The following is a 115067-nucleotide window of genomic DNA, read 5'->3' on the forward strand; positions in this document are numbered from 1 at the left end:
CTTCACCGACCCCATCACCCGCACCGGCGGAACCGGCGGAAACAACAACAACGGCGGCGGCACCGGCGGAAACAACAACAGCAACAACAGCAACAGCAACGGCAACAACAACGGCGGAAACGGAAACGGCGAGGGTTCACATTCCGGCCTCGGCAGTGGCGGCTCGTCTCCCAGCGGCAACTGGCGTTCGTCGACACCCAGCGGGTCAGTCGATCCCTCCTCGGTCAACACGACACCCACCGGCGTCACGAACTCGACGAGCGGCGCCACCGGGCCGCTGTCGGCTCTCGCCGACATGCTGGCGAACATGAGTTCCGGGTCACTGTTCGGTGCGTCCGGCGCGCTCGGCGCTTCGGGACCGTGGGGTGCGTCCGGACCGTGGGGAACATCAGGACCACTCGGGTTCGTCGACCCCGCGGGCGTCGGCGGAGCCGGCGGATCGGTCGGGGGCGGTGCCGGATTGGGCAGCCCCATCGACGACAAGTTGTTCCCCCGGGCGGGCACCACATCCCCGAACCCACAATCCGAGGGAACCACTACCCGGGCCGGGATCAGCGACTCTGCCGCCCTGAGCAGTGCCTATCCGATGGGAATGGGCGGGTATCCGATGGGTGGCATGGGCGGCGGTATGGGCGGCCAGGGGCAACAGCAGCAGGAGCGCAAACGCGCGGCCTACCTCGACGGACCCGAACACCTGGAGGAGGCCGTGGGCGACGATCCGCTGTCGGTCCGGCCCATCATCGACCGCTGAGCAGCACTCTGCCCCCGAGACGAACGTGAACTCGATGCGTTTTCATATCGTCAATTTTCCGAATACCCAGACCACCAAACACTATCAGCCGTGCGCGTACACCCAGAAGAACCGTCGCTTCGCCGAGATGATGACGAATCGTGGGCACGAAGTGTTCCTGTACGGCGGTGAGGAAAACGACGCCGCGTGCACCGAGTTCGTTCCCATCGTGACGAAAGCCGAGCAAGCCGAATGGTTCGGCGGCAACGATGTGTACAAAGACCCGATCAATCTCACGTGGAACCCCTACGACCCGCACTGGCTCACCTCGAATGAGCGAGCCATCACCGAAATCGCGGCACGCAAACGAGAACGGGACTTCATCGGGGTCCTCGGCGGCAGCTGCCAGAAGCCCATCGCGGACCTGTTCCCGGAGCTGATGACCGTCGAGTACGGGATCGGCTACAGCGGCGTGTTCGCGAACTACCGGGTCTTCGAAAGCTACGCCTGGATGCACGCCGTCTACGGCTCGCGGACCACCGTCCCCGGTGTCATGAGCACACGCGGCCAGTTCTACGACGCCGTGATCCCGAATTACTACGAAGTCAGCGACTTCCCGTTCTCCGCGGAGAAGGACGATTACTTCCTGTACGTCGGCCGGGTCGTGGAGGCCAAAGGTATCCAGGTCGCCATCGACACCTGCACGCGGCTCGGGGCGAATCTGGTAGTGGCGGGCGCGGGCGACGTCCCCGACGCCGAGTGCGTCGAGTATGTCGGCATCGTAGACCATGTCCGCCGGGGCGAGCTGATGCGCCGGGCCCGTGCGGTTTTCGTGCCGACGCTCTACCTCGAGCCCTTCGGCGGGGTGCACGCCGAGGCGATGCTGTGTGGCACTCCCGTGATCACCACCGACTGGGGGGTGTTCACCGAGACCGTGCAGCAGGGTGCGCAGGGTTTCCGTTGCCGGACGCTCCGGGAGTTCTGCGTGGCCGCCGACTCGGTCGACAAGCTGGACTACGGGGCGATTCGCGACTACGCGATCTCGAAATTCTCCACCGATGTCGTTGCCCCGCAATACGAGGCGTACTTCGAACGCCTGCTGACGTTGTGGGGCGAGGGCTGGTACATGACATAGGAGGTCACTGTGACGAGAACACTGCTGCGACCGCGCACCGAGTACGCCGCCTCGGCCGCGACACCGCGGCGGAACCTGGTCGTACTCCGGGCCGGTGACGCGTCGCTGCACGAGCAGTGGCTGAGCGGATGGCTGCCGCGCACCTGGGATCTGGTGATCAGCTACTTCGGTGACGACCCCGATCGCTACCGGGCCGAGGATGTCACCCGGATCGACCACAAGGGTCCGAAATGGCCCGCGCTGCACCGTGCGCTAACCGTCGACCTGGCCGACGTGCTCGATCGCTACGACTATGTCTGGCTGCCCGACGACGATCTCGCGTGCGACACCGATGCCATCAACGCCCTGTTCGAGTACACGGCATGCTATCGACTGTCGCTGGCGCAACCGGCGCTGACCGAGGACAGCTACTTCACCCACGAGATAACGCTGGTCGATCGCCGGTTCGACCTGCGATACACGAACTTCGTCGAGATCATGGCGCCGTGTTTCAGCCGCGAGTTCCTCCGGCGCTGCCTACCGACCTTCGACACCACCCAGACCGGGTGGGGTCTGGACTTCCACTGGCCGCGCCTGGCCCCGCATCCGTCCGCGCTCGCCATCATCGACGCGGTGACGGTCCGGCACACGCGCCCGGTCGGCGGCCCGAACCTGACGGCGGCGCGCGCGACCGGGGTCGATCCCTACACCGAGTATTGCCACTATCTGGCCAACCACGACATCACCGATCTGACGACACGGGTCCTCCGCGGCGTCGACACGTCGGGCCGGGGCAGCGGCAACGGCGAACCGACCGCGCTGTGCGTCACCATCGACCGATGGCGTCCCGACCTGGACGCCTGGATCCAGTTCCATTCCGCCCAAATGGATCTGACCATCGCTTACACCGACGACACCGCTGCGCGAGCCGCGCTGAGCAGGTTGGCCGAGGGGCATCCCGTGGTCGTATGCGACCACGAATCCTCCCCCGGCGGCCCGACCGATCAGGAGGTCGCCAACATCGCCGCCGCGGTCTCGACCGCTAGCGCGGCGGGCATGACCTGGTTGCTTCCACTCGGCCCGGACGAAGCTTCTACGACGACGGCCGACGGCGCTGGCAGATTCCCGGCGCGGGGCAGGTGACCTTCCTCGGACACGAAGCGGTGCCATCGCCGACTCCGGTGGCCGACCCGATCCGGGATTGCACCGTATTCCGGGTCAGCGGTCGGTCGCCTTTCCTCGACACGCCGGCCAACCGCAGCGTCGTCCGGCTCGGCCCAGCAGTGACCCCCGTGGACAGGTACGGGTTCACCGGATACGCCGGACGCCGCGGCGTGGTGACCGCCCCGATGATCCTGCACTACCCGTACCCCACGTTCGACGCGTGGCTGGCACGAGCGGAATACGCCGCCGAACACGGCGGCACAGCAGCCCGGCTGTTCGCCAATCATTCGAGAGAGTTGCTGCAGGTCGCCGCCGCCCACGGTGACCTGGCCGGAGCCCGCGCGTGCTTCCAGGCCGGAATACCATCCGACGGCATGATCGACCGCATGATCCGCGCCGGCGAATTGATGCGGATCGACCCGTTGCGAGTGCTGCGCTCCTGACGGACGAACCCCCTACTGTGCCCCGGAGTCCACCCGGACATCGCATGACCGGTCTCATCCGCGCCATCCCCGCCCCGTACAGCCGCGATTTGATCGTCGTGGGTGTTCGATAAGAAGCAGCTGCGAGCCGCCTTCCACGACGGCACTCTGGAGGTCACTACCCTCACCTGAGGGCACCTGGAAGTCGGCCTCTTGCGTTCCTGCCCTGATCTGGAAACGAGTGCCGATTCGCGTGGGTGAAGTCGCGTCCGGACACGGATGGGCAATCGGGAAGCTGTTGCCGGAATCCAGCCTGCTCGGGTGGCGGGGCAGACCGAGGCTTGTGGGCCCACACCCGCCTCACGCAATTATCGGCCCTATGCAGGTGCCCCTCGGTTGGACTTGTCCGTCGCGGAGTCGGAGCGCCCGCCCCAGTCGTCGCTTCGTTGCGGCAGTTCCGGGCCGCTGGTACAAGACCGTAGGGTTGACGACGGTGACCTTCCCGGCGACAGCAGGCAGGAGTATCTCATGCCGCCGAACAGTGGGCCCCGTCGTCCGGCACAGGAACGGGCGAAGGCAACCCGCGAGCACATCCTCGACAGTGCCGCACGCCTGTTCGGAGAACACGGGATCGCCGAGACTTCGACCAGCCGGATCGCCACCGAGGCCGGAGTGAGCGTCGGCACCGTCTACCGGTACTTCACCGACCGCACGGTCATGGTGGACAAGCTGATCGAGCGGCTCGTGGAAAATGCCGAAGAACGCTTCACTCAGCATGTCTTCGGCCTCACCGGGCAAACCACCGCAGAGCTGATGGCGTCCATCTTGGAGGTCATCACCGACGAGCTGATGGCCAACGCCCAGCTGATACGTGCGCTCTCGGGCGGCGTCTCGTTCTATGACACCGGTATCCCCGAACTCGAACTCCGTCTACGCCTTTTCGCCAAGGTGCTGGTCATCCAGCTGCTCGGACCGGGCGACGACCACAAATACGACATCATGAGCATCGTGTTGATCAACACCGGGATCGCGGCGGCGCTCCGCGCGTCGGTGCTCGAACTCGACAACTCGCAACGTCAGCAGGCTCTCAGCGTCACCGCGCGTGCGGTCGCCGCGTGGATCGAATCCGAACGCCCGCAAGGCTCGGCATGACGCAGGTCGAACGCTTGGCAATCGGCGCACCGTCAGGTCGCACAACGCCGGGCCTCCTGCGTCGGCAGACAGGAGCGGGTACGTGACCCCGGCGAAGAAAACGACTCGTCGTCCGATACAGGACCGTGCGAAAGCCACCAGAGAGCACATTCTCGACACTGCCGCACACCTATTCGGGGAACATGGGATCGCCAATACCTCGACCAACCGGATCGCCGCCGAGGCCGGGGTGAGCGTCAATACCGTCTACCGACACTTCGCCGACCGTGCGGTCATGGTCGACGAACTGCTGGAAAGGCTGCTGGAAAATATCGAACAGCACCTCATCCACAGCGTGTCCGATTCCGCCGGCAGTACCGTTCTCGAACTGGCCATCACCATCCTCGAGTCCATCACCGACGAATTGGTGGCCAACGCCCCACTGGTGCGGGCGCTGGCGGGAGGGCTGGCCTACTACAACAGTGGTCTCCCGGAATTCGAACCACGCCTGCGCGCGCTACTGAAAGTCCTGCTAGTCCGGGTACTCGGCTCCGGGAATGAAAACGGCCAGGACGCGATAGCGTTCGTTCTGATAAACGTCGGTTTCGCGGCCGCGGTCCGCGCCGCGCTACTCGACGCCGACACCGGCGAGCGCCAGGAAGTCATCGTCATGACCGCCCGTCTGATCGCGGCAGGGGCCGAAGCCGAAATCGCGGCATCGTCGAGCTCCGTATCACCGCCGCCATGAGGCACCCCAGCGGGCAAACTGTCCGCTCGGCTGCGTCGCGGTCACATTCAGCGACTGACGCCGCGCGCGAACCTGCTCACGGCAAGAGGCAGGCCGATGAAGAGGGCGAGTATGTCCGTCTGGGGTTCACACGGCGTCGATATGGATATCGGGATGGCTGCGCTTGGTGAACGTGCGGGCGATGAGCGCCGAACGTAGCTGCCACACACCCGACGTGGTGGTGGGATCGAGTCCGGTGACTTGGCTGATGCGCCTGAGCCGATAGTCGACGGTGTTGGTGTGGATCTGCAACGAGCGGGCGGTGCGTTGGCGATTGAGGTTGTTGCTGATATAGCTCCGCAAGGTTTGGAACAGCTCGGGATGATCGTCGAGGGAGTCCAGCAGCGACCCGAGAGTTTCACGACCCGGACCCGGCCGGCTCAGCTGGTATTCCAGCGCCATATCGGCGAAACGGTACAGACCGGGGGCGTATTGCAGCCGACGCACCGTGTCGAGCAGTTCGTGAGCGCGGTCGGCTGCGCCGGGCACCAACGCAGCCGACGCTGTGACAACGACCGCCGTCACCGGTACGCGCGCGGCCGCCGACAGCTGGGCGAGCAGTTCGTCGAGGCGCTCGTCGCTCAGCGTCGCAGTCGGGATCAGGATCGTACCGCCGTCCACACTGAGCAGCGCGAGCGCGTGCTCGCCGCAGCGGGTGGCGAGTTCGGCCTGCAGGCGGCGCAGTTTGCGGCGGGCGACGACCTTGCCGTCGAGCATCGGATGCTGCTCGTCCGGGTGTTTCGGAACTTCTACCGCCAGTACCGAATACTCCTCGGCGATGCCCACTCCGTCTGCGCGGACCATTGCGGCGGTGGTGTATCCCCCCAGCAGCGCGGAGGTCAGCGTGTGGACGGCGGTGTGGTGGTCGCTCACCGCCGCCTTGGATTCACGGACGTAAGCGCGGGCGACAGTGGCGCTCATGATGTCGAGCGTCTCCACAACCAGTTTCATGCCGTCCACCAGATTGGCGTAGTCCTTCACCGCCCCGTTCGAGAAGACGAGATCCATGCCCAGCTTCAATCCTTCATGGATGGCATGCAGGATCGTGTCGATCGGCACGCCCTCCCGGGCCCACTCGGTTGCCGCATCGGCCAGCCGACCGGTCTTCGCCGGAATATCCTGCCCGTCCAGCATGCTGACCGAAAGCTCGAGGCAGACCCGGGCGATATCGTCACCGGGCAGCACGGCGGTCGACACATTGTCGATGGAGTGCCTGGCCAGCTGCCGAGACACCCCCTGCACGCCCCGTGCGGGTAACGCCACGGGTTCGCCCGAGACGGTCGATCCATTCCGAAGTGCCCCGTTGGTTGTCATCGTCGACTCCCTTCCGCCCAGTTGCTGCGGCTCTACTGGCCGATGGTGCGTTCGGCCGCCGCGCGGCAGAACTCCCACGCCGCACGCATTCCACCTGCGGTCCATGATCGGTCGGTCCAACGATAAGAGGATGTCGAACTCACCTTCCACTCTTCTTTGCCCCACCTCTCGACGCCGGTGAATCACGGCAGTAACCTGCGGCACAGCACCGTTCGCCCCGGCAGTCGTAGAAATTCTGCGGCGATTACGTCAGACGTTTGCTCACTTTTTGCCATAAACGCTCACAAGTCGAGCGCGCACCGAACGTCGGCCAGGAGTGGGCAATCCTGCTGCCACTGGATCCAGCCGTGGACGCCGGTCGCCGCAGTCCGGGCCGGGCGGAACGACCGATTCGGTGCCGACCAGACCGTCCATCAGATCGAAGATCGAGCGGTTGGCAATGGACGCCGTTGGACGGATCTGTTGCCACCCCACCAGCGCAGACGGGGCGCTCGAACTGGTTGCACACCGAACCCGCGAGTGCGGCCGGACGAGTTGGCCGACCCGGCCACCTACGATTCCTGGCCGATCGTCACGCCCTCCTGGGGCTGCTCGCAGGACACGCACACAGTCCTGGCAGCAGGGCTCAGGGTCGCGACGTCAGTCGAACTGCCCGTACTTCGGTTTCGAGCCATGCGCCGATCATCTGAGCGGTCATCGCGATGGCCTCGCGGCGTTTGTGGTCGTCGACCTCCCGGGCCGTTGTGCGCAGCACCGCCGCGAAGCCGATATTGATCAGCACGTATGCCATCACGTCATACTTGTCATCGTCTCCCGGACCGAGGAGCTGGATCAACAGCACCTTGACCAGCGGACGCAGACGTAGTTCGAACTCGGGAATGCGGCTGCCATGGGATTGGACTTCGCCGCCCAGCGCGCGTACGAGATGCGCATTGGCGACCAACTCCTGGGCTAACTGATCCACCATCTCGGTGGATACCTTCGGAACCGAGGGGTGCAGTTGGGTAATCGGGCGCTGCGACAAGTCGGACACCCAGTGCGTGAAGCGCCGCTCCGCGATTTCGAGAAGGCGCTCGAGCAGCTCATCGACGATCGCGGTCCGATCGGGGAAGTACCGATAGACCGTGCCGATGCTCAACCCGGCCTCCGCCGCGATCCGGTTCGTCGAGGTTGCAGCGATTCCACACTCGCCGAACAACTGCGCTGCGGTATCGAGTATCCGCTCCCTCGTTTCCTTCGCGCGCCGCTGAGTCGGACGACGTCGCTGTCGGGCGGCCTTGCGCGGCATCACACTTCCCTGTCTTCGCGCTGAAAATGAGCTTTGCTCACTTTAACTTCGGCTGTCGTTTATCACTGCCGCTTGTTGTAAGTTGTTAGACCGTTGAATCGACGGCCGACGTTGGGGAACAGCCGACACCAGCGGTACGCGATGCAGGTCATGGGCCGGCCCACGGAGGTGCTGATGGCGGGCGGTCAGCTGCCCAGAGGTCGACTGGTGCGGGGCACTCGGCTGGGCCGACTCGTCGCCGGGCAAGCTGCGCGTGGAGTCGGGACGCGGTTGGCTATGATCGGCCGGCCGGACCAAGCTCGGCAGATACTCGCCGAGCGGTCCGCTCTGCAAGCCGCGCAGCAAATGGTCACAGTACTCGGCGGCATGAAGGGCGCGGCGATGAAGCTGGGCCAGATGCTGTCGGTTCTCGATGTCGACCTCGTTCCCGAGTCCCACCGTGAACTGTTTCGGGTGAAGCTGGCCGAACTTCGAGATCGCGCACCGGAGGTTCCGTTCAGTGCGATGCGGAAGGTCATCGAGGCCGATCTCGGACCGGTGGCGCGAGTGTTCGCCGATTTCGAGGAGACGCCGGTGGCCGCAGCCTCGATCGGCCAGGTGTATCGGGCGAGATTGCGTGACGGGCGCATGGTCGCGGTGAAGGTGAAATACCCCGGTGTGGACGAGGCCGTCCGGGCCGACATGCGTAACTTGCGGTTGTTCGCCAAGCTGTGCAGATCCGTGCTGCCGAGCGCGGCCGACGCCGCCGTGCTGGACGAGATCGCACGCAACGTCGGCGGTGAGCTCGACTACCTGCGCGAAGCGCGGACGCAGCACGAAGTCGCCTCGCGCTTCCACGAACATCCGTTCATCACCGTGCCCGACAGCGTCGGAGAACACTGCACGCACCACGTTCTTGTGACAGAGTTCGTCGAAGGAAGGCCCTTCCAAGAGATTCGGGCGCTGCCTGGCGCCGACCGAGCCCGGATCGGTGAGCTGATCTACCGCTTCTACATCGGTTCGCTGTTCTCCGACTACGAGTTCTGCGGCGACCCACATCCCGGCAATATCCTTCTGGACGGGGGCGGTCGCCTCGCCTTCGTGGATTTCGGGCTCTATTCCCGGATGAACCCCGCGGACGTCGAGTTCGAGCGCGCGTCCCTGCTCGCAGCCGGGGAACACCGGGCCGAGGATCTGTACCAGGCGTGGGTCGGCCGCGGCATCATCGACCCGGACGCGGACGTCACACCCCAGGAATGCCTGGAGTACGTGTGGGCAGCCTCGGGTTGGCAGTTGCTCGACGAGGAGATCACGATCACCCCCGAACTCGCCACCGCGGCAGTGGTGCTCGCCGTCGATCCGAGAGCGGACGAATTCCGTGGTATGCGGCATCAGCTGCTTCCGGCTGAGCACGTGTTCTCCAAGCGTGCGGAGTTGTTCACCTTCGCCGCCCTCGGTCAGCTCGTCGCGACCAACAATTGGCATCGACTGGCCCGTGAATGGCTCTACGGCGAGCCTCCAGCAACCGAGATCGGACGGGCAACAGCACGGTGGCGAGCCAGGCGACTGTCGCGACCTCCTTCCCACCGCTGACCAGGCCATCATCCAACTCCGGAGACGTTGATCCGCTTCTCGACCCACCTTCGCCGATGTTTTCGGCCGACAGACGGCGACGGGCGGTGCCACGCGCTCGGGTGTGTCACACCGGCGGGGGCAGTGGGGAGATGGTCACGCATAGCAGTTCAGCCCGGACTCCGAAGGGCACCGCCAGGAAACCGCGGAAGCGATGCGATTACCGAAGCAGATCCGACCGGGCGCGTTGGCCGGAGCACCGCCGTAGCGGTTGGATTCACTCTTTGCAGCGGCGTGCACCGCGATTCGGCGGTCGAGGTGTAGTCGCGATGGTGTTGCCATCACTATGGGGCACGAGTTCATCGGGCGGACCGGCGAACTCGCCCCCGACCGGTCACCATGACCGGTTCGGCGACCCGGTCAGTGAATTCGTTGACGCCGTCGGTGGTGATCTCGAGCATGCAGGCGGTGGAGATATCGAAGAACAGGCCCGATACCGTCAGGCCGCGGGCAGCGGCGGCCTGACGGACCACCGGGTGGCGTTGCAGAATCTCGAGCTGAACGGCGACGTTGACCATGCTCAGCTGGGCGGTCTCGTCATAACCCGCGGCCGCCGCGGACGCCCGCACCGGGTGCCCCGCACGGTAGGCATCCAGGCTCGGGCGGGCATGGGCTAGCCAGTTGTCCAGTCCCGGTCCGGTGGAGGCGCCGGTCAGCAGGGCCTGCATGGCGCCGCAGGAGGAATGGCCGCACACCACCACGTCGCGCACCTTCAGGTGGTCCACCGCGAAGGACAGGGCCGCCTCGATCGAGGCGTCCGATCCGTCGGCGGGGTGGAGGTTGCCGACGTTGCGGACGGTGAAGAGGTCACCAGGACCGCTATTGGTGATCACATTGGGGACGATGCGCGAGTCGGCGCAGGTGAGAAACAGCGAGTGCGGATCTTGCCGGTCTCGCAGCTGATCCAGGTGCGGCCGGATCACGTGGGCGTGACTGCGATGGTAGGCGACCACGCCCGCTGCGACCGCGTCGCCACTGCGCTCGCGCCACGGGCCGAGTACCTCGTCGAGCATGCCGCGTGCCCGGCCGCGCCGGGGTGGTCCGGTCATGGCATGTTCCATGCGCGCGGTCCCGATCTCGACGAATTCCACAGCGCCACCTGTACTTTCGTGCTGGCGAGTCCAGTCGTGGATGGCCTCGTAGCCGGCGTGGTCGAGGAAGTCGACGGTCAGCTCGACCAGGACGTCGGCGCCGGTCGGCACCATGGCCAGTTTCTTGGTCAGCTTCGGCAATGCCAGGAACGTGCACGTGCCCTCGACGCGGACGATCCAGCGGTCGGTGCCTGGCACCGGTGTGACCTGCATCGATACCTTCACCACTCGCCACAGCAGCATCACGAACGCCATAGCCAAGCCGAGCAGCACGCCCTCGAGCAGGTTCAGGAACACCACGCTGACCATGGTCACCGCGTATACCGCCAGGTCGCCGGTGCGATGGGCGAGCTGGATGTGGGCCAGCTTCACCAGCTGGACGCCCACCACGATGAGCAACCCGGCCAGTGCGGACTTCGGGACCTGCTGCACGACGCCGACGAGGGCGAGGGAGAACACCAAAATCCATACGCCGTGCAGAATCGCCGAGGACTGGGTGCGCGCACCGGCGGCCACGTTGGTGGAGCTGCGGACGATCACGCCCGTGACCGGAAGTCCACCGAGCATGCCGGAGGCCATGTTGGCCGTGCCCTGAGCCATCAGCTCGCGGTCGAAGTCGGTGCGCTTGCCGGTGTGCAGCTTGTCCACGGCCACCGCCGACAGCAGACTCTCCACACTGGCGATCAAGGCGATCGTAAGCACCGCCAGCGCTACTCCGCCCCAGTTGCCGCTGGGCAGGGCGGGCAGGCCGATGGCGTCGAACAGGGAGCTGTCGATCTTGATACGGTCCGGATCACCAGGTAGCGCCAGCGACAGCGCCGTACCCACCAGCACCGCGACCAACGGGCCCGGGATCAGGCGAACCTTCTCGGGTACCCGGCGCCAGGCGACGATGATGCCGATGACGATCACGCCGATGACGAAATCGTCACCGTGCGCGTTCAGCAGCTGGCCGGGGAGTTCGGTGATGTTCTCGGAGGCCGAGCTGCGCGACGCCCCGCCCAGCAGCACGTGCACCTGCTGCAGCGCGATGGTGACACCGATACCGGCGAGCATGGCATGCACGACGACCGGCGCTATCGCCAGCGCGGCGCGCGCGATCCGGCTCAAACCGAACACGATCTGCAAGAGGCCGGCCGCTGCCGTAATGAAACAGGTTGTCTTCCAGCCGAACTGGTGGATGATCTCGGCGACCACCACGGTGAGGCCGGCCGCAGGCCCGCTGACCTGTAGCGGGCTCCCACCGAGGAAGCCGACCACGATGCCGCCCACAGCGGCCGCGATCAGGCCGGCGGCAATCGGGGCGTCCGAGGCGATGGCAATGCCCAGCGACAGCGGCAGGGCGACAAGGAACACCACGATCGAGGCGGGCAGATCATGGCGGGAGATCGACGAAAGCCGATCGGACCAGAGGCTCCCCGGTGGAGCGGCCGAAACACGGGTCGCATCGGCGTCGGTGGACATATTTCTCCTTCACCAGGCCAACAGGCCGGTCCGGTCGGTCGAACATATTCTCCAGGCATCGAAAGCAGCCGCGGAACGACGACGGTTCCGAGATATCAGCGTCCGGCAGCCTCTCCGGCATGGGGGGTTTCCGATCTCAACGTACTGGCAATGGCGAAGCGAAAAACAGGACGAACGAATGTTTGTGACCGGCACTATTCCGGGGGGCAGCGTCTTACTCGGCTTCACAGCGCCCACCGGGAAATTTGCTTCAGAAATGAGTTTTCCTGAAACGGCGGACACGCCACTGCTCAGAGGTTACCGACAGCGCAGGGCACGGGTGCAGCACGGCAGGCACTCATGGTCGACGTCGGCGTATCCGATGCCGGGCGACGAAATGCCACAGGCAATGAGCAGAACTATCGTGTGCATTCGGGTCACAGTTAGTGTTGATGCCACTGGTTACTGTGATGATCTACGACGACTCCGTATCGAGTTGATCTAGAAATCCAAACTCTGGAAAACGCCATGCAAGGACCTTCGAGTTCGTGATCTGATCGTTCCGTCCCGAACCCGGGAATTCCCCATGAACACGACTGAGGATGTCTGTATGAACTCGAGGATTATCCGCCCGCTCGCCGTGGCCGCATTCGCACTATCGGCCACCGCCCTCGGTGTCGGCACGGCCGCAGCGGATGCGTCCGCGGCCGCCCCCGTCGCGGGCTCGGTGGAATTGTGCATTCCCATCCCCCTTGGCTCGGCCGAGAACACCTTCTGTCTGCCTATCGGCTGACTCGAGCGGCACGCGGCGGTGGCGGCATGGTCCAGGGTGAGCACAACGGCGCGCTTTCCAGTTCGAAGCCGTCACCGCCGCACAGCCCGCGCAACAAGATCGAACAGCGGCCGGCCGGCTGAGCGGCTGCGGGCATGGCGCACCAGCGACTGCGCGTCGGACACCACCCCTCGCTATCGGGCGCCGAAGGGCCACGTCGGCGCCACAGGCCGAACAGCCCGCCCACCGGCACGGTCACCAAGCAGCGCAATGAGGGCCGCCTGGGCCGGCGCATCGACCTCCGGTGGCCAAGCACCCGACAGGCAGTGTCGATACCGAACGCCACCCACAAATCGCTTCCCGTCAAGTGAATCAGGAGTTGCATGTCGGCAGTTGATGCCGCGGACGCCGCAGCGCTGGCCGCCACGGCGACGCGCCTGCGCATTGCATTGACCGTGATTTTGCGCCGCATCCGGAGGGATCCGAACGAGTGCCGATTGTCCGCGACGCAATGGGCGGTGCTGGGACGCTTGCACCGATGCGGAGCCATGGCCGCTGTCGATCTGGCTCGCCTGGAGATGTTGCGCCCGCAGACGATGCGCAATGTCGTCGACGGGTTACGAGATCAAGGGCTGATCGCCGGCGTCCGCGACCCCATCGACGGACGCCGCGTGAACCTGATGCTCACCGACGACGGCCTGGCCTGGGTCTGCGGGCAACAGGAGTCACTCCACAACGCTCTCGCGCGAGTTCTGTCGGAGAACTTGCCGACCGACGAGTTGAGCAAGGTACACGAAGCGCTGGACCTGCTGGAGAGAATCGCCTACGGGTGATCCATCCACGCCGCGCACCCGCCGGTAGCAGGCGAGCGCACTGCCGATAGGTGCGCTGCGCAGCCCACCGGCCCGTCGGCAGATCCGGGGAGGCTCGAACCGACCGTCGTTGTGAACTATCACTACCGCTTGCTGATCACTCCCCCGGAAATTCACGTTACTCGGAGTAAACCGTCCCTATGAATCTCGTTCTGGTTACCCTGGAGCAATAGTGCAGTTAACGGGGGTGAAAGGAAGTTCGGCTATGCCTGTCACTGCCCCGCGCCGACAAGGGCTCACGGTCTCCGGCCAGCCCATGTCGTTGCCACTGAAGGATGTACGCGCCCTATCGCGGCAGATGGTGGGGCATTTCGTCGAAACCGTCGCCCCCTGCGGCACCCTGCCCGGCGATGCGATCCACGGCGACATCACCGTCATCACCCGTGTGTGCTTAGAACTGGCAGTCAGCATTCTGGACGGCAGCAACATTCCGGAGAAGACCGAACAACTCGAGGACGCCGCAGCCCAGTGGGCTCGCGAGGGCGTACCTATTGGTACCATTCACCACGCCATCCACGAGGGCTTCAAGATCGGCTTCGACCTGGTGGTGTCCGCCACCTCGGCCCGTCGGCGTACCGCCGACTCAGCCCACATCGATCCGATGCCCACTCCCAGCCTGGCCGACTATCAAAACATCCTCGATGGCGCCAAACTCGTCGTCGAAATGCTCGACACCATGACCACGGCGGTCTCGGTGGCCTATGTGCGCGAACTGCGCGCGGTCGTGTCCGAGCACCACACCGCGGTGCACACGCTCACCTCGGCGCTACTCGGAGGGCACCCCACCTCCACCATGGCCCGCGAGTGTGGCATCGACATCTCCGACCGCTATCGCGTCATAGCCCTCGCCATTCCACCCCACCCGGACGAGTCCAACCCGATGCTGGACGCGAAAGTCGTTGCCCGCCGCAAACTCCGGCGCGTGCAGGCGGAGCTGGCTACCCGCTGCGACGACACAGTGCTGTCGCTGCTGTCGGTCGACGGCGGCACCCTGCTCATCCCCGCCGATCACATCACCAAGGGCGCCTTGAAGGACCTGATCGGGCATCTGTCGCGGGCGGCCCGCGTGCACATCACCGCCGCAGCGGTCACCGCCACCACCGACGCTGTGCCCACCGCTGCCGATCAAGCCCACGAACTACTCGACATGGTCACCCGGCTGCGGTCGGTGCCGGACCTGTACCACTTCGACGATCTGGCCCTGGAATACCAGCTCACCCGCCCCGGTGCCGCCCGTGAGCATCTCGGATCGCTGCTCGATCCACTGGACGAGCACCCCGAACTGCTCGATACCTTGCAGGTCCATATCGCGCACAACCTGAACCGCCAGCGCACTGCGCGGCTACTGCACGTACACACCAACACCGTGGACCACCGGCTCAAGCGGATCGGTCAGCTGACCGGATTCGATCCCACCATGGCCAGCGGGCTGTGGCATCTCCGTTCGGCATTGGTTGCCCGCACTTACCGAAGGTAAACAGGGCGCGGAATTACTCCGGTCGATCAGCGTACACCGTTCGCGCCGCAGAACAGCATTGCACGCGCTGGAGAGCGCCGCCGATCGAAGTATTTTACGGCCCGGTACGCCTACGCTTCGCAAACGAGGGGATTCTACATTTTCTACCGGTTTCCGCACCGGAGCCGGTCGGTGGAAAAACGCGCAACAGAACCAGCGGAAAGTCGACCCGGCAGCGGTCGAAATAGATCTCGAACAAAGTCTACGAGTTGGAAACAGAAATGGATGATATGCGGCGAACCGAAGCCGGCGGACTGCGCGCGACGTGGCAGCCGTTTCAGAACCACCTGATCTCGATCGTCGCAGTCCACGAGACATCCAGTGCCACGCCGATCGTATCCTTCGGCCCCGAGGACTTTCCGGATCTCGCACAAGCACGAGAACTCCTTCCGGAAATGGCCACGTTGTGGGACGCAGTACGCCACGACTTCTGGAGCAAACTCATTCCACCGCAACCACGGTGTCGACAGTTGCGATGGAGGTGAGCTCGACACTGCGCCACTGGTGCGTGCACATCAGGCGCGAACTACCTTCTCGAGCGACCGGCAGCTCACGCGAACGCCAGGCGCTGCACTCCGCTGTAGACGTTCATCGTCTCTCCTCAGGAATCCGACCAGTAGCGACAGCAGATTCGGCGGCCAGCGAAGTCGGCGCCGAACCACTCTCAGCACGGACTGCACGCCACCACAGCCTTTTACCTAAGGGCCCCTCTGACCCCATGAACAAGCACTTGAGGCGAGTTCACCCCGATCATCGAGTCGGAAGACGTGATCGACCACGCTAGACGCCCCCTTCGGTCGGCTGGGTCGCGGTCAGCAGGGGATCGAGACGAGGCAGCACCGATTCACCGTACGCCTCCAGAGTCGCGATCTTCGCGTCGTGCTGGAGATAGACGGCGAATTGGTCGACGCCGAGCCCCGCCAGTTCGCGTAAGCGGATCAACTGGTCGTCGGGCGTGCCCAGCAGGCAGAAGCGGTCCACGATGGCATCGGGCACGAATTCGGCGTGGACGTTGCCCGCGCGGCCGTGCTGGCTGTAGTCGTAGCCGCGCCTGCCTTCGATATAGTCGGTGAGCGCCGCCGGAATGTCGCTGTGCCCGCCGTATTTGGCGACGATCTCCGCCACGTGGTTGCCGACCATCCCGCCGAACCATCGGCACTGCTGCCGTGCGTGCGCCAGCGCCGCGTCCGTCCCGTCGGTGACGTAAGCGGGCGCGGCGACGCAGATCCGCACCGCTGCCGGGTCCCGGCCCGCGCGCTCGGCCGCCGCGCGCACCCGCGCGATGGTCCAGGCGGTGATGTCCGGGTCGGCCAGTTGGAGGATGAATCCGTCCGCGACCGCACCGGTCAGGTCGAGAGCACGCGGCCCGTAGCCCGCTACCCATACCTCCAGCCGCGAATCGGCCGCCCACGGCAGCCGGACCACGGTGTCGTCTATTCGCGCGCTGCGCCCGTTGCCCAGCTCCCGGATCACCTCCACCGCTTGCCGCAGCGTAGCCAAGGTCGCGGGTTTGCCGCCCTGCGTGCGGACAGCCGAGTCACCGCGGCCGATCCCGCACAGCGTGCGGTTGCCGAACATCTCGTTGAGCGTGGCGAAGGCCGAGGCGGTCACCGTCCAGTCCCGGGTGGCCGGGTTGGTCACCATCGGACCGACCATCACCTTGCGGGTAGCGGCCAGGATCTGGCTGTAGATGACGTAGGGCTCCTGCCAGAGCACATGCGAGTCGAAGGTCCAGACGTGGGAGAACCCGTAGGTCTCCGCGAGCCTGGCCAGTTCGATCACCCGCGCGGCCGGGGGCGTGCATTGCAGCACCAGACCGATGTCCATGCGGCACTCTCCGTTCGAGGATCGAGATGCGTCGTCAGATCAGGTTCTGCGAGAGTTCACGCTTGACGAACCGGCCGTGTCCGGCGTGCCCCAGATAGACGCCGTCGTCGACGACCACCCGGCCCCGGGACAGCACCGTGTCGACGTGCCCGTCGATCTCGAATCCTTCGTAGGCCGAGTAGTCCATATTCATGTGATGGGTCTTGCCGAGCCCGATGCTGGTGTGGCCGTCCGGGTCGTAGACGACGATGTCGGCGTCCGCGCCCGGGCTGATCACCCCTTTGCGCGGGTACATGCCGAACATCCGGGCCGGAGTGGTGCAGCACGCGTCGACCCAGCGTTCCAGCGGGATCCGGCCGGACCGGACGCCCTGGAAGATCAGGTCCATCCGATGTTCGACGCCGCCGATGCCGTTGGGGATCTTGCTGAAGTCGCCGAGCCCCAGCTCTTTCTGGTCCTTCAGGCAGAACGGGCAGTGGTCGGTGCCGACCGTCGTGACGTCACCGGTGCGCAGGTAGCGCCACAGCTCGTCCTGATGTCCCTCGGCCTTCGCCCGCAGCGGTGTCGAGCACACCCATTTCGCGCCCTCGAAACCCGGTGCGCCCAGCTGGTCTTCGAGCGAGAGGTACAGGTATTGAGGACAGGTCTCGCCGAAGACGTTGCGCCCGGCGTCGCGGGCGAGGGCGATCCGGGCCAGCGCCTGCTTGGCCGACACGTGCACGATGTACAGCGGCACACCGGTCAACTCGGCCAGCATGATCGCGCGGTGGGTGGCCTCCTCCTCCAGCTGCCACGGTCTGGTCGTGCCGTGGAAATACGGCGCGGTCTCCCCGCGCGCGAGCGCCTGCTCGACCAGCACGTCGATGGCGATCCCATTCTCGGCGTGCATCATCAGCAGCGCGCCCAGATCCGCCGCGGACTGCATAGCGCGCAGGATCTGCCCGTCGGTGGAGTAGAAGACACCGGGATAGGCCATGAAGAGTTTGAAGCTGGTGACGCCCTCGGCCACCAATTCGCTCATGGCCTTCAAGGATTCGTCGTCGACCGCACCGATGATCTGATGGAAGCCGTAGTCGATCGCGCACTGCCCGGCGGCCTTCGCATGCCAAGCGGCCAGGGTGTCCTGGACCCGCTCCCCTGGCCGCTGGACGACGAAGTCGACGATGGTGGTGGTGCCACCCCACGCCGCCGCGCGGGTGCCGGTCTCGAAGGTGTCGGAGGCTTCGGTCCCGCCGAAGGGCATCTGCATGTGCGTGTGGCCGTCCACGCCGCCGGGGATCACGTATCTGCCGGTCGCGTCGAGCACCCGGTCCGCGGAGGCGGCGAGGTCCGCACCCAGCGCGGCGGAGCCCGGCTGGAGGACGGCGACGATGGTCTCGCCCTCGATGAGCACGTCGAGCAGTTGCGATCCGGTGGCGGAGACGACCGTGCCGCCGTGGATGAAAGTACGCGCCATCGTCGTTCTCCCCGTCTCAGGGGGCCACCAGCGGCCCATAGGCGTCGGGCCTGCGATCGCGGTAGAAGGCCCAGCGCTCGCGCACCACCTTGATCAAATCCATGTCCAGGTCCCGGACGACAAGTTCGGGGCCGGTGTCGGAGGCGACATCACCGACGAACCGGCCTTCGGGATCGACGAAATAGCTGGTGCCGTAGAAGTCGTCGTCGCCGTATTCTTCGACGCCGACCCGGTTGATCGCGCCGATGAAATACTCGTTGGCCACCGCGGCCGCCGGTTGCTCCAGTTTCCAGAGGTAGCCGGACAGGCCTCGCGACGTGGCCGACGGGTTGAACACGATCTCGGCCCCGGCGAGCGCCAGGGCCCGCCAGCCCTCCGGGAAGTGCCGGTCGTAGCAGATGTACACGCCGACCTTGCCGGCCGCCGTATCGAACACCGGCCAGCCGAGGTTGCCCGGCCGGAAGTAGAACTTCTCCCAGAATCCGTGCACGTGCGGCAGATGGTGTTTGCGGTACTTGCCGAGATAACTGCCGTCGGCGTCGATCACCGCGGCCGTGTTGTACAACAGGCCCGGCTGTTCCTGCTCGTACACCGGCAGGACCATCACCAGGCGCAATTCCTTCGCCAGTGCGGCGAACCGCTCCGTCGTCGGCCCCGGTACCGATTCGGCGTAGCCGTAGAACTCCGTGTCCTGCCGCTGGCAGAAGTAGGGCCCGTAGAACAGCTCTTGGAAACAGATCACCGCGGCCCCCTCCGCGGCGGCCCGGCGCGCGTAGGCCTCGTGCGCCTCGAGCATCGACTCCTTGTCGCCGGTCCAGTTCGTTTGGACCAGCGCCGCTCGAACGATTCCCATGCTTTGTTATACGTCACCGGGAACAATTCTGTTGTCCAACAGGTTGCCGGAAACATTTTGTGGCCGATCTGCGGCCATCGCGGTCCCCCTTCATCGGACCGCGCACACGGGTAATCGCACCGTACGCACCCACCACGCCGGGGGAGATGGAATGATTCGCGCTGCATCGTCCGGTGCGCAACCCCGAGTGAAGGAGATTTTCAGCGGTGAGCAGCGAAGTGCAAGCGCGAGAACTCGTCAACGGCCGGCGCGCGGGGCGCCGGGGCCTACCGTGGCGATCGCTGCGGATCCTCGGGGTACTCGCCGTCGGCGTGACGCTGGTGGCGTCCGCGGCGGGTGTCGTCTCGGCGACCCCCGCGCCGGCTCGCGAGCAGGGACCGGCCCGCTGCGGCGCACCGGCCGCCGGCCAGCCGAACGGCAAGCAATGGCCCGCCGAACCCGGTATGACCATCGACGCCAACGCCGGATACACGGCAACGCTGACCACCAGCTGTGGCACCGTGACCATCGCCCTGGACGCGGCACGCGCCCCGCGCACGGTCAACTCGTTCGCGTTCTTGGCCGGTGAGCAGTTCTTCGACCACACGAAGTGCCACCGGATCACCACCGAAGGCATCTATGTCCTGCAGTGCGGCGACCCGACCGCCACCGGCATGGGCGGCCCCGGTTACTTCTTCCCCGACGAGAACCTGGCGGGGGCCACTTACCCGGCCGGAACGGTCGCCATGGCGAATGCGGGGCCCGGCACCAACGGCAGCCAGTTCTTCCTGGTCTACCGCGACGCGCCGCTGCCGCCTGACTACACCCCGTTCGGGCGAGTCACCGCGGGCATGGATGTTCTGTCGTCCATCGCCACCGCGGGTGTCAAGGACGGCTCGTCCGACGGCGAGCCCGCCGTCGAGGTCGTGCTGAATTCCGTCGCCGTCGGGCGGAACTGAATCCCGCCGCGGTGGCGGTGCGATCCGGCGTCGCCACCGCGGGTTCAGCCGCTCGGTCCTCGAAGTAGACGACCTCCCAGAGAAGGTCGGTGTCGGTCAGGACACGCCGGCGCGCCGCCGCAGCACGAGCGCCATGACCGGTTCGACGAACCGGCTGGCGATCGGGCCGAGCACCGCCATCAGCAGCACGTATGTGGTGGCCAGCGCGGCGAATTCCGCGGGGACCGCGCCCGCCGCGACGGCGAGTCCCGCGATGACGATCGAGAACTCGCCGTGCGCGACCAAGGCGGTGCCCGCGCGTGCCCGGCCCAAGCGGCCCGCACCGGCTCGCTTGGCCGCCCACCATCCGGTGGCGATCTTGGTGGCCGTGGTGACCAGCGCCAGCAGGCACGCCCACCCCAGCACCGGCGGGATGCTCGCCGGATCGGTGCTCAAGCCGAACAGCACGAAGAACAGCGCGGCGAACAGGTCTCGCAGCGGCTCCAGGAGCTTGGTCGCGTTGTGCGCGGTCGAGTCCGAGATCGCGATGCCGAGCAGGAACGCGCCGACCGCGGCGGACACCTGGACCGCGGAGGCCGCGCCCGCCACCAGCAAGGCGGAGCCGAGCAGCTTCAACAGGAAGATCTCGCGGTCGGCGCTGTCGACGATCGCCGAGACGTAGCGGCCGTAACGCAGCGCGACGATCAGCACGACGGTGACCGCCACCAAGGCGATGGCCAGCGTCTTCAGCCCGGCCAGGAAGCCGACACCGGCCAGCACCGCGGTCAGGACCGGCAGGTATCCGGCCATCACCAGGTCCTCGAACACCAGGATGGACAGGATCACCGGCGTCTCGCGGTTGCCGAGCCTGCCCAGATCGTTGAGGACCTTCGCGACGATGCCCGAGGACGAGATATAGGTGACCCCGGCCATGGCGATGGCGCCGGTGAACCCCCAACCCAGCCCCAGCGCGACGAGCACGCCCGGCGTCGCGTTGAGCACGATGTCCATGACACCCGCGGCCCACGATCGGCGCATGCCCGTGACCAATTCCGGCGCGCTGTATTCCAGGCCGAGCAGCAACAGCAGCAGCACGACGCCGATTTCGCTGGCGAGGTGGATGAAGTCGTCCACCTGCCGCAACTCGACCAGGCCGCCGGTGCCGAAGACCAGCCCGCCGATCAGGTACAGCGGGATGGGCGACATGCCGATGCGTGCGGCGATCCGCCCGAGCAGGCCGAGGCCGAAAAATACCGCGCCCAGCTGGATCAGCGCGAGCGCGGTCTCGTGTGCCACCATGCCGCTCAGCCGTCTAACAGGATCTTGGCGGCGGCCTCGAGGCCCTCCACGGTGCCGACGACGACGAGTACGTCCCCGGCGGTGAAGGTGAAGTCCGGCCCCGGCGAGGGAATCGGCTGCCCGCTGCGCACCACCGCGACGATGGACGCCTTCGTCCGGGTGCGCATCTGGGTCTCGCCCAGCCTGCGCCCGTCGAAGCGGGACCGGTCCGGGATGGACAATTGACGGGTGGTCAAACCGGTGAACGCCCGGTGCTCCTCACGGAGTTGTTCGACCAGCTGCGGCGCACCGAGCAGGCTGGCCAGCACGGCCGCCTCCTTGCCCGTCAGGGGCACCTGTTCGGTCTCGTCGGGGTCGTCCGCTTTGCTCACGATGAGGTCCATCGTGCCGTCGCGGTGGTCGATCACACCGATCCGGCGTCGGCTATTGGTCAGCGGAAAATCTTTACGCACACCGATACCCGGCAGGGGTGTCACCTCAACGTTCACGACTCCACCCTAACGACCGGCGGACGACGCCCGGTCGGCGGGTGACCGAATTGTCCGTATTAAACGGCCGTTTCCGCACCACACCGCCGCCTTGTGAGTTGGACCGGGATTCACCGTGCGTGATAAGAGAGATGACGTGTCCCGTACATCACCCCGACGCCCAGCCGTTGCCTTCCGTTCCCGCAGCGACCGCGCCATGCGGGCCCGGTGACGGTCGCCCGAGCGGTGCATCGATTCCGCGCACCAGGTGCGGTCGCCACCGCCGCGGCCCCTCCGCGGACGGCCGGAGCGTACCGGCACGACTTGGACGGCCTGCGTGGCGTGGCGATAGCGCTGGTCGTGGCGTTCCACATCTGGTTCGGCCGGGTGTCGGGCGGGGTAGACGTGTTCCTGGTGCTGTCCGGCTTCTTCTTCACCGGCTCGCTGCTGCGCGGCGCGGAGTCCGCCGGCACGGTCCGCGTCGCGCACACCGCGCGCAGACTCGCCCGCAGGCTGCTCCCCGCGCTGGTGACGCTCCTGGCCGCCGTGGTCGCGGCGACCGTGCTGCTGCGCCCGTTCACCCAGTGGGGCGAGATGGCCGCGCAGACCCTGGCGTCGCTGCTGCACTACCAGAATTGGTACCTGGCGCTGTCCTGGTCGGACTACCTGGCCGCCGATCCGTCGGTGAGCCCGCTCCAGCACCTGTGGTCGATGGCGGTGCAGGCGCAGTTCTACCTCCTGGCGCTGCTCGGCGTGGCGTCGGCGGCGGCCCTGTGCCGGTGTTTCGCGCGCCCCGGGGCGCTGCGTCCCGTCATGGCCGTCGCGCTCGCCGTGGGCGCGACGGCCTCCTTCCTCTACGCCGCGCACGGCGCCGCGGCGCATCAGGGTTGGAATTACTACGACAGTTTCGCCCGCGCTTGGGAACTGCTGGCCGGAGCGCTGCTGGCGGTCGTCGCGCCCTGGCTGTCGCCGCCGCGTGTGGTGCGGGTCGCGGCGGCCGTCCTCGGCTCGGTCGCGGTGCTCACCTGCGGGTGGTGGATCGACGGCGCCGACCGGTTTCCCGGTCCGGCGGCGCTGGTGCCGGTCGGCGCCGCGCTGGCGCTGATCGTCTCGGGCGCCGGGCTGCCCGCGGACCGGCAACCGCTGCCCAATCGGCTGCTCGGCGCACCGGCCGCGGTGCGGCTCGGCGAACTGTCCTACGCGCTGTACCTGTGGCATTGGCCGATCTTGATCTTCGTGCTGGCGCGGACCGGAGCCGCGACCGCGGGGCTGGGCGTCGGCCTGGGCGTCATCGCGGCGGCGCTGGCGCTCGCCCACCTGACGAACCGTTTCGTCGAGGAGCCGCTGCGGATGCGCTCCGGCCGTCCGGCCCCGGAGACACCTGCCCGCGCCGTCCGCACCGGCCGGCTGGTCGCCGTGCTGGGCATCGCGGTGCTCGCCGCCTCGGTGGGCGAGCAGGTGGCCACCCGAGCGAATCCGCCTCGGGCGGTGGCGTCGCTGGACTCGGTGCGTTATCCCGGCGCGGAGGCGCTGGTCAGCGGTGCGAGCACGCCCGAGGCCGCGATGCGTCCGTCCGTCTACGAGGCGCCCGCGGATGCCGCCTACCCTTCGCGCGACGGCTGCATCGCGGACTGGGACACCCGCGAGGTCATCACCTGCACCTACGGGGACGCGGGCGCGCAGCGCACCGTCGCGGTGGTGGGCAGTTCGCATGCCGAGCACTGGGTGCCCGCGCTCGACCTGCTCGCCCGCGAGCACGCCTTCCGGGTCGAGGTCTATCTGAAAATGGGCTGCCCGCTGACCGTGGCGGCGGAACCGATGTACAAGGGCGAGGCCAACCCCGATTGCCGCGACTGGTCGGTGGAGGTGATCGACCGCTTGGGCGTCGAACGCCCGGAGTGGGTCTTCACCACGGCGACCCGCCCGCGCGACGGCGCGGGCGACGAGACCCCGGCCGACTATCTGGACGTCTGGACGCGGCTGGCCGACCGCGGCCTCAACGTGCTCGCCATCCGCGACACGCCATGGCTGCGCCGCGACGGCGTGCGGTACCGGGCCATCGACTGCCTTGCCCAGCAGGGCGACCGGATCAGCTGCGGAATGCCGCGCGCGGAGGCACTGGACGAGGTCAACCCGGCGCTGGAGTTCGCCGCGGCGTTCCCCAACGTGTTCCCGTTGGACCTATCCGATGCGCTGTGCGAACGCGACGTATGCGCGGCCGCCGAGGGCAACGTCCTGATCTACCACGACGAGCACCACCTCACCGCCAGTTATGCACGCTCGCTCGCGCCGGAACTCGGCAGGCACTTGTCGCCGATCCTCGGCTGGTGGTGAACCGCGGCGATCAGTTCAGCCGCAACATGTCCGGCCAGGATCGCGACCACGGCGCACGCGGTTGCGCACAGCGCCAGATGGTGACGCCGCGGGTGACACCGGGATACCCCAGCCGCGCGTCGACCTGCCCCGCCGCGGTGACCTCGGCGCAGTGCGCGCGCACGTCGGCCTCGGTGCCGCCCACCCAGAGCACTGTCGTGGCCGTGTCCGGCGGGGTGCCGAAGTAGCCGAAACCACGATTCGGACTGTAGACGGCGGGCAGGCCGTACTCGGCCCGACCGACGTCCAAGGCGCTTGCCTGCCAATAGGAGTCGGCGATCACCACGGCCGACGAACGCTCCGGCTCCGGCAGGGCACGGTAGGCCGCCGCTACCCCCGCCGCGAGTTCCGACCAGCCGAATCGCCCGTAGATCGCGATCTCCAGGCCCGCCTGAGCCTGCGTGTCGACCGGCTCGACAGCGGACTCCGGACGCAGTGGCAGGGAGAACATCACCAGCGCGACGGACAGCGCGAGCAACGGGACGGTGGCGATCGCGCGCGAGCGACGCCGGTTCCCGGTCCACCGCACAGCCCCGGCCGCGATCAGCACTCCGTAGCAGCCCGCCGCGTAGTACGGACGTCCGTTCGTCGCGATGAAGACCACGACCAGCACTATCGGCAGCAGTGCGAGGAACCGGTAGGGCCGCCAGGACTCCGCCCGCAACAGCGTCCACACTCCGTAGACCAGCAGCAGGCCGCCGATCAGGCCGGCGGCGGCGAGCGCCAGCGGCAGCCAGACGTAGCGACCGCCGATCGTGGCCTGCTCGGCGGCGACCGTTCCACCCAGTCGTAACTGCGGCCACCCGTGCGTCGCCTGCCACACCAGACTGGGCACCATGGTCAGCACGACTACCGCGCCGCCGCACCACAGCGCGGGGCGGCGCAGCAGCTCACGCGGTCCGTAGCTCGCCACCCCGATCACGAGGGCGATCCAGAAGAATGGGATCAGCCACTTGACCTGCATGTCCACCGCGGTGACCAGCGCAGCCGCCACCAGCAGGCCGTCGCGGCGGGTGCGGACCCAGCGGACCACCAGCCAGCTCACCACTACCCACAGGGCCGTGTCGATCGTGTTGGTGGCGAGTTGATCACCTTGTACCAGCAGGAACGGCGAGGTGGCGTAGGCGGCCGCGGCCAGCATCTGCGCCGCGCAGCCGCCCCCGAACTCCCGGGCGATCTGGGCGGTGATCACCACCGCGGCCACGGTGACGAGCACAGCCGGAAGGCGCAACGCCACCAGGGAGCCCGGGGCGAGCAGATCCATCACCCTGGCGATGGCCGGCAACAACGGCCCCTGATCGGCATAGCTGACGGCGAGCCTGCGCCCCGCGGCGACGAAATACAGCTCGTCGCCGAAGAATCCATACCTCCCGATCGAGACCAGCAGCGCCAGCGCACCGAGCGCCGCCACCGCGCCCACTCCGCCGAGGGCGAACGGTGGTCGCGGTTCGCCGGGATCCGTCTGCCGCCGTGCGGGATTCAGCACTTCAGTCATGCTCGCTCACCTTGCGTGTCGCCGTGTCGAACAGCCTGCACAAATGCGCCGCGTAGGCCTCCATCGCGAAATCCGGCTCCCGCACGGCGCGTCCCGCCGCGCCGTCGATGGCGTCGCGGATCGACTTGGCCATCAACAGTGGATCGAACTCGCCGAACTCACCGGTGCGCTGCCCGTCGGTCATGATGCCGACCAGCGGCGCGATGATGTCACGTTCCCCGTCGGCGGAGGCGAATTTCGGTTTGCCCTCCGCGTCGCGCAGATTCGTCACGACCTCCACCAGCGCCGCCACGTAGGTCGTATTCGCTTCGATGAAGCCGAGGTTCGATGTGAGATAGGCCAGCAGGCTCTCGCGCGCGCCGACGGCCGCGCCCACCCGTGGCGCGATGTACTCCGCCGCCGAGACGTACAGCTGGATCACCAGCTGCGTCATCAGGTCGTCCTTGCCCTCGAAGTGGTAGGAGATGACGCCCTTGGAGATGCCCGCGTGCTCGGCGATCCGCGCCAGCGAAGCATTCGCGTACCCGACTTCGGAGATCACCTCCACCGCCGCGGCGATGATCTGCCGCCGCCGCGCCTCTTCGATGAACGACCTCCGTTGACCGCCCGTACTATTTTCTGGCCGCATGGCCAAATATTAGCACGAGCGGTCTACGCCGATTCAGCGCGCGGCGGCCCGAGCCGCGTCGAACGGCGCACGGTCGAAGATGATCCGGACATACGTGATCCGTCCGTCGATCACCTTGTGCCATTCCGCGCCGGGTGCGTTCGGAACCGGAACGGTCACGGTGTCGTACATCAGCAGCGCAGTGCGGTCGTCACCGAATGAGGCGAGCAAGGTCGAGTCGGTGAGGATCCGGCTGAACGGTTCGAGGAAATCGCGGAACGCCGCGGCTCCGGTGATTCGCCCGGCGGGGGCGTCGCAGATGATGTCGTCGGCGACGTAGGTCATGGCGTCGGCGAAATCGTGACCGGTCCAGGCGCGATAGAACGCGAGCGAAGTCCGCAGAGCGATGGGTTCGGACATGGTGTCTCCTTCCGGTGAGCATCGGCGCTTCGCCGTGCTGTAGGTAGTGACACCGAGAACGGGCCCGATGGAACGCCCGACGACGAACTGGCACCATCGACGGCGTGCAGCAGACGACCCTGGAACGGGCATGTGCGGGCGACGAGTCGGCGTTTCGGGTCCTCACCGACCCGTACCGGCGCGAGTTGGAACTGCACTGCTACCGCCTGCTCGGCTCGATGACCGATGCCGAGGACATGGTGCAGGAGACCTTGCTGGCGGCTTGGCGCGGCCTGCCGGGCTTCGAGCAACGGTCGTCGCTGCGCTCGTGGCTGTACCGCATCGCCACCAACCGGTGCCTCAACGCGCTGCGGGACGCCCGCCGCCGGGTGCCGCCCGAGCCGGTGCCCCCGTTCTCGCCGCCCGAACCCACCCGCCGGGACGAACTGCGCTGGTTGCAGCCATATCCCGACAGCAAGCTCGACATCGCCGATCCCGCGCCCGGCCCGGAGGCCCGCTACGCGGCCACCGAAGCGGTCGAGCTGGCCTTCGTCATGGGGTTGCAGCGGCTGCCGCCGCGCCAAGCCGCGACCCTGGTGCTGCGCGACGTCCTCGGCTTCCCCGTCGCCGAGGTGGCCGACCTCCTCGGCGTCACGCCCACCGTGGTCAAGGGACATCTGCAACGCGCACGGGCGTCGCTCGACCGGCATCGGGGCCGAACGTTTCCGCGCCGGGCCGCTCCCGAAGAACGCGCTCTCGCAAGCCGTTTCGCCGCAGCGTACCTCTCGGGCGACGTCGAAGGCGTGATCGCCCTGCTCACCGACGACGCGTGGCTTTCGATGCCGCCCGCGCCACACGAGTACCACGGTCCGGCCGCGATCGCGGAATTCCTGTCCGCTTCCTTCGCCTACAGTGGCGAGCGCCGCGTCCACCTGGTGCCGACGGGAGCCAACGGCCTGCCCGCGTTCGGCGCCTACCTCGACGACGCGGTGCGCCCGGTCGCGACTCCAGCCGGCCTGATCGTGCTCACACCAGCGGGCGACCGCATCGGCAGGATCACCCGTTTCCACCTCGACGCTCTCTACCCGAGGTTCGGCCTGCCCGACCGGTTGCCGGACGGCCCGCCGCCCGCCTGACCGGCACGATCCGACTGCGACCTGGCTCCTGCACGAACGGCGAAGGGCCGCGCCTCCGGAGAGACGCGACCCTACGTGGTCCGGCGGAACCTTACAGGTACTGACCGGTGTTCGACTCGGTATCGATGGCGCGGCTGGCGCTGGCGTTCTTGCCGGTGACCAGCGTGCGGATGTAGACGATCCGCTCGCCCTTCTTGCCCGAGATGCGCGCCCAGTCATCCGGATTCGTGGTGTTGGGCAAGTCCTCGTTCTCGGAGAACTCGTCCACGATCGAATCGTAGAGATGCTGGATCCGCAGGCCCGGATTGCCGGTGTCGAGCACCGCCTTGATGGCGTACTTCTTGGAGCGGTCCACGATGTTCTGGATCATGGCGCCGGAGTTGAAGTCCTTGAAGTACAGGACCTCTTTGTCACCGTTGGCGTAGGTGACCTCCAGGAAGCGGTTGTCCTCGCTCTCGGCGTACATCCGGTCGACGACCCGTTCGATCATCGCGCGGATGCACAGGCCCTTGTCGCCGCCGAACTCGGCCAGATCGTCGTCGTGCAGCGGCAGCTCCTCGGTGAGGTACTTCGAGAAGATGTCCTGCGCGGACTCCGCGTCCGGCCGCTCGATCTTGATCTTCACGTCCAAGCGGCCCGGCCGCAGGATCGCCGGATCGATCATGTCCTCACGGTTGGAGGCGCCGATCACGATGACGTTCTCCAAGCCCTCGACGCCATCGATCTCCGACAGCAGCTGGGGCACCACCGTGGTCTCCACGTCGGAGGAGACGCCTGAGCCGCGGGTGCGGAAGATCGAATCCATCTCGTCGAAGAACACGATCACCGGCGTGCCCTCGGACGCCTTCTCACGCGCCCGCTGGAAGATGATCCGGATGTGGCGCTCGGTCTCGCCCACGAACTTGTTGAGCAGCTCCGGGCCCTTGATGTTCAGGAAGTACGACTTGGCTTCCTTGGCGTCCTCACCGCGCGCCTCGGCGATCTTCTTGGCCAGCGAGTTGGCCACCGCCTTGGCGATCAGCGTCTTGCCGCAGCCGGGCGGACCGTAGAGCAGCACGCCCTTCGGCGGGCGCAGCGCGTACTCGCGGAACAGGTCCTTGTGCAGGAAGGGCAGCTCCACCGCGTCGCGGATCTGCTCGATCTGCCTGCCGAGACCGCCGATGTCGCCGTAGTCGACGTCGGGCACCTCTTCCAGCACGAGGTCCTCGACCTCGGCCTTGGGGATGCGTTCGAAGGCGAAACCGGCCTTCGAGTCCACCAGCAGCGAGTCGCCCGGCCGCAGCTTGCGAATGGGGGAATCGGGGTCGTCCAGGTCGTCCATCTCGGCGACCTTCGCCAGCGGGCCTGCCAGCCACACCACGCGCTCCTCGTCGGCATGACCGACGACCAGGGCGCGACGTCCGTCGTCGAGGATCTCCCGGAGGGTGCCGATCTCGCCGACCGCGTCGTAGTGCCCGGCCTCGACGACCGTGAGCGCCTCGTTGAGGCGGACGGTCTGACCGTACTCGAGCGTCGAGGTCTCGATGTTCGGTGAACACGTCAACCGCATCTTGCGACCCGAAGTGAACACGTCGACCGTCTGATCGTCGTACACACCGATCAGGATGCCGTATCCGCTCGGCGGCTGACCCAGCCGATCGACCTCCTCACGGAGCGCCACCAGCTGCTGGCGCGCTTCCTTGAGGGTGTCCATCAGCTTCGTGTTGCGAATGGTCAGCGAATCGATGCGGGCTTCCAATTCCCGTGTGCGATCTGGCGAGTCGGCGAGTTGCCTTCGGAGTGCAGCCGCCTCGGCGCGTACCGCCTCGAGCTCTCTCCAGGCCGCCGAATCCGAATTCTCGATGGGGCTCATGTGCTGCTCCTCCCAGTCCCGGTCTATCAACGCTACCGGGCGCGACCCGTTCTCGCTTTCCGACATGGTTTCGTGGTGATCACATCTGGGCCGCGATCGGCGGCCGGACCACCATGTTAGCCTGCCCTAACCCGACCCTGGCGAGCCCGCCCGCCACCCGAGCCGAAAGGTTGCCGACCATGCTCCTTCCCGCGAGAACCCTGCGTGTATCCCTTGCCACCGCCGCCGCGGCGCTGGCCATCTCCGGCGCACTGGCGGCCTGCGGATCCGACGACGACTCCGCTACGGCGACCTCGGCCACCACCAGCGCCGCCGCCTCGGGTACCCACGATCACGGCGACCATGCGACCGCCGCGCCGACCGCCGAGAGCTTGCAGGCGATGCTCGGCAAGTTCGCCGATTCGAATGTACCCACCGCGGAGAAGTCCAAGCTGATCGTCAACGGTGAGCAGCGCACCGCGAACATCGACCAGATGAACAAGGGCCTGCAGGGCTACACGCTCACCTTCACCGTCGCCGACCTCACCGTCCAGGGCACCACCGCGAACGCGCAGGTGACCATCACCTCCCCGCACGGCGCCGCGCCCGCCGTGCCGCTGAGCTGGGAGAACGTCGACGGCACCTGGAAGCTGTCGGACGCCAGCGGCTGCCTGCTGCTCGGCTTCGCGCAGGCGCCCTGCGTCCCGGCCTGAGCGGGCCGAGCGCCGCGCGCACCCGCCCGGGCCGCGCTCAGCCCTTCGAGGGCCTGCGCTGCGGCTTGGGCGTGACGGTGCCCTCGGCCAGCCTGCGGGCGCTGACCAGGAAAGCGGTGTGACCCTGCATGCGATGTTCGGGCCGCACGGCGAGGCCGACGACATGCCAGGGCCGCACCAGCGACTCCCACGATCGCGGCTCGGTCCAGCACTCCTGCTCGCGCAGCGCTTCGACCACCTTCGACAGCTGCGTGACGGTGGCGACGTAGACGATCAGCACGCCGCCCGGCACCAGCGCCTTGGACACGGCGGGGAGCGCGTCCCACGGCGCGAGCATGTCCAGCACGGCGCGATCCACCGGCTCCCCGGTGTAGTCGGCCACATCGCCGACGGTCAGCGACCAGTTCGCCGGTCGTTCCCCGAAGAACGTCTCCACATTGCGGACCGCGTGCTCGGCGTGGTCGGCGCGGATCTCGTAGGACACCACCTGCCCCTGCGGCCCGACCGCCCGCAGCAGCGAGCAGGTCAGCGCGCCGGATCCCGCGCCCGCTTCGAGCACGCGCGCGCCGGGGAACATGTCACCCTCGTGCACGATCTGCGCGGCGTCCTTGGGGTAGATCACCGCGGCGCCGCGCGGCATGGACAGCACGTAGTCGATCAGCAGCGGACGCAGCGCGAGGTACGGCGTGCCGTTGGTGGAGTGCACCACGCTGCCCTCGTCGGCGCCGATCAGGCTGTCGTGCTTGATCCCGCCACGATGAGTGTGGAACTCCTTACCCGGCTCCAAGACCACCGTGTACAGGCGCCCTTTGGCATCGGTCAGCTGCACCCGGTCACCGATGGTGAATGGCCCGGTCCGTCTGGCCGTCATGAATCTCCGTTCCGCTGGTTGGAATCCGTGCTGTCGCGCACCGGCGTGTCGGTGCCGCGGGATAGCCTGCCAGGTATGTGCTCGCCCGTGTCCACGCCCCCTGCCGACGACGCGCGGACCCCGCAGTTCGCTGCCGCCGCGAGCCGCGCCCGGCCCGCGCTGTCGCCTTCCCGGGCAATGGATTTCAAGCAGTGCCCGCTGAAATACCGGTTCCGTGCGATCGATCGGATACCGGAACAGCCGTCCGTGCACGCGGTGCGCGGCACGGTGGTGCACGCGGTGCTCGAGGACCTCTACGGGCTGCCCGCCGCCGAACGGGTGCCCGAGCGCGCCGACGCCCTGGTGCCGTCGGCGTGGGCGCGGGTGCGCGCCGAGCAGCCGGAGGTCGCGGAGCTGATCGCCGGCGAGCGGCTCGACGCGTTCCTCGGCGAGGTGCGCGCGCTGGTGCGCCGCTACTACCGGCTGGAGGATCCCACCCGGTTCGACCCGGAATCACGCGAAGCGCGGGTGGAGGTCGAACTGGACGACGGCGCGCTGCTGCGCGGGTTCGTCGACCGGATCGACGTCGCACCGAGCGGCGCCCTGCGCGTCGTGGACTACAAGACCGGCCGCGTGCCGGGGCTCACGCAAGAGACCACAGCGCTGTTCCAGCTGAAGTTCTACGCCCTGGTGGTCCTGCGCACCCGCGGGCTCGTGCCCGCCCAGTTGCGGTTGCTCTACTTGGCCGACGAGCAGATCCTCACCTACGCCCCCGACGAGCAGGAATTGCTGCGCTTCGAGCGCACGCTCTCGGCCCTGTGGGCGGCGATCCGCGAGGCAGGCCGCACCGGGGACTTCCCGCCGAACACCAGCCGGATGTGCTCCTACTGCGACTACAAGCCGTTGTGCCCGGCGTTCGGCGGCACGCCGCCGCCCTACCCCGGCTGGCCCAGCGGCGACGCGGCCGAAGCCCCGGACGAAACCCTGGCCGAAGCCGTATCGGACTGACGGCTAGTGACCTCGGGCGGCCACCAGGAAGTCCAAGGACGTGCCGCGCTCGCCCAGCAGGACGATCGTTCCGATCAGAACGGCCACCAGCACCGCGTCGCCCGCGATGATCAGCAGGTTCCGCAATCGCGTCCACGTGGGGCCCCGCTCGGGGACTCCGCGCGCCGCCGCCGGGGCGGTCGCTCGGCTGCCCGGTCTCATCTCGGTCTTCTCGTCATCGATGCTCTCCGGCACGCCTGACAGTCTTCCCGATCGGCTTCGGAGTCTTCGAGCCGAACCGCGCATCCGGTCGATGAAACTGCTCGCCGCCGCCCGATCCCGGAGTCCGGGATCGGGCGACACCGCAGCCGGTATTCGGCCGCGCCCATCAGCGCAACTCAGACGGTGAAGTTGTGGAACAACAGCACCGAAAGTCCAAGGCCGACAGCGAGATTCACCAACGCCGCGGACCCGAACACCACGACCGGTCGCCAGCCCGCTTCCCGTAGGCCGCGCAGCGAGAACTCCAAGCCGATGGAGACGAACGCGAAGATCAGGAACCAGGTGCGCAGATCGTTGACGATCGCGATGTGCGCGGCGCCGGACTTCTTGTCCGCCGTCTGCAGGTACAGCGTGCCGATGATCGAGGCGGCGACGAAGCCGAGCACGAACTTCGGGAATCGCTCCCAGAACTGCCGAGCCGACGGCCGCGCCGCTCCCGGCGTCCGCTCGACGCGCAGCGTGAAGTACGCGGTCAGCGCGATCGCGACGACGCCGATCAGGGCGTTCTGCGTGGTCTTGACGATGGTGGCGATCTGCAGCGCCTTCTCCCCCGCGATCGCGCCGGAGGCCGCGACCGCGGCCGTGGTGTCGATGTTGCCGCCGATCCAGGCGCCCGCGACCGCGTCCGGCAACCCGAGCACCCCCGCCAGCCAGGGCAGCAGGAAGATCGAGGGCAGCGCGAAGACGATCACCAGCGAGGCCGCGTAGGCGATCTGCTCGCGCCGGGCCTGCACCGCGCCCGCCGCGGCGATCGCAGCGCTGACGCCGCAGATCGACACCGCCGAGGACAGCAGCGCGCGCAGTTTGTCGTCCAGCCCCAGGCGCCCGCCCAGCCACCAGGTGAAGCCGAACACGGCCGTGATCAGCAGCAGCGCTTGCAGAATCGACGGGCCCGCCGCGGTGACCAGGATCTTCAGATTGATCGACGCGCCGAGCAGCACCACACCGGTCTTGATGAAGAACTCGGTGCGGAAGCCCGCCGAAAGCCGATCGCGCAGCGCGAGTTTGGTCAGCACCACGTTGCCGATCAAGCCGAGCGCGATGGCGTACACCGGGAATTCGATCGACTTGGCGACCCGCTGGAACGGAGTGTCCACCGACCACCGCGGGACGTGCGTCTCGAAGTACCGGGTGAGGGCGCCGAGCACGAGCACGACGGCGATTCCGGCCGCGATGGCACCGGCCGTCGGACGGGATACCGCTTGCACCGCCTCGGTTTCCGAGGACGGAACATCGGCACGCCCCGCCGCGGGCCTGCTCTCGGTCCGGGCGTCCGGTTCGTTCGCCGCTTCGGCGCCGGTCCCGGCCATCACGGCACCAGCCAATCCGGAATCACGCCGAGCAGGACCAGCGCGATCAGGATCAGCCCGGCGATCGCCGCCAGCCAATCCTCGTTCCATGCGAATGTGCTGCCCGACTGCTCCTCGGGTGATGACTGTGACACGGGGGCTCCTTGCGTTTCCTCATCGAGAGGCCGCACGGTAGCAACACCTGGTCACAGCACACACCGATTGCGCTCAGCGTGAGCGGATCAGGCGGATCGGACGAATCCGGCGTTCAGAATGCGCGGCAGGAGCGAATGTCGGTGGCGAGGATGGCTTTCGCGCCCAGGTCGGCCAGCTTGTCCATCAGCTCGTTGCTCTGCTTGCGCGGCACCAGTGCCCGCACGGCCACCCAGCCGGTGTCGGCCAGCGGCGCGACGGTGGGCGACTCCAGGCCGGGGGTGATGACGAACGCCTCGTCGAGCAGGTCCTTCGGGCAGTCGTAGTCCAGCATGACGTACTGCTGGGCGAAGACCACGCCCTGGACCCGGGCGACGAGCTGGTTACGCGCCCGGTCGCCCTGGTCGGCGTCCTTGCGCTCGACCAGCACCCCCTCGGAATCACACAGCGATGCACCGAAGGCCACCAGATTGTGCTGACGCAGTGTGCGCCCCGAGCCGACGACGTCGGCGATGGCGTCGGCGACGCCGAGCTGGATGGAGATCTCCACCGCGCCGTCGAGACGGATCACCTCGGCCTCGATCCCCCGGCGGCGCAGGTCGTTCAGCACCAGGTTCGGGTAGGAGGTGGCGATCCGCTTGTCGTAGAGGTCCTCGACCTTCCACTCCCGCCCGGCCGGGGCGGCGTAGCGGAAGGTGGAGCGGCCGAACCCGAGGGCGAGGCGTTCCTGCACCGGGGCGCCGGAATCCCACGCCAGATCACGCCCGGTGATGCCGAGATCGAGTTCCCCGGAGCCGACGTAGATCGCGATGTCCTTGGGTCGCAGGAAGAAGAACTCGACCTGGTTTGCCGGGTCGAGAACGGTCAGGTCACGGGAATCGGTGCGCTTGCGATAGCCCGCCTCGGTGAGGATCGAGACGGCGGATTCGGACAGGGCGCCTTTGTTGGGGACTGCGACGCGCAGCATGGGAGGAGTCCTTTCGGGAGGAGATACGGGGGTGTCGGACGGCCGTCACAGATGTCGGTACACGTCCTCGAGCTTCAGCCCGCGGCCCACCATCAGCACTTGCACCCAGTACAGCAGCTGGGAGATCTCCTCGGCGAGCGACTCGTCGCTCTCGTGTTCGGCGGCCAGCCACACTTCACCGGCCTCCTCGAGCACCTTCTTACCCTGGGTATGCACGCCTGCGTCCAGCGCGGCAACGGTTCCGGACCCCTCGGGGCGGTTGACCGCACGATCCTGCAGCTCGGCGAACAGGGATTCGAAGTTCTTCACGATGAGCCATTGTTTCAGACCCGGATGCGAGCCCGTTGCTCCGGCCCACGATGGCCTGGTACAGCGTCCGCCCGGTTCTCCCGCACCCGGCCGAGCGCGGGAGAACCGGGCGGAGGGCGCCTAGTTCCCGGCGAGCAACGCCTGCAGATCGGCGACTGCCGTGCGGAGGTGATCGGCGAACGCGTACATCTGATCGGCGACCGGCTTCGGGGTGGCCAGGTAGAGATTCCAGCGGTCCGGAAGCAGCACGTAGGCGATGCCGATGCAGCGGGAGCTGGTGGAGCCGAAACCGAAGTAGCGGATGTTGACCGACGGCGCCGAGCTGGTGCTCAGGTAGTCGTCGCGCATGATCGTCCAGCCCGGGCTGTCGTAGAGCGGGATCGGGTCGGTGACGCCCAGTTCCGCGCCGCGCCTGCGCTGGATCCACTGCAGCTCCCACAGGTGCTGCTCGGGCGCGTCCCCGGCCTGGCACTGCTTGGCCCGTTCCACGTGCGCCGCCGCGGCCGTCCGCGCCGCGGCGAGCTTCGCCTCGGCGTCGGCGGCCGGGTCCTGCATCGTGTCCACGAAGGCGATCATCTCCGGGGTGACCACCCGCATGGCCTCGGTGCGGCCGTTGCGGTACTGCCTGGTCGCGATGGACTCGTAGGTGGCGCCGGTGAGCCCCTTGCTGCGCCGGTGGGCGAGCTGGTAGCTCAGCTGCGCGAAGGCGTCCGGCGAGATGCCCAGCTGCTTGGCCCTGGCGGTGCCGAAGTCCGGGAACGAGACCGTCTGGGTGGCGTTCGCGGCGGCGTAGCGGGCGAAGTCGGCGGCTGCCGCGGCGATATCGCCGCGCTGCGCCTCGTCCAGCACGAACTCGATCGGCTCGACCGAGGGCAGCCCCTGCGCCTGCGCGCCGGAGCGGGCGGCGTGGGCCGGCACCGTCGTCTCCAGCAGGGTGTCCACGAACGAGAGGATGGTGGTGCCGTCGAGTCCGCAGTGTTCGACGTTGATGCCCGCCTGCCCGTCACCGAACACGATGAACGAGACGGACTTGTCGAACCACCGGTTGGCGCTGTCGCCGTGCAGCAGCTCGTCGCAGGCGTGCTGCTCGTCGCGCGGAGCGAAGTCCTCGAGACAGACGGCGAACAGCGCGGTCTCGATGGCGTCCAGCGCCGCGGCGTTCGCCGGCTCGGCCAGCAGCCGCTGCCTGCTCTCCGCCCATTCCGCACGGGCCTTGGTGGTGAGGTGCCCCACCGCGGTGTCGGTGCGGGCCGGGCGTGCGCCCGCCTTGAGCACCGCGCGCAAACCGTCGGCGAGATCCTCCGGCGAATACGGCGCTCCGTCCGGGCCGATGACGTCCATCCGGAACGGGCTGCCGTGGAAGAACACCACGATGTGCCGGGCCTGGGAGGGGCCCGGCCACTCCGCGCTGTAGGGGACCCGCACCGTGTCCTGCTCCACGCCGGGGATCCTGGTCTCGGAGAACAGGTACTTGTTCTGCCACATGGACAGCTGCTGTCCCCGCTGGGTCACCGGCGGGATGGCCTCCTGGTCCAGCGCCAGCTTGTAGTCGACGGCCGCGGAGATGATGCCCGCGGCGCGGTCCACCTGGGTGGCGGCGGTGGAGGCGGCCAGCGGCGTGTCGTCCCGGAACAGGAAGAAGAAGTTCGCGTTCAGCGCGATCCGGTCCCGCCTGCCCAGGTAGCGCGACGGCCAGAACAGGTCCAGCCAGCTGCCGACGCCGGGCGTCGCGTCGTACTCAGCGAGCGCCGCGTGCAGCGTGCGCCCCGGCCCGCCGGGCCGCAACAGGTCCTCGACCGCCGCCCGGGTGGCGGTGAGTTCGTCGGCGGTCAGCAGCGGCTCGCACCACTGCAGGAATCGGCCACAGCTGTCCTCCAGCGTCGGCAGGGGCACCCGGGGAAGGTGGTCGTCGGCGGCGAAGGTGCGTTCGGTCAATGCGAGTCCTCGGTGTCGGCGTGATGTTTCGGCAGCGGCCTGGACACATACAGGGTCGCATACAGCCATCCCTGGTCTTCCCGGCCGGTCGTGTCGATTCCCTTGGCGGACAGGGTGTTCAGTACCTGCGCCTGTTCGGCCGCGGAGGCGAACCTGCGTTGCTCGTACAACCCCGGCGCCTGCTCGGTCCGGTAGCCGAGCGCGGCGAGTTCCGCCTCGATCGGCGCGAAGTCGAACATGCGCAGTACGAAGTGTGCCATCCACGGCCGCCTGCGCGGGTGCGCCGTGGCCACGCGCGTCAAGGTCTTCTCGGTGACGTAGCCGACGCAGCCGGTGGAGACGACGAGATCGGCGGTCGCCAGCAGGGCGCGCTGCTCATCGGTCGGTTCGCCGGACTCCAGATCGGCGTGCACCACATCGTGCAGGAGCCCGGCTTCCCGCGCGTAGTCGAGGGCGGGGCGGGAGGCGTCCATACCGAGGAAGCGGACGTCGTCGGCCGCGGTCTCCGCCGCGACCCGGGCTCGGTCGCGCCGGATCAGGCCGGCCCGGTCGATGTCGGCGACGGTGTAATGCTCGGCCAGCTCGCCGATCGTGGTGTCGAAACGCAACAGCGCGGCGTTCACGCCGTAGGAGCAGCCGATGTCGAGCACTGTCGGCGCGGTGACCCGCGCGGAGGCGCGGAATTCCCGAATCTGCTGCTGGAAGAACGGTTTCGCCAGTTCCGGAATGCGGTAGTCCAGTTCGGACATGCGCGTGTAGTACGCGCGCGGATCGGGGCGGTCGTAGATGTCGTCGAAAGACGCTTTCCCGGTCGTGTGTAACGGCACTGGCACTGTCGGTCCTCTCGGGTCGAGCTCGGTCAGTCGAGCCGTTCGGCTCAGTCGAGCAGTCGATCGCCCCGGACGGCGTCGGCCGCGGCGGCTAGATGGTCGGGGAGCACGCGGCCGAACAATTGCCGGGTGCGCTCCACCGTGCCGACCATTCCGGGACGATCGGTGTAGGCGAAAATGGCCGAATGGCGCTGGCGTGCACCGCTGACGGGTGAGACGCGGTGCAACGAGAAGCGACCCTGGAACAGCTGCAGGTCGCCCGGACGCAGTTCGAGCCGCTGGACGAAACGCTCGCCGGTACCGGTGAGCACGGCGCGGACGTCGTCGAGGTGTTCCGCCTCGGGTGTGCGGATGTTGGGGCAGTACTCGAAGACGCCACCGTCCTCGGCGGGCTGGGTCAGCATCGAGACGGTGAATTCGTTGGTGTCGAAATGCCAGGGATGCGACATACCCGGCGCGACGACGTTGAGGCACAGTCCGGCGAGGGGATCGGCGAACTCGTGCAATTCGGCCAAACCGAAGCAGTCGGCGACGAACCGCTGGAACAACTCGTCGGTGTAGAGGCGGTGGATCAGCGCGTCGGCGGGGATGCGGTCGCGGGGCACGAAGGCGTTGCCGCGCTCCAGCACGATCCGGCCCGGATGGTCTTCCGGCAGGTCGGCGTCCAGGGGGATGTTGTAGGCGTTGACCTGCTCGACCTCGTAATGCGCGTGCGGGGCCATCCGCTCCCCCTGCGCCCGCAGGGTGTCGGTCAGCTCGGGTCGGATGAAACCACGCAGCACCGTGCAGCCGGTGTCGGCCAGTTCCGCGCGGGCGCGCCGCACCGCTTCGCGCAGCGCGGAGCTTTCCGGATCCGCCAGGGGATACCGTGCGGTATCTATGATCTCGTCGAGGACGCCCAACGCTGCCATGGCGTCATTTTGGTGGAGCGCTCGCCGACACGCCCGGGATTCGGCGAGATTGCCGGTGATCACGGTCACACCTACCATCTGCGCGCACTCCCGTTGCGGCACAGTAACTCTCGTCCCGCAGAGCGCGGCGGCCGCACGTGCCGCGCTCGCCCGAACCGCTCAATCGCGTAGGCGCAGAGCCTGTTCCAGATCCGCGACGGTCAGCCCGACGAGTGAATCGCGGAACAACCGTCCCGGCGCGTCCGGCACGGGAATCTCGCACGGGACGACCACCAGCGCGCAACCCGCCGCCTGCGCCGCGCGGGCGCCGGTGGGCGAGTCCTCCACCGCGACACACTGTTCCGGAGCGAGCCCGAGCAACTCGGCGGCGCGCAGATAGACATCCGGCTCCGGCTTGCCGTGCGCCACCTCGTCGCCGCAGACCGAGACGTCGAAGAAGTCGCGCCCCAGCGTGTCGAGACCGAACTCCGTGAGCGACCGCTTGGTATTGGTGACGAGCGCGCTGGACAGACCCGCGGCGCGGACCATGGCCAGCGCGTCCTTCGCGCCCGGCCGCCACGGGATGGGGCCGGTCATCAATTCGGTCACCCGCCGTTCCAGGAACTCCCCCGCCGCCCGCAGCGAGCCGGGCGTCGGCTCGATGCCCAGGCCGGTGAACATGATGCGCAGGGCGTTCGGGCCCGACGCCCCGATCAGCGCGTGCCGGACCGCGTCGGTCATCTCGTGACCGTGTTCGCGCGCCAGCTCCCGCACCGCCACGTCCCAGAGTTTCTCCGAGTCGAGCAGCGTGCCGTCCATGTCCCAGAGCACTCCAGCCAGTCGCGCTGTCACGTTTCGGTCCTTCTCCTAGATCTCGTCCATGTCCTGGGCACTGCGCGGCGACCGCGATCACCGGCCGAGACGGTCGCACGAACCGTATCGCCGGACGAAGCAGGTCGGTGGCCCCCGCCCAGCCGAGGCCGCCGGATCGAACAGCGCACCCCGGCGCGGGGCCGGGCGGTCGACCACAGTGTCGTGCGGCCGAGGCTGCATCCGAACCGCATCGCAGGGGATCACGGCAGAAGCGAACAGCGACTAAGTGCCCGACGCCGCTATCTGCAGCTTGGCGCTGTCGCCGACGACCTCGATCCAGCGGTTCTCGGACGTCGTCGTTCCGTTCTTCAAGGTATAGGTGAGCGCGACCACCGCCCGATTCCCGCCGTTCTGCGTGACCGAGCCCACGCTCACCGCACGGATGGTGCCCCAGAACTTCACGTAGGAGTCGTAGCCGGTCTGCGCCTGGTAACCGGGCGCCAGCTGCGTCCATGCGCCGGACACGTTGGTGGGCAGCATGCCGTAATAGCCCTGGATGAACGAGGCGATCCGATCGGACGTGGGTGGCCCGGACGGAGTGGTCGTCGCGGTGGTGGCCGGCCCGGTGGTGGTCGGGACCGGGCTCGACGTGGTGGGCTGCGGTGTGGTGCTGGACGGCGGCGGGGTGGTGCTCGGTGCGGGGTTCGTCGTTTGCGCCGGAGGAGTGGTTCCCGGGGCGGGCGGGGGCGGCGGGGCACCCGCCGACGTGGGCGCGGGCCCCGGCACGGGCCCGGACGTGGGTACGGGCGATGCGGCGGCGGAGGTTTGCGCCGGGGCTCGGCCTGGAGCTTGCGCCGGGGCCTGCCGCGACTCGGTTCCGGCCGGGTCGGCCGGTGCGTTCTCGGGCGCCACAGCGGCCGGAGGCACCGCCGACGAGGTCGGCGCGGCTCCGCCCTCGCCGTCCGCTCCGGCCAGCATCGCGATGACACCGATCAGGATCAGCACCCCGACCACCGCGGCGACTTCCACGGCGATCAACCGGCCTCGCTGCGGGCCACGCAGAACGCCCGGCAACGTCGCAGCCATCCCGGCCCGCCTCGGCGCCGGGGGTGGCGTAACCGGTCGCGGCGCGAGTGGACCCGGCTCCGCGGCGGGTACGACCGTGGTGACTCCGGTATCGCCGGACTGCTCCGGCGACACTGCGGCGGGGTGGTTCGGCAGCACGGTGGTCGCGGCGGCAGCCGTGGCGGGCGCGGGAATCACCTTGGTCACCGCCGCGGGCAACTGTGGATCCAGCCCCGCCGCAACGGCTTCGAGGAGCGTTTTCGCCTCCCGCATGGTCGGGCGGTCGGCGACGGCGGGAGCGAGCAGGTACATCAGCACCGGCCCCAGCGAGCCCGCGGACTCGGGCGGCGGGATCTCGGCCCGCGCGACCGCGTGCAGCAGGGCGAGCGGGTTGTCGCCCTCGCCGAACGGCGGGGTGCCCTGCACCGCCGCGTACAGCGTCGAACCGAGGGCGAAGACGTCGGAAGCCGGTTCCGGATCCTCGCCACGAGCCACCTCCGGCGACAGATAGGCCGGCGTCCCGGCGAGGAATCCGGTGGCCGTGACCGTCACGTCGCCGACCGCGCGGGAGATGCCGAAGTCGGTGATCTTGACCGTGCCGTCGTCGGCGACCAGCAGGTTCGCCGGCTTCACGTCCCGGTGCATGATCCCCGCGTCGTGTGCGGCCGCCAGGGCGCTCGCCGCCTGCGCGCCGATCCGGGCGACCTCGAGCGGCGGCAACGTGCGATCGCCCGACAGTTTGGCCGCCAGGCTCGGCGCGTCCAGGTACTCCATGACCAGCCAGGGCTGGCCGTCCTCCTCCGCCACGTCGAACACGGTGATGGCGTTCGGATGGTGCAGGCGCGCGGCGATCCGCCCCTCCCGCATGGCACGCCGTTTCGCCTCCAGCGCCGCTGACCCGGTCAGTCCGGGACCCAGGAGCACCTGTTTGACCGCGACGGTGCGCTGCAACCGCTCGTCGGTCGCCCGCCAGACCACACCCATGGCGCCGGTGCCGATCGGATCCGTGAGCCGATACCGTCCCGCGATCAGTCGATCCGCCGTCATGGTGGTGTGCCTCTCCTACTTGCGCGCCTAGCCGTTTCGCACTCCACGCGCAAGCCCGGAAAGACTCCGAAGGCGTACGCGCCGAGGTGCTTCGCACCACTGAGCAGGGACGCGAACGCATCCGCCGACTGCCCCGGATGCAGTTACAACGCCTTCGACAATGGCACATCTACCCGACAGACATCCACCTCCCGGCACGGGGATGGACGATCGCCCAGGTAAACCGCGCGCGCCCGCCCCTGTGACGCGCCGACGAACGCTCCGGTGCCCGCGCGACACGACATCAGGGCAGGTAGCAAAGGCCCTTGGCACGACAGCATTTCGCTATGGCTCGCAGGCCACACAGCGATCGCCGACCGGCCCCGACGCCGCGCCACATCCGCGCACGGCTACGCGTTGAAGTACTTCGCCTCCGGATGCACCAGGACGAAGGCATCCGTCGACTGTTCCGGATGCAGCTGCAACTCTTCGGACAGCGCGACGCCGATGCGGTCGGCCTCGAGCAGATCGACCAGCTTGGCGCGGTCCTCCAGCTCCGGGCAGGCGCCGTAACCGAAGGAGTAGCGTGCGCCGCGATAGCCGAGCTTGAAGTAGTCCACCACGTCCGCCGGGTCGGAGTCGGCGACCGCGTGGCCGTCGAGGACGAGTTCCTCGCGGATGCGGCGGTGCCAGTACTCGGCCAGCGCCTCGGTGAGCTGGACGCCGATGCCGTGCACCTCGAGGTAGTCGCGGTAACTGTCGCCCGCGAACAGCTCGTTGGCGAAATCGGCGATCGGCTGCCCCATGGTGACCAGCTGGAACGGCAAAACGTCGACCTGACCGGTCGTTCGGGCGTACGCCCGCGAGCGGATGAAGTCGGCGATGCACAGGAACCGGTCGCGCTGCTGACGCGGGAAGGTGAACCGGTACCGTTCCGGCGCATCGGGTTCCGGCTCGGTGAGCACGATGACATCGTCGCCTTCGGACACCGCGGGAAAGTAGCCGTACACGACCGCGGCGTGTTGCAGGACGCCTTCCGTGCTCAGCCGGTCCAGCCAGGCGCGCAGGCGCGGCCTGCCCTCGGTCTCCACCAGTTCCTCGTAGCTGGGGCCGTCACCACCGCGCTGCCCACGCAGGCCCCACTGCCCCAGGAACAGGGCCCGCTCATCGAGCAGACCCGAGTATTCGTGCAGGGCCAGACCTTTCACCACGCGCGTGCCCCAGAACGGCGGCACCGGCACCGGCAGCTCGGCCGCGACGTCGGAGCGTTCGGGCACCACGACGGGGACCTCGGCCGCGCGGCGCTCCGCGGCGATCCGCTTGGAGCGCTCGTGACGCGCTCGGCGCTCGGCGGCCCTTTCCCGCTCGGCGACGGCCTCCGGGCTGTCCGGGTCGAGTTCGCCGCCGCGCTTGCGGGTCATGATGTCGCCCATCAGCCGCAGGCCCTCGAACGCGTCGCGCGCGTAGTGCACGTCGCCCGCGTACACCGCGGTGAGATCGTTCTCCACGTACGAGCGGGTGAGCGCCGCGCCGCCGAGCAGCACGGGGAACTGCTCGGCCACGCCCTTGGCGTTGAGTTCCTCGAGGTTCTCCTTCATCACCACGGTCGACTTCACCAGCAGACCGGACATGCCGATGACGTCGGCCTTCTTGTCCACCGCCGCGTCGAGGATGGCCGAGATCGGCTGCTTGATTCCGAGGTTGACCACCTCGTAACCGTTGTTGGACAAGATGATGTCGACCAGGTTCTTGCCGATGTCGTGCACGTCGCCCTTGACGGTGGCCAGCACGATGCGCCCCTTGCCGCTGTCGTCGGTGGCCTCCATATGCGGCTCGAGGTACGCGACGGCGGCCTTCATCACCTCGGCCGACTGCAACACGAACGGCAGCTGCATCTGGCCGGAGCCGAACAGCTCGCCGACCGTCTTCATCCCCGACAACAGGGTCTCGTTGATGATCCGCAGCGGCGGCACCTCGGTCATGGCCGCGTCCAGATCGGCCTCCATCCCCGCCCGTTCACCGTCGACAATGCGCCGCTCCAACCGCTCGAACAGCGGCAGCGCGGCCAGTTCCTCCGCACGCGACGCCTTCGACGAGGACGTGGACACGCCTTCGAACAGGGCCATCAGCTTCTGCAGCGGGTCGTACCCCTCTGCTCGGCGGTCGTACACCAGATCCAGCGCGGCCTCGCGCTGCTCGTCGGGAATCCGGCTGATCGGGAGGATCTTGGAGGCGTGCACGATCGCGGAATCCAGCCCGGCCTCGACGCACTCGTGCATGAAGACCGAGTTGAGCACCTGTCGGGCCGCCGGATTGAGGCCGAAGGAGATATTGGACAGGCCCAGCGTCGTCTGCACGCGGGGATGGCGGCGCTTGAGTTCACGGATGGCCTCGATGGTCTCCAGCCCGTCGCGGCGCGACTCCTCCTGGCCGGTGCCGAGGGTGAAGGTGAGCGTGTCGATGATGATGTCGCTTTCCGACAGCCCCCAGTTGCCGGTGATGTCGGCGATCAGCCGCTCGGCGATCTCGACCTTCTTCGCCGCGGTGCGGGCCTGGCCCTCCTCGTCGATGGTCAGCGCGACCACCGCGGCGCCGTGCTCGGCGACCAGCCGCATGGTCTGCTGGAAACGCGAATCGGGACCGTCGCCGTCCTCGTAGTTCACCGAATTGACCGCACAGCGACCGCCGAGGTGTTCCAACCCGGCCTGCAGTACCGGGGCCTCGGTGGAATCGAGCATGATCGGCAGCGTCGAGGCGGTGGCCAGTCGACCGGCCAGCTCGGCCATATCGCGCGCGCCGTCGCGGCCGACGTAGTCGACACACAGATCGAGCATGTGCGCCCCGTCGCGAGTCTGGTCCTTGGCGATGTCCAGGCACTTCTGCCAGTCCCCGGCGAGCATGGCTTCGCGGAACGCTTTGGAACCGTTCGCGTTCGTCCGCTCGCCGATCATCAGGACCGAGGCGTCCTGCTCGAACGGCACCGCGGTGTACATGCTGGACACACTCGGCTCGTGCACCGGCGCGCGACGCTCGGCGATCGGCGGGAGGGTGCGCTCCACTTCACGCACCGCGGCGGTGACCTGGCGGATGTGCTCGGGCGTGGTCCCGCAGCAACCGCCTACCAAGGCCAGCCCGAACTCGGTGACGAACCCGCGCAGCGCTACCGCCAACTCCTCGGGCGACAGCGGGTACACCGCCCCGTCCGCGCCCAGCACCGGCAGCCCGGCGTTCGGCATCACCGAGACCGGCACCTGCGCGTGCCTGGACAGGTGGCGCAGGTGCTCGCTCATCTCGGCCGGGCCGGTCGCGCAGTTCAGCCCGATCATGTCGATGCCAAGCGGCTCCAGCGCGGTGAGCGCCGCGCCGATCTCGCTGCCGACCAGCATCGTGCCGGTGGTCTCCACCGTGACGTGCGTGATGACGGGGATTCGACGCCCCAGTTTCGCCATTGCGCGCCTGCTGCCGGTCACGGCCGCTTTCACCTGCAGCAGGTCCTGGCAGGTCTCGATGAGGATCGCGTCGGCGCCGCCGTCGAGCATGCCGAGAGCGGCCTCGGTGTAGGCGTCGCGCAGCGCGGCGAACGGGGCGTGCCCCAGAGTGGGCAATTTGGTGCCGGGCCCCATCGAACCGAGCACGTAGCGTGGCGTACCGTCCGACGAGGGACCCATCTCGTCGGCGACCTCGCGTGCCAGGCGGGTGCCCCGCTCGGAGAGATCACGGATCCGGTCGCCGAGGTCGTAGTCGGCGAGGTTGGACAGATTGCAGCCGAAGGTGTTGGTCTCGACCGCGTCGGCGCCCGCCTCGAAATAGGCCCGATGGATGCCGCGCAGGACATCGGGGCGGGTCTCGTTGAGGATCTCGTTACAGCCCTCCAGCCCGCGGAAATCGTCCAGGGTCAGGTCGGTGGCTTGCAGCATGGTGGCCATCGCACCGTCGCCGATGACGACACGGCGGCGCAGCGTGTCGAGTAGCGTGGTGTCGAACTCGGCGGGGACGGACGCAGACATGCGTTCCAGCGTAGTGGGCGGGGTGGACGTTCCAGGCCACCACGTCGAGGCTCGGTGTCCTGGGCCACACACCCGGCCCGACGACGCGGCCGCCGCGCGCGAAAACACGCCACCCGGTCCGGCGTCAGAGGACACGCCATACCGCCGCACACCGTAGGCTGACCGAGTGAACGCCAGTGAAACTCCCGATCCGGAACTGCCGACGTTGCGGGATCCGGTACTGGTCGCCGCCTTCGAGGGGTGGAACGACGCCGGTGACGCGGCCAGCGGCGCCGTCGAGCATCTGGAACTGATCTGGGACGCCGAGCCGTTGGCCGAACTCGACTCCGAGGACTACTACGACTATCAGGTCAACCGGCCGACCGTGCGTCAGGTGGACGGCGTGACCAGGGAAATCCAGTGGCCGTCGACGATGTTGTCGGTCTGCTCGCCGCCCGGTAGCGACCGCGACGTGGTGCTGCTGCGCGGCATCGAACCGAACATGCGCTGGCGCAGCTTCTGCGGCGACCTGCTGGAGTTCATCGAGCAGCTCGGGGTGCAGACGGTGGTGATCCTCGGCGCCCTGCTCGCGGACACCCCGCACACCAGGCCGGTGCCGGTGACCGGCTCGGCCTACAGCAAGGAGGCGGCCGAGCGGTTCAACCTGGAGCAGACCCGCTACGAGGGACCGACCGGCATCACCGGCGTACTGCAGGACCAGTGCGTCAAGGCGGGCGTCCCGGCGGTGTCGTTCTGGGCCGCGGTCCCGCACTACGTCTCCCAGCCGCCGAATCCGAAGGCGACCATCGCGCTGCTGCACCGGGTCGAGGACGTGCTCGACATCGAGGTGCCGCTGGGTGAGCTGCCCAAGCAGGCCGAGGACTGGGAGACCGCGGTCAACGAGATGACCGTGGGCGACGAGGAGATCAGCGAGTACGTGCGCTCGCTGGAGGAGCGCGGGGACGCGGCGGTCGACGTCAACGAGGCGATGGCCAAGATCGATGGCGACGCCATCGCAGCCGAATTCGAGAAGTACCTGCGCAGGCGGGGTCCGGGTAGCTTCGGTCTCTGATCGGTTGCGCGGCGGCGCGTTCGGTGCGGACGTTCGTCCGGCGCGGGGTTCACCGGAAGTTCGCCAGGGGGCCACCTCCGGGCCGGGCAACGGCCGCCTCCTACACTTTCGCCGGTGACCGTCCATCCGATCGTCGAGCGTCTGCGCACCTTCGACGAGCGGATCGCCGTCCATTGCCCCGACCCGGGCGCGGACGGCGATGCCGGGTGCGAACCCGGCCGGCAGGTGACCTACGCTCGGCTTGCGACGCTCGTCGAGGCCTACGCGACCGAGCTGGGCCCGGCCCGCCGCCTCGTCGCGCTCGCCGCGCGCAACGACCTCGCCTCGCTCGTCGCGTATCTCGGAGCGCTCAGCGCCGGGTGCGTCGTGTTGCTCGCCGAGCGGATCACTGCGGAGTTGCGGTACACCTACGACCCGGACATAGTCATCGAGGACGGCCGCGCCCGCGTGGTCCGGGAACGCTCGGCGCATCGTCTGCATCCGGATCTCGCGCTGCTGCTGAGTACGTCGGGGTCCACCGGGTCGCCGAAGCTGGTCCGGCTCTCCGCGGAGAACCTGCGCTCGAACGCCGCCGCCATCGCCGATTACCTGGCCATCGGCCCGGACGACTGCGCGGCCACCACCTTGCCGATGTTCTACTGCTATGGCCTGTCGGTGGTGCACAGCCACCTGGTGCGCGGGGCGAGCCTTCTGCTCACCGACCGGTCGGTACTCAACGCGGAATTCTGGCAGGCGTTCCGGGACTGCCGGGCAACGTCTTTCGCCGCGGTTCCCTACACCATCGATCTCCTGGACCGGATCGGTTTCGCCCGCAAGTCCCTGCCCCACCTGCGCTACGTCACGCAGGCGGGCGGCAGGCTCGCGCCGGAGCGCGTGCGCGAATTCGCCGAGCTCGGCCGCGAACGCGGCTGGGACTTCGTGGTGATGTACGGCCAGACCGAGGCCACCGCCCGGATGGCCTACCTGCCCGCGCATCTGGCGAGCGCGCATCCCGACTGCATCGGGATCCCCATTCCGGGCGGCGAATTCACCCTCGAGCCGGTCGAGGATGCCGGTGACGAAGGGGACGAACCGCGCGAACTGGTCTATCACGGGCCCAATGTGATGATGGGCTACGCGAAGTCGGCCGGGGATCTGTCCCTCGGCCGCACGCTGACGGCCCTGCGCACCGGCGACCTGGCCCGGCGCACACCGGAGGGTTTGTATCGGGTGGTCGGCAGGCGCAGCCGGTTCGCCAAGATCTTCGGGTTGCGCATCGATCTGGAACGGCTCGAATCCGCGCTGGCGGAAGCTGGATTCACGGCTTGCTGCGCCGACGACGACGCGCACTTGGTCATCGCGGTCGAGAACCCGCGGTCGGATCCGACCGAGCTCGCCGTGCGCCTGTCCGGCCTGCCCGCCGCCGCGGTCGAGGTCCACCCGGTCGAGCGGATGCCACGGCTACCAAATGGCAAACCCGACTACCCCGCTATCCGCCGACTGGCCGGGCCGACGCCTCGAGGACGTGACATCCGTGCCCTCTACGCCGCCACCCTCGGCATCGACCCCGCGCGGATCCACCCGGACAGCACCTTCGTCGATCTCGGCGGCAACTCGCTCACCTACGTGACCACCGCGGCGCGACTGGAGCGGGCACTCGGCGGCCTCCCCGCCGACTGGCCGAACACACCCGTCGCGGACTTGGAGCGGACACCCGAGAGCCACAGGCGCTTCGGACGAACGCTCGACACCGCGACACTGCTGCGCGCCGTCGGCATCGTGCTCATCGTGAGCGCGCACGCCGGAGTGTTCGTGCGGTGGGGCGCGGCACACGTACTGCTCGGGGTGGCCGGGTTCAACTTCGCGCGCTTCGCCGCGACCGCGGCGCCACCCGCCGAGCGATTGCGGCACACACTGCGCGCCGTGGGATACATCGCGGTGCCGACGGCGCTATGGGTCGCGCTGACGCTGCCGTTCAGCGACTACTACGGCTGGCAGAATGTCCTGTTGCTGAACAAGATCCTCGGCCCGCACGACAGTGCCACCGCCGGTCACCTGTGGTTTCTCGAGGTGCTCGTGTACTTCATGCTGGTCGCCGCGCTGCTGATCCGGATCCCCGCGGTGGACCGGTGGCAACGCGCCGAGCCGTTCTGGTTCGCGATGGCGCTGGTCGCGCTGAGCCTCGTCTTCCGATACCAGGCGTTCGGTCTGTATTCGGCGAAGGACATCCCGTTCTCTCCGCTGGCGGTCTGGCTCTTCGCGCTCGGCTGGGCGGCGGCGAAGGCGACGTCGGTGTGGCAGCGGATGACGGTGACTGCCGTCGTACTGATCGCGGTGCCTGGATATTTCGGCGTTCCCGAGCGGGAACGACTGATCATGGCGGGTTTGCTCGCACTGGTGTGGTTGTCCGCGGTCCGGGTTCCCGCCGTCGTCGCCGTCTGCGCGGCGGTGCTGGCCGACGGCTCGCTGTTCGTCTATCTGCTGCACTGGCAGGTGTACCCGCTGTTCGAACAGCACCGGCTCGCGGGGCTGCTCGCTTCCCTGGCAGCGGGTGTGATCGCGACCGGTGCGGCGACCTGGCTGCGACGCTGGGGATCGGTGCGGTACCGGGCATTTCGGTCGCGGCGGTCAGCTCTCCACGGTCCACACCCGCGCCGCCGCGTCCTGCGCCAGTTTGGCGATCAGGATGTCGCGGGGAATCGTCTGACCGGCAAAGTGATCGAGTGAGGGAACCACCACATGATGCGCGTCGGCGCGCTTGAGTTCCGCCGTGAGCTCGGCGAAAGCCGTCCCGTCACCGCCGGTCGATTCATGGAACGTTGCGGCGAAGCACAGCCCTTCCTCGCGGGCGAGGCTGCTCATCGCGGCCTCGAGCTCTTTGCTATGGCCATCGGCCAGATCGTCACGCAAGTATCCATAGATCAACGCTTCCACCCGAACCTCCGTTGGATTGGGATCGCTGTTCTCTTATGTGGATCCACCCGTTTTACGGGGTATTTGCGCTTCGTGCAAGAGCAGATGTACTTGCAACTGCTCTTACAGGAGGGGCTGGCAAACTTCTGGCGCCAACTCAAGGATGCACAACGCGGTCAGCCGAATGTAGCTGGCAACACACGGACATCTGTCTGCCCTCTTAGGGCCACCAAACGTTAACTGGTGCGATACTACAGTCGTGGCCGCTACCGACGATCGACCCGTCTGGGCTGTCCGAATGCGTTCCGAGCGTGACGCGAGGGGGTGGTCGCAAGCCGACGCTGTTCGCGTGATGCGTGGAAAGTCTTCGCACAACCTGCCGACCGACAGTACGCTCCTACGCAACTGGCGCCGTTGGGAATCGGGCGAATCACGCCCCGACGACTTCTACGCGCCCATCATCGCCGCCACCTTCGACACGGTGGCCGCGGCGTTCTTCCCGAAGGCGAGACCCAACCGGGACGACGAATTGCTCTCGGCGACGGGCATGGACACGCTCGAGTTCCTCGGGCGACTGCGCATGTCCGACGTGTCCTCGGTGACGCTGGAGGCCATCCGCATCACCGCCGAGCGCCTGTGCTGCGAATACTCCTACGCAGACCCGCACGACCTGCACACCGAGGGCACGGCCTGGCTGCGCAGGATCACCTCGTTGCTGGATGGTCGCCTGACCCTCGCGCAGCACCGTGAAATCCTCGTTCTCGCTGGATGGGTCGCGTTGCTGGTTGGTTGCGTGGATTACGATCTCGGCCGGCGAACCGCCGCCGAGGCGACCCGCCGCGCCGCCCAATCGCTGGCGCGGGAGGCGGAGCACCTCGAGATCGCCGCGTGGGCAGCGGAAATGACCGCGTGGTTCGCGCTGACCCAGGGCAACTACCGCGGCGTCATCGAGACCGTGCAGCCGACGCTGGAAGTAAGCCAGCACCTGCGCGTCGGCGTTCAACTCGCCGCCCAGCGCGCCAAAGCCTGGGCCAGGTTGGGTAATCCACGGGAGGTCGAGGCCGCCCTCAACGAGGGTCGAGCTATCTTGGAGCGACTCGAGCATCCGGCGAATCTGGACAACCATTTCGTCATCGACGCGAACAAGTTCGACTTCTACGCGATGGACTGCTGCCGGGTGGCGGGCGAGGATCGGCTCGCCGAAACCTACGCGCGCGAGGTGATCCGCAACGCCACCCGCCCCGATGGCACGGTACGCAACCCGATGCGCGTCTCCGAGGCGCACCTGACGCTCGCCGTGGTCGCGGTGCGCGACCGTGATCTGGAACTGGCGGTGGCCGAGGGTAAGCGCGCGTTCGCGGGCAGCAGGCGGTCGCTGCCGTCGCTGATGTGGATCGCGGGCGAAGTCGCGCGCGAGATCATCGAGCGATTCCCCGGCGACCCGCGCACCCGCGCGTATCTGGACCAGATGCGTTCGTTGTCCGTCGAGTGAGCCGCACCGCTCCGCAGCCGCGGCGAATGGTGACGAACCGGACCCGGCCACCCCGAACAGCGGAACGTCCTGCGGGTGGCGATCGGCCCGCTACTACCCTGTTCCCGGTGACCGACTCCGATGACGGCTGTGCCGACACCCCCTGGGACGACCGGCTGCGGCTGTTCTCTTTCGCCACCGCCGAGCGGCGCGCGGACTACCTCCGGGTGCTGCGCGCGTTCGACAGTGCGCGAGCGGCGTACGTGGTGCTGCTGCACGCCGACGACGTCGCGGAGTGGATCGAACGCCACGGAAGCGTCCTGCGCGCGCCGGACCCGACTACTTCGAACCGACCGGTCGCAATGGCAGGGGGCGCGGGGGGCACCACGGAATTCCGTACGCGTCCGCCAGGTTCGCGCGAGGGCGAGCGACGGGAGCGGGAAACCGATGTGCCGGAGCAGCCCCCGGAGACGACCGGCCGGGCCGCGGCCGCGCGCCTGACCGCGGCCGAGATCGGTCCGCTGCTGGACCAGCTACACCACTGGGGCGTGCTGGAACGCAGTTACGACGGAGCCCGCGCCGCGACGCTGGCCGAATACCGCAACCGGCACTACGTGTACCAGTTCTCCCAGGCGGGCTTCCAGGCATACCGGGCGGTCGCCGGTGTGCTCAGCGCGCGCCTCGACGACGCCTCGCTGTCGCGCCTCGTGCTGCCCGAGTTGCTGGCCGATCTGCACACCCTGGCCGAGGCCAATCGGGCGGGCGACGCCGAACGCGTCTACCGCACGCTGCGTCGTCTCGACACCGCCCTGTCCGACCTGGCCGCCCGCGCCGCGCACTTCTATCTGGGGCTCGGCGACCTGGTGCGCACCACCGAGATCACCCCGGAATCGTTTCTCGCGCACAAGGACGCGCTGCTCGCGCACATGCGGGAATTCAGCCTGGACCTGGCCCGATTCACCCCGCGCCTGGCGGCGGCGATCGCGGAGATCGAGGAAACCGGAGCCGACGACCTGATCGTCCGGGCGGCGCGCTGCGACGAACGGGTGCTCCTGAGCATCGATGAACGCCGCGCCGATTGGCAGGCCAGATGGGACGGACTGCGGACCTGGTTCGTGGCGTCCGCCGGCGAGGCGGACGGGCCGACGGAGGCCGAGCGACTGCGCGAGGCCACCATGAGCGCCATCGCCGCGGTGCTCTCGCTGCTGCGGCGGGTCACCGAGACGCGACGCGGCGGGGTCAGCCGGGAATCGGCACTGCGGCATCTGGCCGGCTGGTTCACCGCGGCGCCGACCGTGGACAGTGCCCACGCCCTGTTCGACGCCGTGTTCGGGCTGGGCAAACCACGGCACCTCGCGATGGAGCACCCGGACGCCGATGTGATCCCGGCGATCCGATCCTGGTGGGACGCACCGCCGTTGGAGATCTCACGCACCCTGGCCGAGACCGGGCGCCCGCCCTCGGCCGGTGCGCCCGCCCGCATCCACCGCAACGACGCGGGCATCCGGCGCCTGCGCGAGGCCCAGTTGGACGCGCAGCGGGCCCGTGCCGCGGCCGCCAGGTCGCTGGCCGCCGGGGACGTGCACGAACGGGTCCTGGACGACCGGGAAACCGAAGTGCTGCTGCGGCTACTGGACGCCGCGTCCACCGCGTGGGTCCCGGTGCGCGGCCGGGTGGCGGGCACCACCGGTTCCGACAGCGGCGTCACCCTCACGGTGTCCGAGCACGACGGTCCGACGGTGGTGCGCACCACCCGCGGGCTGCTGCGGTTGAACAACCGGACGCTGAAGATCGAGCAGACGACCGGAACGCGGTCGCACCCGCGCGGGGAGCGCCGCTGATGCACGGACGCACCATCGATGCGCTCGCGCTCGACAACTATCAGCGCGCCGCGCGGGTCGTCCTGGCCAACCACCTGGTGACCCGCACCTACCCGGACCGGATCGCACTGCCGCTGATCCGGCGCTGGGCCACCGAGTTGCGCGAGGACCTCGCCGAATTGTTCGGCTACCGGCTCGAAGTCACGGAGACCACCGCGCGGGTCTTCCCGGTGCTGGACCGCCTCGACGCGGGCAGGCCCGCGCGCACCCCCGCCGAGCGCGTTTTCGACCGCCGCCGCTATGCCTATCTCGCCCTCGCGCTCGCCGCGTTGGGACGCGCGGGAGACCAAATCACCCTGTCCGAGCTGGCCGAACAGGTGGCCGCCTACGCGAGCCGGGTGGACGGGCTCGAGCTCGCCACCGACCGGGCCGCCGACCGCGACGCGTTCGTCGACGCGGTGGGCTGGCTGACCGTGCGCGGCGCGCTCACGTTGGCCGACGGCGACGCGGGCGGCTGGGCCAGCGATCCGGAAGCCGGTGAGGCGCTCTACGACATCGACCGACAGGTGGTCTTCGCGCTGTTCCGGCCGCCGCGGGCACTGCAGCATCTGCACAGCGTGCGGGGGCTGCTCACCGAAGACGCCACGGTTCCCGGCCGTTCGGCGCACGCGACCGGCACCGCCGAGATCGCGCGCCGGGTGCGCAGGGCGCTGGTCGAACAACCGGTCGTGTACGCCGAGGACCTCGCGCCCGAGGAGCGCCCTGTCCTCGCCCAGGAGCGGGTGGTCGCGGAGGTGGAGCTGTTCACCGGATTGCGCGCCGAACGCCGGGCGGAGGGCGTCGCGCTGATCGACACCTCGGGGCGGCTGTCGGACGTCCGCTTCCCGGGGACCGGCACGCTCGCGCAGGTCGCCTTGCTGCTGGCCGGCGAGATCGCCGACCGGGTGCTGGATATCGACCACCCGCTGCCGCGGCGCCACAGCGCGACGGACCTCGGCGAGGCACTGGCCGACCAACTCGACGAAGCCATCCCCGAATCCAGCATGTTCACCCCGCTCGCCGAATCCGGTGTATCGGATTCGCTTGCCGACGACCTCGATCCGCCGGACGGCCGACGGCCACCGGAGGATCCACCGGTTTCGCCCGGCTATCCACTGATCGACCGGACCTGGTTGCGCGAGACGGTCCAGGCGCTCGCCGACCGCTACGGTACGACGTTCGCCGCGCAATGGCAGGCCGACGTCGCGCGCCTCACCACCGAGGTGGTGGCCTTGCTGGAGCGGCTGCGACTGGTCCGGGTGGTGGACGACGGGCTGCTCGTGCTGCCCGCCCTGGCCCGCTACCGTGGCGCGGTCGTCACGGTCCGCACCAAGCGGGCGGCGGAACTGTTCGTCACGGCGGCCGACACCTACGGGCCCGACGGCACCGGTACGGAAGGGAACTGACGGATGTCGCTCATTCACGGCGGAGTGCGGTTCACTCCGACCCGCGCCGGGATCGTCAACCTGTGGGATTACCGCGACCAGGAGTTCTGTTTCGCCGACGGCAGATTGGTCCTGCGCGGGCCGAACGGATCGGGCAAGACGAAGGCGCTGGAAGTGCTGTTCCCCTTCGTCTTGGACGGACGGATCGAGCCGCGCAGGCTCAACCCGTTCGCCGGCGAGGAGCGCACGATGAAGTCGAACCTGCTCTACCGCAAGCAGGACTCGGCGTACTCGTATGTCTGGATGGAGTTCGCGCGCGGCCGCTGGGAGGACCCCGAGGCGGTCACCGTCGGCGTCGGCATGCGCGCCACCCGTTCCTCGGACAAGGTGACCCGCTGGTATTTCGTCGCCGACGGCCGGGTTGGTGTGGACTTCTCCTTGATCGGCCCGGACGACCGTCCGTTCACCCGCAAACAGCTCGCCGAGCAGATCGGCACCGATTCGATCGTCGACCGGCCGGTGGACTATCGCAACGCCATCGACGCGCGCATGTTCGGTCTCGGGACGCAGCGCTACGACCAGCTGATCAATCTGATCCTCACGCTGCGCCGTCCGCAGCTGGCCAAGAACCTGGACCCGCGCGGCCTGTCGCAGGCGCTCACCGACGGCCTGCGCCCGCTCGACGAGCAGCTGATCCTGGACGCCGCCCGCTCGTTCAGCGACATGGAGGAGGTCGGCCGCACCCTCGAGGGTCTGGTGCACGCCGACACGGCGACGCGGGCGTTCGTCGAGGTGTATCGCAAATATCTTGCGGTGCAGGCGAAGACGGACGTCGACCAGGTGCGCGCGCGGCTCGACGCGGTGACCCACGCGAGCACCGCCCTGTTCGCCGCCACCGCCCTGCGCGAGCGCAGGGAAACCGAGCGCACCGCCGCCGAGGCCAGGGCCGAGGACGCGGACCGCGCCTACGAGCAGGCTCTCGCCGACCGGGAGAACCTCCAGCGTTCCAGCGCCTACGAGGGCAAACAGCAACTCGACGACTTGGCCGACGCGGTGCGGCGCCTGGAGACCTCGGCGGGCGTGCACGCCGACAAGGCGCTCAAGTCCCGCCAGACCTTGGACCAGCGGACCCAGGAGGCCGAGCGCGCGCGCACCGCGGTGCGCACCGCCGCCGCCGCGCTCGCCCGCGGTGAGGACGACCTGCGCGCCGCGGCCGAGGAGGCGGGAATCGCCTGGACGCCGCTTCCGGAGACGACGCGGGCCGAGCAGCTCACCATCGCCGTGCGCGGGCACGCCGAGGAACGTGACGCCGACGTGCGCGCAGTCCGGAAGGCGGTCGCCGCGGTGGACACCGCTGCCGCCGAACGCACCAGGGCCGAGCGGCTCGCCGAGCGCGCGCGGGAACTGCGCGACGCGGCCGCGGCGGAAGTCGCGCACGCCGAAGCGGCGGTCGCCGTGACCCGCTCCGAGGTCGCGGCCGCGTTGCGGACCTGGTGGGACGAGCACCGCGAGATCTACGCCCCGGTGCGCGCCGGGTTGTTCGAGGCGTTGAGTTCGGCGCTGGCCGAGACGGATTCGGATGCGCCATCGGTCGCCGAAGTGCTGGCCGAGCGTGCCGAACCTGTGCTCGACGAAGTCCGTACCCGGCGTCAGGAGGCACGCGCCCGCGTCACCGCGGCCACGGCGCGCCACGATGAGCTGACCACCGAACTGGAACGGGTGACCGCCCGCCGGGACGACGCGCCACCGGCATTCGCGGGCCGCTCCGGCCGGACCGGCGACCAACCCGGCGCCGCGCTGTGGCGGCTGGTGCGTTTCGCGGACGACGTGCCGCCCGAGGCCGCGGCGGGCATCGAAGCCGCGTTGCACGCCGCGAATCTGCTGGACGCCTGGGTCTGCCCGAGCGGCGAGCTGCCGCGCGACTACGACTCCGATCAGTTCCTGGTGCCGCTGCCCGCATCGGACCGCCCGACCGGCCGCACGCTCGCCGACGTGCTCGTCATCGAAGACGATTCGGACACCCTGACGGTGCCGCGGCAGGTCGTGGCCGACGTGCTCGCCTCCGTCGCCCTGCACGAGGGCGCCGGTGAGCCCGGCGGCGCGGTGACGATCGGAGCCGACGGCGCGTTCCGGCAAGGCGTGCAGATCGGCAGGCACCGCAAGGCCGACGCCGAGTTCATCGGCGCCACCGCGCGGGCCAGGCGCCGCGAGATCCGCTCGGCCGAGCTGACCGCCGCCGCGGCCGCCGCGGACGAGGACCGGCGCGCCGCCGAACAGCAGGAAGCCGCCGCCACCGCCGAACTCGCGCGAATCTCCGCCGCCGCCAAGACGCTTCCGCGCCCGACCGCGGTGACCACCGCCTTGCGGGCGGTGTCGGAGGCCGCGGGCATGCTGCGCTCGCGCGCGGAGGCCGCCGCCCACGCCGAGCGCGACCTCGACCGAGCGGTCGCGGAAGTGTCCGCCGCGGAGAAGAAGTTGCGCGCGGCCGCCGCAGCCCATCGCACGCCGCGCACGGCACGCGAGATCGACGCCCTCGCGGCCGCCATCCGGCACTTCGAGAACACCGGAACGGGATTGCTGCGCCTGCGCGGCGACCACGAACGGGAACGGGAGCGCGCACGCGAGGCGGAGGACCGTTTGACCGAGGCCGCCGACCTGGCCGAGGCGTTCGCGGAAGAAGCCGAGGCCGCGCACACCGGCTACCAGGAACAGCTGCGGAAACTGGAGATCTTGCGGGAAGCTCTCGGCGCGGGCGCGGCCGACGTCGATCGCGAATTGGAGCGGGCCCGGCAGCGGATCGAGGCGACCAAGGCCGAGCAGAAAGCCGCGCGCAAGGCCGCCAACCAGGCCATCGAGGCGGTCGGCGACGCCGAGGCCGCCTACCGCACCGCGCACGAGTCCCTCGCCACCGCGCTCACCGAGGTGCTGGCGGACGTGCGAGCCCTCGCGCCGTACGCTCGGCCGGATCTGCTCACGCTGCTCGGCGCGCCCGCCGACGGACGCTGGCCCAGCAGCGACGCCGCGTGGTCGACGCCCGAGCAATTGCTGTACCGGATATCGAAGGCAGGGCCGCAGGCGCCACCGCGGGTGCTGCCCGACGAAGTCGCCGCGCTGTTCGACAGTCTCGCCGCGGCCACGTCGTCGGTGCGCGCCGGCGAGGCGGCCCGCAAGTCCACGCGCTCGGCGGTGACCGCGGCGTTGCAGGAATTCGATGCCGCGCTCGCCGCTTCGGGCCGCGATTACCGGTTGCAATGGGACGCCGCCGACGGCCTCACCGTCGTCCAGGTGCACGACGAGCACGGCGTCTCCGCGCTGGCCGACTTCGCAGGCCGCCTCGACTCCGCACGCCGTGACCAGGAATTGCTGCTCACCGACGCCGAGCGACGCATCCTGGAGGACGCGCTGTTGACCGGCCTGGCCCAGCAGATCCACGAACGCACCAGCGACGCCCGCGATCTCATCGGCCGGATGGGCGCGGAGATGAAACAGCGCCGGATGTCCTCGGGCAACACCATCGGCGTGCACTGGGTGCTGGCCGACAGCCTGTCCGACGCGGCGCGGGCGATGTGCAAGCTGCTCGACCGGGATGCCTCGGCGCTGACGGCGGAGGATCTGGCGGCGATCCGTGCGCATTTCGCCTCCGAGATCCGCGCGGCGCGGGCGGCTCACCCGGAACGCTCCTACCCGGAGATCTTGGCCGCGACGCTGGATTACCGCACCTGGCGGGTGTTCTCGTTCACCTTGATCTCCGCCGACGGCAGCGAGGACAAGCTCACCGTGGCCAGGCACAGCGCGCTGTCGGGCGGGGAGCAGTCGGTATCGCTGCACCTGCCGCTGTTCGCCGCGGCGCACGTCATGCTCGATTCGGCCGACCCGCAGGCCCCGCGCCTGCTCGCGCTGGACGAGGCGTTCGCGGGCGTCGACGACAACGGCCGCAGCGAATTGCTCGGATTGAGCGTGCAATTCGACCTGGACCTGTTCATGACCGGTTACGACCTGTGGATCACCTATCCGCACGTCCCGGCGTGCGCGCACTACGACCTGGCGCACTCGGCGGCCGAGAACACCGTCAGCGCGACACTGCTGGTGTGGGACAGCGGCGACCTGCTCGCCGAACACGACGGAACGGATCTCACCGCCGCGCTCGGTTCTCCCGATCGCCGCCGCGTCCCCAGCACGATCGAGGGCGGCCTGGAACTCACGCCGATGACCTAGCCGACCGGCTCATTCCGGGGCATCGCGGCGCGCGGCGTCCGGCAGACCTGCGGCGGATCAGCGCACACTCGCGTCCGGCGTCATCGGCGGGCAATCCGTGCCCGGCACGGTGGCCAACTCGAAATGCCACCATTCGTTCTCGAACATCCGGCACAGTCCCCACCGGTAGCCGTTCGCCTCGAGCCACCGAGCGCCCTGCTGCGGACCGACATCGATCGCGTCGCCGGAGACGTGGGTGGACTCCTCCGGCGGCAGCACCCAGCGGCGCGCGTCGTCGGGCCCGTAGGTCGCCACGCCGTCCTCCCACAGCGCCTGCTGCTCGGCGGGCGTCCGATATCCGGACGTGATGGACAAGGGCACCCCCTGGGCGTGCGCCTCCCGCTCGGCCAGGGTGTACGCCAACGCCAGCTTGGGATCGAGCCCCTCGGTTCCCGTCGCCGAGCCCACCGACTCCCGCTGCTCGATGGCGACGGCGGTGTCGGCCTGCGCCTGTCCCGCCCACGCGCCGGTCGCGACCAGCACCGGAAGCACCGTCACCGAAAGCCCTACCGCCACCCGACTCCGCACAGAATTCCCGAGCACCATGCGCCGATGCTATCGCCTCTGCCGGATATGCCCCGATCGGAGGCGCACGAAGAGGCACTCCACGGTGCGGCTCGGCCTTCCGCGCCCGGCAGCCGCATGCGGCTCACCTGCTCTCGGCGGCCACCCTCCGTTCCACAGGAGACACCGTCAACCATGTGGACAACATCCAGCGAATTCCACAGAAAACTCCACAGCTTGGGATAATGCGTATCTGATATGCCCGTTATGTGCCCAATAACAGTGAGATAGCTAATCTTTCGCCGCCGTGGAAAACCAGCTGTCCACAATCTATTCCAGTGTTGTGGATCACAAATAGACCTCCCCGACTACCACTACCGAAATGCCGGGATCCATGGGGCTTTTGAACGGTTTGCGATTCATCGCCGGTGCGCCGTTCGCCGAGTTCGCCCGATATAGAAGTGTTTCCGGGGAGCGATGCATCCCTTTCGGGCTGTATGTCCCTCGTACCCACCTCGAGCGCGGTGCAGCAGTCAACCGCCGACCGGCTGCCCCCCAGGCACGAACGGCACTGGGCCGCATAGCAGTGCGGGCAGCCATCGGCTCATGCCGTCAGCCGCCCGCAGATCTCGGTGGATGTTCAGAAGATCGGGCCCCTCGGACGAACCGCCCGAATCAGGCCCACGGTGGACCGTCCAGCACGCTGGACGGCAACGACGTCGCGGCCACCCGGACGCCACGGCGGTGAATCGACTCCGCCGCTTGCTTATTGCGCGCGATCCGCTCCAGGATCTCGCCGTCGTGCGCTCGCGCGTAGGCGAGCGCCAGCCGGATCTTGCTCGTATTCAGGTCCGACTTCGCGCTGAGGGCGGCGATCCGGCGTTCCACGGGTCCGTCCAGTTCCCGCAGGCGCGCAACGACTTCCCAGACCTCCGGTCCGGCAGACAGCGCCGCTCGGCGGTCGTGCAGCGGACCTCGGAACACGATCCCGGGGTGATCGAGCTGATCGACGCCTTCGCGAATGAGCCGATCGAGCAGTGCGGTGCTGCTGGCGCCCTCCCGGGCAGCGCGCTCGGCCAGCCGGAGGGCGGCCGACTCGGTGATATACAACGCCGTCGGTACTGGCCTGGACGTGCTCATAGCTCTCCTCGACCTGCATCGGTGCCGGATCAACGATGTACTTCGCTAAGCGTGCCCGCTGCGACGACGCCGAGAACCCGGTGATCGGCAGGACATCGGTGTGTCCGCGCCCTGCCGCCTGCGGGTCGAGGGTGCGTCAGACGCGCTCTTTGGATCGGGTGCGCACGCGCAGCGCGATCGGCTTCTGCGTTTCGGCGAAGAAGTCGTTGCCCTTGTCGTCGACGACGATGAACGCCGGGAAGTCCTCGACCTCGATCTTCCAGACGGCTTCCATGCCCAGTTCGGGGTACTCGAGCACCTCGACGGACTTGATGCAGTCCAGTGCCAGCCGGGCGGCCGGTCCACCGATCGAACCGAGGTAGAAGCCGCCGTGCTCCTTGCACGCCTTGGTGACCTGCGCGGACCGGTTGCCCTTGGCGAGCATCACGAACGAGCCGCCCGCGGCCTGGAACTGGTCGACGTAGGAATCCATCCGGCCCGCGGTGGTCGGGCCGAAGGAACCGGACGCGTAGCCCTCCGGCGTCTTGGCCGGGCCCGCGTAGTAGACGGCCATGTCGCGCAGGTAGTCCGGCATCGGCTCGCCCGCGTCCAGTCGCTCCTTGATCTTGGCGTGCGCGATGTCCCGTGCGACGACCAGCGGACCGCTCAGCGAAAGCCTGGTCTTCACCGGGTATTTGGACAATTCGGCGCGGATCTCGTCCATCGGCCGGTTGAGGTCGATGCGCACGACGTCGCCGCCCAGGATGGCGTCGGTCTGCTCGGGCAGGTACTGCGCGGGCTCGCGCTCGAGCTGTTCCAGGAACACGCCCTCGGCGGTGATCTTGGCCAGTGCCTGCCGGTCCGCCGAGCAGGACACCGCGATGGCGACCGGGCAGCTCGCGCCGTGCCGGGGCAGGCGCACCACCCGCACGTCGTGGCAGAAGTACTTGCCGCCGAACTGCGCACCGATGCCGAAGGACTGGGTCAGCTCGAAGACCTCCTCCTCCAGCTCCAGATCCCGGAAGGCGTGCGCGGACAGCGATCCCTCGGTGGGCAGATTGTCCAGGTAGTGCGCGGACGCGTATTTCGCCGTCTTCAGGGCGAACTCGGCGCTGGTGCCGCCGATGACGACCGCGAGGTGGTAGGGCGGGCAGGCCGCGGTACCGAGCGAGCGGATCTTCTCGTCCAGGAACTCCAGCATGCGCGTCGGGTTCAGGATGGCCTTGGTCTCCTGGTACAGGAACGACTTGTTCGCCGAGCCGCCGCCCTTGGCCATGAACAGGAACTTGTAGGCGGGGTTCGCCGGGTCGCCCGCGGTGGAGTACAGCTCGACCTGCGCGGGCAGGTTGGAGCCGGTGTTCTTCTCCTCCCACATGGTGATCGGCGCCAGCTGCGAGTACCTCAGGTTCAGCTTGGTGTAGGCGTCGAACACCCCGCGGCTGATCCATTCCGCGTCGTCGACGCCGGTGAGCACGCCCTCGGACTTCTTCCCCATCACGATCGCCGTACCGGTGTCCTGGCACATCGGCAGAACGCCGCCGGCGGAGATGTTGACGTTCTTGAGCAGATCGAGCGCGACGAAGCGATCGTTGCCGCTGGACTCCGGGTCGTCGATGATTTTGCGCAACTGACCCAGATGTGCCGGGCGCAGGAAGTGACTGATGTCGTGCATCGCCGTTTCGGTGAGCAGCCGCAGCGCTTCCGGCTCTACCTGCAGGAAAGTGCGCCCGTTGTGCTCGAACGTGTTGACGCCCTCGGTCGTGAGCAGCCGATAGGGGGTGTCGTCCGCGCCGATCGGCAGCAGGTCTGAATAGCGGAAGTCCGGCGCGGTCACCAGTCGCACTCCTTTGGGTGGGCCCGAGCGCCGCGAACGGCCGGGCTGGTCACGAGCACAGCGAGCCTAGCCACCACCGCCGGGCCGCCCCGGGTTAGGCAACCCTATCTCGGACAGTTGCCCGGAAAAGGTTGCACGTTCAACCCCGGTGATGCTACCTCTCATTGGGACACGTCAGAGTTTGGAGCGCTATCGTGACCGATCCCCATTGGCTCGATGACGTGGAGATGCGCGCCTGGCTGGGTTTCGTGCGCACCCGCGACCTCATCGCCGCGGCGGTCGGGCGGGATTCCACCAGGGAGTCCAACCTCACCTACGTCGAATACTCGGTGCTGGCCTATCTGGCCGAGGCGCCCGACCACCGGCTCACCTTCGCCGACCTCGCGGCCAAGCTGGAGTGGTCCCAGAGCAGGTTGTCCCACCAGATCACCCGGATGGAGAAACGGGAGCTGGTCGTCCGCGAGCCGATCCCCGACGACGCCCGCCGCACGGCCGCCAAGCTCACCCCGCGCGGCGCCGAGGTGCTGACCGGCGCCGCGCCCGCGCACGTGGAGAGCGTGCGCAGGCACATGATCGACATCCTCGATCGTCAGCAGCTGGCCGCCCTGGCCGATATCTACGACACCTTGCTCGCGCACCACCGGCGGGCGGCGGCCGAAAGCTGACCGCTCAGGGGTGCGAAGCCGCGTGATCGGCCGGAACGCTTGCCGCGGTGGCTGTTTCGGGCAATCCGAGCGCTCGCTCGAACCCGGCGGGCACCACCACGTCCGAGCGGTCCAGATCGGTGACGCGCGTCTTGCGCAGACCCAGCAGCGCCGAGTCGATGCCGCCACGCAGGATGTCCAGCACGTTCTCCACACCGGCCTGCCCGTTCGCGGCCAGCCCCCAGAGGTAGGCACGCCCGATCAGCACCGCCCGAGCGCCCAGCGCCATGGCCTTCACCACATCGCTGCCCCGCCGGATGCCGCCGTCGAGCAGCACCTCGACCTGCGAGCCCACCGCGTCCGCCAGCACCGGCAGTGCCCGGATCGCGGCGGGGGTGCCGTCGAGATTGTTGCCGCCGTGGTTGGACACCGAGATCCCCGCCACACCCGCGTCGACCGCGCGCAGCGCGTCGTCCACCCGCATGACGCCCTTGAGCAGCACGGGGCCTCCCCACTGCTCGCAGATCCACCGCACATCCGCCCAGTCCGGCGGGGGCGTGCCCATCCATTCGCCGTAGGCGCCGAAGAAGCCCGGCGCGGGCGCGTCGCCGATGGCCATGTTCGGCGCGGTCAGGTCCGGGATGCTGCCCGATCGCGCGTAGGTCGCCAGCCAGCGCGGACGCGCCAGGGTCTGCGGCGCGAACTTCAGCATGGTGCGCAGATCCAGCTTCTCCGGGATGACCGGGCTGCCCCAGTCCCGCCCGTGCGAGAACGACCAGTCCAGTGTCAGGATCAACCCGACCGCGCCCGCCTCCTCGGCCCGGCGCATCCGCTCCAGGATCTCGTCCTTGCCGCCGCACCAGTACAGCTGGAAGAACGTCGCCGGATTGGCGGCGATCACCTCTTCGATCGGCTTGCTGGCGAACGAACTCAGGCCCATCGCGATGCCGCGCGCCGCGGCCGCCCGGGCGACGGCCACCTCGCCGTCGGGGTGCACCGCTTGCACACCGGTCGGCGAGATCAGCACCGGCATCGAAACCTGCTGTCCCAGTACGGTCGTGGACTGGTCGCGCTCGCCGATCGGCCCGGCCACGTGCGGCGCGAAACCGAGTTCGGTGAACGCCTGCTGATTGTCCTCGATGGTCTGGCCGCGCTCGGAGCCGGCGATCAACGCGCCGTACACCGATTTCGGCAGCCGCTTCTTCGCCCGCCGCTGCGCTTCGGCGACGGTCTCGAACCACGGGTTCATGTTCCGGTCCTTTCCGGGGAGTTCTCCGGCCACCAGAGCCGGGTTCGGTCGAGGAGGTCGGTGCTCAGGTGCTCGAGCAGGGCCGCGCCCTCGGCGGCGGTCGCGCCCGCCGGGTCGCCGAGCACGCCGTTGGCGCTCACCGCGCGCACTCCGCCGCGGCGCAGCAGCGGCAGCAGTTCGGCCAGCGGGCGGGTGTCCCCCGCCGCGCGGTCGTCGCGCACGCGCGCGGGCGCCAGCGCCAGTTGCAGCGCCGTCTCCGACCGGCCCGCGTGCGGATCGCCGTCGAAGCGCGGCAAGAACAGCCGCACGTCGCGTGACTCGGCGCGCAGCAGTTCCGTCGCCCGGCGCAGTGCTTCGATGTTGCCGCCGTGCCAGTTGACCAGCAGGACGCGGTCGAAGGTGTCGGTCGCCGAGCGGCACAGCTCGACCACCAGCAGTTCCAGCGCCGCCTGGCCGATCGACAGCGTGCCGGGGAAGCCGGCGTGCTCGCCGCTGGCGCCGTACGGGATCGCGGGCCCGACGAGCACGTCCGGTCGCGCCGCGGCCAGCCGGGCGCACAGCGCGGCGGCGACATCGGTGTCGGTGGACAGCGGCAGATGCGGGCCGTGCTGCTCGGTCGCCCCGACCGCCACGGCGAGGATCGCACCCGCGGTGGCGCGCGCGCCCGCCTCGGGCCAGGTGAGATCCGCCAACATGCGGCGAGATTATCGTCAGTCACTGACATAATCAATAGCCGCGGCGAACGAGCACAATCAGACGATGCTGGAGAACCGGCCCACGCGCGGCCGCCCACGGGGCACCACCAAGCGCGAACTCGAAGTGATCGCCATGCGGCTGTTCAGTGAACAGGGCTTCGACGAGACCACCGTCGATGAGATCGCCGCCGCCGCGGGCATCAGCGGACGCACCTTCTTCCGATACTTCCCCACCAAGGCGGAGGTCCTGTGGTGGCAGTTCGACGACGAGGTCGCCGCCCTGCGCGCCGCGTTCGCGACGGCGCCGGACGACGTGCCGATGATGACGGCTGTGCGCCGAGTCGTGGTGAACGCCAACCGATATCGCGCCGAGGACGTTCCGGAACTGCGCACCCGGATGCAGCTGATCGCCACCGTCCCCGCGCTGGCCGCCACCGCGGGCGCGCACTACGACGCCTGGGAGCGCGCCGTGAGCGCGTTCGCGGCGAGCAGGCTCGGCGAACCGGAGGACGGGCTCATCCCGCTCGCCGTCGGGCGGACCACGCTGGCCGCGGCGCGCGCCGCGTTCGACGCCTGGCTGGCCCGCGCCGACGCGGATCTCACCGTGTATTTGGACGAGGCGCTCGCAGCGCTGGAACGCGGGTTCGCTACGGTGCCGTAAGGTCCGTCACACCCGAACATCCGGCGAACAAGCGGTAGGTTTCGCCGGTGACGCGGGTGGGGTATGACTAGGCTCGGAATCGGCTAGCGCCGAACGCACGAAGATCCCGACTAACCCGTCGAAAGGGGCAGGAGTTTCCATGTCCGAGGTGTCCATGAGCCTTTCGGCGGATTCCCTGACCGCGGGACCGGTCGACAACCTGCTCCCGCAGCTGGTCGAGCACCTGCGCCAGAACCGCACCGCGCTGCGTGAGGAATGGGCCCGGCGCATCACCGACGCGCAACTGCTGACCGCGATGACGCCCGAAGAGATCTTCTCCGAGGCCACCTCGGTCTACGACAACTACGTCGAGGTGCTCGAGACCGGTAGCGTCGAGGCGCTGCAGGCCTACGCGCGCGACCTGTCCGAGCGCATCATTCCGCGCGGCGTCGAGACCGACGAGGTGCTCGGCATCGTGCTGCTGCTGCGCGACGTGCTGGCCCGGTCGCTGTTCGAGAAGTACCAGGCGGACTTCGAACTGCTCAACGCGGTGCTCGACGCCTACGAACCGGCCGCCAACCGCATCGCCAACACCGTGGGCGTGTCCTTCGTCCAAGAGCGCGAGCGCGTCATCCGCCAGCAGCAGGAAGCCATCCGCGAGCTGTCCACCCCGGTGCTCCAGGTGCGTGAGCAGCTGCTGATCCTTCCCATCATCGGCGTGCTGGACAGCCAGCGTGCCCGCCAGCTCACCGAACAGCTGCTGCGCGCCATCCGGGCCAACCGCGCGAAGGTGGTCGTCATCGACATCACCGGTGTGCCGCAGATCGACTCCACCGTGGCCAACCACTTGGTGCAGACCGTCGACGCGTCCGGGCTGATGGGCGCGAACGTGATCATCACCGGCTTGTCCTCGGAGATCGCGCTCACCCTGGTCACCATCGGTCTGGATCTGTCGAAGATGAATGCGGTCGGCGACCTGCAAGGCGGTATCGAGGAGGCGGAACGGCTGCTGGGCTACGAGGTTTCTCGCGTCACCGAACGGGTGACCGAACGCGACGGCCGCTGATCAGGCGCGTCACATGCCGGTTCCGATTCTCAAACAGGGGACTTATCTCATCGCGTCGGTGCAGTCCGCGCTGACCGATGCCGATACCGAGCGCCTGCAGGACGACCTGATGAAGCAGGTCAGCAAGTATCGGGCGCACGGCATCATCGTCGATGTCACCGCCATCGACGTGATGGATTCGTTCGCCGCGAGATCGTTGCGTACCATCGCGCACATGACGCAGCTGCGCGGCGCCGAAACGGTGATCGTCGGTCTGCAACCGGAAGTCGCGTTCGCCATGGTGCAACTCGGGCTCACCTTCGAGGACATGCACACCGCCCTCGATCTGGAAGAGGGGCTCGCCTGGTTGGACCGCAAGATCCCAGCCCGTCGCCAGCGAGACGGTCGTGACAGTGGCCGCTGAGAACGTGGTGATCGCGGTCAGGGTGTCCGGGGACATCGTGACCGCACGTCAAGCCGGACGCGAACTGGCAGCAAAGCTCGGATTCACCCTGACCGACCGCACGATGATCTCCACGGCGATCTCCGAGATCGCCCGCAACATCACCAGTTACGCGGGCAGCGGCGAGATCCGCCTGCTCGTCGACGACCGCGAGGGTCGGCAAGCCCTGGTGGTGCAGGCCGAGGATCAGGGGCCCGGCATCATCGACATCGCCCGGGCGCTGGAGGACGGCTATTCCACCGGACGCGGGCTCGGGCTCGGCCTACCCGGCGCCCGGCGGTTGATGGACCGGCTGACCGTGGATTCGGCGCCGGGTCGCGGCACGCTGGTGGAGATGTGGAAGTGGGTACCGAACGGTGCATGACGACGGGTTCATCGGCCGGATCGAGTGGGCGGTGGCCGGTCGCGCACTGCCCGGTCAACAGGTCTCCGGTGACCGCGGCGTCGTCCTCGACACGGGCGGGGGCACCGTCCTGTTCGCGGTCCTGGACGGGCTCGGTCACGGCGCCGCCGCGGCGGACGCGGCCGATCGCGCCGCGCGGGTGCTGTCGGAGAACCGCGCCGAACCGCTGGACGTGCTGATGGTGCTGTGCCACCGCGCGATGGCCGACACCCGGGGGGCGGCGATCTCGCTCGCCCTGTTCGACGAGGGTGACACGGTGCGCTGGCTCGGCGTCGGCAATGTCGAATCCCAAGTGCTGACCGCGGGTCCCGCGGGCTTGCGGGTACACGCGACCGTCCTGTTGACCGCGGGCATCGTCGGCTATCGGCTTCCGCCGACGCTGCAGCCGCAGTCGGTCGCGGTCCGTCCCGGCGACCTGCTGCTGATGTCCACCGACGGCATCGTCACCGAATCCACCGGCGACATCGATCTTTCCAAGTCCACCGCCGACATCACCGCCGAGATGCTCGCCCGGCACGCCAAGGACACCGACGACGCGCTGGTGCTCGCGGCGCGGCATCGCGGTGTGCGAGGGGCGGCCAGATGAGCGCCCTGCTGGCCGACTTCCTGGACGACTACGCCGACGCCCTACGGCGGCACCTGGATTCGCCCACCCAGGCCGGCCTCGCCGAGGGGTACGAGCTGGGCAGACGCGCCCTGGTCGAAGGCATCAGCCTGCTCGATCTCACCGAGAACCACTTCCGGGTGGTCCAGCACGCGGAGGAACAGCGCCAGAAGGCAGGTTCCGCCGAGGGCGGCGAATCCGGGGCCCGCCTGCCGGAGACCGCGCTGGAATTCCTGTTGCAGACCCTCGTCCCGCTGGACATCGCCACCCGCGGCTACCTCGACGGCACCCGCCGCTACGAGCAGCAACGTACTCGCGCCGACGATCTCGCCGGACGCGACGCCTTCCGCACGGCGCTGGTGGAATCGCTGCAAGACGGCTTCTTCGTCGCCGACGCGCAGGGCACCATCATCGAGGTCAACACCGCCTTCGGCGCCTTGACCGGCTACGGCGCCGCGGGTGTCCCCTATCCCCTACCGCATCCGTGGTCGAGCCCGGAGGGTCCGCGCTACCCCGACCTCGGCACCGAGGCACAGCGCTTCGTCATCCCGATCCGCCACCGCGATGGCCGGAATGTGTGGCTCGCGGTGAGCACCAGCGCGCTGATCAAGCCGGAGGACAACGAGCGGATCTTCGTCGGCACTCTCCGCGACATCACCGCCGAACACGACGCGCAGGCACGCGACCAGGCCGCTTCCCGGCTCGCCACCGCCGTCGGCGCGGCCACCAGCGTGGTCGAAGTGCTCGCCGTCGGGCTCGACGAGCTGCGCCGCACGGTGGGTGCGGAGACCGCGGTGGTGGCGGTGTGGCCGAGCCGCAACGCCATGCCGGAGGTGTACGTCTCCGGTGTGGGCGCCGACGGCGCGTCCCACGACGGCGCCGCCTCCCTCGACGACCGGTCGCGCGCACTGCTGGAACGGGCCAGGCGCAGACCGCCGCGCAGCCTGCTCGCGATTCCCGAAGCGGCCGAGAGCTCCGAGGGCATCGTCGCTCCGCTCGGCGAGACCGGCGACGCGGCGATGTGGTTGCGCTTCGCCGCGCCGCGGGCGATCAGCGCCGCGGACTGGACGCTGTTCTCCCTGCTGATCGGCCATCTCAGTCTCGCCGTTCAGCGCGCACGCAACTTCGACCAGGCCCGCGCCACCTCCCTGACCCTCCAGCGCGCCATGCTCGGCCCGATCGATCTGCCGCCGCGTTTCTCGGTGCACTACGAACCCGCGCTGCCGCCGCTGGAGATCGGCGGCGACTGGTACGACGTGGTGCCGCTGCGCGACGGCACCATCGGCGTGGTGGTCGGCGACTGCGTCGGCCGTGGTCTGTCCGCCGCGGTGGTGATGGGCCAGTTGCGAACCGCCGCCCGTGCGCTGCTGCTGCGCGGCGCGGGACCGGCGCAGCTGCTCGCCGAGCTCGACACCGTCGCCGCGCGCATCCCCGGCGCCATGTGCACCACGGTCTGCGCCGCCGTTCTGGACCCGGTGCGCGGACTGGTCCGCTACAGCAACGCCGGTCACATGCCACCGATCCTCGCCGACGTCGGCAAGACCGGCCGGATGCTGGAAGGCGGACGCGCGGTGCCGCTGGCGACCTTCGATACGCCGCGCCGGCCGGAGGCCACCACGGCGCTGACGCCCGGTTCCACCCTGGTGCTGTTCACCGACGGCTTGGTCGAACAGCGCGGCGTCGACATCGACGAGGGGTTCGCCAAGATCGCCGCGGTCCTCGCCGACACTTCGGGGCGGCTGCCGCGCGAGGTGGCCGACGCGGTGCTCTCGCGTCTGCGCCCGGACGCGGGCTACGACGACGACGTGGCCATGGTGGTCTACCGCCAGCCGCCCGCGCCGCTGCGGCTGGACGTGCCCGCGCGCGCGGACGAGCTCGCGGCGCTGCGGCGCACGCTGAAGGGGTGGCTGGCCGCCGCGGCGGTGCCGCACGATCTGGCCGCCGATCTGGTCGCCGCGGCCAACGAAGCGTGCAGCAACAGCATCGAGCACGCCTACCGCAACGACGACAACGGCCGGGTGTCGATGTCGGCCACCTGCGACATCGACACCGTCGTCATCGTGGTCACCGACACCGGCGACTGGAAGCCCCGGGCGTCCGATCCCGGCTATCGCGGCCGTGGCATCGACATGATGCGCGCGCTGACCGAGCAACTCGACATCGACCACTCCGAAGCGGGCACGACCGTGCGGATGTCGGTGACGCTGCCCGCGATCACGTTCCCGGTGGCCAATCCGTTGCGTGGAACGAACCGCCGCGTGGCCGGCTGACGACCCGTGCCGCAGTGATCGGAGCGACGGGCCGGACCCCGTAGATCCGGAATTGCATGCCGCGATACGGCATACCGGATTCCGCCCATTCGCTGACGATCATGCAGAATGCGCCGTCGAATCTGCTGTCCGGGTGGACGTAGCAGCCATAGAGACGCGGCACGATATCCGGCCCGCCCGGCGCCCAGAAAGATCCTTTCACGGGACGGTAGGTCGGGGCGGTGCGCCAGTTGTCGGTGATTCTCGCGGCGACCTTGACGAAAGCACCGTATGCCCCGGCGTCGAAACCGGACATCACCCAATTTCCCTGCACCCGCCGCAATCCGATCTCGCCGAGCTTGGTGCCGTCGGCCAGGATGCCGAAACGCGGATCGCTGCCGGGATCGCGGCCCCATCCCCAGTCCCAGCCGTTCCACCCCCATCCCTGCCAGGCCGCCGGATCGGTGAGTGCGGTATGACTCTCCCGCACCCGCCACAGCAGCATGTTCTTGTTGCGGGCGAGTCCGCCGGTGGAGATGACGTAGACGAAGCCGTCGCCGCCGCGTTCCCAGGAGATCATGGTGCGTTTTCCACCGTAGGCGCTGGTCGACCACCGGACCGCGGTATCGGTCCAGCTCTCTCCGTTGTCGTCGGAATAACGGATCTCGCACCAGCGCTCGTTCGCCAGTCCCTGGGTGACCATCACCCACAGATAGATTCGGCCGCCGATGGTGAGCGCGTCACAAGGCAGGATCGTGGAGTACTCCGGATTGTCGTGCACGTAGTCCCAGAGTTGCCGAGCGCCCCGTGCGGCCGAGCCGAATTCGATGGGCGTGGACATGTCGTGGGTACCGCTGCGCAGCAGCATCGGGGAACGCCAATTCGGGCCACCCACTCTCGGTTCGGTCCCGGAGAATGTGTCGCCGAGAAGGTATCCGATTTCTCCACTCGGCATTCGGAAGGGAATGAAGAGATCCGAGCCGCCGATGTCGGCCATGGGGAGCGGGTTCAGATTCTTGATCTTGGGCATCGCCGGATCCTGTCGATTCTCGGAGCGTCGCTACCAGATCGGCTCCTAGGGATCACCGCGCAGTGCGGAGACGTTGCTCGTTCAGTATCAGGCGTCGATGGCTGTGCCGTTGCTGGTTCGGGTGAACGAATGCAGGCGAAAATGGGGAAACCGACTGCACAGCTTGTGTTTCGGCAGATGAGCACGGCTGAATGCCAGGACACGGCCGGTGCCCGAACTCCGCCGCGGGGTGCGGCATCGGATGTGCACGATGTTCGCCGCCAATGTCCCTCGCGCCGGTGCGGTCACATAGCCGACGGCACCTTCCGGTGCGCATCGGGACCAACCGGTGTCGTCACATCCGGCGGAGCATACGAATTACGGCGCTGTCGATGATCGCCCGCTCCGCATCGGCCGACTCGGCCCGCTTCGCGCGCCGCAGTGCCGCGGCGACGGTCGTGCCTTTCTCGAATGCCGTCACGACCCGTGGGTCGACATACGACGCCTGGGCGACCGAAGGGGTGTTGCCGAGGGCGGCGGCGACCTCGTCCATGACCTCCCGCACCGCGGTCCTGCGCGCCCGGCGACCGGCCGGACGTTCGATCGAACCGAACGCGGCCGCCGCGAGGACGGTGGCCTGCCAGGTGCGCAAGTCTTTGACGCTGCACTCGCAGGCGGCGAGTTCGCGGAAGCGCGAGTTGATGTCGTCGGCGCGCAGTTCGCCGTAACGGCTGCCGTCCCGGTACACCAAGAGCCGATCGGAATCCGCTTTGCTGCGCAGCAGCGATCGAACCGCTTTGGCCAGCAGCGCATCTCGGACGCTCACGCGGCGCCGGATGCCGCCCTTGGCGAGATAGTCGAAAAGCATTCGATCCCCGGACACCTCGACCTGCTCACGCAGCAGCGTCGCGACTCCCCGGGTGCCGTGCTCCTCGGCGTACTCCTCGCCTCCGACCCGGAACACTCCGCGATCGACCAGGTCGACGGCCACCGCCTCCACCCGCGGCCGGGTCAGGCCGCGCAACGCGAGGTCTTCCCGCACCTGGGCGCGGATCTCCGGCAAGCGCCCGGCCAGGGCCAAAACCCGGTCGAACTTCTCCTCGTCGCGCTCTTTGCGCCACTGCTCGTGGTACAGGTACTGGCGCCGCCCCGCGGCATCGACGCCGACGGCCTGGATGTGACCGTTGTCGTGCGGGCAGATCCACACCTTGCGCCAGGCCGGTGGGATCGCCAGCCCGCGGATGCGCTCCAACGTCTCGTCGTCGTGCACGGGTGCGCCGTCCGCGGTGCGGTAGCTGAATCCGCGCCCGCGCCGGACGCGCTCGACTCCGCCGTCGTACGGTCGGCTACGGCGCAGTCGCATTCAGTCACCGCCGGTGACCGCGACTCGGTCGCCACGCGGTCGCTCGTGTTCTGTACTCACATCACTTAGCTGCCCCGTGCCGCACCGGCGAAACAACCCGCGCCGCCAGGACCCGGCAGTTCACCTGGCGGCACGCTGGGCGAGAGCCCACCGGGAAGCTATTTGGCCGGGGGGACGAAGGGCTGATTGATCGTGGTGAAGTACTGCACCAGCGCGGCGACGGCCACGGGTGCGGTAACGAAGAGCTGACCGGCGAGCGTGCCCAGTGCGCCCACGGCCAGGATGCCGCCCAGGCAGCCGACGGCGGCGGCCGGGATGAACGGACCGAACATGCCGACGATCGTGGCGGCGGCGACCGTGGCGCCTGCGATGCCGCCCAGCACGCAACCGACCAGGCCGCCACCGAGGCCGCCGACGACGGTGCCGATCGCGGCGCCGCTGGCGATGGTGTCCTTGAGCCGGGTGAAGGCCGCGACTTCACGCTCATACGGCGTTCGCCAATGCGCCGAGTCTTCGAACGGCAGAGCGACCGGGCGGTACTGGGCGTGGGCGATGTCGAAGCGCGGTGTGAGCGTAGCCGTCCGGCCGCTGATATCGGCCGCGATGGGGAAGACGAAGTCGTCGACCCGGAATTCGAGGGGCGTGCCCGCGAGTACGGTGCCGTCGGTCGCCTCGATCGCGAATATCCCGTTCTCGGCCCGCATCGAGCCCGAGTCGATCCGGACGACGACGTTCTCGGCGGAGGTGGTGGCGGTGTAATTGACGACTTCCGCACCGGCATCCTGCGGTGCGGCGCCTGCATTGCCGGCCGTGATGCCGGTCAGCGCGACAGCGAGCGTCGATATCGTGGCGATCTTGCGCAGATTCATGTCTCCGGAAACCTTGACCTTCGTTGTGTCGCTGTCAGTCCTGGCGCACGGTGCCCAGCACGGCCCCGCTGGTCGCGTCGATCGTCACCTCGTGCTCCACGCCGTCGGGTGTCCGGAGTTCGACCTCCCACACCGTCGTCCTTCCCTCGTCGTCGAGTTCGGCGGAGACCACGGTGCTCCCCGGCACAGCTTCGCGCGCTTTGTCGCCTGCTTGCTCCCTGCCGATCGCGGGCGCCGCGGTGAGGGTCCACTCGTGGTCCGGCACAGCGGCGGCGACGGCCTGCCGGGCGGGCGATTGCGGACTCGCGGCGGCGTACAGCGCCACGGGGCCACCGACGAGAAGAGCGGCGGCAGCGGCGGCAGCGAGCAGTCCGCGCCGGCCGGACAGGGTACGGCGAAGAGTGGCTTTCATTGCGAAACCTCCTGTGGGAATTGTGCTCTCGAAGTTGCAGATCACCTTCGCAGCAGGGGGCTTAAGGCAGCCTGAAGGCGCCTGAAATCCGCTTCAGGAATAGCGAATTGCGATTTCTCCCGCCATCGAAGGGCCTTCGGAGTTAAGGTCGGTCACGGGTCGGGGTTTCCGGGGGTTTTCACATCGTCTCCGTCGGTCAGTCCCGACGCTGCCCGCGCCGGCCGTGCCCGCTGCTCGGCTGTCGCCGAGGCGCGAGGGTGGGTGCGCTCGATCCCCTCCGACTGCACCCACCTTCCCGGATGACGCCCGGCGATGTCGTCGGTTGCGGCCGGAGCCCAGGTGGTGTCGAGCCCGCTGACGCTCGCGGCGCTCCTCGACCCTGCCCGGGCGCGAAGCCGCCGGCCGACGCGATCGCGGCCTACGAGCGGGTCATGCTCCCCGGATTCGACGCCATCGACCATTCGCTGCGCGCGGCCGGACAGATGTTCGGCGACGCATGCTGATCGGTATTCGGAATCATTCGGCGATGAATTCCGCCTCGCGCTCCACCGCCTCGATGGCCGGTCGCGGCACCCGAACCGGGCCCGGCGTGTACGTGATCGCGCGCAGCGCGCCGGTGTAGCGGAATGTGCCGCGGCGTTCCCGCAGATTCCAGGCCACCGGGCCGCGGGCGTCGACGCCGACGGAGATCCCGGTCCACGGCGACATGCCGACCAGCTGTACCTGATCGAGCAGCCGCGCGACGGGGGCGCCGTCGATCTCGAGAGTGAAATCCCACCGCAGCCGGGGTCGCACGGTGGCGCGCACAGTGATCTCCCGCAGGCGGGCCGGGAGGGGTGGTGTCGTGACGCTGTCGTAGCGGCCGTAGCTGTTGAGGCCGAAGGTCGCCCGGCCGTCCTCGACGTAGAGGACATAGCCACCCAGCGGATCACCGTGTGCGACCAGAACGCCTTCGTCACCGGCGGCGTAGCCGGCGAGTTCCGCCTCGATGGCGAAGTCCCGATAGGCGATCAGTCGCTGGGAGCGATACCGTTCCAAGGTCGGCGTGCCGGGCAGCAGCCGGACGGGAGCCGAGAATCGTTCTTCTTCGGGCCGCCGCCGCGCCAGATCCTGACGGGTCATCAGCGGGAACACCGTATTCGCCCAGGCGGATTCGTCCCAGGCGGCGGCCAGTTCCGCGACCTTCTCCGGGAACCGTTCGGCGAGGTCGTGCAACTCCGTCGGATCGGTGCGGACGTCGAACAACTGCCACTTCGGCTCGTCGATGTCGGTCCCCGGCTCGTAGAGCGACAGCAGCTTCCATCCGTCGCGATAGAAGCCTCGGTTGCCGACCATCTCCGAGTGCTGCTCGGTGTGCGCGGACACCGCCCGCGGATCACGCAGCGTCCGCACCGCCGAGACGCCGTCGAAATCCTTGGCGGGCAGACCGTTGCGCACACTCGGCCGCGGCAATCCGGCCAGCTCCAGCAATGTCGGCGCGAGATCGGTGACATAGGTGTACTCGTGCCGGATACCGTCGTCGCCCGCGTCGCGCGGCAGCCCTTTCGGCCAGGAGATCACGAACGGCACGCGCACACCGCCTGCGAAGGTTTGCCCTTTGTAGAAACGGAACGGCGTGTTCGACGCCTGGCCCCACCCGCGCGGATAGTGCACGCCCAGCTTCGCGGTGCCGATCAACTCCTCGTCGTGCGGGACGTCGCCGATCCACTCGGGATCCGTGATGTGGGCGAACTCCGCGAAATAGGTGCGGGTGCCCTCCGGCCCGCCCTCGGCGGTGCCGCCGTTGTCCGAGGTGAACACCACGATGGTGTTGTCGAGTTCGCCGAGTTGCTCGAGCGTGTCGACGATGCGTCCCAGGCTCTGGTCGATACTGTCCACCATGCCCGCGTACACCTCCATATACCGGGCGAAGCGGCGCTGCTGCGCGGGGGTCAGCGAATCCCACTCCGCGGCCTCGTAACCCGGTTCGGTGTTGCGTGGTTTCTGCTGCGTACCGGCGGGGAAAAGGCCCTGGCCGAGTTGCGCGGCGAATCGGCTGCGGCGCAGTTCGTCCCATCCCTTCGCGTAGCGGCCGCGGTACTTGGCCAGGTCCGCGGGTTTCGCCTGCAGGGGGCCGTGCATGGCCACGTGGGCGAAGTACAGGAAGAACGGTTTGGCGGCGTCGTGCGCGCGGAGATCCTTGATATAGGCGATGGCCTTGTCGGTCAGGTCGTCGGTCAGGTAATACCCCGGCGGATACTCCTCGATGTCGACGACCGAGGAGTCCGAGATCAGCTGATTCGGGTAGTAGAAGGAGTTCAGCCCCTCGAGCGAGCCGTAGTAGCGGTCGAACCCACGCTGGGTGGGCCAGGAGTCCCGGTGGGCGGCGGGGTTCATCGTGGCGTCGCGCACCAGGTGCCACTTGCCGACCGCGTAGGTGGCGTAACCGTTGCCGCGCAGGATCTCCGGCAGGGTCAGCACGTCGTCCGCGAGTTCCAGGCGCAGACCGGGATAGCCGGGGTCGGCGTTGGCGACGAAGCCGAACCCGGCGCGGTGGGCGTTGATCCCGGTGAGCAGCGACGCGCGCGACGGCGAGCACAGCGGGGTGGTGTGGTAGTTGGTCAGCCGAAGACCGTCGGCGGCCAGCCGGTCCAGTGTCGGCGTCTCGATCTCCGAGCCGAACGGGCCGATGTCGCTGTATCCCATGTCGTCGATCAGCACCACGACAATGTTCGGAGCGCCCTCGGGGGCGGTGGGCGGGAAGCGCCAATCCGGCGTCGAATCGGCCGTGGTGCGACCGACGGAGCCGCCGAAGTCCTCGTAGCCGCGAGCATGGGGTGGAACAGGCATCTGTGCAGTCAAACCAGCTGCTCCCCCGCTCACCACTCTTTCGCGCACCCTGCGCCGAACGAGTGACCGCGTGGTCCGGTGTTGCTAGCTTCGCGGTCGAGCTTCGCCACTGCGCACCCCGACCGGCGCGGTGGCGTCCCGGCGCTCGCGCAACGCGTCCACCAACTCGGCGACATCCGCCGCGTCCGGTGTGTAGCCGGGAAAATAGCAGCACACCTCCTCGATACCGGCGCCGAAGCGGGTGGTGATCTGCGCCGCGCACTCTTCGGGAGTTCCGGCCACTCCGATCCTGCGGACCATCTCGTCGGTCACCAGCGCCCGCATCTCGGCGAATCCGCCCGCCTTGGACAACGCGTTGAGCCGGGAGTGCACCTGCGCCCATCCCTCGACCTCCAGGACCGGACGATAGGCGGGGGTGGACCCGTAGAACGCGATCAGCCCGCCCACCCCGTCGATCGCGGCGGCCAAAGCTTCCTCGGTGCGTCCGAGTGCGACCATGACCTGAGCGATCACCGGGAAATCGTCCGCGGTCCGGCCGGAACGGCGCAGACCCTCGGTGAGCGCGGGCAGCGTGCGCTCGGTGAAGTGGCGCGCGCTGTTGAACGGCATCACCAGCAGCCCGTCGGCGACCTCGGCGGCCTTGCGGGTCATCACCGGTCCGAGCGCGCCCATCAGCACCGGCGGCGGCCCGAACGGGTTCGGGCCGGGATCGAAGGTGGGCGGCATCAGGGTGTGCGTGAAGTACTTGCCACGAAAGTTCAACGGCGCCCGGCCTTCCCACGCGGCGAGGATCTCCCGCACCGCCGCCACGCTCTCCGCGGTGCGCTCCGCGGGCGCACCCCACGTGCTGCCGTAGCGCTTCTCGATGTGGGCGCGGATCTGCGAGCCCAACCCCAGCCGGAACCGCCCCTCGCTGTATACCTGCAGGTCGTAGGCCGCGTGCGCGAGATGCATCGGGCTGCGCGGCCCGGCGATCGCCACGTTCGTCATCAACTCCAGGGACGTCGCACCGGCCGCGACGACGAGCGGGAAGAACACGTCGTGCGGACCCTCGAAGGTGAACAGGCCGTCGGCCCCGGTTTCGGCCAGTTCCCGCGCGTCGGTCGCGACCTGCCGCGGCGCTCCGGTGACCTGCAGATGGACCTTCACATCGACCTCCGTCGGCCCTCGGTGCGTCACGCCTTCCGCGACGCGACCTCATCGTATGGACAGCGCTCCGTGCACATGTCCGGTACGACCGGATTGTCTCTCGCGCGTCCGGCGGATCCGATGCCCGCCCAGCACTTCGGATCACCGCCGACCCGGAGGGGCGAACCTCGCACAAGTCCTCGTTCGCCCTCGGCAGCCGGTCCGGCGCCGAGGGCCAGCCGTGGCGCGGCGGTGACCCGACCGTGAACTCACATGCCGAGGAGCCGGTTCTCGCGCACGGTGACGACGACCACGATGTCGCCGTAGGGAGCCGCGCCCATGGCCAATCGGTGGGTCAGCCGAGCCAAGCCGACCCGTTTTCCATATTTGACCCGCATACCGGTTCGCACCTGGTCGAACAGCGGCCCGGTCCGCAGCAATTCGGCGGTGCCTTGATGCTGGCGCGACCCGAGGGCCGGCTCGCCCCGCCAGTCCGCGGCTTGCACGATGACCCGCCGGTCGCCGTCCAGATGCCGAGCTTCGCTCGAATGCGACGAGATCCGGAAGGCCAGACGCCCGTGACCGACCGGCAACACCAGGTGCGGCACGGTGTTCCAGCGTCCTCCGGCCTGCGGCTGCGGATATGTCACCAATACCGTGCCCGCGTCCCACCACAGCATCCCCGGGTGCCATTCGCTGGGACGGTCCGGTACGGCGAGACCGCGGGGCGCCGCCGCGCGTGTACTGTCGTGCCGCGGGGTGGGGCCGTGGACTTCCCTGCCGAGCGAAGAGACGCCGTGCGCGGGGTATGTCATTGCGTGGAACCTCCAGGGACAGTTGCTACTTCGGGGAATACCGATTCGATCTCCGTACTGCGATCGGCGCAGCGGCGCCGTGGGTCCGGCAGCCGGTGGCACACCCGGATACCGTTCTTCTCGGGAGAAAATCTAACTAAGTTGTCATAGATTTTGTGTACCACCGGGCTAAGAGCGGTGCAAGGACATGGTCGTGTCGCCGCGCAATGGAGAGCGAATCGTCATGCTCCGCGCCCGGCCGGGAAAGCACCGCGACGGTGCGGCTCCGAAAGACGGGCGCGCACCGCGTTCGCGGCCGCGAACAGCACTCCGACGCCGATCAGGATCGAACCGCGCAGCCATACCTCCGCGTCGATCCGGGTGAACAGGAACAGGCAGAAGGCCAGACCCAGCCACGGCGCCACGACGGGCACGCGGAAATGCTCCGCTTCGTGCGGCTCGCGCCGCAGGATCAGCACCGACACGTTGACCGCCGTGAAGACGACCAGCAACAACAGCACCAACGTCTCGGCCAGTGCGGCCACCTCACCGGTCAGTGCGAGCAGTAGCGACACGAGCGCTGTCACGACGATCGCCACCCACGGCGTCCGGCGGCCCGGCAAGACCCGGCCCAGCGCCCGCGGCAGCAGTCCCTCGCGAGCCATGCCGTAGGCCAGCCGCGAGGACATGATGCCGGTGAGCAGGGCTCCGTTCGCCACGGCCACCAAGGCGACCACCGCGAACAACTCGTCCGGAACGCCTCCGGCCGCGCGCACCACTTCCAGGAGCGGACCGCTCGAGTTCGCCAGCCGATCGGTGGGCACCACCGCACCGGCCGCCAACCCGATGAGCAGATACACGCCACCGGCAGTGAGCAGCGCCCCGAAGAGCGCTCGCGGATAGGACCTGCGCGGCTCGGTGACTTCCTCCGCCAGATTCACCGAGGTCTCGAACCCGACGAAGGAGTAGAAGGCCAAGACGGCGCCCGCGAGGGTCGCGCCGACAACGCCGCGCTCCGCTGTCCCCACCTCGGTGAGCCGGCCCGGGTCGGCGTCTCCCCGGAAAACCACCCACGCTCCGAGCCCGATGACCACGACCAGCCCGCCGACTTCGACGAGTGTCGCGGCTACGTTGGCGCATAGCGACTCCTTGATCCCGTAGACGTTGAGCGACGCCAGCGTAGTGAGGAACACCACGACGACGACCGCGGTCGGCAACGTCACCAAGGCGCGCAGGTAGTCCGCGGCGAAAGCCCTGCTCAACGCCGCCACCGACACGACACCGGCGGCCAGCATGCAGAAACCCACGAGCGATCCGGCCGCGGGTCCCAGCGCGCGGCCCGCGTAGTGTGCCGAGCCGCCGGCCTTCGGGTACTTGGTCGCCAACTCGGCATAGGAGCCCGCGGTGAGGCAGGCGAGACCGAGCGCCACCAGCAGCGGCAACCAGACCGCGCCGCCGGACTCCCCCGCGATGGACCCGACCAGCACGTAGACGCCCGCGCCCAGGATGTCGCCGAGGATGAAGAAATACAGCAGGGGCGTGCTGACCGCCCGTCGCAGAGAATCCACCACGAAGCGGCGAATACCCCGGTGATCGGCGCCGAAGCCGTCGGCGACGACCGAGAACCGGCTGCCGAAGACGATGCGCGCGAAGCCGAAGGCGGCCGCTGGGCAGCGTCGGGCCGTTGCCGCGGACACCGCTCCCCGGCGCGATGTTCGCAGTGGGAACGCGAGGCGGCTCGGTGAGGCGGTTCACGGCCCGCCGGTGCGGTACTCGCGCATACCGGCCCGGCGGCGGGGAATGCAGAGGCCGTGAACGACAATGCGCCATCGGGACCGGCGCCCACGGTCCCACTCTCGAAGCGGACCGGAAGTTTCCAGTTCTGGTTCGCCGATCAACGCTGGGAATGGTCGCACGAGGTCGCGGCCCTGCATGGTTACGCGCCGGGCGAGGTGACGCCGACGACGGAATTGCTGTTGGCGCACAAACATCCCGAGGATCGGGCCGAGGTCGCCGACACCCTGGCCACGGCGGTGCGGACCGGGCTGCCTTTCAGCGGCCGCCACCGCATCATCGATACCGCGGGGGTGGTGCACCACGTGCTGGTGGTGAGCGACCAGCTGCGTGATTCCACCGGTGCGGTGGTCGGCACGGCGGGCTTCTATATCGATGTCACCGATACCGTCGATGAGGAACGCCAGGAAATCATCGACGAGACGCTGCCGGAGATGGTCGCCGCTCGGGAAGTGATCGAGCAGGCGAAGGGCGCTCTGATGCTCGTGTACGGGATCTCGGCCGATCAAGCGTTTCGTGTGCTGATTTGGCGGTCTCAAGAAACGAACACGAAATTGCGTGTCCTGGCCGAGGAACTGGTGGCGGCGCTGATCGATTTCGGCGGCGCCGGAGTGCACACGCGCACCCGCTTCGACCACGTACTGCTCACTTTGCGCGAACGTCGCCGTCGACCGGCCGCACTGGAGCCCTCGATGCCATGACCAGGGTGATGGCGACGAAGCGGATGAAGTGTGAAGTGGACCGCTGCGGGTAGATCGAAGCGACAACGAAAGGGGTTTGTCATGGCACGCGAGAAAGACAGGGACGACGAGAGGACCGGCGAGCCCAAGGGAGGCAGGCCGGGCCCGACCGATCAAGACCGCCACGGCGGAATGGCGACTCGGGAGATCGCTCCGGAACTGACCACCGACGAGGCGCAGGAACCGCCGGACTGATTCGTTCGGCCGCTCCTCCGGCACGAGAACGGGTGGTCCACAAGACAGGCGCCTCGACAGCGTAGGGGACATGGGCCCCGGATCGTTCGAAAGCCACGTGAACCAACCGAGCCCCGAACCGGTCTGCATCGGTTCGGGGCTCGCTCGGGGGTATTCGTGCCTGTCCACCGATCGCTCGGTAGCTTGACGAGACGAATGTACCGGGTACCGCGCGAAATCGCCAAATCCCGCAGTGGCCGAACGGTTTGACGAGCAACTGTTCAGATGAGGTTTTTCTGCTTCCGGATGCGCCGTCGCAGGTCGACCATCAGCGCGTGCGATCCGCCGTGGCGGACGAAGCGCGGAATGAAGCGGTTGACGAAGGAGACGAACACGAAAAGATGCTCGAAACGCCGCTGGTCGGCGGCGGTCCACTCGACCCGGAGTTGTTCCCGGAAGATCGGGGCCAGGAATCCGATGGTGAGGAATCGGAGCAGGTTCCGGAAAGGCAGCCGAAGGTACCAGTGGATCATACGAAGCTCCAGCAAGGCTTCGAGATAGCCTCGGACGTAGTCGTCCAGCACGACTTGTTCGCAGGCGGCGTTCCAATATTCATCGAATTCGGCCCGGGTGGCGGGCCACATGTCCTCGGTTACCTGCAGGGTCGTGCCCAGCGTGGAGGAGGAGGTGTAGAACGCCTCGGCCTGCGCGTCGTTCATTCTTCCGTGCAGCAGCTGATAGGTGTCTTCGAACCCGATGTACAGGCAGGCGGCGACCCACAATTGGAGATTACGGTCGAAGGCGTTGTACTTGACCGGAGCGCCCGGGGCCGAATGCACCTGCCGGTGCGCCACATTCACCGCCTCGCGATATGCCTTGCGCTCTTCGTCGGTGCCGAGGATGGCGACCGCGAGATATTGCGTGGTCGTCCGCGCGCGTTTCCACGGATGCTTCATCAGCGAGCCCGATTCCACCTTGCTCTCGGCCACACCGTAACCGACGCCGGGCCGGGCCATCTGCATGACCACGTTCGCCGCGGCGCCGGCGAAGGACCAGAAATCCAGCGCGTCGGTCAATTTGATCGGCCGCTTGGTGAACGGCCGATGCGTGATGCTGATACCGATGCGGGTGCGATCCTTCGTCAGCGGTGTTCCGTGGTCGTGATCGGGTTGATGAGCGACTGCGGTCATCGGGATGTCCTTCCATCTGCGTTCACACGTCGCACGACGAGGGGAATCGGCCGGGTCGACGTCAGCCGGACGCCGCCGTGCCCGGACTCCTGCGTTCGATGACCGGGTGGGCCACCTCGGACTTATGTTACCGAATATTCTACCCGACTCGACGAGCCTAACAAGGCTCTACCTCGGTTTAAGCGCGTCTTCACCCTTGGATCGGCGTCATTATGTTTATAGAAATTTCAGGGCTGCGCAGGCAAAGTCAACGGCGAGTTGACCTTGTTCACCAGCCACCGGTCCCCGACCTTCTCCAAGCGCATCACCATGGACAGCTGCCCCGGCGCGGGTTTGCCCTTGGTGCCGAGACTGGTGATGGTCTGGCCGATGACCACGATCGCTTCGGCGGAGTGCTCGTCACCGGCGCGGACCGCGCACTGGACGTCGCGCGTGGCCGAGGTGACCTGGCCCTCGCCGAGCACCGCACGCAGCTCGGTGCTGGTGGACTCGAACTGTTTCTTCCAGTCGCCGGTCGCGCCGTCACCGACAGCGGCGAAGTACGCGTCGAGGTTCTTGGAGTCGTAGTTCGCCAGGATGGGCGCGTAGCGGCAGGCGGCGGCGCGCGCGTCCTCGTGCGCCGCCAGCAGATCCTTGCTGTTGTCGTTCTGCACATACCAGTAACCGGCCGAGGCCACCGATACGCCGACGAGGACCGCGGCCGCCGAGCGCTGCACGATCGGCCCGGGGCGTCCGATCGGCAGGCGGCGCAGCCTTTCCCACCGGCCGGGGGTTTGCGCGGGCTCCGAGCCGGCGGTCACGCCGGGATCCGCGCCGCCGTCCGCGGCCGCCGTGCCGCCGGAGCCGGCTGCCACCGGGACGGCCTGCTCTTCCAGTCGCGTTGCGGGCGAGTCGGTTTCGACGGCCGGATCGACGTCTTCACTCTTCATCGGAATCTCCTAGTTGCCGGGAACCGGGCGAGACAGCTCATCGCCCCCGACGCCCGGCGGTCGGGTGGACCCGTTGTCCGGGATGTCGGGACGCGGCGCATTCGCCGAACCGCGCACCTGCAGGGCAGGATCGTTGGTGACGCAGTAGTTGTAGAGCCGGACCCTGGTGTCGGTCATCTTGTCCGTGGGCACCAGCGGGATGGTGTCGTATTCGCAGGTGGGCCGCGGCCAGATGTCGACCAGTGTGTAGAAGGCGTCGTCGTGGGCGGGTATCCCCAGCGCCTGCGATCCGACCCGCAATGCCGGAAACAGCGCCGCGATCGCCGGTGCGCGCAGCTTGGCGGCCTTGGTGACGGCGACGAAGTTCGTGACCAGGTTGGTCAGCGGGTCTTCGGTGCGGGACACGAAGCCGCCGAGTGTGCGGAGCTGGACCGGCCCTTCGTCCAAGAGATGACGGAGTTCCTGGTCCGCCGCGGTCAGCTGCTCGAACAACACCCCGCCGGTGCGGGTGAGTGTCGCGAGGTCCGGCTGCGCGTGCGACGTCGTCTCCGCGATCACTTCGAGGTTCTCGATCAGTTGCCGTGTCTGGGGAAGCAAGTCGCTCAGCCCGGCCATGGCGCGGCTGATGCCCGACACCATGTTGCGCAGCTGGTCGGGGCCGCCGGCCAGCGCCTTGTCGAGTTCGTCGACGATGACGTTCAACCGGTCCGGGTTCAGGCCCCCGATGAAGCCGCTGAGGTTGGTCAGCACCGACTGCACCGTCACCGGGACGGTGGTCTGGGACCGTTCCACCAGCGCCCCGTCGGTGAGGTAGGGGCCGGTGTCGGAATCCGGACGGAAGTCGAGGTATTGCTCGCCCGCTGCCGACAGCCGGCCCACGGCGACCGTGCCGCCCACCGGGATCTTCGCCGACGAGTCGATCTCGGCGACGGCCGCGACGCCGCTGCCTGCCACCTTCACTTCGCGGACCTTGCCCACCCGGGTACCGCGGAAGGTCACGTCGTTGCCCGCCGACAGTCCGCCCGAGGACTGCAACTCCACCGTCACCGAATAGTTGTTCGGCAGCGGGTTGATGCGCAGGACTTCGGCGCCGAGATACGCCGCGCCGACGATCAGCACGACGACCAATCCGAAGTTCGCGAGCGCGATGCGGCGGCGCACCAGCCATTGCCACAGCGGAGGATTCACCGCTCCCCTCCTTGCTGCTGGGGTTGCTGCGGTTGCTGGGGCGGACTGGTGACCCGCCCGATCACCTTCTCGATGACCTGTGCCAAGCTGCCGACGAACGCGGGCACGTCACCGAGTTCGGGCGGCCTGCTGCCACTGGGATCGGTCAAGGCGCCGACGCTGAGGTAGGACACCGTCGCCGCCACGGCCAGGGTGGGGCCGTCCAGGCTCGCCATCAGCCCGGGGTAGATGGTGTGCAGACCGTTCAACGTGCCGCTCAGATCGTCGCCCATCTGGGTGAAGCCGGCCATCAGCCGCTGGATGCTGTCGAACAGGCTGACCGCCTGCGGCCCGGTCGTCTCGGTGAAATCACCGAGCGCGGTCATCGTGGTCGAGACCTTGTCGAGCAGGTCGACGATGGACTGATTGTTCTCGGCCAACAGCGCCAGCAGCGCCGGGAAGGTGTCCGCGGCGTCGCCGAGTTCGGCTTTGCGCCGGGCCAATTCGCCGGTCAGCACGTTGAGGCCGGTCAAAACGTTGTCGATGTCCCCGGTGCGCTGATTGAGCGCGGCGATGACATCGGTGAGCTCGCTGAGCAGGTGTGCCAGCTGCGGCGCGCGACCGGCGAACATCGAATCCAGTTCGGAGGTGATCTTCGCGGCCTGGTTGATGCCGCCGCCGTTGATCAGCATCGAGACCGACATCATCAGCTGCTCGACGGACGCGGCGGCCGACGTGTGCTCGGTGCCGATGACATCCGCCGCACGCAGGTTCTCCCCGCCCGGTGCGGTCGCGGGCAAGGTCATCGCCACGAAGATGTCTCCCAGCGGCGTCGCCTGACGCAGTTCCGCGGTGGTGCCCCGGGGCAGCTGGATGTCTTCCCTGATCAGCATGTCCACTTCCGCGATGAAGTTGGTGGTGCTGATCGCGGTGACGACGCCGATATCGGTGCCGCCGATCTTCACGTGGGCGTGATCGGGCAGGTTCAGCGCGTCGCGGAAGGCCGCGCGAATGGTGTAGCCGGGGGCTCCGATGCCGGGTTTCGGCATCGGCAGATTCGCCACCGTCACACTGCAGCCGGTCGCGGTGCTCATCGCCGCGACCAGCGCGGCCGCCACTGTCGTGCGCCGAAGCGCTTTCCCGCCGGTCATTTGGTGATCCCCAGAAGGGCTGCGGTGAGACCGAAGTCGGGCCCGAAATCTTGCGGTTTTCCGGTGCGGCAACCATCGAGGCGCATCTGGATGCGTTCGCAGAACTGCGACACGACCTCGTTGTCGAGCAGCACCTTGTCGGTGAGCGCGTGCAGGCGCAGCGCCTGATGTTCCCGGCTGACGGCGTTGGACAGGTTCTCGAACAGCAACGGTCCGACGTCGACGATCTCGGTGAGGCCGCGGGAGTTGGCCCGCATCTGTTCGGTGATCGTCGTGAATCGCTCCAGCGCGCCCGCGAGCTGATCGGAGTTCTCGCCGACCAGCGTGCCGGTATTGGTGACGAACTGGTCCAGCTGCCGCAGCACCGCTTGCAGACCGGGCGCCTGGTCACCCATCAGCTGCACCAATTCGGTGAGGCGGCCGCTGAAATCGCGTACGGTCTGGTCGTTCTGGGCGATGATCTGGGTGATCTCGTTGAGTTCGACGATGGTGTTCGAGATCTGGTCCTTGTTGGCGAAAGTCACTTCGAAGGCCGAGGACAAGGCGTCCAATGTCGCGCGCAGCCGGTCGCCGTTGCCGTCCAGCAGCGGGAACAGGACCCGGCTGGCCATCGGCCCGTTCTGGTCGTCGCCTTTCAGCGCGGCTCCGAGCTGGTCGAAATTCTGCAGAATGCGGTCGAGTTCGACCGGTGTCCGCGTCCTGGACAGCGGAATGTGCATGCCATCGGTGAGGGTCGGCCCGTCGCCACCGTACGCGGGGGCGAGTTCGACATGGCGGTTGGTGATCAGCTGCGGCGACACGAGAGCGGCGATCGCATCGGCCGGAACCTTGGTTCCCTTCTCCAAGCTCATGGTGACCTGGACATAACTGCCCTTGGCCGCCACGGTGTCGACCCGGCCGACCGGGACGCCCAGCACGGCGACCTCGTTGCCCGCGTAGAGCCCGGCGACATTCTCGAAATCGGCGCTGATGCGGATGCGCTCGCCGAGGTATTGCCTCGGCAGCGCGGTCAGGCTGTCGGGCACGAGCGCGCAGCTCGCGGTGACCAGCGCGGCCACGATCAGGCCGCCGACCTGCGCGAATCGTCGTGTTCTCATCAGTTGCACCCCTGTACGGCTCGGGCGAAACACAGCCAGTTGTCCGGGAAGAACCAGGGCGCCCACACGTCGCCGTACGGCCCGTTGCCGACGGCGTTGTTGAACTGCCGCAACGCGATCGGCATGTTCTCGTAGAGCCGGTCCAGGTTGTCGCGGTTCTTCTGCAAACCCTCCGACATGGTGTTCAGATCGTGGATCAGCGGCGCCAGCTGATCGTTGTTCTCCACCCCCATCTCCTGGAGCAGTCGCGACAGGGCCGCGACGTTGTCGAGCAGCTGCTTCAGCAGGTCCTGCCGCTGCCGCACCGCGTTGCCGATCGCTTCGCCGCGGGTCAGCAACAGCAGCACGCTGTTCTGATTGTCGGAGACGAGCTGGGACACCTGATCCATGCTCTTCAGCAGCGCGTCCACCTCGTCCCGGCGATCGGTGACGACTTTGGCGAGCGCGCCGATGCTGTCGAGCGCCTGGACCGCCAGCTGCGGGGAATCCCCCAGCTGCTGGTCGACCAGATCCAGCGCTTGGCGCAGCTTCTGCGGGTCGAGGCGTTCGATGCGTTCGAAGGAGTTCTTGTACTTCGGGTCCTGGATGACCTTGCTCAGGTTGTACGGCACCGAGGTGTTCTCCAACCGAATGCGGTTGCCCGGCAATCCCTTGCCGTCGCCGGGGACCAGGTCGACGTGCAATCGGCCGAGGATCGTCGACATCTCGATCGCCGCGCGCGCGTCCGCGCCCAACCGAAGATCGCGCCGGACCTTCAGGTCCACCAGGACTTTGGTGCCCTCGAGGCGCACGGAGTGCACCTCGCCGACTTCGATCCCGGAGACGTCCACCGTCGCGCCGGGACGGAGACCGGCAGCCTGGGCGAATTCGGCGTGAATCGTCTTGTCGCCCAGACGAGCCTGGGTCAGGACACTCGATCCGATCAGCAGAGCCGCCACCGTGGCGGCCGCGATCAAGCCGAGCCGCAGGTACCGATTCCGTAGGAAACCCGGGGTCGGAAGGCGCCCGATCACCGGCACACCTCCGAGTGCGAATTGCCGCCCACCTGGGAGAACAATCCCGGCGGCAATACCACGCCCCACAACGACACGTCGAGGCTGCACAGATACGCGTTTCCGTAGGCGCCGTTGCTGGTGAAGCGGGCGACGCCGTTGAGAACGGCGGGCAGTTCGACCGCGGCCCGATCCAGGGACGCGCCGTTGAGCAACAGCAACGCGACGCCCGTGGTGGCGTCGTGCTGCGCCCCCGCCAGGCCCGGCTTGACCTGCATGATCAACCGGGTCAGCGAGTCGGTCGTGTCTGCCACCCGGTCGACCGAGTGCTTCAAGCTCTCTCCTTGCGAGTAGAGGGCCTCCACCAGCGCCCTGGCCTGCGTGATCAACGTCTCCAGCTCGCCACTGCGGTGGGCCAGACCGCTGACCACCGAGCTGAGATTGCCCAGCACCTCCCCCAGGATCTCGTCGCGCCGCCCGAAGGTGCCCGCGAGCTCGGAGGCTTGCACGATGAGGCTGCGCAGGGACACCTGATTGCCCTGCAGCGCCTGGATCAACGTCTCCGACAGCGAATTCACCTGATCCGGCTGCAACACGCTGAACAGCGGTTCGAATCCGGACAGCAACGCGGACACGTCGAACGACGGCTCGGTGCGTTCCAAGGGGATCTGCGCACCGGCTTCGACGACGGCGCCCGCCTCCTTGCCCGGCGCCAGGGCGATATAGCGCTGGCCGATCAGGTTCTGGTAGCGCACCAGCGCCTTCGTCGTGGTGGTGAGATGCTGGCGTTCATCGATCCGGAAATCGACCTTGGCCCGGTAGCCGTCGGTGAAATCGATCTCGTCCACGCGCCCGACCCGCACGCCCGCCATCCGCACGTCGTCCCCGACGCGCAGGCCGAGCACGTCGGAGAAGATCGCCGAATAGCGGTGGGTGTCGCCGTCGACCGACCGCTGCAGAGTGGACCAGATGGTGAAGGTGAGCGCGACGGCCACCACCGCGAAGAAGCTGAAGCCCGCCAGCGCCTTGGCCGATTTCATTTGCCCCGTCCTTCGTCGTGGGCGGACACGGTGACCGACCCGCCCGCCAGTACCGGGCTCAACAGCAGGTACTGCGCCACGGTGGGTCGCGTTCCCACGATGGCCGCGACAGCATCGGATCCGCGCAGCGCGATCGGCTCGGCCTCGGTGCCGGGATTCCGCGTGGCGGGCTCGGTCGGCGCGACGGCAGTCGGCGCCGGCGAGAGTCCCGGGATGGACGGCAGCCCCGGGAGGAAGGGAAGACCCGGAATCGGCGGTAGCCCGGGAAGCACCAGCCCCATCGCACCGAGGGGTGCGGGCGCCACCGGTACCGGCGGAGGTCCTGCCGCGTCGAGCCACTTCGGCATCAGTTGCGGCGGATAGTTCTGCTCCGGCGCCACCTCGGGTACCGTTGCGCCGCCGCAGCGAGGGCCGTATCGGTCGCCGTAGTGCGGGCAGTCCTTCGCCGTGTACTGCTGGAACGGAGTGAACGACACGTCCATCTTCCACACCATCTGTTTGGCCGGACCGTAGCGGAACGTGGTGGCCAGCCGTTGCAAAGCCACGTTCAGGTTCGCGGCCGTGTAGGGGATGGCTTCCGGGTCCTTGGCCAAACCGCCGAACAGATCGTCCAGCCCGGCGACGAGGAACTTGCCCGCGTCCGGATTGCGGGCGAACAGGGCGTTGACCGTATCGACCGTGGCATTCCCGGTGGCCAGCAGATCGATGAGTTTCGCTCGTCGTTCGGCCAGGGTTCGCGCGGTGGTCACCGACTCCGACAGCACTCCGACCAACTCCGGCGCCGACTGGCTCAGCGCGATCGACGCCCGCCCGAGATCTCCGAGCAGCGTGTCGACACCGGGTGTCGCCCGGATCTCCGTCAGCCAGACGTCCAGGCGCTCCACCGTCGAGCCGGGCGCGCGGGCCGCGGGATCCAGCGCCGCCGCCAGGGTGGCCAGCACCCGGCCCAATTTCTCGGGCTGGATGTTGTCGAGCACGTTGCGCAGGACGTTCAAGGTGGTTTGCAGCGCGACCGTCTCGCTGCCGGTGTCCTCCGGAATGGTCGCACCGGCGCGCAGCGTCTTCGGTTCCGGCCCGTTGTCGACGAGTTCGATCGCCGTGACGCCGAACAGATTGTTCGGGATCACCCGGGCGGTCACGTTCACCGGAATGGCCGAGGCCACCTCCGGTCGCAGGTCCACGTGCGCTTCCTGGCGAGCGCCGCGCGCCACCACGTCCACCGCGGCCACCCGGCCCACGACCATGCCGCGGAACTTGACGTCCGCCCGCCCGGGCAAGCCGTCGCCGGTGCTGGTGAGCACGACGGTCACCGGGACCTTGTCCTCGAAATAGCCGGTGTAGCGCAGCGCCAGCAGGTACAGCAGCACCGCGATCGTGGTCAGCACCGCCAGCCCGGCGAGGGTCAACTGCCTGGCGCTCGGACCGCGGCCACTGGGGTCCAGAATCATCGTCGGCCCTACCCCGAAATCCGGAATCCGGGATCGATGCCCCAGATGGTCAAGGTCAGAAAGAGATTCGCGAAGACCATCACGACGATCACCATCTTGATGGCACGCCCGGCCGCGACCCCGACGCCTTCCGGGCCACCGGTGGCGACATAGCCGTAGTAGCACTGGATGAACGTCGAGAGCATCACGAACACCACGACTTTGAGCAGGGAGAAAAAGACATCCGTGCCGATCAGGAACTGGAAGAAGTAGTGGTCGTAGGTGCCGGCCGCCGTTCCGCCCAGGAACAGCACCGTGATCTTGGTGGTCAGATAGGCGGTGGCGAGACCGATGCTGTACAGCGGGATGATGGTCAGGGTCGAGGCGATCATGCGCGTGCTGATCAGGTACGGAAGCGGGCGGATGGCGATGGACTCCAGCGCGTCGATCTCCTCGGAGATCCGCATCGCGCCCAATTGAGCGGTGAACCGGCAGCCGGCCTGGATCGCGAAGGCCAAGGTCGCCAGGATCGGCGCGAGTTCCCTGGTGGTGGCGAATCCGGAGATCGCGCCGGTGAGCGGGGACATCGTGAGGAGGTTCAGCGCCGTGAACGACTCCATCCCGACGATGATGCCGCCGAACGCGCACAAGATGACGACGACGCCGATCGTGCCGCCACCGACGATGAGTGAGCCGTTGCCCCAGCCGATGTCGGCCGTCAGCCGCGCCACCTCACGGCGATAGTGCCGGAGCACGAACGGGATGGCGCCGAGAGCCTGGAAGAACGTGATGGCCTGATGCCCGAGGCGCTGGTTGGCGTGCACCGGCGCCAGCGCGGTCTTTCCGACACTGCGCAGCGGTTTCAGCGCCGGAGGTGTGTAGGTGCTCGCCATCCTCACACCACCTTCGCCGGGAACAAGGTGTTGTACAGCTGGGTGAGGATGATGTTGGTGGCGAACAACATCAGCGCGGAGCTGACCACCGCCGAGTTGACCGCGTTCGCCACGCCGCCGGGGCCGCCGTGCGCGTGCAAGCCGATGTCACAGGCGATCACCGCGGTGAGCACGCCGAAGATCGCGGCTTTGACCAAGGCGATGATCAGGTCGTTCGCCACTGCGAAGGAGGCGAACGAGCTGATGAACGAGCCCGGCGTCCCGGATTGCGCGTACACGTTGAACATGTACGCGGTCGCGAATCCGACGAAGACGACGAAGCCGCAGAGCAAGACGCTCACCAGCACCGCCGCCGCGAGCCGGGGCGCGACCAGGCGGCGCACCGGATCGACGCCCATCACCATCATCGCGTCGATCTCTTCCCGGATGGTCCGCGATCCCAGATCGGCACAGATCGCCGACCCGACCGCACCGGCCACCATCAACGCCGACACCAAGGGCGCGCCTTGGCGGATGATGCCCAATCCCGCTACGGCGCCGATGAATGTCGTCGCGCCCACTTGGTTCACCAGAGCGCCGACCTGAATGGAGACCACGACGGCGATCGGAATGGCCACGAACACGGTCGGCGCCGCCGACACGTTGGCCATGAAGGCGCACTGCTTGATGAACTCCTGGTAGGGAAAGCGCCCGCGCACCAGTGAGACGAAGAGTTGGACGATCGCTTCGCGGCCCAAAGTGACCTGCCGGCCGAGGGTTTCCAGTGAGCGCTGGGGGTGGCGCCGCCACAACCCCGAAGCGCCGGCGATCATCTTCTCGACTTCGCCCGGTTCCGGTGGCGGTTGCTTGTCGGCCGGCGTTCGCAGCGAGGCAGTCACTGGTGGCCGTTCCTTTCGATTTCTCGTCCGCCGCGCCAGCGGCCGCCCCTTCGATGGCGCGGAGCGTGTGCAGTGTTGCACACCTCACAGACGTCATACAAGAGACAAGTGATTGACAATTTCTTTGGTCATCGAAGCGGCGAACTTCGCCTCGAGCTCGCCGAGCTTAGGGCGACACCCGTCTCGAAGTGCTCATATGAGTCGTCGATCAGGTCGACACCACTTGACGATCAAGCTCACAAAGTCAGTATGTAACTCACTATTCCAACATTCATGAACGCATCGCGAGACGGTTAGGCGAGAGCTTCCAGCCACCGTTGCAGCAACAGCCCGAGCGCGACGAGCACTGCGCAGCCGGCCAGGAACAGGCTCAGCACTGCCACCCACAACCCGGCGCGAAGCACGGGATTCACCTTCATCTGCCCACCGAGGATCTTGACCACGATCACGAGAACGTCGATGAGCCATACCAAAGCCATCATCAGGTCATGCACACGTTCGAGAAGGTGAGCACCGGCCAGCACACGATCGATCCCAGGAACGAGATCACCAGATCGATGCCGTGCATGTCGCGCAGATGGCTGGTGTGCGTGAGCGTCCAGACCACCCCGGCCAGCCCGTAGGGAACGCCGATGATGATGAGGGTGCCGAGGAACTCGGAGACCTTCATCTCATAACCGAGTATTCGGTCGAGTCTCTTGAGCATGCGTCGATGCATCCTTTCGCTTCGATCCACGCGCCGCGTATCGACCGGCACCCGCGCCGGCGGGCAGGTGTCCAGCCGCACGGGTCAGCCGAGGGGATCCGAGCGATATGTTAGTCACTATTCTCGTGAGAATGGAAGACTTCCAGCCGAATGCACCATGATCAGTTAGATATGAGCAGGACATCGACCCATATCGGCGATGCGTTCACATCATCATGTTGACGGCGATTCTCATAGATCCAGTGAGTCCCGGTCGGTCGCCGTGGCTGGTTTAGTGCCCACAGCACGGCCGCCGCAGGTCGATCGGACCGAATTCCGCTCGCGGCCTTGACCTTGCCCCTGGGTGAAGGTTGGACGGTGGTCGGCATGAACAACAAGGCACTGCGCACCCTCGAAGCCCGGATTCGCGAGCAGGTCGTCGCCCACTGCGCGTCGAATGGTGTCCCCGGCTTCGTCGCCGGGGTCTACCACGGCGGCGAGCAGATCGTGGTCGCCCACGGCACCGCCAATGCCGCCACCGGCGCACCGATGCTCGACGACACCGGGTTCCTGTTCGGCTCGGTGACCAAGGTGTTGACCACCACGCTGGTCCTCCAGCAGGTCGAGCGCGGAGGCCTCGACCTCGACGCGCCGGTGGTGCGGTACCTTCCCGAGTTCGCCCTGACCGAGCCGGGCGCGGCGGACAGAATCCTGGTCCGGCACCTGCTCTCGCACACCAACGGTATCGACGCCGACTTGTTCTTCCCCGACGCCGGGGGACGAGACGCGCTGAAGACCTATGTCGACGGCCTCGCGAGCAATTGCGGCATCCTGTTCGAACCCGGGGAGCAACTCAGCTACTCCAACGGCGGCATGATCGTCGCGGGGCGCCTGCTGGAAGTGGTGACCGGCCTGTCCTTCCCCGATCTGCTCGCGCGCGACATCTACGCGCCTGTCGGTATGACGAATTCCAGTACGTCTGCCCGGCAGGCCATCCTGCGCAGCACCGCGATCGGCCACTTCCCGGCCGCGGACATGACGATGAAGCCGACGGGCATGTTCATGCTGCCCGACACCTGGGGGCCCGCCGGCGGCACGCCGATCGGCACCGTCACCGACTTGCTCGCTTTCGGACGCACCCACCTCGCGGGCGGGGTGTCCCCTTCCGGCACGCGCGTCCTCTCGCCCGAGTCGACCGCGTCGATGCGGCAGATCGCCCACGACATGGCCACACCGAACGTCCCGCCGATGGGCCTGGGCTGGGTGCGCTACCCGTTCGGCGACACGACCGTCCTCGCGATGTCGGGCGCGTCGCCCGGCGGCGTGTCCATCCTGTGCGTCGTGCCCGAACACGACCTGGCGTTCACCGCGTTCGGCAACACCCCGGGCGCGATCATGCTGCACGACGAGATCCTGCGATGGCTGCTGAGCGAGCACCTCGGCGTCCGGATCCCCGCCCTGGTCACCGAAACCGCGCAAGATATCGATCTCACCCCTTATGTGGGCACCTACCGTTCGGATCAGCTGCGTATCGACGTCGGCGTCATCGACGGCCTGCTCGAGGAGCGGGTGACCTACGAACCGGCGGACGCGGCGCAGGAGCGCATCTTCACCGAGTTCGCGGGCGGCGCGACCGCCGCACCGCCGCAGCGCTACGTGCCGATCCGGCCCGGGCTCTTCGCGCCCGCCGGATACCCGTTGGAGACGTTCGACGGATACCTGCGGCTGCTGCTCGTCTCCTACCACGACATCCGTGACGGCCGAGCGCGTTTCCGCAACGGGGGTGGCCGCCTGGCCCGACGGGTCCCGGTAAGAAACCCCGAGTGAAAGGATGTCCGGCATGATCACGATCGGCCGGCTGGCGGAATACGCCGGAGTGACCATCAAAGCCATCCGCCACTACCACGAGCGCGGTCTGCTCGCCGAGCCCGACCGCGACTCGTCCGGCTATCGGCGCTATACCGCCGGCGACGCCATCGATCTCGTCAAGATACGGGTCCTCGCGGACGCGGGCGTACCGCTGGCCCGCATCAAGGACGTCCTCGACGCTGATCCGGAGGCGCGCACCGCGGTCGTCGCCGAGATAGACCGCGACCTCGAGGGCCGTATCGCGCGGCTGCGGCGAACCCGCGACCAACTCGCCCAGCTGCGCGGCGGCGACCGGCTCTTCGTCTCCGCGGAAGCCGCCGACCATCTCGACGATCTGCGGGCACTCGGCGTCAGCGAGCGTCAGATACGCCTCGAACGAGACGGCTGGATTCTCATGCGGACCGCCGCACCGGAGGACGCGGCCAAGTGGCTGACCGAGAAACGCGAATTCCTCGCCGACCCCGAATTCCGCGCCCTTTATCTCGACCACGACGCCGCCTACGACTGGTCACCCGACGATCCTCGTCTTCCCGCCCTCGCCGACCGCACGCGCGGCTGGTTCGCGAACCGGCACAACCGATCCGAGACCGATCCGGTCGCCAACCCCGCCATGGCTCGATTGGCGGCGCAGTCTTTGCCCGGTGTTTCCTCTCCGGCGTGGGACCGCCTCGCCCGACTCGTGCAGGGCTGACCGGTGCCGCTCGCCGCCGGACGTGAGGCACACGCACGATCGCGGTCCCGGTCCGTGCGACGGCCGCTAGGCTGACGCCAACCCAGGCGCCCGGACGAGCGTTCCCGGTTCGGCACCGGTGGCCGGGTGCGGAAGCAGTGAGGTAGGCGCGATGCGAAAAAGTCGGTGGGCACGGACGATTGCGGCCGTCGTGTGTGGAATCGGGCTGTCGGCGGGCTCGTCGGTGAGCGCGGCGGCGGACCCGCTCGACGACGCCGGTGTCGTCTGGTTGTGCCGGCCGGATCGAACCGATGATCCGTGCCGAGGGAGCTCGGCGACGACCGTGCGGCGGGCCGGGCAACCCGATGTCCGCGAAGATCCCGCTGTCGCCACGGATTCCGGCGTGGACTGCTTCTATGTCTATCCGACGGCGTCCTTGGAGCCGACACCCAACTCCGGCACCGCGGTGACGCCGGAAGTGCGGGCCGTCGCGGAACAACAGGCCGCCCGATTCTCGCAGGTGTGTCAGGTCTTCGCGCCGGTGTATCGGCAGCGGACCCTGACCGCGCTGGCGGCCGAGCGGGTCTACACCCCCGAGCAGCGCGCGGAGATGGCGCGGATCGCCTACGGGGACGTGCTGCAGGCGTGGCGTCAGTTCCTCGCGGAGCGCGAGAGCGGAAGGCCGGTCGTGCTGATCGGGCATTCGCAGGGTGCGCGCATGCTGCGCCAATTGATCCGGGAGGAGATCGAACCGCAGCAGGCGGTGCGCGACCGGATCCTGTCGGCGATTCTGCTCGGCGGCAATGTGGTGGTGCCCCGAGACGCTGACGTCGGCGGCGACTTCCGGTATCTGCCGCTGTGCCGCAGCGAGGTGCAGACGCGGTGCGTGCTCGCGTGGCAGACTTTCGGCGCGACCCCGCCGCCCGACAGCCGGTTCGGCCGCAATCCGGCGACCCCGGAGCCGCTGCCACGGCCGTACGGTCCGGACTACGAGATCGCCTGCACCAATCCGGCCTCGCTGAGCCGCAACGAAGCCCGCGCCGCGGCGACCGTACTCCGCACCGGACCGGTGCCCAGCCCACTCGGCGTCGAAGTGGCGCTGCGCCGAGGGCCGTCCGCCGTCGCCGCGCCGACGCCGTGGCTGATCCCCGCCGAGCAGTACCGGCTCCAATGCGTGCGCGACGGCGGCGCGACGGCACTGATGGCGACTCCGGAACCGGGCAGTCCGCAGCTGTATCCCGTCCCGGACGCCACATGGGGCCTGCACCTGACCGACGTGGAGATCGCACTGGGCGATCTCGTGCGCATCGTGGCATCCCAGAGCAGCGTCCCTCGGGCAGCGCACCGCTGAACCGAGCGAAACCCCTGCGATCCGAGTAGCCCGGAAAGGGGTCTACCGCTGCCGCCTGGTGTGCAGGTAGAGATCGCGCAGCAGACACACCTCGGACAGGTGGTGGATCAGCTCACGGTGGATGTGCAGCACCAGATCGGCCATCGGCGCCTCGGGAAAGGGCTCCTTCGGTCCGATCGGGACGCGGAGTCCGTCCTCGCCGAGACCGCGCACTCCGGCCAGCCAGGCGTCGAGCTGCCCGTCGAGCTGGTCCAGCGCGGTGGCCGCATCACCGGCGTATTCCCAGGTCTCGTACGACGCGGCGGGCGCGCCGAAGTGGGCCGCGTTGCGCGCGGCCAGTACGCCGACGATGACGTGACCGAGCCGCCAGGCGATCGTGGTGAACGGCGCGGGCACCGGCGTAGGGAACGCGTAATCGATCGTGAAGTCCCCCGAACCGGCCTGCATCTGCGCCGTCGAGCTGCCGCGCGGCCGCACGCTCCAGGTGTCCGGCACCGGCTCCCAGAAGTACTCGTCGTCGGTGAGGCCGCGGAGCCGGTCGCGCAGCTGATGGTTCCAGTGCGCCTCCCACTGCTCGCGCAGCGTCCTGTTCCAGTCGAGCTGGTCTGTGTCCATGCCCGTCACCCTGGCACACCCAGCGGACAGAATCGGTCCGCTATTTCTGGCAGGCTGGCGACATGAGCGCGGCGAGCGGCGAGGAGCGGGGCACCACGGAACGGGTGCTCACCCTGCTCGGGCTGCTCCAGCAGCGCCAGGTCTGGACCGGTCCGGAACTCGCCGAACGGCTCGGGGTCACCGCGCGCACGGTACGCCGCGATGTCGAGCGCCTGCGCGCGCTCGGTTACCCGGTGCACGCCTGCCAAGGCGTCGGCGGCGGCTACCGCCTCGGCCCCGGGCAGGACCTGCCGCCCCTGCTGCTCGACGACGAGGAGGCGATCGTCACCGCGGTCTCGCTGCTGGTGGGCGCGGGTGGCGCGGTCGCGGGCGCAGGCGACGCCGCACTCCGGGCGCTGGCCAAGCTGGACCGGGTACTGCCCACCCGATTGCGGCACGAAGTACACGCCCTCTCCGGCTCGGTGGAGTCCTTCGGCGCAGGACGCACGCCGGTCGATCCCGATGTCCTCATGACGCTGGCCCGAGCCTGCCGCGACGAGGTCGAGGCCGGTTTCGGCTACCCCGCCGGGAGCACGGTGCGACCACGGCGGGTCGAGCCGTACCGTCTGGTCGCCTCCGACCGGCGCTGGTATCTGCTGGCCTTCGACCTCGATCGCGACGATTGGCGCAGCTTCCGCGTCGACCGGATGACCGACGTGTCGGCACGGACGTGGCGCTTCCGCCCGCGCGCGGCGCCCGAGGCGGCGGCGTACGTGCAGGAGGGTGTGGCGAGCCGGGTCTATCCGAACCGGGCCCGCTTTCTGGTGCACGCCTCCGCCGACACGGTGCGCGCGCAGATCCCGGCCTCGGCCGCCGTCGTACGGCCGCGCGGCGGCGACCGATGCGAGGTCCTCAGCGGCGCCGCCGACAGCCTCGACTTCGTGCTCATGCACATGGCGCTGCTGGGGCACGCCTTCGAGATACTCGAACCTCCGGAACTCGGGCCACGCAGTCGCGCGCTGGCACAGCGACTGCTGTCGGCCGGTGCGACGATCGCACCGCTGCCGCACCTCGAGGAGTCGTGAGCCCGCTACCGTCGGACGAGCGCATCCGGCTCGGCGCCGGAACTCGCCGCTGTCCCGGTATCCGCGGCCAGGCATTCCTTGCGCGGCGCAGGCCGCGGTTTGTAGGCGATACATGCTGCCGAAGCCTCGTCCACGGTCAGGAAGACCATGGTGGTATCGGGATCGAAGCCCCCATCCAGTGCGTGCAGGTAGGCGTGCACCGGACCCGCGGTGTACGGATCTCCCACGGAGGCGTCGAAACCCACGACCGACCACTCCGGGAGGGACAGCGCGCCCGCCAAACGGACGCGGAATCCGGCTGCCGCGTCCGGCGCAAGCAGCAGAGCCTGCCCCGCCGCGAAGTGACCGCCGTCCAGCCCCTCCTCGGCCAAGCAGGCACGCACTACCGCGGCCGCCGCATCCACCCGGTCCTCCGCCCCGGTGCGGACGCACATGGCGTTGCGTCCATCGGCCCCTGCTTCGTCCAGCGCAACCCAGGCGATCGGATCGGCCGGGCCGGTGGTGTCGCGGGTGTGCAGCCGCCCGAATCCACCTGCGGGCGCGGTCGCGAGCAACAGGGCGGCGCCACTGGCGCTGTACGGGAAATCGGCGACGTCGCGCTCGGTCGACGGGTGGGTGTCGCCCGCGACGAGCAACGCGTACTTCACCATGCCGGTGGCGAGGACAGCGTCGGCGGTCGCGATGGCGTGCAGCAGACCGGAGGCGCCGTGCATCAGATCGAAGGAGAAGACCGGGGTGCGCCCGGGCGCGTAGGACAGCCCGAGCCCGATCCGCTTCTGCAGGAGCGCGGCCACCGCCGGCTCGGAGATGTTGCTGTCCCGGAAGACGCCCGCGTTGACCAGCATCCCGATCTCGTCGAGGCCGACCTCCGCGCGCTCGACGCAGGTCCGCGCCGCCCGCGTGGCCAGTTCGAGATAGCTGCCGGTGTCGAGGTCGCGGTTCGCCGCGGCCGCGACGATCGTCGTCGCCATGCTCATGCCTCCAGACGCGAGATGGTCGCGGCCAAATACCCCGAGACGATGCCGGACGCCGCCGGGATCATGAGGATCTTCGATCCGCGCGGGATCTTCTGTTGGGCGAGATGCTCGTGCAGGACCAGGAAGTGGGAGGTCGAGGCGGTATTGCCGTAGTCGCGCAGGACGTTGAGCGCTTGCGGCATCGGCGTGCCGAAATGCCGTTCGGTCAGGTCCGAGATGTATTCGATGGCGGGCGCGCTGAATTGGTGGTGGATCCAGTAGTCGTATTTCTCGCTCTCCCAGGTGCGCCCGGTCTCGGCGAGGAAGTCGGCCATGCGGTTGATGCCCTGCCGGTAGCGGGCTTCGTTCTGCATGGCTCGGTTGTCGGTGTACATCGCGATCCCGCCGGTGCGGTCGCTGGGCATGCCGAGGCAGTGCTCGGCGCCGTCGGCCGAGGTCATCAGCTCGACGTAGTGCAGTTCGTCGTTGTCGTCGCCGCGGTCGTCGAGCACGACCGCGACTGCCGCGTCCCCCACCGTCAGCGCCGCGAACTGCGGATCGTAGGGCTCGCTGATCTCGCGCAGCGCTGTCTCGGCGATCGGCGTGATCTGCTCCCCGCTCACCACCATGCCGTTGCGCACGGCACCGGCCTTGATCATGCGGTCGAGCACCAGCACGCCGGTGATCATCCCGGCGCAGGCGTTCGAGACGTCGAAGTGCCGTGCCGCCTTCGTGCCGATCGCATTGCCCAGCATGAGCGCGAAAGACGGTGCGTAACAGAAGATTCCCGCGCCGCGGGTGCGCGTGATCGAGGCCGAGATGACGACGTCCAGCTCGTCGGCCCGGTAGCCGGAATGCCGCAGACAGTCCTCGATCGCGCGCAACGCCAGCTCGAACGATGATTCGTACCGATCCGGATCCGAGTCGTACACCCGCCGATTCCGGATACCGGTGATGCGCTCCAGATCCAGCGTCCTCGGCACGGACAGCGCGGCGATCAGATCTTCGGTGGAGCGGACGGTCGTCGGCGTGTACGCGCCGATCGACTCGAAACGAGTACGAAGCATGGTCCCCTGCTTTCCGCTTCAGACGGCGACGATGGTCGTGTGGTGCGCCGCGACTACGTGGTCGCGGGTCGTGCGTGCGCCCTACCCCGTCAGCCCGACCAGGCTCGCGCTGACCTCACACAGCTGCTGTCCGAGTGCGTCGTCCTGCGCCAGACGCGACGGTGTCTTGACGCGGTTCTTCTGGAAGTAGCAGCCGCTGACCGTGGCGACTTCGGGATCCGTGGCCAGGTAGGTCAGCGCCCGGCCGCCCTCCGCGGCGGAGATCATGAACAGCCGCTTGGCGAGCGCTACGAAGGGTTGACCGAACCACGGCATGGAGTCCCAGATCCCGGTCGCCACGGCGCCTGGATGGAAGGCGTTGACCGTTACTCCAGTTCCTGCCAGACGCCGTGCCAGCGCCCGGGCGTAGAGGACATTCGCCAGTTTGGAGCGGCTGTACGCCTTCTCTCCCGAATATCCCTGCCGGAAGCCCACATCGGTGAGATCCATGGTGGCGCCGAACTGCATGACCGACGAGGTGAACACGATGCGCGACGGGGCGCTGCGCACCATCAGATCCGTCAGCAGTTCGGTGAGCAGGAAACCACCGAGATGGTTGACCGCGAACGTGCTCTCGATTCCGTCCACGGTCTCCGTCCGGGTCTCGTGGTAGCCGCCCGCGTTGTTGGCCAGCACGTCCAACCGGTCGTACCCGGCCAGCACCTGCTTCGCCAGCTGCCGGACCGACGCCTGCGACGCGAAATCACACTCCAGGGCGTCGACGCCCGCCGCCCCCGCGCACCGCACCAGCTCCGCCGCCTCGGCGAGCTTCCGCGGATTCCGCCCGACCAGGACGAGCCGATTGCCCTGCGCCGCCAGCTGCCGAGCCGATTGGAGACCGATACCCGATGTCGCCCCCGTGATCAGGATTGTCCGCACAGCCGAACACCCTGCCACAGAAGTTTCCTAACAGATTGCTGACACGAGCCACCCGGACCAGATTTCCGCCGGTCGGCAGGCGTAACCCCGGCTACGGAGGGCACGGGCGCCCTGCGCGACCTCCGCTCGGTTCACGTCCCGGAGGTATTGTTCGAGTCTGTGAACACTACGAGGTTGCGGATTCTCTGCTATTTGTGTGGGGTGGTGGGGTGACCAATACTTCCGGAGACGCGTATCCCCTCGCGGACACGATGACCACCACGGTCGCGGCGCACGACGGCGCGACGGTGCTGACGGTGGCCGGCGAGGTCGATCTGGCGACCGCCCCTGCGCTGGAGAACGCGATCGATGCCATCCTCAGCGGCAAACCCGCGGCGCTGATCATCGACCTCACCTCGGTCAGCTTCCTCGCCTCGGCGGGCATGGCGACGCTCGTGGCGGCCCACCAGCGCGCGGGCTCGACCACCGCGATCGCCGTCGTGGCCGAGGGCCCGGCAACCAGCAGGCAGCTGAAGATGACCAGCCTGGATCAGGTGTTCGCGCTGCATTCGACGCTGGACGCCGCGCTGGCGGCGCTGCGCCAGAGATGACCCGTGCCGCTGCCGCCGTCGCACCCGTCGACGGCGGCAGCGCCTTTTCTCACACCAGTTCGCGCAGCTGTTCGATCAGCTTGACGCGCTCGGCGGCGGTCGCCGCCATCGGCACCACGTTCAGCACGGTGACGCCCGCCTCCCGGAAGGCCGCGATCCGCTCCTTGACGTAGCCGGCCGGGCCGACCAGGGAGATGTCCCGGACGAGCTGGTCCGGCACCGCCTTCGTCGCGGCCTCCTTCTCACCCGCCAGGTACAGCTCCTGAATGCGATCGGCCTCGGCGCCGTAGCCGTACTTCGTGGCCAGGGTGTGGTAGAAGTTCTTGCCTTTGGCGCCCATGCCGCCGATGTACAACGCCAGGTGCGGCTTCACGAACTCCAGCAGCGGTTCGACGTGGTCTCCGATGGCCAGGGCCGGGCCCGCGTACACGTCCAGGTCGCCGAGGGCGGGGTCACGCTTGGCGAGCCCGGCGGTGAGCGAGTCCGCCCACACGTCCTTCGCCTTCTCGGGCAGGAAGAAGATCGGCTGCCAGCCCTCCGCGATCTCGGCGGCCAGTTCCACGTTCTTCGGGCCGAGCGCGGCCAGCAACACCGGGATCCGCTCGCGCACCGGGTGGTTGATCAGCTTGAGCGGCTTGCCCAGGCCGGTGCCCTGCCCGGCGGGCAGCGGGATCTGGTAGTACTTGCCCTGGTATTCCAGGCGCTCACGCCGCCAGACCTTCCGGCAGATCTCCACCAGTTCCCGGGTGCGGCCGATCGGCGCGTCGTAGGGCACGCCGTGGAAGCCCTCGATCACCTGCGGACCCGACGCACCCAGCCCGAGCACATAGCGTCCGTCGGAGACGAAGTCCAGGCCCGCCGCGGTCATGGCGGTCAGGCTCGGGGTGCGCGTGTAGAGCTGCAGGATGCCGGAGGCCAGCTGCAGGCGCGTGGTCTTGGCGGCCAGGTAACCGAGCGCGCTCACCGCGTCGAACGAGTACGCCTCGGGCACGAACACGATGTCCAGGCCCGCCCGCTCGAGGTCGGCGACTTCGGCCGCCGCCTCTTTGAAGCCCCCCGAGTAGTTGATGCTCAATCCGATCCGCATGGCACTCAACATAACGGCGGGTACGCCCGGGCCGCGCACCGGCCACGGGGGAACGCCCGGCACGGCATGGTCGCGGCCAGGCGCCACGGGGTAGCGTCTACTCGTAGTCCTCCTCGCCGATGAACGAAAGGCAACCTCCTCGTGTCGCAGCCCAGCTCGTCGTCCACGGAAACTGCGCCGTCCTTCGGCGGGGCCGCCTTGGCGCAGTACCTGAGCGATCTGGCCGCCAAGATTCCCGCACCGGGCGGCGGTGCGGTGGCCGCGCTGCACGCCGCCCAGGCCGCCGCGCTCGTCGCGATGGTCGCGCGTTACACCACCCGCGCCAAGGACGCCGAGAACCGGCCGGTGGTCGATCGGATCATCGAGGCGGCCGACGCGGCCCGCGAGCGCGCTCTCGCGCTCGCGGACGCCGACGCCGCCGCGTTCACGGCCGTCGGCGCCGCCTACAAGCTGCCCAAGGACACTCCGGAGGAGCTCGCCGCCCGCACCGCGGCGATCAATGCCGCGCTGATCGAGGCCGCCCGCGTGCCCGCCGCCGTCGTCGACGAGGCGGACGAGGTGCTCTCGCTGGCCACGGAGCTGTTCCCGATCGGGAATCCGAACGTCGTCACCGACATCGGCGCGGCCGCCGACGCCTGCCGAGCCGCCGCGACCAGTTCGCAGCTCAACATCGAGATCAACGTGGCCTCGCTGCCCGCCGCCGAGGGCGACCGGTTCGCCGCGGTGCTGCTGCGGATCGACGGGCTCACCGCGCGAGCGGACGCCCTGCACGCCGACGTCGTGCACGCCGTTCGGCGATGACCACGCCCGCGCCGAGCGCGGCTGGGCGCGTTCAGGCGGGCGGATCCCAGGCGACCAGCACGATCTTGCCGCGCACCCGCCCCGCTTCGCTGAGCTCGTGCGCCTTCGCCGCTTCCGGGAGCGGCAGGATCCGATCGATCGTCACGCGCAGCAGACCGCGCTCGACCATCGTGGTGATCTCGCGCAGTGACGTCCCGGACGGCTCGACGTAGAACCGCTCGTAACGGGGGTCTGCCTCCGCGTCCGAGCCCTGGGTGTCGATCAGCCGGCCGTCGGGACGCAACACCGCGAGCGAACGCGAACCGTACGCGCCGCCGACCAGGTCGAGCACGATGTCCACGTCGCGCACCGCGGCGGCGAAATCCGTTGCGGTGTAGTCGATGACCTCGTCGGCCCCGAGCCCGCGCAGATACTCGTGGTTGACCGCGCGCGCCGTGCCGATCACGTACGCTCCGCGATGCCGGGCTATCTGCACCGCCAGATGCCCGACGCCGCCCGCGGCCGCGTGCACCAGCACCCGCTGCCCGGCGCCGAGCGCGGCCAGCGCCTGCCACGCGGTCAGCGCGGCCGTCGGCAGCGCCGCAGCATGCGCCAGGTCGATGTTCCCCGGCTTCGGCGCCAGCGTCCGCGCTTGCGCCACGACGTATTCCGCGTTCGCGCCGCCGAACACCATGCCGTAGACCGGATCACCCACCGCGAACCGGTCGGCACCGGGCCCGAGTTCGGCCACGACGCCCGACACGTCGAGCCCGAGCGTCAGCGGTGGATCGCCGAGCTTCCCGAGCAGCCCGGCGCGTACCTTCCAGTCGGCGGCGTTGACGCTGGTCGCGGCGACCCGGACCAGCACCTCCCCGGGACCGGGCCGTGGCCGATCCACCTCGGCCACTTGGAGTACTTCCGGGCCACCGAACGTGTATTGCGTGATTGCGCGCATGCACCGATTCTGACCAGCGATGGTATCTTTCGGAAAGAAGGCACCTTCTTGATACCGAGGTTCCCGATGGATACTGCCTGCGCACCGCCCGCGGCCGACGGCCTGGTAGAGAACTACCTCCACCACTGCCCCGCACGAGAAGTACTGACCGTCCTCGCCGACAAGTGGGTGATGCTGGTACTCGCCGTGCTACGTGACCACGACCGGCCGATCCGCTTCAACGAGTTGCGCCGCCGCCTGGACGGCATCACACAGAAGATGCTCACCCGCACACTGCGCGACCTGGAGCGCGAGGGTATGGTGCGCCGCGCGGTCTACCCCACGGTGCCGCCACGAGTGGAGTACTCGCTCACCGAAATGGGCGCGAGCATCGGCGCGATCACCCACGCCATGGGCGTGTGGGCTGTCGAGAACCAGGACCGAATCGTGGCCGCCCGAGCGGCATTCGACGCGCGTAAGGCGGCCGCACCGCAACCGCTGCCCACCGATGCCGCGCGCTGACCGGATTGTCCGGCTCCACCGGCGGCGAGCCCGAGTGGAGCGCCCCCGTTTCGTCCGCATCCGCCCGGGTATGCGGTCTCTGGTGGGCGCGCGTCCCCGATCACAACCGGACCGCGGACCGGTTCGCTTCGTGTGGCCGAGTTGATCATGGGGACCTAAACTGTTCCTTGCCTACCACACCATTTCGAAGGGGTGGACGCCATGAGGAGCGCCATTCGGTACCTGTTCCTCGCGACCGTGATCGCGGCACTGGCCGCGTTCGGGTCGGGCGCGGCGGCAGCGACGATGATCGGAAAGCCATCGACGCCTCGGGTGGCGTCGATCGGACCGTCGAACGGCCAGGTGGTGGGCGTGGCTCATCCCGTGACCATTCGTTTCACCGCACCTGTCACGGATCGCGCCCAGACGGAACAATCCATCGACATCAGAACGACCCGCCCGTTGCCGGGCACATTCGCGTGGACCGACGACCGCGAAGCGGTGTGGACGCCGTCCGGGTTCCTGCCCGCCGACGCCACCATCCTCGTGTCGGTCGGTAGCACGCGCACGGAATTCCGCACCAACGCAGGCGTGTTCGGCGAGGCGAACATGTCGGCGCACACGTTCACGCTGACCGTAGGCGGCACCGTCGTCCGGACGATGCCCGCCTCGATGGGCAAGCCGGGATACGAGACGCCGACCGGCACCTATCCGGTGCTCGAGAAGTTCCGTTCCGTCGTGTTCGACTCCCGCACCATCGGCATTCCGCTGAGCTCACCCGAGGGCTACGTCATCAACGGCGAGTTCGCCGAACGGCTCACGTGGGGAGGCGTTTTCATTCATTCCGCCCCGTGGTCGGTGGACCAGCAGGGTTATGCGAATGTCAGCCACGGCTGCATCAACCTCGCCCCCGACGACGCCGAATGGGTCTATCACACGATCGGCATCGGCGACCCGGTCGTCACGCACTGGTGAGCGGCGCCCTCCCGCGGGTAGTGTCGGCAGACGTACTCGAGGGGAGGGGCCATCGTTGCGCGAGTTCCCGATCCCGCCGCCGCGTGACGCGGAAGCGGTTGAGTTCCAGGACCTTTGGGGCGCTTGGGCTTTGGTCACGCCCGTCGATGTCGCCGAGATCCTCGGCGACATCGACGCTCCGTGGTGGATCGCCGGTGGCTGGGCGATCGACGCCTGGACCGGAACCCGGCGCGAGCACAGTGATGTCGACGCGTCGATGTTCCGCAGCGATCTGCCCGCTCTGCGCGCCGCGGCGCGCGGCCGCCTGCATATCTGGGCGGCGGGCTCGGACGGCATCCGCCCCGTCGACGACCGCTTGCCCGATTTGCCCGAAAGCGCCGATGGCGTCTGGCTGCGAGCCGATGCCCGCTCCCCTTGGCTGATCGATCTCCTGCTGAATCCCGATCGGCACGGACAATGGGTCAACCGGCGCGATCCCACCATGGCCGCGCCGCTCGACGAGGTGACCTGGATCGCCGGCGACGGCATCCGCTACCTCAACCCGGAGCTCGTCCTGATCTTCAAGGCCAAGCAGGGCAGGCCGAAAGACCGCGTCGACCTGGAGCGAACCTGGCCGGAATTGAACGCCGGCCAGCGCGCGGCGGTGCGTAACTACCTGTCCGACCACTATCCCGAGCACGAATGGCTGCCGCTCCTCCAGTGAGGCGGGCCGACGGTATCCGAGCGATCGGACCGCCGAGATCGGCGTGGCACGTTGGCTGAGAACACTTCTCGGAACCTTGTCCGCGCTCGACCGGTCGGCACTGCCCCGGGTAGCTTGGTCCCGATCGGCGGATGCCGCGAGCCGGAGCGTGCCGGAGCGGCGAGTCACACGTGCGCCGGATCGACGCATCGGCCGGCGCACTACACGCCGCGGTACGGCTCAATTGCGCACGCGGCCGGGCGTTCCGGCGTCGTGGCGATGCGGTTAATCTGACGGGGACCTGACGAAGGGTGGGGCGATGGACGGACCGGAGATGAGCGCACGACCCGGCTATGACCGGGGGAATCCGTACGGCGCCGGGGGCCCGGCTCAGGCACCTGCCGGTGCGGAGTACCGCGGTGAGTGGGCAACGTGGGTGGACCGGCAGCCCGCCGAGGCACCAGCCACCGCCGAAACCATGCACACGCCGCAGTCCGATCCGGACGAGTACGAGGACCGATTCGCGGGACTGATCGACCGCTCCCCCGCGCCGCGCGCGAGGCGGCGGTGGGCGGTACCCGTGCTGGGTACGCTCGGCGTCGTCGCGCTGGGCTTCGCGGCCTTCATGCAGTTCGGGGTCGGCTCCGACCAGCAGGCCGCCGCACCGGCCCCGTCCGCTGCGGCCACCGCCCCCGCGGCACCGGTCGCGCAGTGCCCGGCCGAACGGGTCGGCAACCGGATCCAGGGCAATGGCGCGGGCGGTTTCGATTCCGGCCCGGCGGTGATCTTCGCCTTCCAGTACGCCTACTACGTGGACCGGTCCGGCGAGCACGTCCGTGCCACCACCACCGCGGATGCCGCCGTCCAGGCCGCCGACGCCATCCAGCGCGGCATCGACAGCATCCCCGCGGGCACCACCCATTGCGTGGCGATCAGTCCCGGCGCGTTCGCGGGCCAGTACCTCGTGGTGGTCACCGAACATCGGCCCGGGCAGAATCCGGTCACCTACAACCCGCAGATCGTCACCACCACCAAGGACGGCAGCCGCACGCTCATCAGCGCCATCGCCCGCGGGTGAGGCGGCTCTTCGCGGACAGCCGCGAAGAGCGCCCGATCAGTCGGATTCGGCGGCGGTGACGACGTGGCGCATGAGCAGGGCCGTGGTGACCGGGCCCACGCCGCCGGGGACCGGGCTGAGTCCGGCGGCCTTGCCGCGCACCGACTCCGCCTCGACATCGCCGACGATCTTGCCGTCGGGGGCCTCGTTGGTGCCGACGTCGATGACCACCGCGCCCTCCCGGACGTGCTTGCCGGAGATCAGGCCGATGCGGCCCGCCGCGGCGACGACGATGTCCGCGGTGGCGGTGACGGCGGCGAGGTCGGCCGTGCGGGAATGGCACACCGTCACGGTCGCGTCCTTCGCCAGCAGCAGCTGGGCGAGCGGCTTCCCGACGACGTTCGAGCGGCCGACGACCGCGACGTGGCGGCCGGCCAGCGGGATCTCGTGATGTTCGAGCAGTTCCACCACCGCCTCGGAGGTGGCGGGGACGAAACCGTCCAGCCCGGCTGCCAGCAGGCCGAGCGACAACGGGCTGACGCCGTCCACGTCCTTCGACGCGACGATCGCCGAACTCACGTCGTCGAGCGTGACGCCCGCCGGGAGGGGCGTCTGCAGTATGATCGCGTCGGTCGCCGGATCCGCGCCGCGCGCGGTGAGCTCGTCGCGAATCTCCGCCACGCTCGCTTCAGGGCCGAGATCGACCGTGTCGCAAGCGATGCCGAGCCGTTCGGCCGCTTTGCGCAGCGAGTTCACATACCAGGCGCTCGCCGGGTCGTCGTTCGCCACGACCAAGGCAAGGCGCGGAGCGGTGCCGCCGTCGGTGAGCGCGGCGGCGCGGGCCTTGGTGTCGGCGTTGATGGCGGCGGCGAGTTCCTTGCCGGACAGCGAAACGGTATCCACGTTGACACAGCCTAACGGGCGCGGCCGCGGGCACCCGGCTCCAGCCCGTCTCGAATCGCGCACAGGTAAAGCAACCCGTTCGCGAATTGCCGGGTGGCCGGGGAATTCGGCCGTATCGTGATCCCTGCTTGCCCCAGCTAACTGCTAGCACGTGCCAACCCGTTCCACAGCGGAAAGGTGACGACTGTAGTGATGATCTCGAGGCATTGGAAACTTCTCGTCGCGGCGTCGTTCGCCGCGTTCTCGTTCACCGGACTGGCCGGCGTCCCCGCGCACGCCGCGCCGGAAACGGACGCACTGTACAACTCCGCCCAGCGCCACTTCGCCAACGGCGACGACGCCGCAGGCCGCGCCGATCTGCGCAATCTGATCGGAGCAGACCCCGCGGACGCCGAAGCGCTGGCCCTGCAGGCGATCTGGTCCGACTACGCCGGTGACCTGCCCGCGCTGGTGGACGCCATGGCACGGCTGCACGTGGTCGATCCGGGCCTGGCGCAGGGCACCGACAACGTGCTCGGGGCCATCCGCGCGGCGGTGGGCACCCTGCCGAACCCGCTGCCCGCGCTGGCCGGGCCGCAGACCGGCATCGTCGTGCTCGGCTACGGCTTGCTCCCCGACGGAGCGTTGCGCCCCGAACTGGTGAACCGGCTCACCGCGGCCTGGTTGCAGTCGATCGCCGCGCCGCTGTCGCCGATCGTCGTCACCGGCGGGAATCCGCAGAACGGGATCACCGAGGCCGAGGCCATGCGGGACTGGCTGGTGGCGCACGCCGTGCCGCCCACGCGCATCCACGTGGAGAGCCGCGCGGGCTCGACCGTGCAGAATGCCCTGTTCAGCACCGGGCTGCTGCGCGATGTCGGTGCGACGAGCGCGATCGTGGTCACCTCCCCCAACCACATCCGCCGTGCCGTCGCCGATTTCATCGTCGCGGGCACCAGGGTCGTCGGCGCGACGACCTCGCTCGAGCAACTGGTCGCGCAACTACCGCCGCCCGGCCGAGCGGGCCAGCGCGGCATCTATCTCGACGCCACTCGCACTTTCCAGCTGAGCACGGCGCGCTGACTCCGCCGGGACCGGCCCGGCGACGCCGGTCCCGGGCCTCGGGGAAATTCGTTGGCGGCATCCGTCGTGCGCACGGCAGGATGGCCGGGTGACCCCACCCGCGAGTACCGATGTGGTGGCCCTGCTGCGGGCGGCGGGCTGCGTGTTCGCCGAGGACGAGGCGCGGCTGCTGGCAGCCGCCGCCGCGGAGACCGGCACGGCCCTCGATGCGCTCGTCGCCCAACGCGTCGCCGGTAGCCCGCTGGAACACCTGCTCGGCTGGGCGGAGTTCCACGGGCTGCGGGTCGCGGTGACCCCCGGCGTCTTCGTGCCGCGGCAGCGCACCGCGTTCCTCGTCGACCAGGCGGTCGAGTTGATCCGCGAGCGCACCGGGCATCCGGTGGTGGTCGACCTGTGTTGCGGCTCCGGCGCGCTCGGCCTGGCGACGGCGCGAACCGTCGCCGACGAAGGTCGTGCGGTCACGCTGGCGGCCGCCGACATCGATCCGATCGCGGTGGAGTGCGCCCGTCGCAACCTCACCCCGCTCGGCGCGCCGGTCTACCAAGGGGATCTCTTCGATCCCTTGCCCGCGGAATTGCGCGGCTGCATCGACATCTTGCTCTGCAACACCCCCTACGTGCCCTCGGAGATGATCGCGCGGATGCCGCCGGAGGCCCGCGACCACGAACCGCGCACCGCTCTCGACGGCGGCCCCGACGGCTTGGACGTCTTCCGGCGGGTCGCGGCCGAAGCGGCCGAGTGGCTGTCCGCGGAGGGACATCTTCTCGTCGAGGCCGGTGAGGACCAGGCCCCGATCGCGCTCGCCGTCCTGGCGGAGCAGGGTCTCGCAGGCCGGGTCGCGGCATCCGACGAGCACTACGCGACCGTGGTCATCGGCACCCGCCCACGCTGACGACAGCGCACCGCGTGACCGGCGCGCTCGTAGGGGCCGGATGCCGCTCTACTTCTTACGGCCGGTGAACTGGTCCATCGAGTGGTAGACGCCGACCGTGTCGAGGAACAGGTCACGCAACTTGATCGGCAGCAGGCCGGAGATCGCCTTGTTCAGACGCGAGGTCCACGGCAGCACCACCAGCGGGGTGCCGTTCTTCATCTCGCGCCACGAAGTGTCGACCACCTTGTCCTGTTCCAGGATCGGGGTGAACAGGAATCCCTTGGCGCCCTCGAACATCCCGGTATTGATGTAGGTCGGGCAGACCGTGGTGACCTTCACGTGCTCGTGGCCGGCCTGCTCCAGTTCGATGCGCACCGAGTCCGACCAGCCCAGCGCCGCCCACTTCGACGCGGCGTAGACGCTCATGCGCGGGTTGGACACCAAGCCCGCCGACGACGCGATGGTGAGCACCCGCGCCTCGGTGGCCCCGGCGACCATCGCGGGCAGGAACTCCAGCGTGACGTACATCGGGGCGAGCGAGTTGATCGCCATCGTCTTGTCGATGTCGGCGCGGTCCCCCGTCTCCCAGAAGTAGCTGTTGCCGCGCACGATGCCCGCGTTGTTGACCAGGATGTCGATGCCGCCGACCTGCTCGCGCACGCTCGCCGCCGCCTCGGTGATCGCCTCGGGCGAGGCCACGTCGACCACGTGGTGGTGTACGGCGCTGCCCCGGCCGGCCAGCTCGGCGGCGGTCTCCTTCAGCACGGCCTCGTTGATGTCCCACAGCACCACCGCCGCGGCGCCTTCGCGCACCGCGCGCTCGGCGAACAGCTTGCCCAAGCCCATCGCGGCTCCCGTGACCAGGACCCTCTTGCCCGCCACCGTGTCCAGTTTCATCCGTACCGCTTCCTGATCCGTGAGTCGTGCGAGTTACTTCTGCCGGAGCGCTTTCATGACGCCGAAGTACAGCGTCATCGTCTTGGCCCAGAGCGCTTCGGACATGCCGGGCAGCGGCGCGATCGGCAAGACCCGCTGCACCGCGATGGTCTGGGTGTCGATGTACTTGAGCAGGCCTTCGGGACCGTGCCTGCGTCCGGTGCCGGAGATGCCGAGCCCGCCGGACGGCGCGTCGGCGCTGCCCCAGGCGGCGATGAAGCCCTCGTTGACGTTCACCGAGCCCGCGTGGATCCGCGCCGCCACCGCGCGGCCGCGGGCGGTGTCCTTGGTCCAGACGCTGGCGTTCAAGCCGTAGGCGGTGTCGTTGGCCTGCTCGACGGCTTCGTCGTCGCTGCTCACGCGGTAGATCGAGACCACAGGGCCGAAGGTCTCCTCGCGGTGCACCGTCATGCCCGGCCGTACCCCGGCCAGCACGGTGGGTTCGTAGAAGTACGGTCCGAGGTCCGGACGCGCGCGACCGCCCGCCAGGACCTTCGCGCCCTTGGCGACCGCGTCGTTCACGTGCGCCACCACCGTGTCCAGCTGACGCCGGAAGGTCAGCGACCCCATGTCGCTGTCGTAGTCCAGCCCGCCGCCGAGCCGGATGGCCTCGACGTGCCCGACGAATTCGGCGACGAAGCGGTCGTAGACGCTGTCGTGCACGTAGATCCGCTCCATCGACTCGCACAGCTGCCCGGCCGAGGCGAAGCAGGCGCGGATGGCGATCTTGGCGGCGCGCGAGACGTCGGCGTCGGCCAGCACCAGCAGCGGGTTCTTGCCGCCCAACTCGAGCGAGTAGCCGATCAGCCGCTCCCCCGCCTGCTGGGCGATGGTCCGCCCGGTCGCGCTGGAACCGGTGTAGTCGACGTAGTCGGCGCGGGCGATCACCTCGCCGCCGATCACCGAGCCGCGGCCGAGCACCGCCTGCCACAGCCCGCGCGGCAATCCGGCGCGCACGGCGGCGTCGATCGCCCACAACGCGGTGAGCGCGGTCTGGTTGTCCGGGCGCGCCACCACCGCGTTGCCCGCGACGAGGGCGGGCAGCGCGTCGGAGGCGGCCAGGGCCAGCGGGTAGTTCCACGGCGAGATGACCGCGACCACGCCCTTGGGCCGGTGCCGCACATCGACCTGGGTGAGCACGGGGAGCACCCCGCGCGGCTTGCGCGTGGCCAGCAGCCGGCCGGCCACCGAGGCGTAGTACCTGGCGTTCACGGCCACGTCGCCGACCTCGTCGAAGGCGTGCGCCCGGGCCTTGCCGGTCTCGGTCTGCACGATGTCGAGGATGGTCTCCTGCTCGGCCAGCACGATGTCGTGGAAGCGGCGCAGCACCGCGACCCGCTCCCGCACCGGACGCTCCGCCCATCGGCGCTGCGCCTCGCGGGCGGTGGCGAACGCGGTCTCGATGTCGTCGGTGGAGGACTGCGGCAGGTCGACGATCTTCGCACCGGTCGCCGGCGCGAACACCTCGACCGCGGGGGCGCCGCCCGCGACGGCGTGCGCGAGCAACGACTGCCCCAGCGACGAGGGCAGCGCGTCGGCGGTGGCCGGTGGGGAGGCGGTCGTCATGGTCGGCCCTCTCGAGGACGATGGCCGCGCCGCGCGCGCCCAATTAAATGAACAGTGGTGTTAGATTAATGTCTATGTCACCGCTCGTGTCAAGCTGTTCGTCGTGGCGCACAGATCCCCCGGGGGCCGTGTTGTGAGGCGGCACTATGCAGGCTGAGCCGACGGCCGCGCGGCGCGGCAGACCGCCACAGACGCAGGAACAGGCCGAGGAGGTTCGCGCCCGGATCGTGCTCGCGACCGCGGAAGTGTTCACCCGCACCGGTTCCCGCGGGCTGAGCGTCGCGCAGATCATCGAGCAGGCGGGCTTGGCCCGGCCGACCTTCTACCGCTACTTCGCCAACGCGAACGAACCGCTGCTGGCCGTGCTCGACAGCTCGAACGATGGGCTGGTCGGCGGCATCCGCGCGGCGCTGACCGGCACCGACGAACCGGTCGAGCTGGGCATCCGGCTGATCGATGCGTACCTGGACTGGGCGCGCGGGCACGGCCCCATGCTGCGGCCGCTGTTCGCCGAGCTGCACGATCCGGGCTCGCCGGTGTCGGCCTACCGGGAGCGGGCGCTCGACGACATTCGCGACCTGGTGCGCGAGACGTTCGCCGAACTGGGCCGCCCGGTGCCGAGCCCGCTCGACCTGGACGCCGCGCTGCACCTGTGCGAGTACGTGGTCTACCGGATCTCCGCGGGCACCGCCCCCGGAGCCGAACCGGACGCGGACACCGTCGCCGCGGCACGTCTGACCATGATCCGGGTGCTGCTCACGACGCTCGGCACGAGGGTGGACGTGGAGTACGCGTTGACGCTGCCCACGATCTTTCCCGCCGAGCCGTGAGCCGGGCCGCGCGCGTCAGCGCGGTACGGGCGTGCCGGGATGCCTGTCGCGGACCCGCTGTTCGACCCGGTGGATCAGGTCGTGCACGCGCGGGTCCCGCGCGAGCCTGCTGTCCAGCACCACGTTGACGACGCCACGGAACAACGCGTAGGGCTCCCATTGCGGCGGCGCGATGGTGCGCGCCGCGCGGCGGGCGATGCCGTCGGCGATGGACTCCGCCGCGTCGCGCACGGTGATGCGCAGGTTGAGCGGCCAGGGCAGCAACGCGCCCAGGTCGGCGCCCAGCTCGTCCTCGTCGAGTGTGCCGTGGGTCATCGCGGTGTCGACGATGCCGAAGTACGCCACGCCCGCGGTCGCGCCGACCGCGGCCAGCTCCACCCGCAACGCCCGCCCGAATTGCTCGACGGCGGCCTTGCTCACCATGTACGGCGAACCGGCCATGCCCGGCGCGAACGCCGCCGCGGAGGAGACCACGACGACGTGCCCTTTCGCGGCGACGATGTCGTCCAGCGCCGGGTGCACGGTGTTGAACACGCCGGTCACGTTGATGCCGATGACCCGGTCGAAGTCCCCGGGGTTCATCGTCCGGATGGTCGCGGGCTCGGGCACCACGCCCGCATTGGCCACGACGACATCGATCCGCCCGAAACGTTCGCGCACGCGGGAGATGGCTTCGCGCATGCCGATTCGATCGGAGACGTCCGCGCGCACCACCAGCGCACGCTCCCCCATCGAGCGTCCGACGGCCGCGGCGGCGGCCTCGTCGATGTCGATGAGCGCCACCGAAGCGCCGGAGGCGTAGAGTTTCTCGGCCAGCGCCCGGCCGA

Annotated in this window: 104 protein-coding genes (1 of these 104 running past the window's edge); 43 read left to right on the forward strand and 61 right to left on the reverse strand. The window is 68.6% G+C overall.

All coding sequences use genetic code 11. The features are described from left to right. On the reverse strand, nucleotides 1–270 hold a 270-nt coding region (locus ABZ552_RS19270; protein WP_357438734.1), incomplete at its 3' end, for a hypothetical protein. 37 nt (nucleotides 271–307) lie between these two features. Between ABZ552_RS19270 and ABZ552_RS19275 the strand changes: the two genes are divergently transcribed. The 6 genes from ABZ552_RS19275 (at nucleotide 308) to ABZ552_RS19300 (ending at nucleotide 5309) form a co-directional block, all read left to right on the forward strand. Beyond that, nucleotides 308–751 (forward strand): hypothetical protein, encoded by a 444-nt coding sequence (locus tag ABZ552_RS19275; protein WP_357438737.1) that lies wholly within the window; start codon nucleotides 308–310, stop codon nucleotides 749–751. Nucleotides 752–785: 34 nt separating this feature from the next. Beyond that, nucleotides 786–1865, forward strand: a complete 1080-nt coding sequence (locus tag ABZ552_RS19280) for a glycosyltransferase (protein WP_281918037.1) — start codon at nucleotides 786–788, stop codon at nucleotides 1863–1865. A gap of 9 nt (nucleotides 1866–1874) precedes the next feature. Continuing rightward, nucleotides 1875–2987 carry a hypothetical protein gene (locus ABZ552_RS19285; protein ID WP_281918036.1) on the forward strand — a complete coding sequence of 371 codons (1113 nt, stop codon included), beginning with the start codon at nucleotides 1875–1877 and terminating at the stop codon, nucleotides 2985–2987. 149 nt (nucleotides 2988–3136) lie between these two features. Next, complete coding sequence (locus tag ABZ552_RS19290; protein WP_281918035.1) at nucleotides 3137–3451, forward strand: hypothetical protein; 315 nt, start codon at nucleotides 3137–3139, stop codon at nucleotides 3449–3451. A gap of 507 nt (nucleotides 3452–3958) precedes the next feature. Next, on the forward strand, nucleotides 3959–4582 hold the full coding sequence (locus ABZ552_RS19295; protein ID WP_281918034.1) for a TetR/AcrR family transcriptional regulator: 624 nt from the start codon (nucleotides 3959–3961) through the stop codon (nucleotides 4580–4582). Between the two features lie 82 nt (nucleotides 4583–4664). Next, entirely contained in the window at nucleotides 4665–5309 is a 645-nt protein-coding gene (locus tag ABZ552_RS19300; protein ID WP_281918033.1) for a TetR/AcrR family transcriptional regulator, read from the forward strand. Nucleotides 5310–5435: 126 nt separating this feature from the next. Here the strand turns inward: ABZ552_RS19300 and ABZ552_RS19305 are convergent, their stop codons facing one another. Together ABZ552_RS19305 and ABZ552_RS19310 are read right to left on the reverse strand one after the other, a co-directional pair. After that, nucleotides 5436–6545: a helix-turn-helix domain-containing protein gene (locus ABZ552_RS19305; protein WP_357438742.1), complete on the reverse strand. Its 1110-nt coding sequence runs from the start codon at nucleotides 6543–6545 to the stop codon at nucleotides 5436–5438. Nucleotides 6546–7287: 742 nt separating this feature from the next. After that, nucleotides 7288–7950, reverse strand: coding sequence for a TetR/AcrR family transcriptional regulator (locus tag ABZ552_RS19310; protein ID WP_281918032.1), 663 nt, complete (start codon nucleotides 7948–7950; stop codon nucleotides 7288–7290). A 174-nt stretch (nucleotides 7951–8124) separates the two neighbouring features. On the opposite strand from ABZ552_RS19310, the gene ABZ552_RS19315 reads away from it, so the two are divergent. After that, nucleotides 8125–9522, forward strand: a complete 1398-nt coding sequence (locus ABZ552_RS19315; RefSeq protein WP_281919556.1) for an AarF/ABC1/UbiB kinase family protein — start codon at nucleotides 8125–8127, stop codon at nucleotides 9520–9522. Between the two features lie 338 nt (nucleotides 9523–9860). Here ABZ552_RS19315 and ABZ552_RS19320 read toward each other — a convergent pair whose 3' ends face one another. Continuing rightward, nucleotides 9861–12116 carry a bifunctional SulP family inorganic anion transporter/carbonic anhydrase gene (locus ABZ552_RS19320; RefSeq protein ID WP_281918031.1) on the reverse strand — a complete coding sequence of 752 codons (2256 nt, stop codon included), beginning with the start codon at nucleotides 12114–12116 and terminating at the stop codon, nucleotides 9861–9863. Nucleotides 12117–12705: 589 nt separating this feature from the next. On the opposite strand from ABZ552_RS19320, the gene ABZ552_RS19325 reads away from it, so the two are divergent. From ABZ552_RS19325 to ABZ552_RS19335, 3 genes are all read left to right on the forward strand, one after another. Continuing rightward, nucleotides 12706–12888 (forward strand): hypothetical protein, encoded by a 183-nt coding sequence (locus tag ABZ552_RS19325; RefSeq protein ID WP_281918030.1) that lies wholly within the window; start codon nucleotides 12706–12708, stop codon nucleotides 12886–12888. A gap of 362 nt (nucleotides 12889–13250) precedes the next feature. After that, a complete protein-coding gene (locus ABZ552_RS19330) occupies nucleotides 13251–13700 on the forward strand; it encodes a MarR family transcriptional regulator (RefSeq protein WP_281918029.1) in 450 nt (149 codons plus the stop codon). A gap of 244 nt (nucleotides 13701–13944) precedes the next feature. After that, entirely contained in the window at nucleotides 13945–15216 is a 1272-nt protein-coding gene (locus ABZ552_RS19335; RefSeq protein ID WP_281918028.1) for a helix-turn-helix domain-containing protein, read from the forward strand. Nucleotides 15217–16035: 819 nt separating this feature from the next. Here the strand turns inward: ABZ552_RS19335 and ABZ552_RS19340 are convergent. The 3 genes from ABZ552_RS19340 to ABZ552_RS19350 are packed head-to-tail and all read right to left on the reverse strand — an operon-like array spanning nucleotide 16036 to nucleotide 19391. Beyond that, complete coding sequence (locus tag ABZ552_RS19340) at nucleotides 16036–17082, reverse strand: TIGR03842 family LLM class F420-dependent oxidoreductase (RefSeq protein WP_357438747.1); 1047 nt, start codon at nucleotides 17080–17082, stop codon at nucleotides 16036–16038. A gap of 34 nt (nucleotides 17083–17116) precedes the next feature. Beyond that, nucleotides 17117–18538, reverse strand: coding sequence for a dihydropyrimidinase (hydA, locus tag ABZ552_RS19345; protein WP_281918026.1), 1422 nt, complete (start codon nucleotides 18536–18538; stop codon nucleotides 17117–17119). A gap of 16 nt (nucleotides 18539–18554) precedes the next feature. Further along, the gene (locus ABZ552_RS19350) at nucleotides 18555–19391 is read right to left on the reverse strand and encodes a nitrilase-related carbon-nitrogen hydrolase (RefSeq protein ID WP_281879366.1); all 837 of its coding nucleotides are present in this window, start codon (nucleotides 19389–19391) and stop codon (nucleotides 18555–18557) included. Between the two features lie 206 nt (nucleotides 19392–19597). On the opposite strand from ABZ552_RS19350, the gene ABZ552_RS19355 reads away from it, so the two are divergent. Then, nucleotides 19598–20329 carry a peptidylprolyl isomerase gene (locus tag ABZ552_RS19355; protein ID WP_281879365.1) on the forward strand — a complete coding sequence of 244 codons (732 nt, stop codon included), beginning with the start codon at nucleotides 19598–19600 and terminating at the stop codon, nucleotides 20327–20329. Nucleotides 20330–20425: 96 nt separating this feature from the next. Here the strand turns inward: ABZ552_RS19355 and ABZ552_RS19360 are convergent, their stop codons facing one another. Both ABZ552_RS19360 and ABZ552_RS19365 read right to left on the reverse strand, forming a co-directional pair. Continuing rightward, on the reverse strand, nucleotides 20426–21607 hold the full coding sequence (locus tag ABZ552_RS19360) for a cation:proton antiporter (protein WP_281879364.1): 1182 nt from the start codon (nucleotides 21605–21607) through the stop codon (nucleotides 20426–20428). Between the two features lie 5 nt (nucleotides 21608–21612). Next, a complete protein-coding gene (locus ABZ552_RS19365) occupies nucleotides 21613–22095 on the reverse strand; it encodes a TrkA C-terminal domain-containing protein (RefSeq protein ID WP_281879363.1) in 483 nt (160 codons plus the stop codon). A gap of 207 nt (nucleotides 22096–22302) precedes the next feature. Here ABZ552_RS19365 and ABZ552_RS19370 point away from each other — a divergent pair, with 207 nt between their 5' ends. Continuing rightward, nucleotides 22303–24408 (forward strand): acyltransferase family protein, encoded by a 2106-nt coding sequence (locus ABZ552_RS19370; RefSeq protein ID WP_357438752.1) that lies wholly within the window; start codon nucleotides 22303–22305, stop codon nucleotides 24406–24408. Between the two features lie 10 nt (nucleotides 24409–24418). Here ABZ552_RS19370 and ABZ552_RS19375 read toward each other — a convergent pair whose 3' ends face one another. From ABZ552_RS19375 to ABZ552_RS19385, 3 genes are read right to left on the reverse strand one after another with little or no spacing between them, the layout of a single operon-like run. Continuing rightward, nucleotides 24419–25942: a glycosyltransferase family 39 protein gene (locus tag ABZ552_RS19375; RefSeq protein WP_357438755.1), complete on the reverse strand. Its 1524-nt coding sequence runs from the start codon at nucleotides 25940–25942 to the stop codon at nucleotides 24419–24421. Continuing rightward, nucleotides 25935–26570, reverse strand: coding sequence for a TetR/AcrR family transcriptional regulator (locus tag ABZ552_RS19380; RefSeq protein ID WP_281879360.1), 636 nt, complete (start codon nucleotides 26568–26570; stop codon nucleotides 25935–25937). The genes ABZ552_RS19375 and ABZ552_RS19380 overlap by 8 nt, the downstream gene beginning before the upstream one ends. A 33-nt stretch (nucleotides 26571–26603) precedes the next feature. After that, a complete protein-coding gene (locus ABZ552_RS19385) occupies nucleotides 26604–26969 on the reverse strand; it encodes a nuclear transport factor 2 family protein (RefSeq protein WP_281879359.1) in 366 nt (121 codons plus the stop codon). A gap of 104 nt (nucleotides 26970–27073) precedes the next feature. Between ABZ552_RS19385 and ABZ552_RS19390 the strand changes: the two genes are divergently transcribed. Next, nucleotides 27074–28084 carry an RNA polymerase subunit sigma-70 gene (locus ABZ552_RS19390; protein WP_281879358.1) on the forward strand — a complete coding sequence of 337 codons (1011 nt, stop codon included), beginning with the start codon at nucleotides 27074–27076 and terminating at the stop codon, nucleotides 28082–28084. Nucleotides 28085–28175: 91 nt separating this feature from the next. On the opposite strand, the gene arc is transcribed toward ABZ552_RS19390, so the two are convergent. Continuing rightward, a complete protein-coding gene (gene arc, locus ABZ552_RS19395; RefSeq protein ID WP_281879356.1) occupies nucleotides 28176–29936 on the reverse strand; it encodes a proteasome ATPase in 1761 nt (586 codons plus the stop codon). A 179-nt stretch (nucleotides 29937–30115) separates the two neighbouring features. Between arc and ABZ552_RS19400 the strand changes: the two genes are divergently transcribed. Next, nucleotides 30116–30628 carry a hypothetical protein gene (locus tag ABZ552_RS19400; protein WP_281918020.1) on the forward strand — a complete coding sequence of 171 codons (513 nt, stop codon included), beginning with the start codon at nucleotides 30116–30118 and terminating at the stop codon, nucleotides 30626–30628. Nucleotides 30629–30665: 37 nt separating this feature from the next. On the opposite strand, the gene ABZ552_RS19405 is transcribed toward ABZ552_RS19400, so the two are convergent. Further along, on the reverse strand, nucleotides 30666–31499 hold the full coding sequence (locus ABZ552_RS19405; RefSeq protein WP_281879354.1) for a tRNA (adenine-N1)-methyltransferase: 834 nt from the start codon (nucleotides 31497–31499) through the stop codon (nucleotides 30666–30668). Between the two features lie 75 nt (nucleotides 31500–31574). On the opposite strand from ABZ552_RS19405, the gene ABZ552_RS19410 reads away from it, so the two are divergent. After that, a complete protein-coding gene (locus tag ABZ552_RS19410; protein WP_281879353.1) occupies nucleotides 31575–32486 on the forward strand; it encodes a RecB family exonuclease in 912 nt (303 codons plus the stop codon). Nucleotides 32487–32489: 3 nt separating this feature from the next. On the opposite strand, the gene ABZ552_RS19415 is transcribed toward ABZ552_RS19410, so the two are convergent. The 11 genes from ABZ552_RS19415 to metH all read right to left on the reverse strand — a co-directional run bounded on the left by ABZ552_RS19415 (nucleotide 32490) and on the right by metH (nucleotide 46031). Continuing rightward, nucleotides 32490–32720 (reverse strand): hypothetical protein, encoded by a 231-nt coding sequence (locus tag ABZ552_RS19415; RefSeq protein WP_357438760.1) that lies wholly within the window; start codon nucleotides 32718–32720, stop codon nucleotides 32490–32492. Nucleotides 32721–32863: 143 nt separating this feature from the next. After that, on the reverse strand, nucleotides 32864–34060 hold the full coding sequence (locus ABZ552_RS19420; protein ID WP_281918019.1) for a putative sulfate exporter family transporter: 1197 nt from the start codon (nucleotides 34058–34060) through the stop codon (nucleotides 32864–32866). Next, entirely contained in the window at nucleotides 34057–34191 is a 135-nt protein-coding gene (locus tag ABZ552_RS19425; RefSeq protein ID WP_281879350.1) for a hypothetical protein, read from the reverse strand. Before ABZ552_RS19425 ends, ABZ552_RS19420 begins: the two co-directional genes overlap by 4 nt. Before the next feature lie 113 nt (nucleotides 34192–34304). Continuing rightward, the gene (hisG, locus tag ABZ552_RS19430) at nucleotides 34305–35156 is read right to left on the reverse strand and encodes an ATP phosphoribosyltransferase (RefSeq protein ID WP_281879349.1); all 852 of its coding nucleotides are present in this window, start codon (nucleotides 35154–35156) and stop codon (nucleotides 34305–34307) included. 45 nt (nucleotides 35157–35201) lie between these two features. Beyond that, nucleotides 35202–35465, reverse strand: coding sequence for a phosphoribosyl-ATP diphosphatase (locus tag ABZ552_RS19435; protein ID WP_039798430.1), 264 nt, complete (start codon nucleotides 35463–35465; stop codon nucleotides 35202–35204). 120 nt (nucleotides 35466–35585) lie between these two features. Beyond that, on the reverse strand, nucleotides 35586–37400 hold the full coding sequence (locus tag ABZ552_RS19440; RefSeq protein ID WP_281918018.1) for a choline/carnitine O-acyltransferase: 1815 nt from the start codon (nucleotides 37398–37400) through the stop codon (nucleotides 35586–35588). Beyond that, the gene (locus ABZ552_RS19445) at nucleotides 37397–38233 is read right to left on the reverse strand and encodes a class I SAM-dependent methyltransferase (RefSeq protein ID WP_281879347.1); all 837 of its coding nucleotides are present in this window, start codon (nucleotides 38231–38233) and stop codon (nucleotides 37397–37399) included. The genes ABZ552_RS19440 and ABZ552_RS19445 overlap by 4 nt, the downstream gene beginning before the upstream one ends. Before the next feature lie 44 nt (nucleotides 38234–38277). Further along, nucleotides 38278–39141 (reverse strand): arpA protein, encoded by an 864-nt coding sequence (locus tag ABZ552_RS19450; protein WP_281918017.1) that lies wholly within the window; start codon nucleotides 39139–39141, stop codon nucleotides 38278–38280. Nucleotides 39142–39300: 159 nt separating this feature from the next. Then, nucleotides 39301–39972 (reverse strand): HAD family phosphatase, encoded by a 672-nt coding sequence (locus tag ABZ552_RS19455; RefSeq protein ID WP_357438766.1) that lies wholly within the window; start codon nucleotides 39970–39972, stop codon nucleotides 39301–39303. Nucleotides 39973–40215: 243 nt separating this feature from the next. Then, on the reverse strand, nucleotides 40216–42045 hold the full coding sequence (locus ABZ552_RS19460) for a serine/threonine-protein kinase (RefSeq protein WP_357438769.1): 1830 nt from the start codon (nucleotides 42043–42045) through the stop codon (nucleotides 40216–40218). A gap of 389 nt (nucleotides 42046–42434) precedes the next feature. Then, entirely contained in the window at nucleotides 42435–46031 is a 3597-nt protein-coding gene (gene metH / locus ABZ552_RS19465) for a methionine synthase (RefSeq protein WP_281879343.1), read from the reverse strand. Nucleotides 46032–46197: 166 nt separating this feature from the next. Between metH and ABZ552_RS19470 the strand changes: the two genes are divergently transcribed. Then, nucleotides 46198–47082 carry a PAC2 family protein gene (locus ABZ552_RS19470; RefSeq protein WP_039798445.1) on the forward strand — a complete coding sequence of 295 codons (885 nt, stop codon included), beginning with the start codon at nucleotides 46198–46200 and terminating at the stop codon, nucleotides 47080–47082. A 114-nt stretch (nucleotides 47083–47196) separates the two neighbouring features. Next, entirely contained in the window at nucleotides 47197–49788 is a 2592-nt protein-coding gene (locus tag ABZ552_RS19475; RefSeq protein WP_357438772.1) for an AMP-binding protein, read from the forward strand. Here the strand turns inward: ABZ552_RS19475 and ABZ552_RS19480 are convergent. Then, on the reverse strand, nucleotides 49690–49995 hold the full coding sequence (locus tag ABZ552_RS19480; RefSeq protein ID WP_159844034.1) for a hypothetical protein: 306 nt from the start codon (nucleotides 49993–49995) through the stop codon (nucleotides 49690–49692). The genes ABZ552_RS19475 and ABZ552_RS19480 overlap by 99 nt on opposite strands. A 331-nt stretch (nucleotides 49996–50326) precedes the next feature. On the opposite strand from ABZ552_RS19480, the gene ABZ552_RS19485 reads away from it, so the two are divergent. Genes ABZ552_RS19485 through ABZ552_RS19500 form a run of 4 tightly spaced genes read left to right on the forward strand, consistent with a single transcriptional unit; the run spans nucleotide 50327 to nucleotide 58904 of the window. Further along, on the forward strand, nucleotides 50327–51466 hold the full coding sequence (locus ABZ552_RS19485) for an XRE family transcriptional regulator (protein ID WP_281879341.1): 1140 nt from the start codon (nucleotides 50327–50329) through the stop codon (nucleotides 51464–51466). Between the two features lie 26 nt (nucleotides 51467–51492). Beyond that, a complete protein-coding gene (locus ABZ552_RS19490; RefSeq protein WP_357438775.1) occupies nucleotides 51493–53286 on the forward strand; it encodes a TIGR02677 family protein in 1794 nt (597 codons plus the stop codon). Next, complete coding sequence (locus ABZ552_RS19495; protein ID WP_357438778.1) at nucleotides 53286–54710, forward strand: TIGR02678 family protein; 1425 nt, start codon at nucleotides 53286–53288, stop codon at nucleotides 54708–54710. The genes ABZ552_RS19490 and ABZ552_RS19495 overlap by 1 nt, the downstream gene beginning before the upstream one ends. 3 nt (nucleotides 54711–54713) lie before the next feature. Further along, nucleotides 54714–58904, forward strand: a complete 4191-nt coding sequence (locus ABZ552_RS19500; protein ID WP_357438781.1) for a TIGR02680 family protein — start codon at nucleotides 54714–54716, stop codon at nucleotides 58902–58904. Nucleotides 58905–58961: 57 nt separating this feature from the next. On the opposite strand, the gene ABZ552_RS19505 is transcribed toward ABZ552_RS19500, so the two are convergent. From ABZ552_RS19505 to ABZ552_RS19515, 3 genes are all read right to left on the reverse strand, one after another. Further along, nucleotides 58962–59369 (reverse strand): M15 family metallopeptidase, encoded by a 408-nt coding sequence (locus ABZ552_RS19505; RefSeq protein WP_281880908.1) that lies wholly within the window; start codon nucleotides 59367–59369, stop codon nucleotides 58962–58964. A gap of 753 nt (nucleotides 59370–60122) precedes the next feature. Beyond that, nucleotides 60123–60587, reverse strand: coding sequence for a hypothetical protein (locus ABZ552_RS19510; RefSeq protein WP_357438784.1), 465 nt, complete (start codon nucleotides 60585–60587; stop codon nucleotides 60123–60125). Between the two features lie 136 nt (nucleotides 60588–60723). Beyond that, a complete protein-coding gene (locus tag ABZ552_RS19515) occupies nucleotides 60724–62400 on the reverse strand; it encodes a fumarate hydratase (protein ID WP_357438787.1) in 1677 nt (558 codons plus the stop codon). 194 nt (nucleotides 62401–62594) lie between these two features. Here ABZ552_RS19515 and ABZ552_RS19520 point away from each other — a divergent pair, with 194 nt between their 5' ends. Then, nucleotides 62595–63065 carry a MarR family transcriptional regulator gene (locus ABZ552_RS19520; RefSeq protein ID WP_357438789.1) on the forward strand — a complete coding sequence of 157 codons (471 nt, stop codon included), beginning with the start codon at nucleotides 62595–62597 and terminating at the stop codon, nucleotides 63063–63065. 4 nt (nucleotides 63066–63069) lie between these two features. Here the strand turns inward: ABZ552_RS19520 and mftD are convergent, their stop codons facing one another. Both mftD and mftE read right to left on the reverse strand, forming a co-directional pair. Beyond that, nucleotides 63070–64293, reverse strand: a complete 1224-nt coding sequence (gene mftD / locus ABZ552_RS19525) for a pre-mycofactocin synthase MftD (RefSeq protein ID WP_357438792.1) — start codon at nucleotides 64291–64293, stop codon at nucleotides 63070–63072. Beyond that, complete coding sequence (gene mftE, locus ABZ552_RS19530; RefSeq protein ID WP_357438795.1) at nucleotides 64290–64988, reverse strand: mycofactocin biosynthesis peptidyl-dipeptidase MftE; 699 nt, start codon at nucleotides 64986–64988, stop codon at nucleotides 64290–64292. Before mftE ends, mftD begins: the two co-directional genes overlap by 4 nt. A gap of 64 nt (nucleotides 64989–65052) precedes the next feature. Here mftE and mftR point away from each other — a divergent pair, with 64 nt between their 5' ends. The 6 genes from mftR (at nucleotide 65053) to ABZ552_RS19560 (ending at nucleotide 70413) form a co-directional block, all read left to right on the forward strand. Further along, nucleotides 65053–65649, forward strand: coding sequence for a mycofactocin system transcriptional regulator (gene mftR, locus ABZ552_RS19535; RefSeq protein WP_357438798.1), 597 nt, complete (start codon nucleotides 65053–65055; stop codon nucleotides 65647–65649). Between the two features lie 139 nt (nucleotides 65650–65788). After that, nucleotides 65789–66694 carry an STAS domain-containing protein gene (locus ABZ552_RS19540; RefSeq protein WP_063018025.1) on the forward strand — a complete coding sequence of 302 codons (906 nt, stop codon included), beginning with the start codon at nucleotides 65789–65791 and terminating at the stop codon, nucleotides 66692–66694. 13 nt (nucleotides 66695–66707) lie between these two features. Further along, on the forward strand, nucleotides 66708–67097 hold the full coding sequence (locus ABZ552_RS19545; RefSeq protein ID WP_039798459.1) for an STAS domain-containing protein: 390 nt from the start codon (nucleotides 66708–66710) through the stop codon (nucleotides 67095–67097). After that, nucleotides 67087–67500, forward strand: coding sequence for an ATP-binding protein (locus ABZ552_RS19550; RefSeq protein WP_051020806.1), 414 nt, complete (start codon nucleotides 67087–67089; stop codon nucleotides 67498–67500). The genes ABZ552_RS19545 and ABZ552_RS19550 overlap by 11 nt, the downstream gene beginning before the upstream one ends. Then, nucleotides 67493–68125: a SpoIIE family protein phosphatase gene (locus tag ABZ552_RS19555; protein WP_281879326.1), complete on the forward strand. Its 633-nt coding sequence runs from the start codon at nucleotides 67493–67495 to the stop codon at nucleotides 68123–68125. The genes ABZ552_RS19550 and ABZ552_RS19555 overlap by 8 nt, the downstream gene beginning before the upstream one ends. Next, nucleotides 68122–70413: a SpoIIE family protein phosphatase gene (locus ABZ552_RS19560; protein ID WP_357438802.1), complete on the forward strand. Its 2292-nt coding sequence runs from the start codon at nucleotides 68122–68124 to the stop codon at nucleotides 70411–70413. The genes ABZ552_RS19555 and ABZ552_RS19560 overlap by 4 nt, the downstream gene beginning before the upstream one ends. On the opposite strand, the gene ABZ552_RS19565 is transcribed toward ABZ552_RS19560, so the two are convergent. The 8 genes from ABZ552_RS19565 to ABZ552_RS19600 form a co-directional block, all read right to left on the reverse strand. Next, nucleotides 70358–71422 carry a DUF4185 domain-containing protein gene (locus ABZ552_RS19565; protein WP_281879324.1) on the reverse strand — a complete coding sequence of 355 codons (1065 nt, stop codon included), beginning with the start codon at nucleotides 71420–71422 and terminating at the stop codon, nucleotides 70358–70360. The two genes, ABZ552_RS19560 and ABZ552_RS19565, sit on opposite strands and share 56 nt — an antisense overlap. Before the next feature lie 334 nt (nucleotides 71423–71756). After that, entirely contained in the window at nucleotides 71757–72764 is a 1008-nt protein-coding gene (locus tag ABZ552_RS19570; RefSeq protein WP_357438806.1) for a DNA topoisomerase IB, read from the reverse strand. A gap of 158 nt (nucleotides 72765–72922) precedes the next feature. Beyond that, complete coding sequence (locus ABZ552_RS19575) at nucleotides 72923–73633, reverse strand: hypothetical protein (RefSeq protein WP_281879320.1); 711 nt, start codon at nucleotides 73631–73633, stop codon at nucleotides 72923–72925. Nucleotides 73634–73667: 34 nt separating this feature from the next. After that, a complete protein-coding gene (locus ABZ552_RS19580) occupies nucleotides 73668–74045 on the reverse strand; it encodes a PepSY domain-containing protein (RefSeq protein WP_281879318.1) in 378 nt (125 codons plus the stop codon). A gap of 516 nt (nucleotides 74046–74561) precedes the next feature. Beyond that, a complete protein-coding gene (locus ABZ552_RS19585) occupies nucleotides 74562–76874 on the reverse strand; it encodes an arylsulfatase (protein ID WP_357438811.1) in 2313 nt (770 codons plus the stop codon). Nucleotides 76875–76958: 84 nt separating this feature from the next. After that, nucleotides 76959–78023, reverse strand: a complete 1065-nt coding sequence (locus ABZ552_RS19590; protein ID WP_357438814.1) for a TIGR03617 family F420-dependent LLM class oxidoreductase — start codon at nucleotides 78021–78023, stop codon at nucleotides 76959–76961. A gap of 248 nt (nucleotides 78024–78271) precedes the next feature. Next, nucleotides 78272–78817 (reverse strand): hypothetical protein, encoded by a 546-nt coding sequence (locus ABZ552_RS19595; RefSeq protein ID WP_281918008.1) that lies wholly within the window; start codon nucleotides 78815–78817, stop codon nucleotides 78272–78274. Between the two features lie 221 nt (nucleotides 78818–79038). Then, a complete protein-coding gene (locus tag ABZ552_RS19600; RefSeq protein WP_357438817.1) occupies nucleotides 79039–80493 on the reverse strand; it encodes an APC family permease in 1455 nt (484 codons plus the stop codon). Between the two features lie 114 nt (nucleotides 80494–80607). On the opposite strand from ABZ552_RS19600, the gene ABZ552_RS19605 reads away from it, so the two are divergent. Beyond that, nucleotides 80608–81291: a PAS and ANTAR domain-containing protein gene (locus ABZ552_RS19605; protein ID WP_357438820.1), complete on the forward strand. Its 684-nt coding sequence runs from the start codon at nucleotides 80608–80610 to the stop codon at nucleotides 81289–81291. An 81-nt stretch (nucleotides 81292–81372) separates the two neighbouring features. Continuing rightward, on the forward strand, nucleotides 81373–81525 hold the full coding sequence (locus ABZ552_RS19610; protein ID WP_281879309.1) for a hypothetical protein: 153 nt from the start codon (nucleotides 81373–81375) through the stop codon (nucleotides 81523–81525). A 260-nt stretch (nucleotides 81526–81785) separates the two neighbouring features. On the opposite strand, the gene ABZ552_RS19615 is transcribed toward ABZ552_RS19610, so the two are convergent. From ABZ552_RS19615 to ABZ552_RS19670, 12 genes are all read right to left on the reverse strand, one after another. Next, nucleotides 81786–82694: an oxygenase MpaB family protein gene (locus ABZ552_RS19615; protein ID WP_357438824.1), complete on the reverse strand. Its 909-nt coding sequence runs from the start codon at nucleotides 82692–82694 to the stop codon at nucleotides 81786–81788. Nucleotides 82695–82921: 227 nt separating this feature from the next. After that, nucleotides 82922–83623, reverse strand: coding sequence for a hypothetical protein (locus ABZ552_RS19620; protein ID WP_281918006.1), 702 nt, complete (start codon nucleotides 83621–83623; stop codon nucleotides 82922–82924). Between the two features lie 9 nt (nucleotides 83624–83632). After that, nucleotides 83633–84811, reverse strand: a complete 1179-nt coding sequence (locus tag ABZ552_RS19625) for an MlaD family protein (RefSeq protein WP_357438827.1) — start codon at nucleotides 84809–84811, stop codon at nucleotides 83633–83635. Continuing rightward, nucleotides 84808–85941: an MCE family protein gene (locus ABZ552_RS19630; RefSeq protein ID WP_357438830.1), complete on the reverse strand. Its 1134-nt coding sequence runs from the start codon at nucleotides 85939–85941 to the stop codon at nucleotides 84808–84810. The genes ABZ552_RS19625 and ABZ552_RS19630 overlap by 4 nt, the downstream gene beginning before the upstream one ends. After that, nucleotides 85938–87038, reverse strand: a complete 1101-nt coding sequence (locus ABZ552_RS19635; RefSeq protein WP_357438833.1) for an MCE family protein — start codon at nucleotides 87036–87038, stop codon at nucleotides 85938–85940. The genes ABZ552_RS19630 and ABZ552_RS19635 overlap by 4 nt, the downstream gene beginning before the upstream one ends. After that, a complete protein-coding gene (locus ABZ552_RS19640; RefSeq protein ID WP_281879300.1) occupies nucleotides 87038–88057 on the reverse strand; it encodes an MCE family protein in 1020 nt (339 codons plus the stop codon). The genes ABZ552_RS19635 and ABZ552_RS19640 overlap by 1 nt, the downstream gene beginning before the upstream one ends. Further along, the gene (locus ABZ552_RS19645; protein ID WP_357438837.1) at nucleotides 88048–89070 is read right to left on the reverse strand and encodes an MlaD family protein; all 1023 of its coding nucleotides are present in this window, start codon (nucleotides 89068–89070) and stop codon (nucleotides 88048–88050) included. The genes ABZ552_RS19640 and ABZ552_RS19645 overlap by 10 nt, the downstream gene beginning before the upstream one ends. After that, complete coding sequence (locus ABZ552_RS19650; RefSeq protein ID WP_357438841.1) at nucleotides 89067–90518, reverse strand: MCE family protein; 1452 nt, start codon at nucleotides 90516–90518, stop codon at nucleotides 89067–89069. The genes ABZ552_RS19645 and ABZ552_RS19650 overlap by 4 nt, the downstream gene beginning before the upstream one ends. 8 nt (nucleotides 90519–90526) lie before the next feature. After that, entirely contained in the window at nucleotides 90527–91390 is an 864-nt protein-coding gene (locus ABZ552_RS19655) for an ABC transporter permease (RefSeq protein ID WP_281879295.1), read from the reverse strand. 2 nt (nucleotides 91391–91392) lie between these two features. Next, nucleotides 91393–92202 (reverse strand): ABC transporter permease, encoded by an 810-nt coding sequence (locus ABZ552_RS19660; RefSeq protein WP_281880907.1) that lies wholly within the window; start codon nucleotides 92200–92202, stop codon nucleotides 91393–91395. A 359-nt stretch (nucleotides 92203–92561) separates the two neighbouring features. Beyond that, nucleotides 92562–92750: a hypothetical protein gene (locus ABZ552_RS19665; RefSeq protein ID WP_357438845.1), complete on the reverse strand. Its 189-nt coding sequence runs from the start codon at nucleotides 92748–92750 to the stop codon at nucleotides 92562–92564. After that, nucleotides 92750–92974 (reverse strand): hypothetical protein, encoded by a 225-nt coding sequence (locus ABZ552_RS19670; RefSeq protein WP_063017990.1) that lies wholly within the window; start codon nucleotides 92972–92974, stop codon nucleotides 92750–92752. Before ABZ552_RS19670 ends, ABZ552_RS19665 begins: the two co-directional genes overlap by 1 nt. A gap of 327 nt (nucleotides 92975–93301) precedes the next feature. Between ABZ552_RS19670 and ABZ552_RS19675 the strand changes: the two genes are divergently transcribed. The 3 genes from ABZ552_RS19675 to ABZ552_RS19685 all read left to right on the forward strand — a co-directional run bounded on the left by ABZ552_RS19675 (nucleotide 93302) and on the right by ABZ552_RS19685 (nucleotide 96843). Beyond that, nucleotides 93302–94780, forward strand: a complete 1479-nt coding sequence (locus ABZ552_RS19675; RefSeq protein WP_357438848.1) for a serine hydrolase domain-containing protein — start codon at nucleotides 93302–93304, stop codon at nucleotides 94778–94780. Between the two features lie 13 nt (nucleotides 94781–94793). Further along, nucleotides 94794–95513 (forward strand): MerR family transcriptional regulator, encoded by a 720-nt coding sequence (locus tag ABZ552_RS19680; protein ID WP_357438851.1) that lies wholly within the window; start codon nucleotides 94794–94796, stop codon nucleotides 95511–95513. A 190-nt stretch (nucleotides 95514–95703) separates the two neighbouring features. Further along, nucleotides 95704–96843 (forward strand): DUF3089 domain-containing protein, encoded by a 1140-nt coding sequence (locus ABZ552_RS19685; RefSeq protein ID WP_357438854.1) that lies wholly within the window; start codon nucleotides 95704–95706, stop codon nucleotides 96841–96843. A gap of 42 nt (nucleotides 96844–96885) precedes the next feature. Here ABZ552_RS19685 and ABZ552_RS19690 read toward each other — a convergent pair whose 3' ends face one another. Continuing rightward, a complete protein-coding gene (locus tag ABZ552_RS19690) occupies nucleotides 96886–97458 on the reverse strand; it encodes a DinB family protein (protein WP_357438857.1) in 573 nt (190 codons plus the stop codon). 62 nt (nucleotides 97459–97520) lie between these two features. Between ABZ552_RS19690 and ABZ552_RS19695 the strand changes: the two genes are divergently transcribed. Continuing rightward, complete coding sequence (locus ABZ552_RS19695; protein ID WP_357438860.1) at nucleotides 97521–98522, forward strand: WYL domain-containing protein; 1002 nt, start codon at nucleotides 97521–97523, stop codon at nucleotides 98520–98522. 5 nt (nucleotides 98523–98527) lie between these two features. On the opposite strand, the gene ABZ552_RS19700 is transcribed toward ABZ552_RS19695, so the two are convergent. The 3 genes from ABZ552_RS19700 to ABZ552_RS19710 form a co-directional block, all read right to left on the reverse strand. After that, nucleotides 98528–99493: a hypothetical protein gene (locus tag ABZ552_RS19700; RefSeq protein ID WP_357438862.1), complete on the reverse strand. Its 966-nt coding sequence runs from the start codon at nucleotides 99491–99493 to the stop codon at nucleotides 98528–98530. Between the two features lie 2 nt (nucleotides 99494–99495). After that, a complete protein-coding gene (locus ABZ552_RS19705; protein WP_281879282.1) occupies nucleotides 99496–100545 on the reverse strand; it encodes a 3-oxoacyl-[acyl-carrier-protein] synthase III C-terminal domain-containing protein in 1050 nt (349 codons plus the stop codon). Between the two features lie 81 nt (nucleotides 100546–100626). After that, complete coding sequence (locus tag ABZ552_RS19710; protein ID WP_357438866.1) at nucleotides 100627–101463, reverse strand: SDR family oxidoreductase; 837 nt, start codon at nucleotides 101461–101463, stop codon at nucleotides 100627–100629. A 251-nt stretch (nucleotides 101464–101714) separates the two neighbouring features. On the opposite strand from ABZ552_RS19710, the gene ABZ552_RS19715 reads away from it, so the two are divergent. Beyond that, nucleotides 101715–102053 (forward strand): STAS domain-containing protein, encoded by a 339-nt coding sequence (locus ABZ552_RS19715; protein ID WP_063017971.1) that lies wholly within the window; start codon nucleotides 101715–101717, stop codon nucleotides 102051–102053. 49 nt (nucleotides 102054–102102) lie between these two features. Here ABZ552_RS19715 and ABZ552_RS19720 read toward each other — a convergent pair whose 3' ends face one another. Continuing rightward, nucleotides 102103–103140, reverse strand: coding sequence for an LLM class F420-dependent oxidoreductase (locus tag ABZ552_RS19720; protein ID WP_281879278.1), 1038 nt, complete (start codon nucleotides 103138–103140; stop codon nucleotides 102103–102105). 141 nt (nucleotides 103141–103281) lie between these two features. Here ABZ552_RS19720 and ABZ552_RS19725 point away from each other — a divergent pair, with 141 nt between their 5' ends. Beyond that, on the forward strand, nucleotides 103282–103941 hold the full coding sequence (locus ABZ552_RS19725; protein ID WP_281879275.1) for a cyclodeaminase/cyclohydrolase family protein: 660 nt from the start codon (nucleotides 103282–103284) through the stop codon (nucleotides 103939–103941). 31 nt (nucleotides 103942–103972) lie between these two features. Here ABZ552_RS19725 and ABZ552_RS19730 read toward each other — a convergent pair whose 3' ends face one another. After that, nucleotides 103973–104875: an NADP-dependent oxidoreductase gene (locus tag ABZ552_RS19730; RefSeq protein WP_281879273.1), complete on the reverse strand. Its 903-nt coding sequence runs from the start codon at nucleotides 104873–104875 to the stop codon at nucleotides 103973–103975. A 66-nt stretch (nucleotides 104876–104941) separates the two neighbouring features. On the opposite strand from ABZ552_RS19730, the gene ABZ552_RS19735 reads away from it, so the two are divergent. The 4 genes from ABZ552_RS19735 to ABZ552_RS19750 all read left to right on the forward strand — a co-directional run bounded on the left by ABZ552_RS19735 (nucleotide 104942) and on the right by ABZ552_RS19750 (nucleotide 108090). Further along, nucleotides 104942–105376 (forward strand): helix-turn-helix domain-containing protein, encoded by a 435-nt coding sequence (locus ABZ552_RS19735; RefSeq protein ID WP_281879271.1) that lies wholly within the window; start codon nucleotides 104942–104944, stop codon nucleotides 105374–105376. Nucleotides 105377–105577: 201 nt separating this feature from the next. After that, the gene (locus ABZ552_RS19740; protein WP_281879269.1) at nucleotides 105578–106330 is read left to right on the forward strand and encodes a L,D-transpeptidase; all 753 of its coding nucleotides are present in this window, start codon (nucleotides 105578–105580) and stop codon (nucleotides 106328–106330) included. Between the two features lie 55 nt (nucleotides 106331–106385). Continuing rightward, nucleotides 106386–107033, forward strand: coding sequence for a hypothetical protein (locus ABZ552_RS19745; protein WP_281879268.1), 648 nt, complete (start codon nucleotides 106386–106388; stop codon nucleotides 107031–107033). Nucleotides 107034–107346: 313 nt separating this feature from the next. Further along, entirely contained in the window at nucleotides 107347–108090 is a 744-nt protein-coding gene (locus ABZ552_RS19750) for a hypothetical protein (protein ID WP_281879266.1), read from the forward strand. Nucleotides 108091–108126: 36 nt separating this feature from the next. Here ABZ552_RS19750 and ABZ552_RS19755 read toward each other — a convergent pair whose 3' ends face one another. Continuing rightward, on the reverse strand, nucleotides 108127–108972 hold the full coding sequence (locus tag ABZ552_RS19755) for a bifunctional 5,10-methylenetetrahydrofolate dehydrogenase/5,10-methenyltetrahydrofolate cyclohydrolase (protein WP_357438872.1): 846 nt from the start codon (nucleotides 108970–108972) through the stop codon (nucleotides 108127–108129). 192 nt (nucleotides 108973–109164) lie between these two features. On the opposite strand from ABZ552_RS19755, the gene ABZ552_RS19760 reads away from it, so the two are divergent. Together ABZ552_RS19760 and ABZ552_RS19765 are read left to right on the forward strand one after the other, a co-directional pair. Beyond that, nucleotides 109165–110034, forward strand: coding sequence for a YdcF family protein (locus ABZ552_RS19760; RefSeq protein WP_281879263.1), 870 nt, complete (start codon nucleotides 109165–109167; stop codon nucleotides 110032–110034). An 88-nt stretch (nucleotides 110035–110122) separates the two neighbouring features. Next, nucleotides 110123–110926 carry a putative protein N(5)-glutamine methyltransferase gene (locus ABZ552_RS19765; protein ID WP_357438875.1) on the forward strand — a complete coding sequence of 268 codons (804 nt, stop codon included), beginning with the start codon at nucleotides 110123–110125 and terminating at the stop codon, nucleotides 110924–110926. A 48-nt stretch (nucleotides 110927–110974) separates the two neighbouring features. Here ABZ552_RS19765 and ABZ552_RS19770 read toward each other — a convergent pair whose 3' ends face one another. Together ABZ552_RS19770 and ABZ552_RS19775 are read right to left on the reverse strand one after the other, a co-directional pair. Then, nucleotides 110975–111805 (reverse strand): SDR family NAD(P)-dependent oxidoreductase, encoded by an 831-nt coding sequence (locus ABZ552_RS19770; protein ID WP_281879259.1) that lies wholly within the window; start codon nucleotides 111803–111805, stop codon nucleotides 110975–110977. A gap of 33 nt (nucleotides 111806–111838) precedes the next feature. Further along, nucleotides 111839–113410: a succinic semialdehyde dehydrogenase gene (locus ABZ552_RS19775; protein ID WP_357438878.1), complete on the reverse strand. Its 1572-nt coding sequence runs from the start codon at nucleotides 113408–113410 to the stop codon at nucleotides 111839–111841. 146 nt (nucleotides 113411–113556) lie between these two features. Here ABZ552_RS19775 and ABZ552_RS19780 point away from each other — a divergent pair, with 146 nt between their 5' ends. Next, the gene (locus ABZ552_RS19780) at nucleotides 113557–114240 is read left to right on the forward strand and encodes a TetR/AcrR family transcriptional regulator (protein ID WP_195083414.1); all 684 of its coding nucleotides are present in this window, start codon (nucleotides 113557–113559) and stop codon (nucleotides 114238–114240) included. A gap of 15 nt (nucleotides 114241–114255) precedes the next feature. Here the strand turns inward: ABZ552_RS19780 and ABZ552_RS19785 are convergent, their stop codons facing one another. Next, on the reverse strand, nucleotides 114256–115067 hold the 3' portion of the coding sequence (locus ABZ552_RS19785; protein WP_350356377.1) for a short-chain dehydrogenase/reductase. Its footprint extends 109 nt past the window's final position; the window shows 812 of its 921 coding nt (coding positions 110–921); its start codon lies beyond the right edge, outside the window; it ends in the stop codon at nucleotides 114256–114258.

The organism is Nocardia sp. NPDC019219, assembly GCF_040632645.1.
GTDB classification, from domain to species: Bacteria; Actinomycetota; Actinomycetes; order Mycobacteriales; family Mycobacteriaceae; genus Nocardia; species Nocardia sputorum.

Bases quoted from the DNA above. Each gene is read 5' to 3' on its own strand.
- ABZ552_RS19275 (WP_357438737.1), top strand. From the start codon at position 308: ATGAGTTCCGGGTCACTGTTCGGTGCGTCCGGCGCGCTCGGCGCTTCG.
- ABZ552_RS19280 (WP_281918037.1), top strand. From the start codon at position 786: ATGCGTTTTCATATCGTCAATTTTCCGAATACCCAGACCACCAAACAC.
- ABZ552_RS19295 (WP_281918034.1), top strand. From the start codon at position 3,959: ATGCCGCCGAACAGTGGGCCCCGTCGTCCGGCACAGGAACGGGCGAAG.
- ABZ552_RS19310 (WP_281918032.1), bottom strand. From the start codon at position 7,950: ATGCCGCGCAAGGCCGCCCGACAGCGACGTCGTCCGACTCAGCGGCGC.
- ABZ552_RS19315 (WP_281919556.1), top strand. From the start codon at position 8,125: ATGGCGGGCGGTCAGCTGCCCAGAGGTCGACTGGTGCGGGGCACTCGG.
- ABZ552_RS19320 (WP_281918031.1), bottom strand. From the start codon at position 12,116: ATGTCCACCGACGCCGATGCGACCCGTGTTTCGGCCGCTCCACCGGGG.
- ABZ552_RS19325 (WP_281918030.1), top strand. From the start codon at position 12,706: ATGAACTCGAGGATTATCCGCCCGCTCGCCGTGGCCGCATTCGCACTA.
- ABZ552_RS19330 (WP_281918029.1), top strand. From the start codon at position 13,251: ATGTCGGCAGTTGATGCCGCGGACGCCGCAGCGCTGGCCGCCACGGCG.
- ABZ552_RS19335 (WP_281918028.1), top strand. From the start codon at position 13,945: ATGCCTGTCACTGCCCCGCGCCGACAAGGGCTCACGGTCTCCGGCCAG.
- ABZ552_RS19340 (WP_357438747.1), bottom strand. From the start codon at position 17,082: ATGGACATCGGTCTGGTGCTGCAATGCACGCCCCCGGCCGCGCGGGTG.
- hydA (WP_281918026.1), bottom strand. From the start codon at position 18,538: ATGGCGCGTACTTTCATCCACGGCGGCACGGTCGTCTCCGCCACCGGA.
- ABZ552_RS19350 (WP_281879366.1), bottom strand. From the start codon at position 19,391: ATGGGAATCGTTCGAGCGGCGCTGGTCCAAACGAACTGGACCGGCGAC.
- ABZ552_RS19360 (WP_281879364.1), bottom strand. From the start codon at position 21,607: ATGGTGGCACACGAGACCGCGCTCGCGCTGATCCAGCTGGGCGCGGTA.
- ABZ552_RS19375 (WP_357438755.1), bottom strand. From the start codon at position 25,942: ATGACTGAAGTGCTGAATCCCGCACGGCGGCAGACGGATCCCGGCGAA.
- ABZ552_RS19380 (WP_281879360.1), bottom strand. From the start codon at position 26,570: ATGCGGCCAGAAAATAGTACGGGCGGTCAACGGAGGTCGTTCATCGAA.
- ABZ552_RS19385 (WP_281879359.1), bottom strand. From the start codon at position 26,969: ATGTCCGAACCCATCGCTCTGCGGACTTCGCTCGCGTTCTATCGCGCC.
- arc (WP_281879356.1), bottom strand. From the start codon at position 29,936: ATGAGCCCCATCGAGAATTCGGATTCGGCGGCCTGGAGAGAGCTCGAG.
- ABZ552_RS19400 (WP_281918020.1), top strand. From the start codon at position 30,116: ATGCTCCTTCCCGCGAGAACCCTGCGTGTATCCCTTGCCACCGCCGCC.
- ABZ552_RS19405 (WP_281879354.1), bottom strand. From the start codon at position 31,499: ATGACGGCCAGACGGACCGGGCCATTCACCATCGGTGACCGGGTGCAG.
- ABZ552_RS19410 (WP_281879353.1), top strand. From the start codon at position 31,575: ATGTGCTCGCCCGTGTCCACGCCCCCTGCCGACGACGCGCGGACCCCG.
- hisG (WP_281879349.1), bottom strand. From the start codon at position 35,156: ATGCTGCGCGTCGCAGTCCCCAACAAAGGCGCCCTGTCCGAATCCGCC.
- ABZ552_RS19450 (WP_281918017.1), bottom strand. From the start codon at position 39,141: ATGGCAGCGTTGGGCGTCCTCGACGAGATCATAGATACCGCACGGTAT.
- ABZ552_RS19460 (WP_357438769.1), bottom strand. From the start codon at position 42,045: ATGACGGCGGATCGACTGATCGCGGGACGGTATCGGCTCACGGATCCG.
- metH (WP_281879343.1), bottom strand. From the start codon at position 46,031: ATGTCTGCGTCCGTCCCCGCCGAGTTCGACACCACGCTACTCGACACG.
- ABZ552_RS19485 (WP_281879341.1), top strand. From the start codon at position 50,327: ATGCGTGGAAAGTCTTCGCACAACCTGCCGACCGACAGTACGCTCCTA.
- ABZ552_RS19490 (WP_357438775.1), top strand. From the start codon at position 51,493: ATGGTGACGAACCGGACCCGGCCACCCCGAACAGCGGAACGTCCTGCG.
- ABZ552_RS19495 (WP_357438778.1), top strand. From the start codon at position 53,286: ATGCACGGACGCACCATCGATGCGCTCGCGCTCGACAACTATCAGCGC.
- ABZ552_RS19500 (WP_357438781.1), top strand. From the start codon at position 54,714: ATGTCGCTCATTCACGGCGGAGTGCGGTTCACTCCGACCCGCGCCGGG.
- ABZ552_RS19510 (WP_357438784.1), bottom strand. From the start codon at position 60,587: ATGAGCACGTCCAGGCCAGTACCGACGGCGTTGTATATCACCGAGTCG.
- mftD (WP_357438792.1), bottom strand. From the start codon at position 64,293: ATGAACCCGTGGTTCGAGACCGTCGCCGAAGCGCAGCGGCGGGCGAAG.
- mftE (WP_357438795.1), bottom strand. From the start codon at position 64,988: ATGTTGGCGGATCTCACCTGGCCCGAGGCGGGCGCGCGCGCCACCGCG.
- mftR (WP_357438798.1), top strand. From the start codon at position 65,053: ATGCTGGAGAACCGGCCCACGCGCGGCCGCCCACGGGGCACCACCAAG.
- ABZ552_RS19540 (WP_063018025.1), top strand. From the start codon at position 65,789: ATGTCCGAGGTGTCCATGAGCCTTTCGGCGGATTCCCTGACCGCGGGA.
- ABZ552_RS19545 (WP_039798459.1), top strand. From the start codon at position 66,708: ATGCCGGTTCCGATTCTCAAACAGGGGACTTATCTCATCGCGTCGGTG.
- ABZ552_RS19560 (WP_357438802.1), top strand. From the start codon at position 68,122: ATGAGCGCCCTGCTGGCCGACTTCCTGGACGACTACGCCGACGCCCTA.
- ABZ552_RS19565 (WP_281879324.1), bottom strand. From the start codon at position 71,422: ATGCCCAAGATCAAGAATCTGAACCCGCTCCCCATGGCCGACATCGGC.
- ABZ552_RS19570 (WP_357438806.1), bottom strand. From the start codon at position 72,764: ATGCGACTGCGCCGTAGCCGACCGTACGACGGCGGAGTCGAGCGCGTC.
- ABZ552_RS19575 (WP_281879320.1), bottom strand. From the start codon at position 73,633: ATGAATCTGCGCAAGATCGCCACGATATCGACGCTCGCTGTCGCGCTG.
- ABZ552_RS19580 (WP_281879318.1), bottom strand. From the start codon at position 74,045: ATGAAAGCCACTCTTCGCCGTACCCTGTCCGGCCGGCGCGGACTGCTC.
- ABZ552_RS19585 (WP_357438811.1), bottom strand. From the start codon at position 76,874: ATGCCTGTTCCACCCCATGCTCGCGGCTACGAGGACTTCGGCGGCTCC.
- ABZ552_RS19595 (WP_281918008.1), bottom strand. From the start codon at position 78,817: ATGACATACCCCGCGCACGGCGTCTCTTCGCTCGGCAGGGAAGTCCAC.
- ABZ552_RS19610 (WP_281879309.1), top strand. From the start codon at position 81,373: ATGGCACGCGAGAAAGACAGGGACGACGAGAGGACCGGCGAGCCCAAG.
- ABZ552_RS19615 (WP_357438824.1), bottom strand. From the start codon at position 82,694: ATGACCGCAGTCGCTCATCAACCCGATCACGACCACGGAACACCGCTG.
- ABZ552_RS19620 (WP_281918006.1), bottom strand. From the start codon at position 83,623: ATGAAGAGTGAAGACGTCGATCCGGCCGTCGAAACCGACTCGCCCGCA.
- ABZ552_RS19630 (WP_357438830.1), bottom strand. From the start codon at position 85,941: ATGACCGGCGGGAAAGCGCTTCGGCGCACGACAGTGGCGGCCGCGCTG.
- ABZ552_RS19635 (WP_357438833.1), bottom strand. From the start codon at position 87,038: ATGAGAACACGACGATTCGCGCAGGTCGGCGGCCTGATCGTGGCCGCG.
- ABZ552_RS19645 (WP_357438837.1), bottom strand. From the start codon at position 89,070: ATGAAATCGGCCAAGGCGCTGGCGGGCTTCAGCTTCTTCGCGGTGGTG.
- ABZ552_RS19650 (WP_357438841.1), bottom strand. From the start codon at position 90,518: ATGATTCTGGACCCCAGTGGCCGCGGTCCGAGCGCCAGGCAGTTGACC.
- ABZ552_RS19655 (WP_281879295.1), bottom strand. From the start codon at position 91,390: ATGGCGAGCACCTACACACCTCCGGCGCTGAAACCGCTGCGCAGTGTC.
- ABZ552_RS19660 (WP_281880907.1), bottom strand. From the start codon at position 92,202: ATGATCGCCGGCGCTTCGGGGTTGTGGCGGCGCCACCCCCAGCGCTCA.
- ABZ552_RS19665 (WP_357438845.1), bottom strand. From the start codon at position 92,750: ATGATGGCTTTGGTATGGCTCATCGACGTTCTCGTGATCGTGGTCAAG.
- ABZ552_RS19670 (WP_063017990.1), bottom strand. From the start codon at position 92,974: ATGCTCAAGAGACTCGACCGAATACTCGGTTATGAGATGAAGGTCTCC.
- ABZ552_RS19680 (WP_357438851.1), top strand. From the start codon at position 94,794: ATGATCACGATCGGCCGGCTGGCGGAATACGCCGGAGTGACCATCAAA.
- ABZ552_RS19690 (WP_357438857.1), bottom strand. From the start codon at position 97,458: ATGGACACAGACCAGCTCGACTGGAACAGGACGCTGCGCGAGCAGTGG.
- ABZ552_RS19695 (WP_357438860.1), top strand. From the start codon at position 97,521: ATGAGCGCGGCGAGCGGCGAGGAGCGGGGCACCACGGAACGGGTGCTC.
- ABZ552_RS19700 (WP_357438862.1), bottom strand. From the start codon at position 99,493: ATGGCGACGACGATCGTCGCGGCCGCGGCGAACCGCGACCTCGACACC.
- ABZ552_RS19705 (WP_281879282.1), bottom strand. From the start codon at position 100,545: ATGCTTCGTACTCGTTTCGAGTCGATCGGCGCGTACACGCCGACGACC.
- ABZ552_RS19715 (WP_063017971.1), top strand. From the start codon at position 101,715: ATGACCACCACGGTCGCGGCGCACGACGGCGCGACGGTGCTGACGGTG.
- ABZ552_RS19720 (WP_281879278.1), bottom strand. From the start codon at position 103,140: ATGCGGATCGGATTGAGCATCAACTACTCGGGGGGCTTCAAAGAGGCG.
- ABZ552_RS19730 (WP_281879273.1), bottom strand. From the start codon at position 104,875: ATGCGCGCAATCACGCAATACACGTTCGGTGGCCCGGAAGTACTCCAA.
- ABZ552_RS19735 (WP_281879271.1), top strand. From the start codon at position 104,942: ATGGATACTGCCTGCGCACCGCCCGCGGCCGACGGCCTGGTAGAGAAC.
- ABZ552_RS19740 (WP_281879269.1), top strand. From the start codon at position 105,578: ATGAGGAGCGCCATTCGGTACCTGTTCCTCGCGACCGTGATCGCGGCA.
- ABZ552_RS19750 (WP_281879266.1), top strand. From the start codon at position 107,347: ATGAGCGCACGACCCGGCTATGACCGGGGGAATCCGTACGGCGCCGGG.
- ABZ552_RS19760 (WP_281879263.1), top strand. From the start codon at position 109,165: ATGATCTCGAGGCATTGGAAACTTCTCGTCGCGGCGTCGTTCGCCGCG.
- ABZ552_RS19770 (WP_281879259.1), bottom strand. From the start codon at position 111,805: ATGAAACTGGACACGGTGGCGGGCAAGAGGGTCCTGGTCACGGGAGCC.
- ABZ552_RS19775 (WP_357438878.1), bottom strand. From the start codon at position 113,410: ATGACGACCGCCTCCCCACCGGCCACCGCCGACGCGCTGCCCTCGTCG.
- ABZ552_RS19780 (WP_195083414.1), top strand. From the start codon at position 113,557: ATGCAGGCTGAGCCGACGGCCGCGCGGCGCGGCAGACCGCCACAGACG.